Source organism: Fontimonas sp. FW305-C-3 (genome assembly GCF_058783185.1).
On record NZ_JBYSYK010000003.1, the window covers coordinates 1 to 115,343 of the forward strand.

Sequence of the window (115,343 nt, forward strand, 5' to 3'; positions counted from 1 at the left end):
TCTACGGTCATCGCTACTCCTTGTAGCAAGGCAGTTTCCTGCCTCATGACCGTTTACACAAAATCTAGGACACGCCCCTTCGAGGAAAGCTGTCCAGATCTTCGCTGGGAGCCAAGAAATCCCGTTCGACGCGGTTGCTGGCATCTACGACAATGGCATTTTCCGCAATAGCGTCCTTGACCTTCGAGCTGACGGAACCTTCTCGTTCCGGTCGGCAAACTGCTTTCGAGAGCATCCGGAGCTGCTCGGGACTTGGACAATTCTGAATGGCGCGCTGAAGCTGGGATCTGAATCCGGGACATTGCCGGTTCAGATCAATCAGACGATGTTGCTGGTCGAACTCGACGACGTCCTGGGTTTGGTCAATCCAGAGGATCCGCTTGTGAAGCAATGCGGTTTCTGCGAAGGGCTCATCCTTACAAAGTCCGGCCAGTGGGCGCAGGCACAACATGAGTGATCGCCGATCGAATGACGCTGAGGCACTAGGGGTTCACGCCATTCTGAGTGAGCGCCGCCTGGCAATGTGGACAATCGCATTTCTCGGGGTCGCGGTGATTGCCGCCAGCTTTGTGACGAAGGATCAGAATGTCCTCTGGTTCCTGGCGTTCTTCTGGCAGGGTTTGTCAGCCGTCCTCTGGATCAACAACCGAATCAGGCCATGCCCTCGATGTTCGGAGCGATTCCACGGTCACGCGCCCTACAAAGAGTACTTTCCGACCAGATGCGCCAATTGCGGGGCAGGCTCCTCAGAAGACACCTCAGCCGACTCTAGCAATGCCTGAGCTTTAGTCGAACCTAAAGCAGTCTTTCGTGAACTTCCGCTTCTGGCACTTAGCAGCCGCTCCGCCCGCGCGGCCACATTGACCGGTGCTGTTGCTGAACCGGTCGAATCCGATCGGGTTGAAGGGTCACACTGACCGGGCCACGCACTAAAGCGGCAGCTTCTGCGGCGAGCTCAGAAAGTCTTTCCAGGGATCGGTCCGGCGTCTCTTGAGCCGCTGCACGACAGTGTGGAGCGTGAAGTCGGTCGGCTCCAGATGCCTGATGTCTTTCCAGGCGAGTGGCATCGCCACCGTCATGCCGGGGCGGCTGCGCGGTGAGTATGGCAGCACGGCGGTGGCGCCCTCGCCGTTGCGCAGGTAGTCGACAAAGATCTTGCCCTTGCGCTTGGCCTTGGACATCGTCGCCACGTAGCGCTGCGGATTCTGTTCCGCCAGCGCCTGGGCCACCGCCTGTGTAAACGATTTCACGGTAGACCAGTCGTTGTCCGGCTGCAGCGGAACGCAGACATGCAATCCCTTGCCGCCGGTGGTCTTGACCCACGACTTCAGCTTGGCCGCGGCGAGTGCGTCGCGAACCTCCAGCGCGGCATCGACCACATCCGCGAACTTGAGGCTGGTGTCGGGATCCAGATCGATCACCAGCCAGTCCGGCCGATGCGGAGCCGCCATGGCGGCGCCCCAGGCATGAAACTCGATCACGTTGAACTGCACCAGTTCGAGGATGCCGGTGAGGTCTTTGACGTGGAGCACTTCGTGATCGCCGACCTTGGTCTCCCGCACATGAGGCCCGACGCCGCGCATCTTGTGCTTCTGGAAGAAGCACTGATGCGCATCTCCCTGCGGACAGCGGACCAGCGCCAGGGGCCGGTTCGCGGCATACGGCATGAGCCATTCGGAGACCGCTTCGTGGTATCGGGCGATATCCAGCTTTGTGGCGCCCGACGCTGCGTCCATCACTCGGTCTGGATTCGAGATGCGCACGCCGCCGACGGAATTCTCGTCGTCGTCCGCGTTCTTCTGAACCTTGGAGAGTGGCAGCGGCTTTTCCAGCTTGACCTGCTTCGCAGACTTGTCTTTGCGCAGGCCCTGGAACGACGGATGACGCAGCGCCCCTTCCTCGGTGATCTCGGTGTACTCGACTTCGCAGACCAGATCCGGCTTGACCCAGACGACACCGGGCAGCTTCGGAGGATCCGACAACGCGGAACGATCGACGACGCGCTTCGACAGCAGCGCCGCAAGCTCCCTGAGCGATTGCTGCGAGAACCCCGTGCCGACACGTCCCGCGTACTTCAGGGCCCTGCCGGTGCGCGTGGCAAGCACCAGCGAGCGGAAGCCCTGGCGTGCGCCTGTGGCGCGGATCATCCCGACGATCACGAATTCCTGGCGCTTCTGGCATTTCACCTTCACCCAGTCCTTGCCGCGCCCGCCGCGATAACCGGCGTCCGCGCGCTTGGCGATCAAGCCCTCCAGCCCGGACGAACAGGCATGCAGCAGGGCCGTGCGACCGTCGGACTGCAGGTGGTCGCTGTAGCGGATTGCGGCCGGCGGGCGCTTGCCAAGCGCCAGGCGCAGGCGATGCTTGCGATCGAGCAGCGGCTCGTCGCGGACATCGATGCCATCCTGAAACAGGATGTCGAAGACATAGAAGTACAGCCGACTCGTTTCCGATGGCTTGCCCAGCCCTCTGGGCAAGGCGTTCTGCAGCTTCTGGAAGACCGACAGGCCGCGATCGTCGATGTAGCAAAGCTCGCCGTCGAGAACGGCGCTCTTGAGCTTCAGCTGGCCCAACGCCTCGACGATGCCGGGCAGCGTGCGGGTCCAGCTCAGGTTGTTGCGCGAGCGCAGTTCGACCTTGCCGTCGGCAATCCCGGCGAGCATGCGGTAGCCGTCAAACTTGATCTCGTAAACCCAGTCGTTGCCGGCCGGCGGACGATCCACCAGCGTCGCGAGCTGCAACTCGATATCCGCCAAAACCGGTAGCTTGCCGTGTCTTTTTGTTGCGGTCCTGCGGCGGCTGCCGGTCGCAGCTGCCGCCTTGCTGGCCTTGCCGGGCGCACGGACTTTCGCGGCCGGCTTGCCGGCTTTCACCTGCTTCACCGTCCGTCCGCTGATCACGCTCTCCGGCTGCAGCGAGACAATCTGCGCCGCCCGGCCGGACTTCACGTGTTCGTCCGATCGTTTCATCAGCAACCAGCTGCTCTTCGGCCCTGTCTTCACCTTGCCGCGCAGGCGGACCAGCGAGTACAGGCCCTGCAGCTTCTCGCCGTCCAGTGAAAAACTCAGATGCCCTTTCTTCAACGCCGCCTTGGGATCGCCCTCGGGCGACCAAGTACCGCGATCCCAGACAATCACCGGCCCGCCGCCGTACTCGCCTTCGGGGATGTTGCCCTCGAAGTTGCGGTAGGTGACGGGGTGGTCCTCGGTCTGCACCGCGAGGCGCTTGTCCTTGGGATCGAGGCTCGGCCCTTTCGGCACGGCCCAGCTCAACAGCACACCGTCGAGTTCGAGGCGGAAGTCGTAATGCATGCGCGTCGCGTCGTGCTGCTGGATGACGTATGACCAGGCCGTGCCCTTCGATGGGGTGCCTCTGGGTTCCGACGTCAGCTTGAAATCGCGCTTGGCGTTATAGAGCCCAAGCGCCTTCGAGGAGCCGCGCGGCTGGCGCGTTCCTCCGCGCAGAGATCTGCGAGGCGATCTGCGCACAGACTTTCGGGCACTTGCGGCGGTCACGATTGGCAGCCCTAGGATGGAGGCGGCTCAAAAAAGCCGGCCGCTACAAAGAGCGGCCGGTGGAACATTTGGCGTTGTTGCGCAACAGGCTCAGGGCCGGCTGCGGGTGCCGCGTCGCGAGGGCAACTGGGCGAAGCGTCGCGTAGCGAGGCCGGTGCGGCCGGCGCGCCGCGTCTGCGACGCGATGGAAGAATTTGCGACCGCATTGGCCGGGATCACGCGCCGGGTCGCCGTCAATCTGCGGCGCTCGCCGAAGCGCTGGCGCGATGCCGGTGTCAGCTGCCCGAGAATCTCGGCCTCCAGCTGCGCCTCGAGGGCGGCCCATCTCGGATCCTTGTGCTGGCGATGGCCGTACAACGCGGCCGAGACGACCATACCCACCAGCGAGATGATTGCTGCCCACACAGCGATGGCGACCATTTGAATTCCCCTGCTCTATTTGATGGATCGCATTTCGCCGTTCTAACGCTGAGTGCGGCCTGAATCCCTGGCGATTTCGCTGAGCGTCAACTGAACAACATTCGCCCTGTCGGAACGCCCACAAGCAAGCCTTCGAATTGCCCGTTTTCTGCACGCCGGTCATGCAAGTTGCTGCGATCGGAAGCACATCGTGCCGCCATCGGCCAAGTTCGGCCGATCGTCGTGGCGGCCAGGTCGCGCTTGACTCCTGATCGCGCCGACCGCCAGCATTCGGAATCGGCGCCGCACCACGATTCGCCCTTTGAGCGATGGCGGCTGTCCGCATGCGAGTGACATGAATTCCACGAAGCTGTCCAGAAACCATCCTCCGCTGCTGCCGGAGGCTTTTGAACCCCTTGGCTTCGAACTGCGCAACGTCGGCCATGGCATCGTCCATCTCGGCCTCGGCGGCTTTCATCGCGCGCACATGGCGCGCTACACGCACGACCTGATGGGCCTGGACGGCGGCAGCCTGAACTGGGGCATCAAGGGCGCCGGTCTGCGCAGCGCCGACAAGCCACTGCTCGACGCGCTCGCCGCGCAGGACGGTCTTTACTGCCTCATTGAACAGGAAGGCACGCGCGAGAACCTGACGATCATCGGTTCGATCGTCGCAACGATCGACGCGTCCCGCTCGACCGATGAGTTGCTGGCGGCGATCGACGATCCGCGCACGCGCATCGTCAGCATGACAGTCACCGAGAACGGCTACCACCTGACCCGCGCGACGAAGCTGCTGAACTTCGACAGCCCGGAAATCCTCGCCGACCTCGCCGATCCGCATCGACCGCGTACGGTTCCGGGCATCCTCGTCGAGGCGTATCGGCGACGCCGGGATGCGGGGACGCCGGCGTTTACCGCGATGTGCTGCGACAACATCCAGCACAACGGCAACATCCTCAAGGCGGTGGTGCTGGCGTTCGCGGCCCGCCTGGATGCGCCGCTGGCCGAATGGATTGCGGCGCACGCGAGCTTTCCCAACTCGATGGTCGACCGCATCACGCCGGTGCCCACCGGCGAACAGGTCGTCGCCTTCGCGGCGCGGACCGGCATTGCGGATCAGGCGCCGCTGCATGCAGAGATCTTCCGTCAGTGGGTCGTCGAGGATCGTTTCGTCGCGGGCCGTCCGGCCTGGGAGAAGGTCGGCGTGCAGTTCGTCGAAGACGTGGCGCCCTACGAATTCATGAAACTGCGACTGCTGAACGGCAGTCACCTGGCGATTGCCGCCATCGGTCAGCTTTGCGGATACGCACTGATCGGCGAGACGATCGGCGATCCGCTGATCCGTCGCTACATGATCGCGCTGATGGACCGCGAAACCGGCCCGACCCTGATTTCGGTGCCGGGCATCGACCTGGCGCAATACAAGAAAGCACTGCTCGATCGCTTCGCGAATCCGGCGATCCGGGATACCACGCAACGCGTGAACACCGATGCGCCGGTCAATGTGCTGGTCGATCCGATCCGCGATCGACTCGCCAGCAATCAGGCGATTGATCTGCTGGCGCTCGGCCTTGCGGCTTGGTGCCGGCGCGCCACCGGCCGCGCCGAAGACGGATCGGCCATCGCCGTGCTTCATCCGATGGCCGAGCTGCTCGCCGCGAAGGCACACGAGGGTGGCAAGGATGCGACCGCCCTGCTGTCCATTGCGCCCTTGTTCGGCACGCTCGGACAGGACCAGCGCCTGGTCGCCGCGGTCAGCGGCTGGCTGGGGTCGATCTACGACATCGGCATGCGCGCGACGATGGTTGAAGCCGCCAAGCGCGGCGTGCTGTAAGTCGGGTTAGCAGCGCCTATAGCGCTCGGAGACGCCAAAGCACGCACCTGCGGTGCGCTTGCCCCTCACCCTGACCCTCTCCCCGCATGCGGGGAGAGGGAATGAGTGATCCCTATTCGCCGCCCGCCTTATCCCCGCATACAGAGTTGGGGCGGCTTCTCAGCGAACTGCCGACGCAAGATTCTCCGCCGTCATCCTCAGCCAGGCGGCGAAAACGCCGGCGATGCTGACATCGATCAGCAGACGGTATTCAGCTTCGCCCCACTGCTCGACGATGACGTTGGCCATGCCGCCGAACCGCGTCCGCGCCAGGGCGCCCGGACGCACGATATGCGGATCGCAGCCCGCCGCGATCACGTTGCGCGCGTGTTCGCCCTTGACGACGAAAAGCGCAACGCGATCCGAGATGTCGGTGATCAGCCAGTGCGGTTGACTGGCAATCTCGACCGGCGACTCCGCAACCAGCAACCAGGCACGCGGCTCCAGCCAGGCGCAGGATCTTTGCGGCTTGCCCTGCAGGCCATTGGCCGTGCTTGGCGCCTGCAGACCCAGCGGCGCGAGCAGTGCGTTCAGACCCGGCTCGACCGCGTGCATCTTCGAGGCGCGCAGGCTGAAGACCTGCAGCCAGGCTGCTTCGCTCACCTTGAGCTGCGGCGTATCGACGAGGACTGCGCCTGTCGAAACCCGGCTCGACCCGAGCGCGGACAGGGCCTCAAGGACTGGACTAGACATTGATGCGCGCTCCCGATGGATCGAAGGCCACCTGTTCGACGATTCTCGCTGCGAGGCAGCAGCCGAGCTGCGCGTCGTAGACCTTCACGGTTTCGCCGAGGCGGCTCCTGCCGCGTGCGACCAGCGCCAGCGCCACCGGGCGCTCGAGGGTCGGACTGTAGACCGATGACGTCACCCAGCCCTGCGAATGGCCGGGCGCGGTCTTGAAGGCGGCATCGACGATGTGGCCGCCGATCGGCAATACCTCGCGATCATCCAGCGACTGCAGGCCGACGAGTTGCATGCGATCGGCACGCAGGCCTTCGGGCGTCATCGTCGAACGTCGGCCGACGAAATCGTCCGCCTTCTTGGCGATGATGTCCTGGAAGCCGATGTCCTGCGGCATCGTCGAGCCGTCGGTCTCGGAGCCAACGTGCAGGTAGCCTTTCTCGGTGCGCATGATCATCAGCGCTTCGATACCGAACGGCGTGACGCCCAGATCCTTGCCTTCCTGCAGCAGCCGCTGCCAGAAAGCCGCGCCATGACGCCAGGGCACGCTGACTTCGTAACTGAGCTCGCCGGTGAAGCTCACGCGCATGATGCGCACCGGCATGTCGCCGATGCGACCTTCGCGCGCGGTCATGTGCGGGAAGGCTTCAGCCGACAGATCGATGTCGGTGCCCATGCGCTGCAGCAAGCGCCGCGCGTACGGCCCCGCGACCATCGTCACGGCCCATTGCGTCGTCACCGGCTCGACGATCACATCGAGATCAACCCACTCGCATTGCAGCCATTCCTCGAGCCAGTCGGTCACGCGCTCTGCATTGCCGCTGGTGGTGCCGACCTGGAACGTCAGTTCGTCCCAGCGCGTCAGCACGCCGTCGTCCATCACGATGCCGTCTTCGCCGATCATCACGCCGTAGCGGCAGAAGCCGGGCTTGAGCGTCTTCATGTTGTTGACGTACATGCGCTGCAGCAGCGTCGCCGCATCCGGACCATGAACGAGGATCTTGCCGAGCGGCGAGTAATCGATGATGCCGACGCCGGAGCGCACGGCCTTCACTTCGCGCAGCACCGCCTTGTGCTCGCTCTCGCCCGCCAACGGCACGCAGACCGGCCGGCTCCAGCCGCCGTAATCTTCGAACAACGCCCCGGCGGCACGCTGCAAGGCTTCCGTGGGCAGCGCACGCAAGGGCTGATAGAACGCGCCCACCGACTGACCGGCCACCGCGCCGAAAGTCACCGGATTGAACGGCGGACGGAACTTGGTGGTGCCGACATCGCCGGGCGCCTTGCCGAGCACGCCGCCGAGGATGCCGATGGCATTGACGTTGGACGTCTTGCCCTGGTCCGCCATCATGCCGGTGGTCGTGTAACGCTTGAGGTGCTCGACAGCGGCGAAGTTCTCGCGCACTGCGAGGCGCAGATCGCCTTCGGTCACGTCGCTGGCGTAGTCGACCCAGCTGTACGATTGGCTGCGACCGAGCCTGCTGACATCGACCGACCACAGCGCACCCTGGCGAAGGTCCGCATCGAAGGCACCGGCAGCGGCGCCGACCGAGCGATCGCGCTGCACCGACTTGACCGGAACGAAGGCCTGCAAGCGGGCGTCGAATGCCAGCGAACCGCCGGCCTGCGAGAACAGATGCACGGTCGGATTCCAGCCGCCGGATACCAGCAGGCAGTCGCAGGCCAGCAGCTGCGCGGTCTTCGGCACCGCGCGGCCCTGCGGATCGACCCGGTGGAACTCGATTCCGGCAATCGCCGACGCGCCGCGCGCGTCGGTCGGCGCGGACTTCCATTCGATGCGGAGACCGAGCGCTTCGGCCGCTTTGACGTCTGCGCTGTCGGATTGCTCGCGCGAATCGAGGATCGCGGCAATCCGCATTCCGGCCGCGGACAGCTCGCAAGCCGTCGCGTAAACGCTGTCGTTGTTCGTCGCAATGACGATGTCCTTCCCGACCCGCACCCCGTAAAGATGCAGGTACTGGCGCGCCGCGCCGGCCAGCATCACGCCAGGGCGATCGTTGTTCGGGAAGACGATCGGCCGCTCGATGGCGCCGGTCGCGAGCACGACTTCGCGCGCGCGGATATGCCACAGACGCTGGCGTACCGAACCTTCGGCGAGCACCTGTACAGCCACCAGATGATCGTGATCGTAGTAACCGAAAACCGTGCTGCGCGTCGCGGTGCTCAGCGACGGCAGGGTCGCGGCCTTCTTCAGCAGGCGCTCGAGATCGCCGGACGCCGAAGGTTCGTAGCGCAGGCTGCCGCCCAGCTGCGGCCGGTCGTCCATCAGCAGAACGCGCTTGCCGGCTTCCGCCGCGGCAATCGCGGATTCGAGACCATGCCGGCCGCTGCCGACGACAAGCACGTCGACGTTGTCGTGGCGCTTGTCGTAGCGATCCGGATCGGGCTTGCGCGGGCTCACGCCCAGGCCTGCGGCGGCGCGAATCAGCGCCTCGAACCAATGCCAACCCGGCCAGATGAAGGTCTTGTAATAGAAGCCCGACGGCATGAACGTCTTGAAGTGACGCAGGACGCCCATCAGGTCGAAGCGCGCGCTGGGCCAGCAGTTGACCGCCTTGGCTTCCAAGCCATCGTACAGCTCGACCTGGGTTGCCTTGAGATTCGGCTCCGCGCGCTCGTCGCGCTCCAGCTGTACCAGCGTATTGGATTCCTCGAATCCCGCACCGAGGATGCCGCGCGGACGGTGATACTTGAAGCTGCGACCGGTCACCTTCACGCCGTTGGCGAGCAGCGCCGAGGCCAGCGTGTCGCCGGCATGGCCCGTATAGCTGCGGCCGTCGAACGTGAACTTGAGCGTGCGGCTGCGATCGATCAGGCCGCCGCGGTCGAGACGATGGCTCTGCGTCATGCCGTGGCTCCGGTGCTGCCGACGTTCGGCTTCGGATCGGTCATCGCGTAGATTGCGCGCACTTCGTGGGTCACCGTGTGACGCGCCACGTTGAACCACTGGCGGCAACCCGCGGCATGCAGCCAGCGCTCGTAATGCCAGCCTTTCGGGTTTTCGCGGAAGAACAGATACGCGGCCCACTGCGCATCGTCGACCTTGTCATGCGGACCGGGCCGCTGGATATGGCTTTGGCCGCCGCAGCGGAATTCGATCTCGTCGCGGACACCGCAGAACGGACAGTTGAGTTTCAGCATTAGTGTGCAATCCCCGAGGCGCCGGCCTCGTCGATCATGGCGCCGGTCGTGAAACGCTCCAGGCCAAACGCCTCGATCAGCGGATGCCGCTTGCCGGTCGCCAGCGTGTGGGCCATGGTGTAGCCGCCGGCCGGAATCGCCTTGAAGCCGCCGGTGCCGAAGCCGCAGTTCAGATACAGATTGTCGACCGGTGAAGGTCCGAGGATCGGCGACGAGTCCTTGACGATGTCGACGATGCCGGCCCATTGCCGCATCAGGCGCAGGCGCGAGAACATCGGGAACATCTCCAGCATGCCCGCCGTGACGCCTTCCACCGTGTTGAAGTTGCCGCGTTGCGCGTAGGACGGATACAGGTCCAGCGCGCCGCCGACGACGATCTCGCCCTTGTCGGTCTGGCTGATGTAGACGCCGGTGGACGGCGAAATCGTCACCGTATCGAGCACCGGCTTGAGCGGCTCGGAGACAAAGGCCTGCAGTGCGTAGCTGGTCACCGGCAGCGCGACGCCGGCCATGCCGGCGATCTGGCTGGAATGCCCGGCGACGGAAATGCAGAAGCGCCCGGCGACGACATCGCCGCGATTGGTCTTGACGCCGGTGACCTTGTTGCCGCTCTTGATGAAGCCCGTCACCTCGCAGCCCTGCACGATGCTCGCGCCGAGCTGGTCGGCGGCCCGCGCGTAGCCCCAAGCCACGCCGTCATGGCGTGCGGTACCGGCGCGCGGCTGGCACAGCCCCCCCAGCACCGGGTAGCGGCCGTCGAGACGCAGCAACGGCTCGCGTTCGTGAATCTGTTCGGGCGTCAGCCATTCGGCATCGATGCCGTTGACGCGCATGCCGTTCATGATGCGCCGTGCCATCTCGACCTGATGCCGCGAATGGGCCAGCGTCACGATGCCGCGCTGCGACAGCATGATGTTGTAGTTGAGGTCGCGGCTCAGTCCTTCGTACAGCTGCAGGGACTTCTCGTAGAACGCCGCCGAAGCCGGATAGAAATAGTTGGAACGCACGACCGTCGTGTTGCGGCCGGTGTTGCCGCCGCCGATCCAGCCCTTCTCCAGCACCGCGACATTGGTGATGCCGTGGTTCTTCGCCAGGTAATAGGCCGTCGCGAGGCCGTGGCCGCCGCCGCCGATGATGACGACGTCGTAGGAACTCTTGAGCTCCTTGTTCCGCCACGCAGGCTGCCAGCGGCTGTGGCCGCCGAGTGCGTTTCGGACAATGGATAAGGCGGAATAGCGCAAGCGAGTATCCCTGATCGATCAGTGGACGGAATTTATCATACAGATTTGTATCTTAACAACCGCAAAAATACCGGCACGGCCCGGTCGGCCGCGCCTCAGCGCTTGGAGTTTTTGCCGCGGTACTTGTCGCCGGCCAGGACCTTGACGTACGCGCCGAGATTGCCCTCGCGCTCCGCCACGGCCTCACGCATGCCGACGGCGTAATAGCCGATCTGGTGCCAGTAGAAGACCCGGGCACGGATCAGCGCCTCCTTCTCGTCGTAGCCGATGCCGGAAAAGATCCGGGTCAGCGTATCGACGCGCTCATCGTCCACGCCATGAACCACATCGGCCACCGGCTGCGAGATGCGGGCCCATTCGCGGACCGCCATGTCGAACTGCGGGTCGAAGCCATTCTCGTGGACCAGGTCTTCGGTAACGCGGTCGAGCGCCGCATTGGCCGCCAAGGCGGTCGAGACATCGACCTTCACCGGCGTGAAACGGTTCTGGTTCTTCCACAGCACCAGCAGCTCGTCGAGCACCTGCTGGTGGTTTTTGAAGTGATGGTAGAAGCCGCCGCGCGTCACTTTCACACGCTGCGCGAGACGGTCGACCTTGACGCCGTCAATGCCGTCCTCGATCAGGGCGACGCGCGCGCAATTGAGCCAGCCCTCGCGGGTGACCTTGATGTTTCCCTTGCGCCCGGGCTTGGGAATCACCAGCGTACGCTTCTGCCGGCGGGTCGAGATGCGCTTGCGCTTTACAGCCATTGCTGCAGCCATGATGTGTTCTTCATAGCTGTATCATACATTTTTCGCGGAAGTTGTAAGTGCCGCGGCGATCACCCGACGCTTTGGCGTAGCGCCTGAAACGCAGACATCGAGGCTCGCCGCTCGGGTCAATCATCGAGAGCGGCATGACCGCAGCTGCACTGCCCCCGGCGAACCGGCGTCATTCCGAGGCCAAACGACCTCGGCGTACGACTTTAGTCGTCGCTTTCCTACAGACGGCCATCGATCGACGTACATAGGCTCGATGGAATAACCACAACAAATGGAGAGAATCGTGCCCGCTAAACTCACAGCCGCAGTCCTGACGCCGATCTTCGTGCTGTCGGCAGTCGTATTTGCCCCAGCGGCGGCCGCGGCAACCTGTGCCGACTGGAAGCCGAACCTGGCGAACGAACTGTCGTGCAATCTCGGGCTGATCGGACCGCCGCAGCCCGCGCAACCCGCCCCGGGATTCATCGATGCAGGGGGCTGCGGCGCACCGGTGGTGAAGTCCGACGGCACCGCATGGAAGTGCACGTTCTCCGACAACTTCGACGGCGACAGCCTGGATCGTTCGAAGTGGCTGCCGCAGACAAACTTCGTGAACGGAACCAACACGGTCTACGCCTGCTATATCGACGACCCGGCGGTCATCAGCGTGTCCGGCGGCCTGCTCAATCTCTCCGTGAAGGAAATGCCGCAGCCGGTCGCCGGCTGCCCCAGCAACCGCGCTGGTTCACGGTTCGCCGCCGGACAGATCACGACCTACGCTTTGTTTTCGCAGAAGTATGGCCGCTTCGAGACTCGCATGAAGGTGCCGCTGGCGAGCACGCCCGGCCTCCAAGAGGCTTTCTGGCTGTGGCCCGATGTGCGCTACCACAGCACCGCGCTCTACCCGCTGTCCGGCGAGATCGACATCGTTGAGACGTACTCGCAGCACCCGAACCTGGCCATTCCGTTCCTGCACTACGCCGCCGACCTGCTGGGACAGCTGCCGGGCGTAAACACCGCATGGACCTGTCAGGCCAACCGCGGCGAATGGAACACCTACACTCTCGAGTGGACCGCGAACCGTCTGGAAATTCTGGTCAACGGCCAGTCGTGCCTGGTCAACAACTCCAACGATTCGGCGTTCGACAAGCGTTACATCATCTCGCTGACGCAGGCTCTCGGCGCTGGCGACAACGCTTATGGCGGCGTCGGCATGCTACCTGCCACCACGCAGGTCGAATACGTGCGAGTCTGGCAGTAGCGGGCTGGGCACGACTCAGTGCCTGGTAAGTTCTGACAGCAGGGATATGGAAGCCCGCCGGAAAAAGCCGGCGGGCTTTTTTGCACCCGCGGTCAGAGCTTGCTGACCTCGACCGCGAGGCCGTTCAGTGCGGCGTTGCCGGACAGCGCGTCGATGTAGTGATCGTCGGTCAGGTCGTTGACGCTGACGCCTGAGTGGGCCTGTGCGACAGGCATGCGCACGCCATCCCGTGCATGGCCCCAGCCGTGCGGCAGGCTGACGACGCCTGGCATCATCTCATCGGAGGCGACAACCTCGACTTCGATCTCGCCGACGCGCGACCGCACGCGGACGCGGCTACCTTCGTCGAGCCCGCGCGCGGCGAAGTCAACCGGGTTCATCAGCAGCTGATGACGCGGCTTGCCTTTGACCAGGCGATCAAAGTTGTGCATCCATGAGTTGTTGCTGCGTACGTGGCGGCGGCCGATCAAGCGCAGGCTCCTCTTGCCTGTGTCCTCGCCAAGAAACTCGCGCTCGGCGCGTTGCAGATCCTGCATGAGATGCACCGGTGCAGCGGCGATGCGCTTGTCCTTGTGATGGAGTCGCGCCGGCATCGACGGTTCCAGCGGTCCGATGTCAATGCCGTGCGGGTGTTCCTTGAGCTTCTTCAGACTCAGGCCCAGCGGATGCTTGCGGCCGTCGCCGTAGGGTCCCATGCGCAGGCCCATGTCCATGATCTGGTCGGGGCGCTTCGGCATTGGTGGCTTGCCGTTGAGGCGAGCAGCGAGGCGCTTGCCGAGTTCGGTGAAGATCTCCCAATCATGCAGCGTGCCGGCTTCTCGTTCGACGACCGGCTCGCTGTAGCGTGCGGTGTTGCGCACCGCGAAGTGATGGAAGATGAAATCGTAGTGATCGTGCTCGACGCCGCAGGTCGGCGGCAGGATGACGTCAGCGTGTTGGGTTGTCTCGTTGATGTAGATGTCGAACGCGACCATGAAGTCGAGCGAAGCGAGCGCGCTGTCGAGCTGGCGGCCGTTCGGCGTCGACAGCACCGGGTTGCCGGCGATGGTGATCAGCGCGCGAATCTGGCCTTCGCCCGGCGTAAGGATTTCCTCGGCGAGCGTTGCGACCGGCAGCTCGCCGGCGAACTCCGGCAGCTGCCGCACGCGGCTATGCCAGGCGCCGTAGTGGCCGGGCTTCGTGTCGGGTGTACCGACGGTGTCGACCGCAGGTGCGGTGAACAATGCGCCGCCGCGGCGATCGAGGTTGCCGGTGACGAGATTGATCAGCTGGATTGCCCACTGGCACAGCGTGCCGTAGGTCTGCGTCGACACGCCCATGCGGCCATAGCAGACCGCACTGCCTGCAGCGGCAAAGTCGCGTGCGGTGCGGCGGATCGTCGCGGCGGCGATGCCGGTTGCGCGTTCGGCGCGTTCAGCGCTGAAGCCACTGATCGCGGCGCGCACCGTGTCGAGCCCGTCGGTGAACTCGGAAAGCCGCTCCGGCCGGCACAGGTTTTCCTCGAATAGGGTGTTCAGCAGCGCAAACAGAAACAGCACGTCGCTGCCGGGGCGAATGAAGTGATGCTCGTCGGCCAACTCCGCGGTTTCCGAGCGGCGCGGGTCGACGACGACCATGCGTCCGCCGCGCGCCTGCAGCGCCTTCAGTCGGTTGCGGAAGTCCGGCACGGTCATCAGGCTACCGTTCGATGCCAGCGGATTCGCACCGAGCACGAGGAAATACTGCGTGTGGTCGATGTCTGGAATCGGCAGCAGCAGCTGATGTCCGTACATCCAATATGCGACAAGCTGGTGCGGCAGCTGATCGACCGAGGTCGCGGAGAATCGCGAACGTGTCTTCAGCGGGCCGAGCAGCGCGCTGGAGTGAGTCATGTTGCCGTAGTTGTGCACGCTCGGATTGCCGGAGTAAGCGGCGATCGCGTTATTGCCATATCGCTCGCGCACCGCGAGCAGACGATCGACGACGAGGTCAAAAGCCTCGTTCCAGCCGATCTGCTGCCAATCGTCACCGACCCGCTTGACTGGAAGGCGCAGGCGCGCCGGGTCCTCGTGCAGGTCCTTGAGTGCAACCGCCTTCGGGCAGATATGGCCGCGGGACAGCGGATCGGCCTCGTCTCCGCGGACCGAGATGATGCGGTTGTTCTGCACCTTGAACTCCAGGCCGCAAATCGCCTCGCAGAGATTGCAGGCGCCGTAGCGAATCTGCACGGCGCTCTCGTTGTGTTCGCCCATATTCTCCTCGCAATTTCCGCTGGGGACGCCGCTAGTCTACAGAGCGGTCTGCATGGTCGTGCAACGGTTAGGTGGCAGTCGTTGGTGGCGGGGCTGGAACCAGCCCCAAGCTGCCGCCGAAGGTTCCGGAATTGCCGGCGTAAAGCGGCCATTCCAGCTGCCACGTTATCGGTAGTAGTTGCTTCTAATTTCAGTTCAATCCTTTTGAATGCCACTTCGATATGCTCATCTAGACTGGCATCATCGGGGGCGTCGATATCATCGCCATCGATGAACGTCGAGTCCGCCAGCAACTCGCCCAGAAGCCGCCTGATCGTAGACTTCCCGGAATTGATAGGGCCATTCACCCAGACGATTATCAATGCCCGGTCCACCTAATCAACTCGGGGCGAGTGAATCACAGCCCCTCCACCTGCCTCGAAGTTGAACCGTGCAATGGCACCGTTAATCAGGGTCATCTGCGGTGGCTGGTGACCAATATCGACGTCATAGAGTACGGGGCACGGCAACTGCCCGACTACCGAACGCACTGCGTCCAAGTATGAGAGCCTTTCAGATGACGTTTGATCTGGCCCCGTGCTTCGCCCAAAGACCAGCCCGGCAAGGTTGTTGAACCAGCCGTGCCTTTTTAGGGACAGCAAGGTTCGAACAAGGCTCGTCGGCCCGATCTCGACATTTTCGAGATAGAGAATGACTCCAGATGCCCGGCTCGCAGCGACAAAAGACGGCACGTCGCCATAGGAACTACCCGCCAGCCACCCAATTGTGTCCAGGCACCCGCCAATCAGGCGACCATGGAACGAGAGCGGCTCTTCAGCGCCATCAAGCCGCTTCCACCGAGTAATCTCGGTCAGATTATGTGGGGCATTCGTGTAGACGGCCCAGTCCTTGTATGCGGTTTGATACTTGGACGAAGCCGTCTGTTCGTGGACAGTGAGTGGATCGCATTCCAGGAGTTCGAATGCCCCCTTGGTCAGCGGATCCGTTTGCGATGGGGCGAGTTCCATCAGATTCGGACCGTGCGCAGTGCCCCATCGGGAGATCAGTGTCAGAGGTAGCGTCAACGTGCTGACGTCCGAGTACCCCATAACCCATTTCGGCGTGTGCTTGCGAAGAGCTTCGAAGTCGATGTGATCGAGCAACTCGCTCGCGAGCTCGCCGCCCCATGGTGGCAGGACTGCGCTGATTCGCGGGTTCTGGAGAAAATTGACGAACTCAGCGGCTCTTTCGCTGGCAGATGCGCTGGCGTCCTTGTGTTGCGTTCGCAAACACCGCCCTTCGACAACTTCATAGCCGCGACTTCTGAGCTGATCAATGACCAGATCGAGGCGTGCACTAAGTGGAGCTGGAACTCCAGACGAAGGTGCTGTCACTGCAATCACGTCTCCGCGTCGCAGGGCTCTTGGGAATTGGATCACGTGTGCACTCTCCGCTTCTGTCGCGCCACCTGAACGACAAAATAAAAAACCCGCCGTGGTGGCGGGTCGTTCTTGAACTCAGCCGCAACCTATCCGCGCCAAATGCTGCGGGCAAAGAAATTAAATCGGTTTAGGCGTATTTGGATCATGAATTCAGCGTAGCACCTCCAATCCTGTGAGGGAAGTTGCCCATTCAACCCAAAAGCGGCCCGTCAAAAACGTCTGGACGTGGCACCTCAGCGACGGTGGCTAGCCAGCCCGAAGGCGTCATTGCGATGCTCACAATGTCGGTCGCAAAGCGGCCATTCGTCTCTTACAGGCGTTGGCCAAACTGATCAGATCGACTCGACGAGGCCAATATTTCGTCCAGTACGGCCAACGTCCGCCGTAACTGATTAGCGCGCGCCTACGTCTCCATGATCCGACCTTCCATTTGGACCGCCAGCCTCCTAAGCCGACAATCACCGCCCGTAGCGCTGGTCACAATCTTTCTTCGTAAACTGGACACGAAACACCTCGTCCCTGTATTTGTCTCTGTACAAATGGATCGTGGTGACGCCTTTGTCGAACCAGTCCTGCTGCCCCGGCCCATCACACACCGCGGACAGCGAGCCGCTGTATGCCTGCGCCTTGAGTGATTCCACATCAAGTTTCGCCGCGACTTCATCTGTGTACGAGTATTCGTAGACGAGGGTTTTCATTCCTGGGGAACGAACTCGTTCAAAGAGAATGCCGTTCTCCATGCGAGGTAGTGACTTTCTGGCAGTTGCCGCAGTTTGGTCGAGCGTCGCCTGTAGAGCGCTGGTCTCCGGACCATCTGGGGCGCCAATTGCGATGTTAACGTTACAGATCAGGATCGCTGCCAATACAACTGCGCTATGCACTTTGCGCCAGCGCCCGACATCCTGAGAGCCTGCGTCTTGTGTTGTCATGAGCACACCCACGGGGTCGGCGATCGCCAGGCGCGGCTAGCCCGGCGCGAGCATGTAGGTCAGCTGCGCGGTGATGGCTGGGGCATCGCTGAAGGTGACACGGCCGCTGCTGTCCGCGGTGAACAGGCCGACGGTGCGCATGCCCTGTTGAACGACATAGCGCGTGCCGGGGAGAAGGTCGCCGACGCTGTAGTTCACGTTCGCTGATGCGTTCGTCGTTCTTGCGACCCAGTTCTTGTTGCGCGTACCGCTGGTTTGCCAGGAGGTGATCTTGATCTCGACCGTCCCGCTGCTCGGCCCCGCGTGCATATTGCGCAGGTAGACCTTGGTATCGCCGCCGGTGTTGGCCTGGCTCAGTGTCATCGTGCTGCGCGTGGCGTCGGCAATGCTGGCGATGCTTTCGGACACATCGAAAACCGCCTGGGTGCGATCGATGAAGTTTGCCGTGCTGTAAGCATCGACGACGAGCAGCTGCGTCTTCTGTTCCTCGATCCACAGCGTGGTGCGCAGCGATGAAGTGCCGGCGAGGCGCAGCTTGACGTCGCTGTCAATGGTGTTGCCGACCAGCTCGATGTTCCTGGCGTTGACGATGCGCAGGTCACTGCCGTTGTTGCTGAAGATGTTCTCGATAAAGCGGTCATCGTCGCTATCGGTCAGCTTCAGGCCTTCGCCGGCGCCGTCGCGGACCGTGTTGCCGACGAAGACATTGCCGCTGTTGCGGCCGTCCTCACCGGTCTCCGGCGTGTCGCTGCCCTTGTAGAAGTAGAAGCCGTAGGTACCGCTGCGAACGATCTCGTTGTTCTCGACATAGCTGTCGGTGGCGCCCATCGAGAATCGCATGCCGGCTTTGCCGCTGTCTTCGACATAGTTGTCGCGAATCGTTGCGCGATCGGAAGCGAAGATCGCGACGCCGCTGTCGCTGTTGCGGCGCAGGTCGTTGTTCTCGACCAGTCCGTCATTCGACGAGCGATGCAGCATGATGCCGTTGCCGGTGTTGTCCCAGGATCGGTTGTTGCGGATCACCACATGGTCGCAGCGCTTCGAGGCGATGATGCCGTGATTGCCGTTGTGATGGACGTCGTTGTCCTCGATCAGCAGATTGTCCGAGTCATCATGCGGATCGAATCCATACCCGACGTTGTAGGCGACGGTGTTGCCGGTCCATTGACCGCCTTCATGTCCATAGCTGTACATGCCGTAGTAGTTGTGATGCAGGTTCGAATTGCGAATGTCGCCACGGACCTGGACGCGGTCGAACAGATCCGGCACCTCGCTGGTCGAGCCGAGCACCTTCCACACGAGGCCTTGTGTTTCGGCAGCGTTGTAGCCGAGGTAGGAAATCTCGCTGTCGATCACATCCATCCTGGATTCCAGCGCACTGACGCCGTCGCCCGCGAGTCGCGAGCGCACGCGCACGAAGGCGCGGCCGTCGCTGTAGTTGGTGTCGGGTCCGTTCGCCGAGGCATCCCAGGATCGGATCTTCGTGCTGCGGATGTCGAGCGTGCCATAGTCGGCCGTCAGTTCGACAAAGCCGCCGCTGTCGCTTTTCAGTCGCAGCTCGTTGACGTCGCCACTGGCGGCGCTGCCATTGAGCATCAGTTTTGTTCCCTGGGTGACGTACAGATTGGCGCGCAGCAGCCAGATCCCGTTCGTCGCATCGACGAGATCAAGCGGCGCCGACGGCAGCGCCGTCTTGATCGCGCTCAGTGTCGCCGCAGAACCACCCCCTTCGGCGTAGATGCGGTTGTTTGAAGTGCTGTAGCGATAGGTCGCTGCCCAGCTTGGACTCAGCGTGGCGAACAACAGAACGGCAAGCGGCAGGCGATAGCTCATATCATTCTCGGCCAGGGAAGCAGATGCTGATCGCGCAGAAGCTGTTCGATCATCGTTTCATCGACGACGGTGCCGGCAGAGCTCGTGGACGTGCGGCCATCGATGCTGGCATTGCTGCGCATGCCCGGCGCGAACGGCTCAGGCACGGCATTGGAGAACGCGAAGGTTGGGCTGCACGGCAGCAGCGCACCGCAGATTGCCGCACAGCCGTTTCGGCAGTGACGTAACAACGCTTGCATGTGCGCACCCTTATGATCGTGGATCGTCCGAGAGCGCTTCAGCGCAAGCTGCGTGCCAGAGACGCGATCATGCTGTCGCCATATCGCGACAGGCACTCGTCAAGCAATGATGGGATTGAGAAAAAATCGGCAGCCCCCTCGCCCGGCTCCGATTGCTGGCGGGTCCGGTGACGGCTTCGCCTGGAGCGACACCATGCAGCGTGCATCACGGCACCGCCAAAGGCGACGCAGTTTGCAGGAACGCGGGGCCGGACTGCGGAGCTATGGCCGTTTGCGCGGCCATTGGGTCGACGGCGGCAAGCGCTCGTTAGGAGATGGTCGTCAGCGCCCTGAGCGCCACAAGCCGACCGCCCCTATCTGATCCAGAAGTCTGCGTTGGCGATGCCCAGGGCCTTGGGATCGAAATTAGGATCGCGACCGGCTTTCTTCTGCCTTTCGTAATCCTTCAGGGCCAGCAGCGCCGGCTTCTGCAGGATCAGGATCGCCACGATGTTGAGCCAGGCCATCAGGCCCACGCCGATGTCGCCGAGACTCCAGGCCAGACCGGCGCTGCGCATGGTGCCGTAGACCACGGCAGCGATGATGCACAGACGCAGCGCGGTCACCATCCACGGCTTGTGCACCTTGCGGTTGATGTAGCTGAGGTTGGTTTCGGCCATGTAGTAGTAGGCGACCAGCGTGGTGAAGGCGAAGAAGAGGATCGCCACCGCCACAAAGCCGGCGCCAAAGCCGGGCAACGCGGCTTCCACCGCGTGCTGCGCAAATCCCGGCCCCGCCGACACGCCCGGCAGTCGCTCCGTGATCATGCCGCCGGCGGGCGCGAAGACGTTGTACATGTCGGTGACAAGAATGATGAAGGCTGTGGCCGAACAGACCAGCAGCGTATCGACGTAGATAGAGAAAGCCTGCACGTAGCCCTGCTTCGCCGGGTGCGAGACTTCCGCCGCTGCCGCCGCATGCGGGCCGGTGCCCTGGCCGGCCTCGTTGGAGTAGACGCCGCGCTTCACGCCCCATTCCACCGCCAGACCGATCACCGCGCCGTACGCCGCCTCCGCACCGAAAGCGCTGCGGAAGATCAGCGAGACCACTTCCGGCACCTTGCCGATGTTGAGCGCCACGATCAGCAGCGCCACCAGGATGTACCCCAGCGCCATGAACGGCACCACCACTTCCGCGAAGGTGGCGATGCGGCGCACCCCGCCGAAAATGATGAAGCCGAGCACAACGGCGATGCCGCCGGCCACCACCAGTGGCGGAACGCCGAAGGCTGTCTGCATGCTGCCGGCGATCCCGTTGGCTTGTACGCCCGGCAGCAACACGCCGCAGGCCAGCACGGTGGTCAACGCGAAGATCCAGGCGTACCACTTCTGGCCCATGGCCTTTTCGATGTAGTACGCCGGGCCGCCACGATAGAGACCCTGTTCGTCCTTCTCCTTGTAGATCTGCGCCAGCGTGCATTCGATGTAGGAGGTCGAGGCGCCGAGGAAGGCGACGGTCCACATCCAGAACACCGCGCCCGGCCCACCGTAGGCGATGGCCGTGGCCACGCCGGCGATGTTGCCGATACCCACGCGCCCGGACAGCGACATCGCCAGCGCCTGGAACGAGGAGACACCCGCCGCGGACTTCTCGCCCTTGAACATCAGCCGCAACATCTCGCCCACCCCGCGCACCTGCATGAAGCGGGTGCGGATCGAGAAATACAGGCCAGCGCCCAAGCACAGGCCGATCAGGGCTTTGCTCCAGATCAGGCCGTTGATGGCGTCGATGATGGCTTCCACGAACACTCCCCCTTCAGATGCTTGGACCACGCCCCGGACGAGCTCCGCCGGTCATGCGCACTATGATGCGCCAATCCCGGCGAGTTCGGCACCGTTCTTGCTGCCGGCGCGCGTGATGGTGCGCAGCCGCGCACTGCGCTTATCCGTGTTCACGCCGGGAGAACAGCCCATGCGATTTGCCCAAAGAGTGTCGTGGCTTGCACGACTGATGCCAATTGGCCTGCTGGCCTGCGCGACGGCCAGCCACTCGGCGATCTTCGCGGTCACCACAACGGACGACGGATTCGACGGTCGATGCGATGCCCACTGCTCCCTGCGCGAGGCGGTGGCCGCGGCAAACGACAGCCCCGGCAAGGATCGCATCCTCCTGGCGTCCTCCAGCTATCTGTTGAGCCTGCCGGCCGCGCGTGACGACGATGGCGACACGCTCGACGAGGACGGCGCTGCCAGCGGGGATCTCGACATCCGCGACGACCTCGAGATCTTCGGTTCCGGATCGACTGCCACGACCATCGATGGAGGCGCCGGCGATCGCGTCATCGAGGTGCTGCCCGGCGCGGACGTCACCCTGCGCAGCCTGGGAATCCGCAACGGGCGGGTCAGCCAGTTCGGCGCGGGCATCCGCAACGACGGGACGCTGTCTCTCGAGGACGTTCTGGTCAGCGCGAACACCGCTGCCGGCACATTCACGGCCAGCGCAGGCGGCGGGATCTACAACAGCGGCACGCTGGCGTTGGCGGCAACGGTCATCGACGGCAACCGCACCAGCTCCGGGGAGGGCGGACACGGCCTGGGTGCCGGGCTGTACAACGCGGGCGTGTTGAGGATTCGCGAGCGCACGGTCGTCAGCAACAACCACGGCTCGGACGATGACGACGACGGCAGCGGCGCCGGGCTCTACAACAGCGGCACCGCATACATCGTCAATGCGCTGTTCGTCGGCAACAGCAGCTCGATGAACGGCCGCGGCGGAGCGATCGTCAACGCGGCGAATGCGCGACTGGTTGCGAGCAATACCACGATCAGCGGCAACCTCGCCGGCGACGTCGGCCTGCGCGGCGGCGGCGCAGTGATCAACGAATCCAGCGGTACGCGCGGCGGCATGGAACTGCGCCACGTGACGATCGCGGACAACTACGGCGGCGGCCTGACCAATCGCGGCAAGCTGACCATCGCCGGCACGATCGTCGCCGGCAATGTCGATGTCGAAGGAAATCCGCGCGCCGGCGTCAATTGCCGGCACGAGGCGGGCGGGACGACGGCGAACTACTCTTCGCTGATCGCCGACGACGGCAACTGCCATGCACCCTACATCGTCGACAACAGCACGGTGTTCGACACCCTGCTGCTGCCGCTTGCGGACAATGGCGGGCGGACGCGGACGCATGCCCTGCCCGCGGGCAGCGTCGCCATCGACGCGTCGTACCAGGACTGCATGGCGACCGACCAACGCAGCGTGCGGCGCCCTCAGGACGGCAATGCCGACGGACAGGCCATCTGCGATCTCGGCGCCTATGAACGCAGCGCGGCGGATGCACGCTAGACCAGCTTCGCTGGCCAGACCGGCGGTCCAGCTGCGAACTTCAACGCGCCTGCGCTGATGCCGCCGCCGTTACGGTGTTTCTCATCAGGCAGGCGACGGTCATCGGCCCTACGCCGCCAGGTACCGGCGTGATCCACGCAGCGCGTTCGCGTGCGACGTCGAACTGCACGTCGCCGTGGAGCTTGCCGTCCTGGCCGCGATGGATGCCGACGTCGATGACCGTTGCACCTTGCGGAATCCATTCCCCCTGCACCAGCTGAGGCTTGCCGGCGGCGACGACGAGGATCTCGGCGTTGGAGATGTCATCCTTGAGGCTGCGGGTAAAGCGATGGGTCACGGTGACGATGGAACCGGCGAGCAGCAGTTCCAGCGCCATCGGCCTGCCGACGATGTTCGACGCACCGACGACGACGGCCCTGCGCCCATAGAAGGTTTCGCCGATATCGCGCAGCAGCTCCATCACGCCGAGCGGCGTGCAGGGCCGCAACTGCGGCGCACGCTGCGCGAGGCAGCCGACGTTGAACGGATGAAAGCCGTCGACGTCCTTACGCGGATCGATGCGATGCAGGATCTCGGTCGCGTCCAGCCCGGCCGGCAGCGGCAGCTGAACCAGGATGCCGTCGATCAGCGGATCGGCATTGAGCGTGTCGACGAGATCAAGCAGTTGCTGCTGGCTCGTGCCAACCGCCAGCTCATGCGGCACGGACTTGATGCCGGTGCGCTTGCAGGCGGCGATCTTGTTGCGCACGTAGACGGCCGACGCCGGGTCCTGGCCGACCAGCACGGTGGCCAGGGTCGGCGGACGCTCGCCGTTCGTCGTCCTGTCTTCGACCTGCAGACGCAAAGCCTCGATCGTGCGCTCGGCAAGGTTCTTTCCATCAATGATGTGCGCGCTCATGTCGACCCTCTGGCGCTAGGGGAACACGATGGTCCTGTTGCCGTTGAGGATGGCGCGGCATTCGACGTGCCAGCGCACGGCACGCGACAGCACCCGTGCCTCCACCTCGCGACCGAGGTTGGTCATCTCCTCGGCCGAGGTTGCATGCGTCACGCGGACGACGTCCTGCTCGATGATCGGGCCTTCGTCGAGATCGCTGGTGACGTAGTGCGCGGTCGCGCCGACGAGCTTGACGCCGCGCTCGTAGGCCCGCTTGTACGGGCTTGCGCCCTTGAAGCTCGGCAGGAACGAATGGTGGATGTTGATGCAGCGCCCGTTCAGCGCATTGCACATGTTTTCCGAGAGGATCTGCATGTAGCGCGCGAGCACCAGCAGGTCGACCTTCTCCTGGTCCATCAGCTCGAGAATCTTCGCTTCCTGCGCTGCCTTGGTTTCGGGCGTGACCGGCAGGTAGTGATACGGCAGGCCGTACCACTCGACGAGCGAGCGCATGTCCTCGTGGTTCGAGACGACGCCAACGATATCGGTGTGCAGCAGGCCGGCCTGCCATTTGTGCAGAAGGTCATTGAGGCAGTGACCGAACTTCGACACCGCGATCAGCGTGCGCGCCTTCTTGCTCCAGGCCGTCAGCTGCCATTGCAGGTTCAGGCGCTGGGCGATGGCTTCGAAGGATTCGCGGAACGCGGCATCGGCGCCGTCGCGTGTCGTCGCCAGATGCATGCGCACGAAGAACTGGCCGCCGCCGGGTTCGCCGAACTGCGCGGCATCGCGGATGTCGAGGCCCGCCTGGAATACCGCCGCGGTGACGGCGGCGAGGATGCCCGGCTGGTCGGGGCAACGGAACTTGAGGATCAGGTCCTGCACGGCATGCGTCATTGGGGTGCTTCCATGAATGGTTCCGACGCCGAAGGACAGCGGCCGCCCTTCCGTCACGTACGATACGTATTGGTATAATACGTATCTGTATTATTTTGGCAACAGCAAGGCACGGGCCGAGTCCGCCCTAGCCTCGCCGGATGATCGGCGCCCCGGTCCTTTCCGCGACCTGCTCGAAACCGACCCCGGGCGCCAGCTCGACCAGCGCCAGCCCGTGCGGCGTCACGTCGAGCACGCAGAGCTCGGTGATGATGCGGTCGACGCAGCCGACGCCGGTCAGCGGCAGCGTGCACTGGCCGAGGATCTTGTGCTCGCCGTCCTTCGCGGTGTGCTCCATCAGCACGACGACGCGTTTGACGCCAGCGACCAGATCCATCGCCCCGCCCATGCCCTTGACCATGCGGCCGGGGATCATCCAGTTGGCAATGTCGCCGCGCTCGGTGACCTGCATCGCGCCGAGGATGGACAGGTTGATGTGGCCGCCGCGGATCATCGCGAACGAATCTGCGCTGCTGAAGGTCGAGGCGCCCTTGCGCGCGGTGATCGTCTGCTTGCCGGCGTTGATCAGATCGGCATCGACTTCCGTTTCGGTCGGGAACGGGCCGATGCCCATCAGGCCGTTCTCGCTCTGCAGCCAGACATCCATGCCGTCCGGGATGTAGTTCGCGACGAGCGTTGGCAGGCCGATGCCGAGATTGACGTAGAAGCCGTCCTGCAGCTCGCGGGCGGCGCGCTGCGCCATCTGTTCACGGTTCCAGCTCATGTCATTGCCTCACGGTGCGCTGCTCGATGCGCTTTTCCGGTGCCGGATTGAGCACCAGTCGCTTCACATAGATGCCCGGCGTGTGGATCTGGTCCGGATCGAGATCGCCGATCGGCACGATCTGCTCGACTTCGGCAACGCAGACCTTGCCCGCCGCGGCAACCACCGGATTGAAGTTGCGCGCCGTACGCCGGTACACGAGGTTGCCAGCGAAGTCCGCCTTCCAGGCCTTCACCAGCGACACATCGGCGCGCAGGCTGCGCTCCATCAGGTATTGCTCGCCGTTGAACTCGCGGATCTCCTTGCCCTCGGCAACGATCGTCCCGTAGCCGGTGCGCGTGAAGAACGCCGGAATGCCTGCCCCGCCCGCGCGCAGCTTCTCGGCCAGCGTGCCCTGCGGCGTGAACTCGATCTCCAGCTCTCCGGCCAGGTACTGCCGCTCGAACTCCTTGTTCTCGCCGACATACGACGAAATCATCTTGCGGATCTGCCGCGTCGCGAGCAGCTGGCCGAGGCCGATGCCATCGACGCCGGCGTTGTTGCTGATCGCGGTCAAGTTGCGGTGGCCGCTGTCGCGCAGCGCGGTGATCAGCAGCTCCGGAATGCCGCACAGTCCGAAGCCGCCGACGGCGAGCGTCATGCCGTCCTGGATCAGGCCCGCCAGCGCCGCATCGGCCGATGGATAGAGCTTGTACATGCTCGTTACCGGACCGGGCTGAGCCAGTGGCTGTAGGCCGGTGTCAGGCCCTTCACCGCCGCGAGATATGCGGCCTGCAGACGCTCGGTCATCACACCGCGGCCGCCGTTGCCGATTGCGCGGTTGTCGACTTCGCGGATCGGCGTGACCTCGGCGGCGGTCCCCGTGAAGAAAGCTTCGTCGGCGACGTAGACCTCGTCGCGCGTGATGCGGCGCTCGTGGACCTTGATGCCGAAGTCCTGCGCCAGCTTCATGATGGTCTTGCGCGTGATGCCGTCCAGGCAGGCGGTGACGTCGGGCGTGTGTAGCTCGCCATCCTTGACCAGGAAAATGTTCTCGGCGCTGCCTTCGGCGACGAAGCCCTGGGTGTCGAGCATCAGTGCTTCGTCGTAACCGTCCTTGAGCACTTCGTTGAGCGCCATCGACGCGACGATGTACTGGCCGTTGGCCTTCGCGCGGCACATCGCGGAGTTGACGTGGTGGCGCGAGAACGACGCGGTCTTGACGCGGATGCCCTTGAGCATCGCCGACTCGCCGAGGTAGTTGCCCCACGGCCAGGCCGCGACCATGACATGCGTCTTCAGGCCTTCGGCGCGCAGGCCCATGCCTTCGCTGCCGTAGAACATCATCGGCCGCAGGTAGGCCTGCTTGAGTTCGTTCTTGCGGATGACGGCGAGCTGCGCCTGGTCGAGGACGTCGGCCACCCAGCTGCACTGCATGCCGAGGATCTTCGCCGAGTTCAGCAGGCGGTCGGTGTGCTCGCGCAGGCGAAAGATCGCCGGGCCGGTCGGCGTTTCGTAGGCGCGCACGCCTTCGAAGCAGCCGACGCCATAGTGCAGCGTATAGGTCAGCACATGGGTCTTGGCCTCGCGCCACGGCAGCATCTCGCCATCCAGCCAGATCCAGCCGTCGCGGTCCGAAAAGTTCGCCATCGATGTTCTCCTGAGTGTGGGTTTATGCCGCCTTGCGGGCGCTGACCGAGCCGCCGCGCAGCAGCGATAGCAGCTGATCCCACTTCGTGTGGGCCGCCTTCATGCTGAGTTCCTTGACGTGACCGAAGCCGCGGATCTGGTCCGGCACCTCGGCGATCTGCACCGCGACCGGCAGGGTCCGCGGTGTCAGATTCGTCAGCGCTTCCGCGACCAGTTCCTCATAGCGGGCGATCAACGCGCGCTCGTCGCGGCGCTCACGTGTGTAGCCGAAGATGTCGAACGCGGTGCCGCGCAGGAAGCGCAGAGACGCCAGCGCGCGGAAGGCAAAGCCCATCCACGAACCGAAGGACATCTTGGTCAGTTCGCCGCGCGCATTGCGCTTGGCGAGCAGCGGCGGCGCGAGGTTGTACTCGACGCGGTAGTCGCCCTCGAAGGTCGCGGCGAGCTTCTCGCGGAATGCCGGCGCCGAGTACAGGCGGCCAACTTCATACTCGTCCTTGTAAGCAAGCAGCTTGGCGTAGTTGCGCGCGACCGCCTCGGTCAGCGCCTTCTGCGCAGAGACATCGCGCTCGACCTGCGACACGCGCTCGACCAGCTTGAGGTAACGGCCCGCGTAGGCGCCATTCTGGTAAGCCGTCAGATGCGCGGCGCGGCGCTCGATCAGCTGCTCAAGCGTGGCGCCGCGTGCCGGGAACGCCACGACCTGGGACGGCGACAGCAGGCGCTTCAGTCCGTCGAGATCGTGGGCGGCGTAACGGCCCCACTCGAAGGCCTTCTGGTTCTGCGCGACGGCAACGCCGTTGATCTCGATCGCCTTGAGCAGCGCCTGGCGCGACAGCGGCAGCATGCCGCGCTGCCAGGCGTAGCCGAGCATGAACGGGTTGATCGCGATGCTGTCGCCGACCAGCTTGCTCGCGAGGCTGCCGGCATCGACGAAGGCGCAGTTGTCGACACCGGCCGCGGCCTGCAGCTTGGCCTGCGCAGAGCCGACCGGATAGGCCCAGTCGCGCTGGCGCAGGAAGTTGGCGGTCGGCGTGACGGCGTCGTTGACCGCGACCTGCGTGCGGCCGACGGCCATCTTGGTCAGGCTCTCTTCGCCGGCGGTGACGATGAGGTCGCAGCCGATGATCGCGTCCGCGCTGCCGGTCGCGACGCGCGACGCGGTCATCGCAACGCCCGGCGCGCCGATGCGGATGTGGCTGAGCACGGCGCCGCCCTTCTGCGAAATGCCGGTCATGTCCAGCGTCGTGACCGGCTTGCGTTCGAGGTGCGCCGCCATGCCGAGCAGCTGTCCGATCGTGACGACGCCGCTGCCGCCGACGCCGGTGACGAGGATGTTGAAGGCCTGCTGGAACTGCGGCAGCGCCGGTTCGGGAATCGCCGGTATCTGCAGCTCGGCCTGCGTCGAGCCGGCCTTGCGCAGCTTGCCGCCCTTGACCGTGACGAAGCTCGGGCAGAAGCCCTTCACGCAGGAATAGTCCTTGTTGCAGGTGGACTGATTGATCTGGCGCTTGCGGCCGAACTCGGTTTCCAACGGCTCGATCGACAGGCAGCTCGACTGCACCGAGCAATCGCCGCAGCCTTCGCAGACGGCGTCGTTGATCAGGAGGCGCTTCGGCGGATCGACCAGCAGCGGCTTGCCGTCGACGATCGCCTTGCGGCGGCGGCGCTTCTCCGCCGCACAGACCTGGTCGTAGACGATGACCGTGCAGCCGGATTCCTCGCGCAGCTGGCGCTGGATCTCGTCGAGCTTGTCGCGATGATGGATCGCGATGCCCTGCGGCAGCTTCTCCGCGTACTCGGGATCGTCGTACTTCTCGATGTCGTCGGAGACGACGACAACGCGCTTGACCCGCTCGGCGAGCATCTGGCTGACGATCTGCGCCACCGTCAGCGTGCCGTCGATCGGCTGGCCGCCGGTCATCGCGACCGCATCGTTGTAGAGGATCTTGTAGGTGATGTTGACGCCGGCCGCGACCGAGGCGCGGATCGCCAGGATTCCGGAGTGGAAATAGGTGCCGTCGCCGAGATTCGCGAAGACGTGCTTTTCCTCGGTGAAATGCGACTGGCCGATCCACGGCGTGCCCTCGCCGCCCATCTGCGTGAAGGTCTCGGTGCGCCGCTCCGGCATCCACATCGCCATGTAGTGACAGCCGATGCCGGCCAGCACACGCGATCCTTCCGGCACATGGGTGGATGTGTTGTGCGGACAGCCCGAGCAGTAATACGCGAGGCGCGCCTCGAGCGGATCGCCGTGGGCGCGGGCGCACAGGCGGTTGATGCTGGCGAGGCGGTCGGCGATACGCGCGCGAATCTCCTCGGGCAATTCCATCTGCAGCAGCCGCGATGCGATGGCATTGGCGATCTGCGCCGGCGACAGCTCGCTGCGGATCGGCAGCTGCCATTCGCCGCGCGGCACGGCGTACTCGCCGCCATCGCGCGAATCGAACTTGCCGATGACGCGCGGGCGCACGTCGTCGCGCCAGCCGTACAGCTCTTCCTTCAGCGCGTACTCGATCAGCTGGCGCTTTTCCTCGACGACCAGGATTTCCTGCAGGCCGGTTGCGAAGGCCCGCGAGCTGGTCGCGTCGAGCGGCCAGATCACCGCGACCTTGTGCAGGCGGATGCCGATGTCCTCGCAGTCCTGCAGGCTCAGATCAAGGTCGGCGAGCGCCTGCAGCGTGTCGAGCCAGGCCTTGCCCGACGCGATGATGCCGAAGCGCGGATGCTTGGGATTCGTGACGTCGTAGTTGAGCTTGTTGGCACGGATGTAGGCCAGCGCCGCGTACAACTTCTGGTCGAGCAGACGGGCTTCCTGCTGCAGCGGCGAATCCGGCCAGCGGATGCTCAGGCCGTCTTCGGGCAGCGTGTAGTCCTCAGGCAGCTTGACCTGCACGCGCTCGGGATCGGCAATCACCGTCGACGTCGACTCGACGACGTCGGAGATGCACTTCATCGCGACCCACACGCCGGCATAGCGGCTCAGTGCCCAGGCGTGAATGCCCAGGTCGAGAATTTCCTGGACGCTGGCCGGGAAGAACACCGGAATGCCCGCTGCGGCGAACACGTGGTCGCTCTGATGCGGCAGCGACGAAGACTTCGCCGCGTGGTCGTCGCCGGCGAGCGCGATGACGCCGCCGAATTTCGAGGTGCCCGCGGCATTCGCGTGCTTGAAAACATCCAGCGAGCGATCGACGCCGGGGCCCTTGCCGTACCAGAGCGAGAACACGCCATCGACGGTCGCGCCCGGCTTCATGCCGACCTGCTGCGTGCCCCAGATCGACGTCGCCGCCAGCTCTTCGTTGACGCCCGGATTGAAGCGGATGTTTTCCTTCTCGAGGATCTTCTTCGCCTTCCACATCGTCTGGTCGACGCCGCCCAGCGGCGAACCGCGATAGCCCGAGACGAAGCCGCCGGTGTTGAGCCCCGCCGTGCGGTCGCGCTCCTTCTGCAGCATCAGCAGACGAACCAGCGCCTGCGTGCCGTTCATGTAAACGGTCTCGCCCTTCAGGTTGTACTTGTCCTGCAGCAAGACCTGGCGAAGGTCCGCGGGGAGATCGGTGGCTGGCAGATTCATGGCTTGCTTCCGGGATTTGAAGCCCGGAATTCTAGAAATCAGCCGGTAGGCGCGTCCTTTCGATCCATCTACCAAAAGGACATTTCAGTAGATAGACATCCTACATTTGACGCATAATCGCAAAACTCTGTTTACCGGCTTTGCTGACCCATGGACGACACCGACAAAGCGATCCTCAGACTGCTGCAGCGCGACGCAACGCTGTCGATCGAGAAGATCGGCAACGAGATCGGGCTCAGCCATACACCGGTCTGGAAGCGCATCGACCGGATGGAAAAGGCCGGCGTGATCCAGGGCCGGCATTGCCGCCTGAATCGCGAGGCGCTGGGGTTGGAGATCACCGCGTTCGCGTCGATCAAGCTGGGACGGCGCGACGAGAAGGCGCTCGTCGAGTTCGAACGCGCGGTGCAGCACATCGACGAGATTCTCGATTGCTATTCAATGACCGGCAGCTACGACTACATGCTGCGCGTCGTCACTCACTCGATGGCGAGTTACGAGTCGCTGGTCAAGAAGAAGATCGCCAGCCTCCCGCATTTCCAGGATTTGAACACCAGCCTCGCGCTGCGCGAAGTGAAGCACTCGACCGGCTTGCCGATCTAGCACCTCAGGCCGCGCGCAGCGGTCGGGTCGCTATGCGGCCTGGTTCATTCCGTAAGTCTTGCCCAGGTGCCACTCGAGGACCGGCAACGGCAGCGCGCCGACTTCGAGGATCGCACTGTGGAAATGCGGGTAGCTGAAATCGGTCTTCAGATGATCCATGGCCTTCTGCCGCATCCGCAGAATTTCCTCGTCGCCGAGCTTGTAGGCCAGTGCCTGTGCCGGGATGCCGCAGCTGTAGCGGATGGTGTCGGTCATGACTTCCTGCGGCGCGCACAGGGTCTTCTGCGCCAGATACTCCTGCGCGCGCTCCAGGCTCCAGCCGAGAATGTTCATGCCGGTATCGACGACCAGGCGGCTGGTCAGGAACGCGTCCATCGAGAGGCGGCCGTAGCGATCGTACGGATCGTCGTACAAGCCCATCTCGCCGGTCAGCGTGGCGGCGTACTCCGCCCATCCTTCGTTGAACGCATTGACCGAGGCATGCTTGCGGATCGGCGGCAGATCGTTGCTCGCGTTCTGCAGGCTCAGATGCAGGTGATGGCCGGGCACCAGCTCGTGGAACACCAGCGAGGCCGCGGCGATGACGGCGAGGCTGTCGAGCTTGGAGCCGTTGTAGTAGTAGATGCCGCGTTTCTCGTACGGCGAAGGCGCGCCGTAATAGCCCCAGGTCATCGTGCCTTCCAGGGCCTCAGGCAGGCGCTCCAGGTCGTACTCGCTCGCGGAGCGCTTGACGAAGAATTCGTCGTAACGCTTCTCGAGCCGGTCCTTGTGGTTGCGCATGCGCGCGCCGATGTCGTCGGCGTCCTTGGCCATTCCGCCATGCGGGCCGCGCAGATGCATGGCGAACTCCGCGGCGGTCCCGCTGAAGCCCAGTTGCTGGCGCACTTCGGCCATCTCTGCCTCGATGCGCTCCATGCGCGCGTGACCGCGGGCGTGGATCTGCTCGGGCGTCAGGTTCATGGTCGTGTTCATCGCGGCGAGATCGCGATAGATCTCGGCGCCGCCCGGCAACAGCGACATGCCGACGCCGTCCGGCGCCAATGCTTCATATTCGTCGTCAAGCTGCGCGATCAGTTCCGCAAAGGCATTCGCGATGTCGCCGCTGACACGCTGGTCAATCACGGCGGCCACCGTCGCGGCGTTGCTCAGCGCAGCCAGGCGCTTCGCATCGACGCGCAGCGTCGTCGCCATCGAAGCCGCCAGACCGCGCAGCAGACTGCGTGAGCCGGCCAGCTGCGGCTTGAAGATGCGGATGCCCCGTGCAGCCTGGCCGGCGGTGCGCTCGTGGATCTGGCGCAGGAACCGCGCCACCTCCGCGAGCGCGGCCAGATAGCGCTCGCCGTCGCCGTCCTTCTTGAACTCGAACGCCGTGAACGCCTGGGTGATGCCGCTGAAGATGAAGCCGCCGGTATAGGGCGTCTGCGCAAACGGGCCGTAGAAAAAGGCATCCGCAAGATCGATGGCGAGCCAGTAGCGCTCGGCGTCCTTGACCCAGCAATCGGCATAGAAACGCAGCAGCTTGCTGGTCAGCGCGAAATCATGCGGAAGCTGGTCGTCATCGACGCGATCGAGCAGGTCGAGGATGTCGCGGCCGAGTTGCGTACGCTTCTGGGCTGCCGCAAGGCTGAGATCCGGAATCAGGTTTTCCAGGGAACCGCTCTCCATCGAGCGGACACCGGCGCCGCGATAGTCCCAGGCCAGTTCGGCCGCACGATTGACGTTGATCAGACTCTGTTCGAGGCTGGAGCGCAGATAGGAAGTCATGGATGTTTTCGTCGTTCTTCTATGAATGGCGATCGGGATGGCGATCAGGCGGCCTTGGAGAGTTGCGTCTTGCGCGACTCGACCCAGTCCTGCAACGTTTCTCGCCACACCGGCAAGGTCACCGCGCCGGCGCCGACCAGGGCGTCGTGGAAATCGCGGACCCGGAACGCGCTGCCCAGCTGAGCCTCGGCGTCGGCGCGGATCTTGCGAACGCAGCGGTAGCCGATCTGATAGGCCAGCGCCTGGCCGGGCATGCCGATGTAGCGGTCGACTTCGGCACGGATCGTGTCGACCGGCATCGACATGTTGCCGACCATGAACTCGATGGCCTGATCGCGCGTCCAGCGCTTGACGTGGATGCCGGTGTCGACGACCAGGCGGCAGGCACGCCAGATCTCCATCTCCAGGCGGCCATAGTGCTTGTCCGGCGTGTCGTACATGCCGAACTCGTTGCCGAGCCATTCGCAGTACAGCGCCCAGCCTTCGACGCAGGACGAATAGCGCGCGCCGTCGTGACGGCGAAACTCGGGCAGCTCCATCTCCTGCATCAGCGCCAGGTGCATCAGATGCCCGGGCCATGCCTCATGCATCGCCAACGGAATGTGCATGTACGAGGGGCTGCGTTCCGGCAGCGAAGTGATCCAGTGCACGCCGGCGGCGCTGCCATTGGACGGATTCGGCTGCGCGTAGGCCGGCGGCATGAACGGCGACAGCTCCTCCGGAATGCTGCGCACCCCATAAGTCATGCGCGGCAGCCGGCCGAAGAATTCCGGGATCCGCGCTTCAATGCGCTTCGACAGAACTTCGATGCGCTCGCGCAGCGCCTCGGCGCTGGCGAGAATCTGGCCCGGCTTGGCCATCAATGCGGTCCGATAGCCGGCGAGATCGCCCGGATGTCCCGCTTCCGCGGCGATCTTCTGCATCTCGCCGGAAATCCGCGCGACTTCACTGAGGCCGAATGCATGGATGTCTTCGGCGCTCTCGCGCTCGGTCGTGTAGACCTCGATGAGCACCTGGTACAGCTCAGACCCCAGCGGCGCATCGGTACAGGCGATCGAGGCGCGGGCGCCCTCGCCCAGCCGCTTCTCGATGAAATCCGCGTAGGCGGTGATCGCCGGCAGGACGACTTCGCTCACCGCGGCTTCCGCCGCCAGCTTGAGCGCGCGCATCTCGTCGGTCTGCACCGTCGTCTGCAGGAAGGGGCGCAGCAGGCCGCTCTGCGCAGCGGGTCGCGACAGCAGCGCACGTAGCGAACCGGTCGTGCGCTCGACGACCACCTGCGGATAGCGATGTCCCATTTTCAGACCCGCTTCCAGACTCTCGACGATGCCGGAGAGGCTCGCCGGAATCGAACGCAGCCTGCGGATGTAGGCCTCGGCATCGTCGGCGCTGCTCAAGCTGCTGGCATCGGCCCAGTAGTTCAGCATCGCCTCCGGCCCGAGCGGATAGATCATCGGCCGCAAGTGATTCTTCACTTCGAAAGCGCGGATCGCGATGTTCAGATCGTGATCCAGCAGGCGATGCGTGGTTCGCTCCTGGCCTTGCAGAAACTCGACGGGGATCTGGTCGAGATCGGCGCGGATGGTTCTGATCACGGCGATGCGCCGCTCATAGTCCGCCGGGGATTCGCGCATCAGGACGTCGCCCGCGCCGGACCGACCGGCGAGGATCGCGAGAATCGGTTGCTCGAAGCACTGGAAATCCCAGTAGCGCTCGCAAAGCGCGCTCAGCGCGGCGGAAGCATTGGCAGCTGTGTTCATCGGCGGCTCTATTGGAACTCCGCGCTCAGGCGCAAGGTGAACGCCAGCGGGCGATTGTAGATGTAGGACGTGGTGTCGGTACCGGTCAGGCCCGACGTGCCGTTGCTGCTGCTGCGGCCGACGACACCGCGCACATCGGTGAGATTGGTCACGCCCAGGTTCAGCGCCGGTGCGAAGCGCCAGTCCGGCCGCGAGACATTGAGGTTCAGCGCCAGGCTGCCGAAATTGTAGATCTCGTTGTCGTGCGTCACCGTCGTGAACGCGCGGCTCGAATAGGTGTGGCTCAGGCTCAGGCTGGAGAGCCAGGCGCTGAAGTTGGTGCTGTAGGCCAGTGTCGTCGCGGCCTGCCAGCGCGGTGCGTTCGGCACCGTGGCGCCGGCCGGCACGACCGTGCCGTTGGCGGCGGTGTAATCGGACGCGGTACGCGCATGCGAGTAGGCGCCGGCGACGTTGATCGACAATCCTTCCAGCGGCGTCAGCCAGACAATCGACGTCTCGACGCCCTGGCTGCGCACCTGGCCGACATTCGAGATGTAGGTCGTGTCGATCAGGATGTTGTCGTTGGTCTCGGGGAACTGTGCATCGCGCCAGTCGAGGTCGTACAAGGTGATATCGGTGCGCAGCGTGCGGTCGAGCCAGTCGGTGCGGACACCGATCTCACGACTCCACAGGCTGCTGGAGTCGAAGCTCGGCGGCACCGGCGGGCCGGTCAGGGGATTCTGGAACGGCAGCAGCGAGGTACCGATGTTGATGCCGCCGAACTGGAAACCGCGTGCGACCGTGGCATACATCATGAAACCTTCGGCGGGCTTCCAGGACAGCGACACCTTGGGGCTGAAGCCCTTGTCGCGCAGGTTGATGTCGACGTCGTTGGTCAGCACCGAGGTCGGGCCGCTGAAGTCGACGGTGCCACCGATCTCGGTGCGATAGGCGCGCGCGCCGAGCGTCAGTTCCCAATCCTCGCCGAACTTTCTCGCCAGTTCGCCGTAGAACGAAGTCTCCTTGGCGACCGGCTCGGTCTGGATCATCGCGTACGAGATGCCGCGCGGTCCTGGGAAGATGTCCAGGCCCAGCAGCGGCGGCAGCACGATCGGCAGCGCCGTGCCGGGCAGATAGGCGTCCTGCGTCACATCGGCTTCGTAGTCGAGCAGGAACACACCGGCGATCCAGCTCCAGTTGCCGTCGTCCGGCGACACCAGGCGCAGCTCCTGAGTGTTGCCCGAGACGCGCGTGCGCTGATAGGTGCGGAAGTTGGTGATGCCCTGCGGCCCGGTGAACAGGGTGGTGTCCAGCTCGCCGTCCACGCTCTTGTCCTGCTGCGAAGCCTGCAGGATCAGCGTGCCCCAGCTGTCGAAGTCATAGCGGGCATCGATGCTCGCCAGCTGGAAGCCGGTCTCGATCTCGCTGGGCCCCGGATGCGAGTTGTTGGTGAACTGCTCGTCGTCGTTGTCGACATCCAGCACATCGTCCTTCCGCGATTCCTGCCGGAGGAACATCGCCGTAACGTCGAAGCTCTCGGTCGGATGCCAGCGCAGCGCACCGCGGCCGCTCCATTTGCGACGGCTGTCGGCGTCCTCGTCTTCGCGCTGCAGGTTGTCGATCAGACCCGGGCTGTTCTGCAGAACGCCCGTCGCGCGGAACGCCAGCGAGTCACCGAGCGGCACATTGAACGCGCCGGCGTAGGTCGGCGCCGAGCCGCCATAACGGACCGTCTGGTATTCGGCGAAGCCGCGTGCGCTCCACAGGCTCATCTCGGGCTTGTTCGGCACATAGCGGATCGCGCCGTTCAGCGCGGAAGCGCCGAAGTAGGTGCCCTGCGGACCCTTGAGGACTTCGACAGTCTCGAGGTCGAAAGGATCGAGGTCCGGCGTCACGTAGTTGGAATACGGATCGGTCAGCGGGATGTCGCCGATGAACTGGCCGACCGTCTGGTTGCCCGAGTAGGTGTCGATTTCGCTGGGACCGACGCCGCGGATCGTGATCTTGCGGCTGCCGGCATCGCCGAACTGACCTTCCTGCAGCAGGATGCCCGGCACCTGGCCGATGAAGTCCTGGATGTCGCGTGCACCCATCTTCTCCAGGTTTTCGCCGCTCATCGCATTGATGCTGATCGGCACCTCTCGCGCGGACTTCGCACGCTTGGTCGCGGTGACGACAATCTCTTCGAGCTGGGTCGGATAGTTGCCGTGCGGTTCGCTGGCCAAGGGCTCCTCGGCCTGTGGAACCGGAATGGTCGGCAGCAGTTCCGGCGCCTCGGGTGTCGACTGCGCGGTTTCCTGCTCGGCAGCACCCGGCTCCGGTGCCGGTGTCGTCTCCTGCCCGGCCTCGGGCGTGACGGGGAACAACTCGGTGGATTCCTGCGCCGAAACAGCGACGGCGAACATCAGTAACGGCAAGCTGATCAACAAGGGCATACGCATGCGTCTATCTCCGCGGCCGCGGCAGCGCGGCGATCAGCCAGTGAAGTGTTTCCGCGAGGTGCTCGCGCGGTTCGGGGTTGCTGCTTGCGGTCCAGGCCGCGGCGCGCGGGGCCAGGCGTGCGGATTTCCGTTTGGCGGCGGCATCCACCGGCGTCGGGCCGTTGCGGCGGATCTCGTTGATGATGCGGGCTTCGGAAAAAGCCAGGTGGCTGACCACCTCCCAGGTACGCCCCGCCTCGTCGAGCGAGTAGCCGGCGCCTTCCAGGGTCTGCAGCACGGCCTCGAAGATCGGCAGGCCGAACTCGGCGAAGCCGCGCCAGTTGCTGGTTTCGAACAGCGCCGGGTTGGCGATCAGAAAATCGTAGAAGCGCAGCGTGGTCTCTTGCAGCCACGGCTTCCAGCGTTTCGGATTGCCGGGCTGCAGCGCGAACTCCCGGGCCAGCTCCAGAGCCAATGCATTAAGCAGCTCTTCGCGTGAGCTGAAGTGGTAGTAGAGCGCCGGCGGCTGTACCCCCAGCCGCTTGGCGATGTGCGGGAAGGTAAATTCACCGGGGCCGAGCAGGCGCGCCACGGCCAGAATCCCCTCGCGGGAAATCTTCGCCGGTCTGCCGCCGCTTGCTTGCGTCACCAGCTTGAGTTTGCGCTCTGCCATGCCCGCCTCTATTTGACACGTCTGTATTTTACTAGGTATAAAATACCCATCGATTTTTGGGAATGCAAGAGGAGTTTCAGCAATGAGCGACGCAGGCAAGAGCGCGGCCGTGGCAGCGGCCTACAAGAACCTCGGCGCCCTGATCAGCGACGCCAGCCTGATGCCCACCTGGAGCCCGGACGGCAGCGCGCTGGGTTTTGTTGCCGGCCCCAAGGAACAGCGTCAGGCCTGGCGCGTCGATCTGGCGAGCGGACAGAAGTCGCCGCTGCTCGATGTTGCGGTGCTGCGCCAGGCCCTGCTCAATGCAACCGGCATGACGCCGGCCGGCCAGGGCGTTCCTTTCGAACACTTCGCCTTTATCGCGCCGACGATGATTGCGTTCGCGCTGGGCAGCGATCGCATCAGCTACGACATCGCCAGCGGCACCGCCTTCGTCGCGCCGCCACCGAACATGATCGACACCTATCTCGGCATGTCGGCGGAAGCCCGCATGACGCCGCGCATGTTCAAGCGCAGCCTGCCGATGGTGGATCCCACCGATGCGTACGAAATCATGTCGCCGGACATGCAGTGGCTGCTGTCGATCCAGGACCGCAACGTCTCGCTGCGCGCCACTGTCGATGGACGCAGCGTGCGGCTCACCGACGACGGCACGCCTGAAGTGGAATGGACCGTCGACTGGACCAACCCGATGTTCGCGTTGCTCGGCATGGCCGTGCCGACGACGAACTGGTCGCCGCAAGGCACGAAGATCGCCGCGTATCGCGTCGACAATCGCGGCGTCTTCCAGGCGCCGCAGATGCATTATCTGAAGCGCGAGGACGAGGTGGTCTTCCGCAGCTTCCCGAAGGCCGGTGGCGTACTCGAGAAGCTGACGCTGTTCGTCCTCGATGTCGCCAGCGGCGCGCCGGTTGAAATCCAGCTCGGCGATACGCGTGACAGTTACCCCTGTTTCGCCGGTTGGCTGCCGGACGGCTCCGAGCTGCTCGTGTTCCAGATGAGCCGCGATTGCCGCAAGGTCGAAGTGCTGGCCGCCAATCCGGTCACCGGTGCGGTACGCAGCTTGTTCACCGAAGAAGCGGCCACGTTCGTCCGCATCCATCACGACGTCTACCTCGGCCGCAAGACTGGCCTGACCCTGACGCCGGATGGCCGTCATCTGCTCTGGCTGTCCGATCGCGACGGCTGGAAGCACATCTACAAGTACGATCTGAGCGGCAAGCTGATCGGACAACTGACGACGGGCGCCTGGGCCGTCTGCGAGATCAGCAGCGTCATCGGCGACCAGATCTACTTCACCGCCCACTCGAACCCAGACCGTCCGTACGACGTGCACCTGTGCCGCGCGCCGCTAGCCGGCGGCACGATGAAGGTGCTGACCGAAGGCGACGGCAAGCATGTCTGCCTGATCGCGCCGAACGGCCAGAGCTTTCTCGACACCCGCTCGACGCCGTCGACGCCGCCGGTCACCTGCCTGCGCCGCATCGACGGCACGCTGCTGAATGCCGAAGTGCTGAAGGCCGACATCTCGAAGCTGCAGCAGACCGGCTACACCGCGCCCGAGCAGTTCTCGGTCAAGGCCGCCGATGGCGAGACGGACCTGTGGGGCGTGATGTACAAGCCCCACGATTTCGATCCGAAGAAAAAGTATCCGGTCATCGAATACATCTACGGCGGACCGCAGATGATCATCGGCGATCACGCGTTTCCAGCGTTCGGATCGCTCGGCAGCGCGCCGCTGCGCCTCGCGCAGCACGGCTACATCGTCGTCACCGTCGATGCACGCGGCACGCCGGAGCGCAGCAAGGCCTTCCACGACGCCTGCTACGGTTCGTTCAGCGGAACGATGTCGGCCGACCACGCGGCAGCGATCCGCAACCTCGCCGCGAAGCATTCGTTCATCGATCTGGACCGGGTCGGTATCACCGGCCACAGCTGGGGCGCCTACTCGACGTTCCGCTGCATGATCGACCAGCCGGAGGTCTACAAGGCCGGCGCCGTCAGTGCCCCGGGCTTCGATGTCTACTCGGTCGTGCTCTATGAATGCTATCTGGGCCTGCCGCAGGTCAACCCGAACGGTTACCGCCAGGCCGATCTCTATCCGCTGGCCGGGCAACTGAAAGGTGAAGTCCTGATTGCCGGCGGCACTTCGGATCACGCGACCTGGACCGACGCCATCAAAATGTCGGAAGCGCTGATCCGCGCCGGCAAGCTGCATCAGTTCGTGGTCCTGCCGGAGCAGTATCACGGCTTCGACTCGGTGCACGAGGATTATCTGGATCGCTGCTTCATGAAGTTCTTCGAGCAGCAGGTGAAGAACCTCAACAACGAGGGCGCATGAGCATGATCTTCATGTCACCCGAGCATGTGGCTCACATGAACGAACTGCTCGCCGTCGACGCGGCAAGCAGGGCCGCCTGTGCGGCTCTGGATCGTCGCTGGAACATGGTCTACGAGCTGAGCGAGGGCACGGCGACCGTCTGGTGGACGATGCGCTTCGATCCGGCAGCCGGCGTGTCCTTCACTCTGCAAGCTCCGGCCGAACCGGCCGATGTCCTGTTCCGCGGCGAGCACCGCGCAGTGTTGGACACCATGCGCCGGATCAAGGCCGGCGAAAAAGAGCTGCAGCTGCCGCTGACCCAGTCAGGCGATCCGGCGGCCTTGAGCATCATCGGCGCGGCATATGCAGCGGCGCACCAGGCCGCCGCCATCCACACCGAGATTCCCTGATCCGGGCGCCGCCACTCCTGGCGGCGCTTCCTCAACCGCGGCGCGCCGCCTCGATGGCCGCGATGTCGATTTTCTTCATCTTCATCATCGCCTCGAAGGCGCGCTTGGCGACCGCAGGGTCCGGATCCGTCGTTGCCTGGGTCAAGGCGACCGGCGTGATCTGCCAGGACAATCCCCATTTGTCCTTGCACCAGCCGCACTGACTCTCCTGTCCGCCGTTGCCGACGATCGCGTTCCAGTAGCGATCCGTCTCGGCCTGGTCCGCAGTCGCAACCTGAAACGAAAACGCCTCGCTGTGCTTGAACTCGGGTCCGCCATTGAGCCCGAGGCAAGGGATGCCCATGACAACGAACTCGACCGTCAGAACATCGCCTTGCTTTCCCGAAGGAAAATCCCCCGGAGCGCGATGCACCGCGAGCACCGAGGAATCGGGGAAGGTTCTGGCGTAGAACTGCGCCGCCGCTTCCGCATCGCCGTCATACCAAAGGCAGATCGTGTTCTTTGCTGGCTTTGCCATTTTGTTTCTCCTGGAGACAAGTGCCCGTTCATTGCACAGGATGCGATGCCTCCAATGCCATGAACGTGGCTTGTGCGAAATCCGCAACATCACCCGTGTTGTTCTGGTTATACAGCCCCGCCTTGAAGTACAGCGGCAAGCCGTCGTAGCGAGGATCGATGCCTTGCGCGAAGACGGCGCCGGGCTTGCCCTGCTCGACGACGGTGACTCGCAAGTCGAGCTCGTCGAGTTCCAGCTGATACTCGAAGATCTCGCCCAGCGCGATGCCATGATCGCCGCTGTTCGGGACGATGTCCTCGGAGAAACTGCCACTCCCCTGCTCCACCCTGTCCGTGCCGACGTACAGGCGACCCTTGGCTTCATCCGGTTTCTTGTCGTAGTACAGGCGGACAACTTCCGTCTCCGGGCCGTGTATCTGACCGATGACGATTCTTCCGGCCTTCTCGGGCTTGCCGGTGGTTGAGACGGCGTCGACCCTCAGGCGCGCCTTCAACACGCCACCGCGCGCCGCCGTCCAGTTGTTGGCCTGCGCCGAAGGGGCACCTGCCGGCGCGAGCATCTCGCGCAACTCCGATCGGGAGTAGTTGCTGTTGTCGGTGCGCCCGGCGACGTTCGGGCTTCTGAATGTCAGGCCGCCGCTCCGCGGATCGGTATGGAAACTGTCGCTGGCCTGGAAGCCTGCCTCCAACTCGGCGGTCGACACTTCGTCACCGCTCGGAAGCGTCAGGCTCCAATGGCTCAGATCGAAGTTCGCGCTGGGTGGAGAGCCGGGGTCGAGTGAGCGCTGTTCAATGTGGATGCCGTCGCCGTCCTGCGGACCGACGGTGCCGGGGTCGGAAGGATCGGAATTGCAGGAAGCGAGCAGCACAGCGACAGGAAGAAAAGCAGCACCCGCGAAAATCCTGCATTCCATTCGCCACCTTCCCTGCACCATGACGTCCTGGCATTCGGCAATCAATGCCATGCGCGGGACCGGACCGACCGGAAAAAAAGAACCCCCGACTAGCGGGGGTGGGTCAAATCTCAATTTGGAGTGAAGCGGAGCCACCATAGTCCTGCGGAACTGAACGTCCCATGAGCCGATGCCGGCAACTGTCAACTGGCGCGATCTTGAATGCGTCATTAACGCGACCGCGCGCAGTTCAGCCGAACGTCAGCCCGGCGCAAGCATGGTCTCTGCGCAATCTGCAGCAGCATCACGCGCATCCTTGGTGAGCAATCGCCATCGACGCTTCTACAAAGTGGGACGCACCAAGGAGTAATGACAATGAGTGGATTGAAGATCGTGGCAATTCTGCTGATCGTTGGCGGAGCCCTGGGCCTGGCCTATGGCGGCTTCACCTACACGAAGGAAACCCATGAGGCGGAAGTCGGACCGCTGAGTCTGTCGGTCGACGAAAAGGAAACCGTCAACGTGCCGGTCTGGGCCGGCGTGGGCGTTTTGATTCTCGGCGTTGTGCTGCTGGTCGTGCCGAAGAAGGCCTGAAGACCGGCCATTCAACACAAAAGACGGCGGGGCCTCTGAGGCCCCGACCGCCGGCTCCTGAGCCACCGATTCGCTTGCCCCCTCGTTGTCGTCCTTGTGATAGCTGTCCGCGCCCGGAGTGCGCACAATGGCGTCGTCTGACGGACGGCACGGGGCCATATGTTCAAGGGGATTGCTTGGAAAAATGCGCGGGCGATCCAATCGCTCCTGTTCGTCGTCTTGAGCGTTGTCGTCAGCCTGCCTTGCCGGGCAGAGACAGCGGACACAAGCCCGATCGATGCCGCTCCGTTGCGGGTGCGGACGAACACCGGCGCTGTCGACGGACAGATCGTGCTCGAAGGCGCGGCACGCCGCTGGCTGGGGATTCCCTACGCGGAGCCGCCCATTGGCACCTTGCGCTGGCAACCACCGCGACCGCACCCCGCATGGCGCGAGCCTCTGAATGCGAGCGCATACGGTGCCGCCTGTTCGCAGGTCGGCTGGCTTTATGGCCCACCGGCGGCGGGAAAGAGCTGGGGCGTGTCGAACGTCGAGACCTTCGGCAAGCCGGTCGGCAGCGAAGACTGCCTGACGTTGAACCTATGGCGACCGAACACGCCCGACACCGGCTTGCCGGTGATCGTCTTCATTCATGGCGGCGCGAACATCGTCGGCCATTCCTCGGATCCGATCTATGACGGCGCGCGGCTTGCGGCGAAGACCCGGTCGCTCGTGGTCACGATCAACTACCGGCTCGGCCTCTTCGGTTGGCTGTCGCATCCCGCGCTGGAGGGCGACGATCCGCTGGGCAACTCGGGCAACTTCGGCATCCTCGACATCATCGAGGCGCTACGCTTCGTAAAGGCCAACGCCGCCGCATTCGGCGGCGACCCGGATGCCGTGACCGTCATGGGCGAATCGGCCGGCGGCGGCGATATCTATGCGCTGATGGGCTCGCCGCTGACGGTCGGACTGTTCCATAAGGCGATCGTGCAGAGCGCGCTGATCCGCAAGGGCTACAGGAAGGAAGAAGGCGCAGCGTATGTGAAGCGCTTTGCCGCGCGGCTGCTGATCCGCGACCGCCAGGCGGCGGATGAGGAATCGGCACTGAAGCTCATCGGCAGCAAAGGCGATGAGTGGCTGAAGACCTATCTGCTCGGCAAGCCGGCCAGCGATCTGCTCGATACGCAGAGCCAGCACGACGATCTATGGAAGGTGCCGGGCTTCTTTGGCGACGGCGCGGTATTGCCGCCCGTTCTGTCGGCGGCCTTCGAACAGGGCGCATTCCAGAAGATGCCGATGATCGTCGGCATGACGCGCGAGGAATCCAAGCTGCTGTTCAATGCCGGCTTGAAGCTGTCCGGGCAGGAACAGTTCAAGGCCATGGTCAATGCAGATCCCGATACCGACCAGCCCATCGCGCTGGACGAGTTCGTCAGCCCTTACCTGCTGCCGTCCTGGAGCGCGGTCCCGTTCAATACGATGCATCGGGCGTTCTCCCGCTACCTGCGCCATGAACTCGACGGCGACCTGACGGTGCTGGCGAAGTACAACCCGAACGTGTTCGCCTATCGGTTCGAATGGAATCAGGGTCCGGAACCCTGGCGGACGCTGTTCGGTTCCAGCCACGGCAGCGACCTGCCGTTCGTGTTCGGCAATTTCGCGGGCAATCTTTTCTCCATGGAATATTCAGAGAAGACGCGGCGCGGACGCGAGGCCCTGTCGGACGCCATGATGAGCAGCATCGGCGCGTTCATCCGCAGCGGCGATCCGAACAACGAAGCCCTGGGCCTGAGCTGGCGCCCCTGGACCTCCGCGCTCGGCGACAAGAGCCGATTGAATTTCGACGCGGCCGATACCGAACTCAGACTGTCGACCGGACGCTGATCGGCTCAGGTGGCCCTGACGACCAGATCGGTCGGCAGAAGCACCGGGTTCGCAGCCGTGCCCTCGATAGCCAGCATCAGGCGCTCGACGAGGATCGCTGCGCCCATTCTTGTGTCCTGCCTGACCGTCGTCAGCGGCGGCGAATGATGGACCGCGGCCGGGCTGTCGTCGTAACCGCAGACGCTGCATCCGCCGGGCACGTCGATGCCCCGCTCCCGCAGCGCCGCGAGCGCACCCATCGCCATCGTGTCGCTGCCGGCGAACAGCGCATCGGGCATCTGCTTTCTTGAATCCAGACGCTTCAACACGGCATCGCGACTGGCGACGAAGGTGAGGTCGGGCACTTCAAGTTCTTCGACCGCCGCGCCCCAGGTCGCCATGAAACCCTGGTGGCGCTGCTCGATCTCGATATGACCCCGCGGGCCGAGAAACACCGGCCGCTTGCGCTTCAGGCTGCGAAAGCGTTCCGCCACCAGGCGTCCGCCCAGCACGTTGTCGCTGCCGACGACGCAATAGCTCGAATCGGCATGGTGCGCGCCCCAGACCACAAACGGCACACCGGCCTTGGCCAGTGCGCGAAATTCCTCATGGCGTCCGCTCTGGCCGAGAAAGATGATGCCGTCGACGCCCTTGTTCGACAGCATGTGTTCGAAGCCGACCTGATGAGCCGACTGCTCCGAACAGAGCAGGACATCCTGCTGCCTCACCGCCAAGGCATTGGCGATGTTGCCGAGCATCTCGAAATGGAACGGGTCCGACAGGCGGTTCTCCGGCAGATGCGGGAAGTCGATGACCACCGCGATCGTGCCGGTACGCCTGCGGCGCAGGTTCTGCGCGCTGCGGTTGACGACATAGCCATGTCGCCGGGCGATGTCGAGGATGCGTCGCTTGGTTTCGTCGTTGACCAGCGGACTGTCCTGCAGCGCCCGCGAGACGGTGGGCTTCGACACGCCTGCAAGGCGCGCGATGTCGTCCATCCGCTTCGGGCCTGAGTTGTTTTTCACAGTCTCGCGTCCAGTTTCCGTTGTTGTTTTCCGTGCCGCAGGCTGCAATCTAACAGTCGTTGCAATCGATTGCAAAGACGGCTAGAGTCGGCACCATGCTGAACCCTGGCCTGCTCCCCGTCTCCGATTTTCCGGAGCCCGCACCTCATCTTTCCGACGAGGCGCGCCGCTATTTCCGCGAGACCTTCTCCCGCGCGGAGCGAGACGCGATGCGCATGCCCGAACCGGACGATCTCGACGGCTGGCGGCGGCGCAACGCCGAAGAACTGCGCAAGCGGGAATCCCTCAACGCGGGCCTGCTGAAGCGCTATGCGCCAATCCTGCAACCGATCCTGATCGGCGGCGTTCCGGTCACCGACATCCGTCCGTCGCGCGGAGCCATCGCCGGCAAGGTGCTGCTCTACGCGCACGGCGGCGGCTTCGTCGCCGGTGCGGCTCACGACGCCCTCGACAGCACGCTGCCGCTGGCCGAAGAAACCGGACTGCGCATCCTGTCGATCGACTACACGCCGTCGCCGCACGCGGATCACGCCGTCATCGGCGAGCAGGTTCTTGCGGTGCTGGCGGCGCTGTATGCACAGGGCTACGCAGCGGGAGACATCGGTGTCTACGGCGATTCCGCCGGCGCGACGATCGTCGCATCGGCGATGCTGCGCGCGCGCGATCGCGGCCTGCCGCTGCCTGCCGCCCTGGTGCTGTGGTCGCCGTGGGCAGACCTGAGTTTCAGCGGCGACAGCTATCGCACGCTTTGCGACGCGGAGCCGTTCTACACCTCCGAGGCCCTGCTCTCGACCGCCGCCCGCTGCTACGCAGGCAGCACCCCGGTCACAGACCCGCTCGTCTCGGTGCTTTTCGCCGACTACGGCGCGGGTTATCTGCCGACGCTGATCCAGTGCGGCACGCGCGAGCTGCTGCTCAGCGACGCCGTCCGACTGCATCGCCGACTGCACGACAGTGGCGTCGAGGTGGAACTCGACCTCTACGACGGCCTCTGGCACGTCTTCCAGTTCAAGCCGGTCGATTCGCCGGAGGCCATCACGGCCCGCAATCGCACCGCTCGCTTCCTGCTGCGCCGACTCGGCGTCGCCTGAAACCCTTCATACGGCACGACTTCGTACAGAAATGAAACCGATTGCAAAAGTTCATGGCTGGAAGCTTCGCGGACTCATGGCACTCACCGAACTGCTGGCCCGCTTCGGTCTGGGCGGAGCGTCGGCGAAGGCCATGAACCTGCCGCTGGAACGTCGCGCTTCCTCGGTTCCGGCGCCCTGGATGCTGCTGCCGATGCCCGAGGTCGGCATTGAACGTTCGAGCGTGCCGGGACGCGACGGCCCGGTTCCGATCAAGCGCTTCCTGCCGCGCACGCGCAAGCCCGCGGCAACCCCGATCCTGTTCATCCATGGCGGTGGCTGGATCGCCGGCGGCGTCGATTCGCTGGACTACCTCTGCACGAACCTCTGCGACCGCCTCGGCACCGAAGTCACCGCGGTCGGGTATCGACTCGCGCCCGAGCATCCCTTCCCCGCCGCACTCGACGATTGCGAAGACGCGCTCGGTACCTTGCTGAAGCAGGCACCGCTGGTCGACGTCGTCGGCGACAGCGCCGGCGGCAATCTCACGGCCGCGCTGGCCTTGCGCCTGCGGGGCCGCAATGCGATCCGCCGCCAGGTGATCATCTACGCCTTCCTCGACCTGACCATGGCGTCGCCATCCATCGATCCGCCGCGGCAGGGCATGTCGCGGCGCGACGCGGAACTGATCATCGAGAAGTATCGCGGGTCGACGGCGGTCGACGATCCGTTCGTCTCGCCGCTGCATGCGCCCGACCTCAGCGGGCTGCCGCCGGCGATCATCGTGACGGCGGATGCCGACCCGCTGCGTGACGATGGCTTCCGCTACGCGGACCGGCTGCGCGAAGCCGGCGTGCCAGTCCGCTTCGAGAACTACATGGGCATGCCGCACGCATTCCTGTCGCTGGCCAGCCTCTGCCCGGCGGCACCGCAGTGCATCGAGATGCTCGTCGGAGAACTGCAGGCGTGAGCATCGACACCGCGCATGCCTTCGAGTGGAGCGTCACCGACGGCGACGTGCTGCGTCCGGCCGATCGCGCGGAGGTGCAGGCCCGCTCCGATTGGGCCAGAGGCCTGCTGAACAGCGTGCGTCATCCGGATGTGCCCGCGGTGACCGAGTTGCACTTGCCGCTGGCCGCGCCGGTGGTCGGCAGCGGACGTTCCGATCCGTCGCCGGGTCTTGCAAGCCCGCTGATCGAGGAAGCGCGCATTCTGCAGCTGCACGACGACTTCAAGTCGCTGTCGGACCTTCATCGCCGCGATCTGGATCCGCAGTCGACCGCGCAGTGGGCACGGAATTTTGCGGCACTCGCCGGGCTTGCTCCGGACCAGCGCCTCGAGCAGCGGCGCAAGCTGCTCGTCGACTATCTCGAGGCCGCGTACGAAGCCGAGGACGGCTACGAAGGGCTGGACTCGGACCTGATCCGGCGCCGCTGGACGCTCGATCATCCCGATGCTCGCGTCCGCGCTGCCTTCGATCATATCGAGGCGCACTGGTGCAACCTGGTGAAAACCAGCGCCGGCGCAAAGGGAAGCTCGCTGCTGCGCACGCCCTACCCGTTCCTGATTCCGGCAGGGCGCTTTCGCGAAGCGTACTACTGGGATACCGCGTTCGGCATCGACGGCCTGATCGCGACGGGACGGCTCGAAGTCGCGAGCATGCAGGCCGACAACTTCCTCGAGCTGATCCGGCGGTTCGGCTTCGTGCCGAACGGCAATCGCGACTATTACCTGAGCCGCTCGCAACCGCCGCTGTCCAGCTATCTGGTTCGCGCCGTCGTCGAAGCCACGCACATCGAGGTCCTGCGCAACGCAGATTCCGGCCGCGCGGTAAACCTGCGCCGCTGGGTGAAGGAACGCGCGGTGCCGCTGCTCGCCAGCGAGTTCGTCGACTTCTGGTCGAATCCCGCAACCCGTTTCGACGCGGCGACCGGCTTGCACCACCACTGGGATGCACTCGACGTCAAACGTCCGGAGCGCTATTCGGCCGACGAGGAATCCGATCTCGGCAAGACGTTCCGGGATGTCCGCGCGATGGCGGAATCGGGGCTGGACTTCACCATCCTCTACACCGGCGCTTCCGGCAAGAACGAGATGTCGCGGTTCGCGCCGGTCATGCTCAATGCGCTGCTCGCCCGCTTCGCCGCGGATGTTGCATGGCTCGCCAGCTTCGCCGGCGTCGATGGCGAGGAAGCGCGCTTCAGGCAGCTTGCCGCCGACCGCCGCGCGGCGATCGACCGGCATCTGTGGGACGAAGACGCCGGCCATTACCGCAGCCTGCACCTCGACACGCGCCGCTCCAATACCGGGATCGGCTTCACCGCGTTCGCGCCACTGTTTGCGGGCATTGCATCCGCGCATCAGGCCGAACGCGTCGTCGCCGCCGCGCGGCCCCTGCTCAGGCGCGGCGGCATCGCCGGCTCCAGCCGCTTCGATTCGCTGCATCAGTGGGACGGCGACAACGGCTGGGCGCCGGCGCAGATGATTGCCGTCAAAGGCCTGCAGCAGTACGGATTCGATGCGCAGGCGCAAGAGATTGCGCGTCGCTGGATTGAAGCCCTGACGACGGTGCACGCGCGCCATGACGGCTTCTTCGAGCGCATCAACGTCGAGACGCTCGACCTGCCGACGCGCAAGGGTCACCAGTATCCGGTCCAGGAAGGTTTCCTGTGGACCAATTCCAGTTTTGTGTGGATGGCCAGCGAAGTGCTCGGCCATCGCTTAATGCCGATCACGGGGCAAAGCACCCCGCCAACCGACGCCCGCTAGAGGCGCCTTGGGTTTTTGAGGAGAAGTTTGTGTCGAAGAATTCCAGCAGTTCCCGGCCCGTCGGCCGCGGCGAGGATGTGCGCGCATTGAAGCTTTCGCCGCTGGTGGCGCTCGTGATCGGCGCCAGTCTGATTGCGGCCACGCCGCAATCGGCGCGCGGCGAAGAGCCGACACCGACCGGCGAAAGCCAGAGCGCCGACGCTGCGCAGGACTCGGCGGTCGATGATCTGTTCGCCATGCCCGATGACGAGCCGACGACGCCGGCCGACGCATCGAGTCCGCCGGCGGACGATGCGGCTTCCGCGCCGGCATCGGTCGATGCGGTGCTGCCGGTCATCGCCGTACCGCAAAAGGCCGAGCCGGTGCCGGCGCTCAAGGAGCCGCCGTCGAACACGACCCAGCTCGAGGAGATCGTCGTCACCGCAACTAAGCGCGCCGCCAACGTGCGTGACATTCCGGCGAGCATCTCGGCGCTGTCGGGCGAGGAACTCGAACAGCGCGGCGCGCAGGACACCGCCGACATCGTCAAGCTCGTGCCGGGCGTGAACCTGACATCGACCGGCGACAGTCCGCCGCGCATCACGATCCGCGGCATCTCCTCCGACATCGGCACTGGCCCGACGACCGGTGTGCTGCTCGGCAACGTGTCGTTCACCGAAACCTATTCGCCGGTCGTCGCGCTCGACCCGAATCCCTTCGACATGGGCTCGGTCGAAATCCTCAAGGGCCCGCAGGGCACGCTGTTCGGCGCCTCCGCGCTGAACGGTGCGGTGCGCTACGTGCCGAACGCCCCGCGCTTCGACGAATTCGAGCTCAAGTGGTTCGGCCAGTACACCACCGTGAATGAAGGCGATGCCGGCGCGACCTACGGCGCCGCGATCAACCTGCCGCTGTATTCGGATGCGCTGGCACTGCGCATCATGGCCTTCGATCGCGAAGCACCGGGCTACGTCGACAACACCCGCATCGGCATCGAAGACACCAATCGCACCGATCAGCAGGGCGCGCGCGCCCTGCTCGGCTGGCGCCCCGACTACGACTGGGACATCCTGCTGACGACGGTATGGCAGGACACCAAGTACGCCGACGTCGGCATTGCCGACAACGACGAGGGCCGTCTGGAAACCGCCGACCGGCCGCGCGTCAGCCCGAATCATGTGAACTACTCGATGGCCGGTCTGACCGTGACCTATAGCGGCGAGTGGGCGCAGTTCGTCTCGGACACTTCGTTCATCGACAAGAGCGGCCGCAATTTCTTCGACGCCAGTTCGCGCACGACCGGCACCGGCCTCATCCCACTGGTTGCGCAGCACTACAAGGGCGACTCCAGCACCTACGGCCAGGAGTTCCGCCTGGTGTCGCCGGAAGATGCCGACAGCCGCTGGAAGTGGGTTACCGGCGTGTTTGCCTGGCAGCAGGAACTGGAAAACACGCTGATCGTGCCGGTCGCGGCGGATCTTGCAGTGCTCTCGCCGGTCATCGCGTCGCTGCCGGAGGCCCTGCGTTCGCTGTTCACCGAAGACGGTACGCTCAAGGTACTGCAGGGCGTCGCCGATGTCCGCGTGCGCGAGCTCGCCGTGTTCGGCGAGGCCACCCGTCAGCTCGGCGAGGACTTTGAGCTGACCTTGGGCGGGCGTCTCTACCGGACCACCTCCGGCGGCACGAACACCCAGTCCGGCGCTTTCGTCGTCGCCTCCACCGGACAGTCTCCGTATGTGATCGAAGACGAGATTCAGGAACAGGGCTTCAACCCCAAGGCCTCGATCCTCTGGCACATCAACGACGACATCCTCACCTATGCGCTGGTCTCGAAGGGCTTTCGCGTTGGCGGCATCCAGAACGGCCTGACGACGCCGCTGTCGAGCGAGCAGGCGCCGCTGACCTTCAAATCCGACACGCTGTGGAATTACGAGATCGGCGTGCGCACGCAGTTCTTCGACAACACGCTGCGCCTCGACCTGACCGGCTTCTGGGTCGACTGGAAGGATCCGCAGAGCCTGCAGCAGGACGGCTCCGGCCTCGCGGTCTTCATGGACAACGTCGGCGGCGTGCAGAGCCGCGGTGTGGATCTGTCGGTGCAGTACCTGCTGCCGCTGGGCGTGATGTTCAGCACCGCGGTCTCCTACGCCGCGACGGTAACGACCGAGGAGTACACCACCGCGACCGGCGACGTGTACCCGGCCGGCACCGACTGGCCGCTGGCACCGCGCTGGCAGACCTCGTCGAACCTGTCGTTCATGCAGATGCTCGGCGACTGGAACCTCGGCGGCTTCGCGACCTACAGCGCGATCGGCCCGACGGTGCCGGTGTTCGGCGCGCACGAGGTGTTCGACTACGGCCAGCTCGATCTGCAGCTCAGCGTCTCGAACCCGAGGCTGAGCTGGCTGCCGGAAGTCGCGGTGATCTTCAACAACGTCACCGACGAGCGCGGCCTGACCAATGCATTCACGTCCGGCGTGCCGAGCCCGCAGCTGGCTGCCGAGGAGTATTACTACATCACGCCGCGCTCGGTCAGCGTGCGCCTGATGGGCCGCTTCGGCGACTGACATCGCCAGGACAAGGAACAAGACGATGACGCAGAACATGAAGTTCAAGGGTTTGCGCCTGCGCGCGATGTACGCCCTGCATTCGCTCGTCCGCACCCTGGGCCTGGCCCCGGGCACCGACAAGATGCTGGCGCTGCCGGCAGCGACGCGCAAGGCAATGCGCGCGCCTGCATGGACCACCTATCCCGCTCCTGCGGAAGTCCGCCAGGTCAACGAGACGATTACCGGGCGATCGGGTCCGATCGCGATCAGGAAGTACCTGCCGGCCACGCTCAATCCGCACTGCCCGCGCGTGCTGTTCCTGCATGGCGGCGGCTGGATCCACGGCGGCCTCGACACGCTCGACTACCTGTGCGCGGAGGTCAGCCGTCAGGCGCAGTGCCATGTCGTTTCGGTGGAATACCGGCTGGCGCCGGAGACGCCGTTCCCCGGCGCACTGGAGGATTGCGATGACGTGCTGAGCTGGCTCGCCAACGACCGCTCGCTCGGGCCGATCCCCGCCGCCGGCATCGTGATCATGGGCGAGAGCGCCGGCGGCAATCTCGCCGCCGCGCTGTGCGTGCTGCGCGCGCGCCTTGGGCAGTCGCCGATCCGCCACCAGATCCTGATCTACCCGGCGCTCGACGCGACGCTGACATCCGAGTCGATGAACAGCATCGACCAGCCGGGACTTGAGAAGCACAACATGCTGCGCGTGCTCGATGCCTACCGCGGCAAGACCGAGCTGACCGATCCGCTGCTGTCGCCGATGTTCGCCGAGAATCTCGCCGCACTGCCGCCGGCGCTGATCCTCACCGCCGACATCGATCCGCTGCGCGACGACGGCGCGCGTTTCGCGCGCAAGCTCAGCGATGCCGGCGTGCGCAGCCGCTACATCAACTACCCGGGCATGCCGCACGGATTCTTCTTCATCCCGCGCATTGCGGTGTCGGCCGCCGAAGGCATTGCCGAGATCAGCCGCGAAATCGTCGCGCTGGCGAAACCCGCATCGCAACCGGGTCGGATATAGTTCCGCGCCCCGCAGGTCGGCAGCATCGCAAGAGGATGGATCGGGACATGGACTGTCACATGAATTGGGTCACGCACCGCAACCGGCCGTTCGCAGCGACGCTGTCCTTCGTGGGCCTGTCCGTCATGATCCTGCTGCTTGCCGTGCTGGCGAGCGGCAGCGCCCGCGCAGCAGACGAATCCGCGGCGGCCGATGAGGTATTGCAGGCCTATGTCGAGGCCGCCGGCGGACGCGAAAATCTCGACCGCATCCAGAACCGCGTGACCGAATCCAAGCTCTCGATGGGCTGGATCAGCGCAGGCGTCAAATCGACGCTGGTGCGCCCCGATCGTTTCATCGACGAGGCGAAGCTGCTCGGCATGGCCAGCGGCAGCGGCTATGACGGCACCACCGGCTGGACCCGCGAGGGCGGCAAGATCACCGTCGTCACCGACGCCGAACTGGTCCGCCTGCTGCGCGGACACAGCCTCGACTGGTACAACCAGTACAAGACCTGGTATCCGGTTCGCCAGCGGCTACCGGATGCGACGGTGGACGGTACGGCCGTTCATGTGGTCGAACTCACCGCGGCAACCGGCGAGAAGGAAATCTGGCGCTTCGACGCGCAGACCGGCCTGCTGAGCCAGATCGAAGGCTTCAAGTTCGAGAAGGGAAAAGAGCCGGTGAAGGTCATCTCGACACTCGGCGACTACAAGAAGGTCGACGGCGTCGCGCTGCCGCACAGCTTCAAGGCGACGGACGGCAAGCGGAATTTCACTGCGGTCGTCGAATCGCTGAAGCACAACCAGACGGTCCCCGCCATCCAGTTCCCTGCCGAGAAGTAGGCAGAACTCCGAGGCAGCCTGCGTAAAACCGGCGCCGGGCTTTTTCCGGCACCAGCAGCGTTTATTCGGCGGACCTGCGGTTACGCTCGCGCTGCAGCTGGCGATAGACATCCAGCCGGCCATTCATTGCGAAGGTTTCGCTATCGCCGTCGAGCGAGCGCTCGGCGTCAATCTCCTTCGACATGCCGATCATCCCGGCAATGATTCCAAGCACGCCGGCCGCCAGCACCGCAACTGCCGGCGCGCTGAAGTCGGCCATCTTCGGATTCACCATCACCGCGATCAGCAAGGCAAAAGCCAGCACCGCTATTGCGCCTGAAACACCCGCGACCAGATCCCAACGTTTCATTCACCCGCTCCAAACGTGACTGCAGCCGCGGCAGCCTACAGCGGCGGTGTGACCAAAAATCGATGGACCGATGTTCGGTCGATGACGCAAGACGAACGTCGTCCTGCGGGCCGACTGCCGCTGGGTGGAAATCCCCGGATTGCGGTTAACGATACACCTGTTCTATATTGAAATGATACAGGTGTATTGAAACTCCGCAGGAGACGATTCGTGACCAGGAAGTCGGAACCCCGTTCAAAAGCGGGAAAGGCGTCTCCGGGGAGACCTCGCAAGTTCGAGTTCGAGGACATCGTCTCGGCGGCGCTGGAGGTCATGGAGGAAGAGGGCTACAGCACCCTCACGATGCGGTCGCTGGCCAACAAGCTGGGGATCGCCCACGGCAATCTGTACACGTATGTCGGGCATATCGAGGATGTCGAGACTGCCGTCCTCAAGCGCCTGCTCGACAGCCTGCCGACGCCGCCACCCGCTCCGGTGAGCGCCGCCGTCCTGCGCGGCAAGTTCGTCGAATTCCTGCACGCGGCGCGCAAGGCGCTCATCCGCCACCCGCGGATCATGCAGTCAGCCATGGGTTCACAGGCCTGGCATTCATTCAGCGAGCTGTCGCTGCAGTGGACGGCTGCGCTCAACGCCGTCGAGAAAGACGGGGCAACGGCACTATCCGGCTTCAGTGTCGCGGTCGCTTTCATGGCCTCGCATGCGGAACGCGAACGCCTTCACGGCGCCGACTACACGGCCCAGAGCCTGCGCCTGCTGAAAGGAAAGCATGACGAGCATCTGATCGCGCCGCTGATCGAACAGAGCCGGACCGAAGCCGGCCTCACGCCGCTGGACCGTTCGCTGGATCTCATCCTCGACCGCATGTTTCCCAAGATGGCCGCCGCTCATCGGCGCACCCGCACCTGACGCAGGAATCCCGACCATGAACCGCAATCAGATGCTGGCCGTTCTGCTGTGCGCTACCGGGCTCGTCTTCGCACTGCCGGCGGCGGCGCAGGAAGAATCCATCACCGGCGAAGCCGCGCCCGGCACCACGGCGCGCGCCGAAGGCGATGCGCCAGCCGAAGACCTCGCCCAGGACAACTCGATGAACGAGGCGCAGGACGAGATTCAGCGCCCCGATGAAATCCTCGACACGATTCCGGTGCCGGCGCTGAAGGCAGAAACGCCGCCCGACAATGTGGCGAGGGAACCCGGCGTCACCCGCCTTGAGGAAATCGTCGTCACCGCCAACAAGCGCGCCGAAAGCACGCGAACCCTGGCCGGCGCGGTGACCGCCATCGACAGCAAGCGCCTCGCCGAAGCCGGCGCCAGCGCTTTCGGCGAGTATCTGTCGCTGTCGCCCGGTGTGAATTTCAACAGCGGCGTACCGGGCTACTCGGTCATCACCATTCGCGGCGTCTCGACCGACACTGTGCCAGGCGCCGCGCAGACCGCGGTCGGCGTCTATTACGACGATCTGCCGCTCACCGATCCGGCCGCGCCCATGGTGGTGCCTGACATCGATGCCTTCGATGCCGAGCGCATCGAACTGTTGCGCGGCCCGCAAGGCGCGCTGTATGGCTCTGCATCTCTGGGCGGCGCCGTCAACTACATCCCCGAGCCTCCCGATCTGTTCAACAGCGCGTTCGCCGCGCAGGCCAGCGGCAACCTGGCGACCAACAGCAGTCTCGGCGGCAGCGCGAAGCTGATGTTCAACGCACCGCTGCTGCAGGGCACGGGCCTGGCAGAGAACGGGCTGGCGATCCGCGCCGTCGGTCACTACACGCATACGCCTGGCTACATCGACAACGTCGGCACCGATGAAGAACAGGCCAACGAGTCGCGCACCGGCGGCGGCCGCGTCACGCTCGGCTGGGCACCGACCATCCAGTCGGAACTGCGCCTGACCGGCCTTTACCAGCGCACCGAAGTGGACGACTCCGGCTACGTTGACGAAAACCTCGGCGATCTGAAGAAATCCACGATCGTCCCGGAACCCAATTTCAACGAGATCCGCCTGGCCAGCCTGCGCTACGAAAACGAGCAGGACTACGGCAACTGGACGTTCATCGCCGGCTACCAGGAGAAGAGCAGCCTGTTCTTCTACTCGGGCGCCGATGCGCTGGGCATCGGCCCACTGGGCCTGAACCTGCCGTTGCAGCAGGATGGCGGCGTGAAGGGCTACAGCGGCGAACTGCGTTTCGTCTCGCCGGCCGGAGAGCGTTTCGAGTGGCTGGCCGGCTTGTTCTACGCCGATCGCACCGAGGACTTCAACGTCTCTCTCGATGCGCAGACCTTGCAGGACGCGGTGACGATCGTCGACACGCTGGCCGAAACGCTGGGCCTGCCGATACTCGGCGATCTGCTCAGCAACGCGACCGTCTTCGATCAGCATGCAAAGATCGAGGCGCCCGAGGCGGCCGCGTTTCTCGACACCACATTCCGCTTCACGCCCTCGCTCAAGCTCACGGCGGGTGGACGCTATTACCGCAACGAGGTCGACAGCGGCATCGTCGCGCGCGGGGCGCTGGCGCTGCCCTCCGGCCAGCTGGTCTACACGACACAGCGCAAGGAAACCGCCAGCGGATTCAATCCGAAGGTCTCGCTGTCCTGGCAGGCAAGCGACGATCTGCTGCTGTACGCGCTGTACTCGCGCGGCTACCGGCTCGGCGGTCCGAACCTCGTCCCCAGCTCGCCGCTCACGCCGACCAAGCCCACTTACGGACCTGACGAAGTCAACAACTATGAGCTGGGCGCGAAGACCGGCTGGTGGGACGGCCTGCTGACGCTGGACTTTGCCGGCTTCTATATCGACTGGAGCGACATCCCGCTGCAGGTCGTCGAACGCAGCGGCCTGTTCAAGTATCTCGACAACGCCGGCGATGCGCGCATCCGCGGCCTCGAGACCAGCCTCGCCGTGCGGCCCTGGGAATTCCTGACGATGCGCACGTCGCTGACCTGGACCGATGCGCGCCTGCTCAACGATTACGATCCGCGCAACAACCGGCCGCCGGCGCGCGCCGGCGATCGCCTGCCCGGCGCGCCGGAGTGGACGCTGAGCAACACGCTGACCGGCATGTGGTACTGGGGCGACTACACACCAACGCTGACGCTGATCCACCGTTACGAAAGCGCATCGGCCACCAACCTGTCGTTCCAGGACGTCGAGAAAGGCGACTTCAATCTGTTCGACGCGCGCGCCGGCATCGCGCTCGGCGCCTTCGGGATCACCGCGTTCGCGAAGAACATCACCGATGAACGCGCGGTGATGGCGTCCAACAACTACGCGCAGGCGAGCGGCGATGTGCTGTCGCTCAAGTTCATCAATCCGCCGCGCACCTTCGGCCTTGAGTTGAGCTACACCTTCAGCCAGCAGTGAGAGCGCCATGACCCGTGAAGACATCGCTGAAGTTTCCGGCGCCGCGCTGCGCTATCGCCTGACCGGCACGCCGGGCACGCTGCCGCTGATCGTGCTGGAAAACGGCTGGGGAGCGTCGTACGACTACTTCTCCCTGCTGCAGGACGAACTGGCACCGCATGCGCAGGTGCTCTCGTACAACCGCGCCGGCATCGGCGGCAGCATTGCGCGCGAGCCGCAGAGCGCCGAAGGCACGAGCCGCCAACTGGTCGCGCTGCTCGACAAGCTCGGCATCGGCGCGCCCGTCGTCGTCGCCGGCCAGTCCTACGGCGGCCTCTGGTGCGGCGTTCACGCCGCGCTGATCCCGCAGCGCCTGCGCGCGATCGTGCAGATCGATGCGACCCCAGAGCGCGCCGAACCGCAGGTCGACGACAGCCTCAAGATGGTCCGCGGCCTGGCCCGCCTGCTGATCCCGCTCGCCGTGCTGCGCATCCGCGAGCCGATCTTCACGACGCAGATGCAGGATGTTGCAGCCGAGGACCGCGCCAGGCTGCGCCGCTACGCCTTCGGCAATGCCGCCTCCCTGCGCGCTGCGCGTACGGAGCTGGATCTGCTGCCGCAGATTCGCGAGATCTGCGCACGGCCGAGCGGCACCGCGCGGCTGGTCATCAGCGCCGGGCGCACCGAGGAGATTCGCAACGGCCTGCTGCGCAAGCTGGTGCCGCCGGAGCGCGCGCTTTCGCTGCTGGCCGCCATGCAGAGCCAGCACCGGATCACCGCCGGTCGCGGCGGCGCAGGCAGCCAGTGGATCGAGCTGCCGCACACGCATGGCGGGCTGGTGACGACCCGCGCCGGCGCAACCGCAACCGCCGCCTGCATGCTCGACTATCTGCGCAAATTGCCCGCCGCCGTCTAGGACGACCGCCAGGCGCCTTCAAAAAACAACCGTGAGTCCATCATGAGCAAATCCAAGACCAGCAAGCGATCCACCCCGCCCCTCAAGCTGCACGCCATCGACAATCCGCTCAGCGCCGCCGGCAAGGCTGCAGCATCCGGAGTCCGGCTGCACCTGGTCGATCAGGATTTCAACGATCGCACCGCAGGCGGCCGCCTGCCGAAGCTGCCCGCCAGCTTTCGCGGTCAGCCCGGTGAGCGCGTCGAGCTCACGGTCGCCAGCGGCCGGTTGATCGTCATCGGCTGCGGCAAGACGCCCGGCGCGGCGGCAGAAGCCCTGTTCTGGGAGAGCGCCGGCGCCGCGGCAATCGATGCACTGCGCGCCTCGAAGATCGAGCGCGCAAGCCTCAGCGGCGCGCTGTTGCCGCTGGCGATCGACGCCGCAGTCGCAGCGCACAGCTTCGCAATCGGTGCCAGCCTCGCGTCCTATCGCTGCGTGGCCTATCGCAAGACGCCGCCCAAGGATCATTTCGAGGTGAAGGCGCTGGCGCTGAGCGCGGCCGACTGGAAGGCCAGCGCCCGCGGGCGCGAGCTCGGCGATGCAGTCAACTGGGCGCGCGCGCTGGTCGATGCGCCGGCCAACCTGCTCAATCCGCAGACCTTCGCGACCGAGATCACGTCGCTGAGGGCGCTGGGTGTCGAGGTCGAGATTCTTGACATGAAGGCCCTCGAGCGCATCGGTGCCGGCGGCCTGCTCGCCGTCGGCCGCAGCAGCGTCAACTCGCCGTGCATGGTCGTCTGCCGCTGGCAGGGCCGCAAATCGAAAGGCAACGATCTCGGCCTGGTCGGCAAGGGCCTGACCTTCGACGCCGGCGGTCTCAACATCAAGTTCCCGCCGGGCATCGCCAAGATGAAGCTGGACATGGCGGGCGCCGCCGCGGTCGTCGCCGCGCTGCGCGTGGCGGCAACGCGCAAGGCGCCGGTCAACATCGTCGCGGCGCTGCCGCTGTGCGAGAACCTGATCGACGCGGACGCCTATCGCCCCGGCGACGTCATCACCTCGCTGGCCGGACTGACGATCGAAGTCGACAACACCGATGCCGAAGGCCGCATCGTTCTGGCCGACGGCATCAGCCATGTCATCAACGAATACCAGCCGCGTCTGCTCGTCGACGTTGCCACGCTGACCGGCGCGATCACCGTCGCCTTGCAGGAGGAGTACGCCGGTCTGTTCACCACCGACGAAGCACTGGCAAGCGCACTGACCGCGGCGAGCGAAAGCAGCACCGACGCACTGTGGCGCATGCCTTTGAGCAAGCGGCACGACTATCTCGTCGAGTCGGATATCGCCGACGTCCGCAACGTCGGTGCGCCGGGCACCTTCGGCGCCTCGGCCGGCTCGGCGATTGCCGGCGCAAAGTTTCTCGAACGCTTTGCCAGCGGCACCCGCTGGGCGCATCTGGATATCGCCAGCACCGCATGGTGCTCGCGGCCGAAGCCCGGCATTCCGCGTGGTGCCACCGGCTACGGCGTGCGCCTTCTGAATGACTTCATCGAACGGCTTCCGCAGTAAATGAACCAGCTCACGACGCATTGGCAGGACCGGCTGACGGCCCTCGCCGCACAACACGGGGTCGTCGGCGCGAGCCTCGCGATCGCCCACGGCGACGAGCGCATCGTCGCGGCGACCGGCGTGCTCAATCTGCGCACCGGTCAGGCGGCCACGGTGGATTCCCTGTTCCAGATCGGCTCCATCACCAAGGTGTGGACCGCCACGCTGGCCATGCAGCTGGTCGATGAGGGCCTGCTCGATCTCGATGTGCCGGTCATCCGCTATCTGCCGGATTTCAAGGTCGCCGACGCCGAGATCAGCCAGCGCGTGACGACGCGACAGCTGCTGACGCACACCAGCGGCATCGACGGCGATCTGTTTCTGGACACCGGCCGCGGCGACGACAACCTGCTGAAGTACGTCGCGGCGATGCAGGATCTGCCGCGCGCGGTGCCGCCGGCCGTCGTGATGAGCTACTGCAACAGCGGCTACTGCCTGCTTGGGCACCTCATCGCCACCCTGCGCGGCAAATCCTGGGATGCGGTGCTGCACGAGCGTCTGTTGAAACCGCTTGGCCTGAGCAGCGCCGGCACCTTGCCTGAGGAAGCCCTGCTGCACGGCGCCGCCACCGGGCATCTGCAACCGCCCGGAGCCGCGCAAGCGGTGGTCACTCCTCAGTGGGGGATGTATCGCTCGGCCGGGCCCGCCGGCCTGATCCATTCGACCGCGGCGCATCAGCTGGCGTTCGCGCGACTGCACATGAAGGGGGGCGTGGCCGACGACGGCACGCGGCTGCTGTCGGAGTCATCGGTGAAGGCGATGCGCGTCCCGCAGATCAGCATTCCCGATCACTGGTTGCTCGGCAGCCATATGGGCCTGGGCTGGATGTTGAATACCTGGGGCGACCAGACGGTCTATGGACACGACGGCGCCACGCTGGGGCAGAACGCCTATCTGCGCATCCTTCCCGATGCCAAGCTGGCGATCAGCCTGCTCGTCAACGGCGGCCGCGCCGCGCGTGCGTTGTATCACGCACTCTTCAGCGAGATTGCGACGGCGCTGGCCGGCGTTGCGCCGCCAGCGCTGCCGGAGCCTCGCAAGGGCCTGCCGGTCGAGCCGGCGCGCTTTGTCGGCCGTTACCTGCGCGAAGGGCTTGAAGTGCTGATCGAGGAAACCGACGGCAAGCTCACGCTGACGCAGATTCCCAAGGCACTGCTCGGCATTGTCACGCCGAAGACGACGCTGCCGCTGGCGGCGTACTCGGACGACGTGCTGCTCGCGCTGCCGCCCGGACAGGACCACGGCACGCCGGTGGTCTTCTTCGACCTCGACGGCAAGCGCTACATGCATTTCGCCGCGCGCACGGCGGCGCGCGCGGAAGCCTGATTGCACCGTTAACAGACCCTAGGCTACCCGGGCGGCTTTCAAGATCGCCAGATCGCCATCGCGATGCCAGATTCTCGCGGCATGCACGCGCTCGACGGTCGGAATCGTCTCGAGCTTGCGCGCCAGGTAGGCGGCCCTGCCCGCCTCGACATTTCTCAGCTCGACGACGATCCGCATCCGCCCATCGAGCAGATCGACAGCCGTCAGCGAGGCCGGGATCGTGTTGTCCACCGCCACCAGCGCCGACACCCGGATCGTGACGATCGGATCGGCGTCGGCTTCGATGGTGAGAATATCCCGCCAGGCCATGATGCTTATGCGTCTTCGCGGGCAACCAGCAGCGAACGCGCCCAGGCGTCCGCTACGCGGGCCGGTGCGGCGTCCGACTGGCGGACGCGTTCGACCAGTTCCTCGACGCGATTGGCGATCTTGCGGACTTCATCGCTGATCGCCCGGTCGCCTGCGCCCCACTGATACTCGCGGACGACGCTGATGATCCCGCCGGCATTCACCAGGTAATCCGGCAGGTAATACACGCCGCGTGCGTGCAGCGCATCGCCATCGTCCACGCTCAGCAGCTGGTTGTTGGCGGCGCCGGCGATGACCTTCGCCTTGATGCCGTTCACCGTCGCCGGGTTCAGCACCGCACCCAGTGCACAGGGCGCCAGCACATCGGCGTCCGCGAACAGAATGTCCTCGGTGCTGCTGGCGCGCGCGCCAAACGATTCGACCGCCTTTGCGGTGAGCTGCGGGTTGACGTCGGCGACGACCAGCCTGCATCCGGCTCCGGCGAGCAGGCGGCACAGCTCCAAGCCGACGGAGCCGAGACCTTGCACCGCGACGACGAGGCCGTCGAGATCGGCGCGCTGCAGAACGAGTTCGGCTGCCTTGCGGATCGAGACAAAGACACCCAGCGCCGTTTTCGGGGAAGGATTGCCGCCGTGGGCCCCCTCGCCGTTCAGGCCGCTGACGAAGCGAGTCTGGGTCGCAACAGCCTGCATGTCCGCAACCGTGGTGCCGACATCCTCCGCCGTGATGTAGCGGCCGTTCTGGGCCGCGACAAAGCGACCATAGGCCTTGAACATCGCTTCGCGATCCTGTTGCCGGCCGCTGCGCAGAATCACTGCCTTGCCGCCGCCGAAGGGCAGATCGGCGAGCGCATTCTTGAGGCTCATTCCCTCGGCCAGCCGCTGGGCATCGCGGATGGCGGCGGCACTGTCGTCGTAGTGCCAATAGCGGCAACCGCCGAACGCCGGGCCGCGCGCGGTGCTGTGGACCGCGATGACCGCTTCCAGCCCCGTCGCTTCATCGGAGACGGTCGTCAGAAACTCATGACCCGCCGCTCCATTGTTGACGCTCACGGCGCCTTCCAGCTTTGCATCGAACATCCTTCGCTCCAGACAGTGCGGGACAACCGGAGCAAAAGTATGCGCGCCGCGCGCTGGGGAGTTCTTGCATTCTATCGCCAATATCCAGCATTTATCACATAATTAATGCGCATATATCGATAATGACGGATTACTTATGCTTCTCGACAAATACGATCACAAGATTCTTTCCCTGCTGCAGGAGGACGCCTCGCTGTCGGCTGCCGATGTCGGCGAGAAAGTCGGCCTGTCGCAATCGCAGTGCTGGCGAAGAATCGAGCGCCTCGAAGCCGAAGGCGTGATTCTCAAGAGGGTCGCGATCGTCGATCGCAAGAAGCTGGGGCTGAACGTCATGCTGTACGCGCACGTCAAGCTGATCGGCCACGGCAGGGAATCTCTGCCGGAGTTTTCGAAAGCGATCACGCGCTTCTCCGAAGTGCTCGACTGCCACGTGCTGCTCGGCACCGTCGACTTCATCCTGCGGATCGTCACCAAGGACATGGAGTCGTACGAGCGCTTCTTCTTCGAGAAGCTGTCGCGCCTGCCGATGGTTCAGGAGGTCAACACGATGATCGCGCTGACGCAGATCAAGGGAACGACGGCGCTACCGATGAATCTGGTGCCCTTCGAACCCAGCGCAAAGAAAGCCCGCGCCGACTAGGGCCCGTTAACGCTATTCGGATCGCCGCGCGCTCACACCCAGACCTGAGTCCGGAACAGGGCTTCGGCGTCATGCTCGATGGCGCAGGTCTCGGGGCCGACACGCATCACCGAATGCGTCCTGTCGTCGAACACCGGCCACTGGCCCAGCGCATCGCCAGGCTCGCCGGTCCGCGCGAAGTGGCCGAGCATGCGGACCCAGCGCTTCGCCAGTACCGCCGCATCCGGATGCTCGGCGAACATCGGCACCGTGTGTTCGGGATCTTCGAAGACGTTGAAGGTCAGCGCGAGGTCGATGCCGTGGCTGGACTTGATCAGCTGGCCGGCAAAGCGCATCGGGATATCCATGACATAGACGTATCCGCGGCTGCCGGCACGCGTCGTTGCTCCGGCGTATTCCATCGCGCCGTGGCGGAAGCCGTCGGTCCAGACCAGATCGTTGAAAGCCGCGCCGAAGCCGAACTGGCCGGTCGCCTTCTTCAGGCGCTTGAGGTAGGCGGACGCATTCGCCTTGCCCTTCGCCGCATGACTGGCGATGCCCAGAGAAACCAGATGGCTGATGAGCGCGCGCAGCGGCCCCGGCAGCTTGATCGCCAGCTTCAGCATCAGGTCCAGCGAGGCCCCTTCATGCGTCGCGTAGCCGGCAATCATCGGCACCGCGTTGGCGCCGCGCGACTGGATCAGCGCCTCCGGCCGAGCCGGCAACAGCGGCGTCTTGCTGACCGGTCTCGGCGACAGCGCCTTGCCGCGCTTCTGCAGGCCCATCAGCTCGTCGACCGATGCCGAGCACAGGTAATCCACCGCCAGTGCACGCGTGCAGCGACGATGCTTGGCGATCACGGCGACGACATCGTTCGACGGATCGTCAACCAGATACCCGGTGCTGCAGGCCACGCCGCGATGCACCAGACCTTCGGCTTGCGGTGCGATGCACAGCGCCGCGACAGACACCGCCCCGGCCGACTCGCCGATGACGGTGACCAGCTGCGGATTGCCGCCGTAGTCGGCGATGTTGTCGCGAATCCAGTGCAGCGCCGTGATCTGATCGCCGAGCCAGAGCTGGCCGCCGCCATCGCGTTCGGTGCCGAGCCAGTCGAGATCGAATGCACCGAAGACGCCGAGGCGATAGTTGATGCAGACGACGACCGCGTCGGCACCCTTGGCGAGCGCCGTGCCGTCGTAGAAATTGCCGCTGCCGCCGGTGAAGCTGCCCCCGTGGATGAAGACGATGACCGGCCGCGGCTCGGTGGACGCCAGCTTCGGCGTATGGACGTTCAGGATCAGGCAGTCTTCCGAGAACGGCGCGTCCGGCGTCGGGCCATAGACTTCCGCGAGCACCTGCGACTGCGGCGGTATCGCGCCGAAGCGCGTCGCGTCCAAGGTGTCTGTCCAGGGCGTCCTGGCCAGCACCGCCGCGCGGAAGCGCTGCGCCGGTTCGGCATAACGAAGGCCGCGATAGGTTTCGACGCCGAGGCGCTCGATGCCGCGAACGCGGCCCAGACGGGTCGATCGTTCCACTGTACTGACTGTCATGAGGAAGCATTCCCTGCGTTGGCCGCCTTCGCCCGCAACGCGAGCACGGTCTTTTCGTGGATTTGGCGGGTGATCGGATAGAACAGCATCGACAGGATCGCGAGGCTCACCAGCACGCCGAAGCTGATCACGAAGATCACGCCCAGCTCATAGACGATTGCCGGGTCCACCGAGGCCGGATCGGCCTTTTCGGGAAACGAGATCGCCGCCAGCACGAGGCCGGAGCCGAACACGCCCATGCCGGATACCGCCTTCATGATCATGATCAGCGCCGCGAACATCAGGCCTTCCATGCGGCGGCCGGTCTTCAGCTCCAGGCTGTCGGCGACGTCGGCGAGCATCGATGCGCCCATGATGTTGCCGGCGACGACGCCCATGTAGACGACGGCATTCTGCACCATCAGGTACGGCAGTGCCTGTGCACCTTCCCAGTCGATCACGCCGATCACGCGCAGGCCGGTCATCAGCACCGAGGCGACGAGCGCGACCGCGAACGAGGCGATCGCCACGTTGCGCTTGCTGAAGCGGCCCGACAGCACCGACACGACGATGCCGAGCACCAGACCGATGCCAGCCGCAGCGGAGAAGGACCCCAGCTGATCGGCATTGAGCTTCCACAGATAGGTCAGCACGTAGGAACCCAGCGTGGTGCTGACGCCCACCGCAATCGCCCAGCAGAAGATGCAGATGATCACACTCATGTACGTGCGATCGGTGGCCAGCGTCTTGAGGTTCTCCGCCAGGCCGCCCAGGTGCTCGCTGGTCGTGCGCTTGAGCATCGGCACGTAGCGATACGTGCCGAGCGTCGCGGTGAAGACGCAGAGCAGCATGATGACCGCGGCGAGCAGCCCGTAGTCCAGATAGCCGCCGGCGTTGAGCTGGCCGATCGGCTGCTCCGGCGTCGGCTTCAGGAAGACCTTGAACGCGACGACGCCCATGCCGACCAGGCCGAGGGCCTGGAATAGGAAGCGATAGGTCGTCAGGCTGGTCCGCTCGTCGTAGTCGTTGGTCAGCTCGGCGGTCAGCGCCGCCGACGGCACTTCGTAGAAGCTGATCGCGACGCGGACCAGGATCGACGTCAGCGTCAGGTAGACAAACTGCATCTCGCGACTGCCGTCCGGCGGCATCCAGACCATCGCGTAGGCGATCGCGATCGGGATCGCCGAGGCGAACATGTACAGGTGACGACGGCCGAAGCGCGACTGAGTTCTGTCGGACAGCTGGCCGATCAGCGGATCGGCGATCGCATCGACCAGCGTCGCGAGCAGGATCGCGAAGCCGACCCAGGTTGCCGGCAAGCCGACGACCTGGTTGTAGTACAGCATCAGCAGCGCATTGAAGCCCTGGTCCTTGATGCCGAAGGCAGTGGAGCCAAGGCCGAGCGCGATCTTGCTGCGCGTCGGCAGCTTGGCGGGCAATGCAGTGGACGAGTTCATGGGCGCGATTCGCTCAGATGCCGGTGACGCCGCCGCTGCACAGCAGGGTCTGCCCGCTGACGTAGTCGGACTCGGGGATGCAGAACATGTAGATCGACCCTGCGGCATCGTCCGGCGTACCGGTGCGGCCGAGCGGAATCGTCTGTTCCAGCGCCTGCTTGAGACCGGGATTGATGCCGACCTTGATCTCGCGCCCGCCGATGTTCGCGGTCGCGCCGTCGCCGGCTGCTGCCACGGTCAGCCGCGTGTCGATGAAGCCGAAGGCGACGCAGTTGACCGTGACGTCGAGACGCCCCCATTCCTTGGCAAGCGTCATCGTCATGCCGACGATGCCGGCCTTGCCGGCGGAGTAGTTGATCTGTCCCGCATTGCCGAACAGGCCGGCGACCGAGGAGATATTGACGACCTTGCGGACGACACGGCGCCCCGCTTCACGATCCGCCGTCACCAGCTTCTTGATGATCGGCTGCGCCGCACGCAGGATGCGGAACGGCGCAGTCAGGTGACAGTCGAGCATGGCCTGCCATTGCTCGTCGTCCATCTTCTGCACGACGTTGTCCCAGGTGTAGCCGGCGTTGTTGACGATGATATCGAGGCCCTGGAAGTTGTCGAGCGCGGCGGCGACGAAGCGATCGGCAAAGTCCCTGTCGGTGACATTGCCGACACAGGCGACGGCCTCGCCGCCGAGCGCGCGGATCTCATCGACGACTTCGGCGGCAGGCCCCGCGTCCAGATCGTTGATGACGACCCGCGCGCCTTCAGCCGCGAACTTGAGCGCCGTTGCGCGACCGATGCCGCGGCCGGAGCCGGTGATCAGCGCGACCTTGCCATCGAGTTTCGGCTTCATGGCCTTATCGCTCGGCACGGTACAGCGTGACGACGCAGGCGCCGCCGAGGCCGAGGTTGTGCTGCAGGCCGATGCGGGCCTGTGCCACCTGACGCGCGCCTGCTCTGCCGCGCAGCTGATTCACCAGCTCGGTGCACTGCGCGAGGCCGGTGGCGCCGAGCGGATGTCCCTTCGACAGCAGGCCGCCGGAAGGATTGGTGACGACGGCGCCGCCGTAGGTGTTGTCGCCATCGCAGACGAATTTCTCGGCGCCGCCTTCCGGACACAGGCCGAGCGCCTCGTAGCTGATAAGCTCGTTCTGCGCGAAGCAGTCATGCAGCTCGACGACGTCGACTTCCTGCGGGCCGATGCCCGCAATCTCGTAGACCGAACGCGCCGCGGCCTTGGCCATGCTGAAGCCGACGACCTCGCGCATGTCGCGCGCCTCGAAGCTGCGTGCGGTATCGGTCGTCATCGCCTGCGCGGCGATCGAGACCTCGGCATTCAGGCCGTGCTTCTTCGCGAACTCCTCGCTGCACAGCACGGCAGCCGCCGCGCCGCAGGTCGGCGGACAGGCCATCAGGCGGGTCATCACGCCCGGCCACAGCATCTTCGAGTTCATCACTTCCTCGACGCTGACTTCCTGACGGAACAGCGCCAGCGGATTGTTGACCGCATGGCGGCTGGCCTTGGCGCGGATCTTCGCGAAGGTCTCCAGCTGGGTACCGTACTGCTGCATGTGCGCAAGGCCGGCGCCCCCGAAGTAGCGCAGCGCGAGCGGAATCTCGCCGTGACCGACGAGTTCTTCCGCGGCGGCGTCGAACTTGTCGAACGGGCTCGGGCGGTCGGTGAACTTGGACGTCAGCGCGCCGGCTTCCATCTGCTCGAAGCCGAGCGCCAGCACGCAGTCGGCGGCGCCGAGCTCGACGGCCTGACGCGCCAGATACAGCGCCGTCGAACCGGTCGAACAGTTGTTGTTGACGTTGACGACCGGGATGCCCGTCATGCCGACTTCATAGAGCGCGCGCTGCCCGGCTGTCGAATCGCCGTAGACATAGCCGACGTAGGCCTGCTGGATGGACTCGTAGGCAATGCCGGCGTCCTTGAGGGTTTCGCGCAGGGCCTCGGCGGCCATCTGCGGATACATCTCGGAGGCACCGGGCTTGGCGAAGGCGGTCATGCCGACGCCCGCTACAACGACTTTTCTCTTCATGGGTCTCTGCTCTTTCTATTCCGGGATCAGGCTGCGGCGGTCCGCGCGAGCCGCTCGTCGCGCAGCGCGGAGCGGCGCACCTTGCCGTCGTCGCCGCGCACCGGCGCGTCGACGAACTCGAACGACGCGGGAATCTTGTAATTGACCAGACGCTCGGCGAGATGCTGCTGCAGCGCCTCCGCATCCAGCGCCGCGCGGGCGTGAACGACGGCGTGGATGCGCTGGCCGAGATCGTCGTCGGGCAGACCGATGACCGCACTCGAATGCACGGCCGGATGCTCGTCGATCGCCGCCTCGACTTCCGCCGGGTAGATGTTGGCGCCGCCGCGCAGGATCAGGTCGGTACGGCGGTCGGCCAGATACAGATAGCCGTCCGCATCGAAGCGGCCGATGTCGCCGAGGCTGTCCCAGCCGTTGATCTGCTTGGCTTCGGCGCCGAGGTAGAAATATGCCGGCGGCGCGCCGGGCGACGTGCGCATGAGGATCTCGCCGATCTCGCCGGCCGGCAGCTCCTCGCCGTTGTCGCCGACGATCTTCATCTCGCCGACGACGCAGCGGCCGACCGAGCCGCGGTGGGCCAGCCATTCGTCGCCGCGGCTCACGGTAAGCGCCTGCATCTCGGTGCCGCCGTACAGCTCGAAGATGCGCTCGGCGCCGAGCCATTCGATCCACGCGAGCTTGAGCCATTCCGGGCAATGCGAGGCCATGTGGTAGACCACGCGCAGCGACGACAGGTCGTGGCGGCGCTTGTCGGCGTCATCCAGCTTCCAGATGCGCGACATCATCGTCGGCACGAACAGCACGCTCTCGACGCGATGTTGCTCGACCAGCGCGAGCGTCTGCAACGGATCGAAGCGGCGCATCACGACGACATGGTTGCCGCGGAACAGCGCCTGCAGCGCGGTCGTGAACGGCGCGTTGTGGTACAGCGGCCCCGGCACGAGCACGCAGCCTTCGCGCGGCAGCATCAGCGGCATCGCAAAGGCCGGCGCGTTCTCGTCGATCAGCGCCGGACTGCCGGACACGATCAGCTTCGGCCGGCCGGTGCTGCCGCCGGAGGTTGGCGCCTTCCAGTGTTTCGCGGTGCGCACCGGCAGCGGCGTGTCGGCAAGCGCACTGTCCGGCTCGAAATCCGCCCCGACGACCGCGACACCGGGGAAATCCGCCGCATCGGCGCCGACGATCAGCGCCGGCGCGGCGAGCGCGACGATTGCCGCGAGCTCGGCCTGCGGCAGCTTGCTCGACACCGGCTGCGGCGTCGCGCCGAGCTTGAGCGCGGCGAGCGCGCTCTCGACGAAGGCCAGCGTGTTCGGCAGTGCGATCGTCACGAAGCTGCCCTCGCGCACGCCGAGCTGTTCGAACGCCCGCGCCAGGCGGTTGCTGCGTTGCTCAAGCTCGCGGCGCGTCAGCGTCTGGCCGTCGACCGTCAATGCTGGGCGCTGCGGCGCCGCGTCGGCGAAGCGCTGCAGCATCTCGGAAACAGGAATCATCGCCATCGTTTCAAAACTCGAAGGAAAGACGCGCCGTCAGCGTGCGCGGCGGATTGAGCAGATAGACCGACACCGGCTGCTGCGTGACGATGGCGTTGGCGGTCGCGCCCGCGACGACGCCGGTCTCGTCCAGCACGTTCGTCACGTTGATCGCCAGCTGCGGCTTGCCGGCGATGCCCTGCGTGCCGAACACGATGCCGGCGTTGAGCGTGCCGAAGCCGTTGATCTCGACGTCGTGCGTGATGTTGCTGAAACCTTGACCGACATAGGTGTAGTTGACGTTCGGCGCCAGCGTGAAGCGATCCCAGAACTGCAGGTAGCTCAGCGTGGTGCTGTATTGCGTCTTCGCCGCACCTGGCATCTCGTTGCCCGGCTCGACGACATCGCCGTTCGAGGCGGTGAATTCCTCGGTGATGTAGGCGTCGGTATAGCCGGCGGCGATCGACCAGGTCAGACCATCGAGCGGCGTATTCCACAGGATGTTGCCTTCGAGACCGCGGCTGATCGCAGCCGAGACATTGGTGTTGTAGGCAATCGGGATGCCCTGCGTCGACTGCGTGACGATCGGGTTGGTGTAGCGGATGTAGAACGCGGTGAGGTCTGCCTGCAGCGTGCGGTCGAGCCAGTTCGTGCGCAGGCCGAGTTCATAGTTCCACAGCGTGTCGGACTTGTAGGTCGGCGGCACGCCGTTGGTCGGGGTCGACGGCAGCGACTGCAGGCCGCCGAAGCGGAAGCCCTTCGCGGCCGACGCGTAGATCGAAGCGTGGTCGCTGAACGCCCAGGTCGCCGCGGCCTTCGGATTGAAGCCCTGCTCCTTGATCTCGGCGCGCGAGTCGGTGCCCAGCCCGTCGTTCTGGTTGCCGCTGATCAGCAGACCGTTGCCGACGAAACCGCCGGACACCTCGGTCTGGTAGTAGCGGCCGCCGACCGACAGCGTCAGGTCGTCCCACAGCTTGTACGAGAAATCGGCGAACAGCGCCTTCTCGGTTGATTCCGCGCGCGACGTGCCATCAAGCAGCGAGGTTGCCGCCGCCGGGTTCTGCACGCCGAGCAGCTGGAAGATGCTGACAATCAGCGGGTTCTCGCCGAGCAAGCTGCCCGGCCCGAGCAGACTCTGGTTGAGCGGCGTGTCGATCAGGATGTTGAAGAACATCTCGTAGTCGAAGTAGTACGCGCCGAGCAGCCAGTTGAAGTCGCTGTCGCCGTTCGACTGCAGGCGGATTTCCTGCGAGAAGCTCTCTGAGTTGTCGACCACTTCGCTGAGCACGCCGGCCGTCGCCGGATAGCCCGCCGGCGGCGTGCCGACCAGCGAGTACGTGATGTCGCGGCTGAAGTACGCGTCGCGATTCACCTTCGAGGACAGCGACACCAGGCGCATGGTCTCGAACTCGTAGCTGATCTCGAGGCTGTTCATGTCGAACTGGTTCTCGGACGGTGCCGGCAGCACCGAGCGACTGGTCTCGCGCGGACCGTCCGGAGAATCGACCTCGAGCGTCTGGTTGTCGCCTTCAAAATCCTGCGTGATGTGGGTGAGCTTGAACTTCCAGTCACCGGGCATCCACAGCAGCTGGCCGCGGTACTGGTTGCCGGCGGACTCGGCGACGTCTTCCTCGCCGGCGCGCGTGTCGTCGACGACGCCCGGATATTCGCGGCGCACGTAGTTGAGGCGCAGCGCCATGTTGGCGTCGCTGACCGGCACGTTGAATGCGACGCCGCTGGTGAACGCGGTGCTGCCGTCCTTCGGCTGCGCGTACTGCGTGAAGCCGCGCACCTGCCAGGTGTCGAGCAGGGGCTCCTGCAGTTCGTAACGGATCGCACCCGACAATGCGGCGCCGCCGAACAGCGTGCCCTGCGGGCCCTTGAGCACCTGCACGCCGGCCAGATCGAAGGCGCTCAGATCCGGCACGATGTTGGCGATGTAGGGATCGGTGAACGGCGTATCGCCGATGAAGATGCCGACCGGCTGTGCGTTGCCAGCGGTCGGCAGCGTGTCGGTCGAGATGCCGCGGAAGGTCAGGCGCGTGAAGCCCGGCGCGCCCTGCGCGGCGGTGACGCCCGGCGATTCCTGGATGAAGTCGTTGAGGTTGAGCTTGCCGGAGTTCTCCAGCTTCTCGCCCGAGAACGCGGTGATCGACGCCGGAATGTCGCGCACCGACTGCTCGCGCTTGGTCGCAGTGACGACGATCTCTTCAAGCTGTGCCGGGCCGTCGCGCTTGACCGGCGCTGGCACGGCGTCCTGCTGGCGCAGTTCCTCGACCGGAATCGTCGGCGCGATTTCGACTTCGGCGGCTTCCGCCGGCGGCGCCGCGGCCGGCATTTCGCCGGACGGTGGCGCGGGCTCGGGTTCCGCGAACAGCGCATCGCTGATGGCCTGGTCTTCGGCCGTGGCGTCCTGCGCATGAGCAGCCGGCAACGCCAGCATCGTCAGCACTGCCGTCGTCAGGACAGCAGCACCCGTTGTGCTCTTGTTGTAGAGCATCTGTCTCTCCTCTCGTTCATCTCAGTCAATAAGCCGCGATCTTGCGCCGCGGTGGATCAGATTCTTCAGCTCGTGACGCCCACCAGCCGGCAGGCAAACTCGGCGAACACATCGGCCACCTGCCGGGGCGTCTTGCCGAAATCCGAGCTGTACCAGTGCGCGACGCGCAAACCCATGGCGCCGATCGCGAGCATCGCCAGCTGCGCATCGGGCACCTTGAAGACGCCGAGCTTGATGCCGCGCTCGATGACGTCGTGCAGCAGCCGCTCCGACTGGTTGCGCACGGCGAGGATCGGCGCCGCGAATTCCGCCGGCAGCGCATGCATCTCGGCGTTCGAGACCACCGCGAGCATGGGGTAGTCGGCATGGGCGCTGACGTGCGCGTGCACCAGCGCGATCAGCTGCTGCTGCGGTTCGGTACCGGCTTCGAGCACCGCTTCGCGCATGCGGCGGTGATGCTCCTCATGGCCGAGCTTGACCAGTTCGGCGAGCACATGGGCCTTCGACGGAAAGTGCGAATAGACCGATGCCGCCTGGATGCCGACCAGCTTGGCGATGTCGCGGATCGAAGAACCGCCGTAGCCGTACTCGGCAAACAGGCGCAGCGATTCGGTCAGGATCACGCCGCGTGAACCCTCGGACCCAGTCCCGGCGGGAAGCACCGTGGAGAGGGACGCGAGACGTCGATGTGAAGACAGGATCGAAGGCATACGAACGTTAGGTAGAAAACCTGGCCGCATCCTATCCGAGCAGATTTCGACCGGCAAGCTAACGTTCGTTAGTTTTTCTCATGCCGCTGAATTATCGGGAAATTCCGCCCATCAGCGAGGCCCGAGCAGCGCATCCAGACCGCTGGCGACAGCCGTCATGCCTTCCAGCGTCGGATGCAGCGGCGCGCCGAGCAGGCCGCCCGGCGGGTGCATGCCGTTCATCCAGGGCACTTCCGCACAGGTGTGGTGATCCCACGTCAGACTTCTGGCATCCATGAACAGCGTCCCGTGGGTTTCGGCAACCGCCCGGGTGGCCTCCGAGAGCCGCTCGGCAATGGACCGCATCTCCGCGACATCGTCTGCCCCGACGCCCAGCCTGTCGCAGGTACCGTTGGGCGGCAGCACCGTCTGGTAATTGACGAGGACGATGGTCGCCTTCGGTGCCCTGCGGCGCGCCTCTTCGACGATCGCGGCATAGCGGACCGGCATCTCGCGCAGCGCTTGCTCCATCTGCTCGATGCTGCGCACCTTGCACCCGCCGATCGCGCGCACCAGCCAGGGCGTGCTGTCGTCGCAACCCAGCGCCATGACGTTGCCGAGATAGCCGATGTCGTTGCCGCCGATCGTGATCGTGACCAGTTCCGTCTCCGGCCTTATGGCTTCGAGCTGCGCGGGCTGCAGCAGCTGTCCGCCGTCGAGGATGTGCCGCGTGGTGGCACCGCCGCAGGTGACGTCGACAAGCGACAGCCCGCGCAGCCTCGCCAGCTGGTGCGCATAGTTGTCCTGCGAACGCGAGCAGAACCAGGGGCTGTCCGCTGCTGGATCGGAAATTGCAGGACCCGAGGCAAAGGAGCTGCCCATCGCCACATATTGAGCCCGGCCCTGCGGCGGCCGACCTTCCACATAGACGTGAGCCGTAACAGCGAGCAACAGCAGCACGACGACCATGAAAACCCAGCGCACAGCGCGCATCAATTTGCTTGGCAAGAGCTCGACTCCGGACTCGACTTCAGGACTGTGGCGGGGGGCTGACGCCGCACTGTACGGCAAGCGCGTGCCGCCGAGCAGGGTCCGCGGATCGCAAAGACCTGCGCTCGCGGCGCCTCATGGGCCTGCGCTTGTTCAGGCGACCGTCAGCCGCGGAACCTCAGAACTAGCGCGATGAAAACCCTGCTCGACTCGCTGCTCGGTTCCGGCCTGCCGCATGGCTACTGCCTCGCCTGGAAGCCCGGGCTGCTGTGGACCATGGTCGCCACCGACCTGCTGATCGGCCTGGCTTATGTATCGATCTCGACCGCCTTGTTCGTCTTCATCCGCGACCGCAAGGAACTGCAGTTCAGCTGGATGTTCGTTCTCTTCGGCATCTTCATCTTTGCCTGCGGCCTGACTCACTTCGTCGCGGTCGTCGGCATCTGGAAGCCGGTGTACCAGCTCGAGGCCGCGGTCAAGGTCGTCACCGCGATCGCTTCCCTGGGCACCGCTGTCGTGCTGTGGCCGTTGATCAGAACCGCCGCGCGATTCCTCGATGAGCGCGAGGCCCTGGCCAAGTCCAACGAAGCGCTACGTTCGGAGCTGCTGGAAAACTCTCTGCGCGATCCGCTGACAGCGCTGTACAACCGCCGGTTTCTCAGCGAAACCCTGTCGCTCGAAGGCCGCCGCGGCTACTCGATCATCATGCTCGACATCGACCGCTTCAAGACATTGAACGACCAGCACGGCCACTCCACCGGCGACATCGTCCTCCAGACGATCGCCGGAATGCTGGTCAGCACCACCCGCAAGGGCGACGTCATCTGCCGCTACGGCGGCGAGGAATTCACGATCGTCATGCGCGGCGCCACGCTGCGCGAAGGCTACGACCAGGCCGAAAGAGTTCGCCGCGCCTGTGCCGAACTGAAGATCACCAGCTATGCCGGCAAGCCGCTCGGCACCATCACCCTTTCAGCCGGTGTTGCCGCCTTTCCTGGCAGCGGCGACTCCGCGACCGCCGTTCTCGATGCCGCCGATCGGGCGCTGTACAAGGCCAAGCACGAGGGCCGCGACCGGACGGAAACCGCCGCGCCCGCGTGATCGCGCGGATCGCGGCGCAGGATGATCCGCTTCAGGCCGCCGGCGGCGCCCCGAGTCTTGGCGCGCTCGGCTCCGCCGCCTCACGCAAACGATTCTCGCCGGCGAGCGTGTACCGCGCATGCCCGAACGACTCGGCGGCCTGCGGATCGAGGATGCTGTCGACGTACCACCACTCGCCCTGGCAGCGCTCGTGCGTGATGTCCAGCAGGACGTAACCGTGGCGCTCGCCGTCGAAGTACTTGATGTGCGGATCGGTGAGGCCGAACACAGTGCGCAGCAGCGGAGTCGTGCCATCCGGCAAGCCCGACGAGGTCACCGACGGCGACACGAACTCCACGCCGTCGGCCTTGATCAGGCCGAGGTCGAGCGGATCGCCGACGATGTTGGCGAGCAGGTTTGCCAGCTCGCCCGGATCGCGGAACAGATCGATGCCCCATGAAGAATGGATATCGCCGGTCAGCACGACGAGGTTCTGCACCTGGCCGGCGTCGATCACGTCGAACACGCGCTGACGCGCGGCCGGATAGCCGTCCCACTGATCGGGGTTGATCGCCAGCAGTTCGTCGAGCAGCTCGACGCCCAGCAGACTGACCTGCGGCAGCGTCAGCAGACGCAGCTGACCGAACATGACCTGCTGTCCAAGCAGCTTCCAGCGCGCCGCGGATTCGACCAGGCGCGCGGACAGCCAGTCCTGCTGGCGATCGCCGAGCAGCTGGCGATTCGGATCGTTCACCTCGCCAAGCAGCGCCTGCGGCAGCTGTTCGTCGCGACCGTAAAGCCGGGTATCGAGCATCATCAGATCGACCAGGTCGCCGAACACGAACTGGCGCCAGATGCGCTGCGGATCCGCGGGATCGACAAGGCGGATCGGCAGCCATTCGAAGTAGGCCTGGATCGCGACCGACTTGCGCTCGAACCAGTCGCCCTCGGTCTCCGGTTGATGGTTCTGCGCGCCGCCGGACCAGGAGTCGTTGGTCGACTCGTGGTCGTCCCAGACGCAGATCATCGCGTGCTGGCGGGTCATCACCTGCAGGTCGACATCGCCGCGATACTGTGCATGGCGTGCACGGTAGTCGTCGAGCGTGACGATCTCCGCGCCCTTGCTGTGATCCCGGCCGTCGACGCCACCGCCGCCACCCTCGTAGAGGTAGTCGCCGAGATGGAACACGGCATCGAGATCGGTGCGCGCGGCCATGTGGCGATAGGTGCTGAAGTAGCCGGCCGGATAGTTCGAGCATGAGGTGAATGCGAAGCGCAGACGCTCGACCGCACCGATCGGCAAGGTCTTCGTGCGGCCGATCGGCGACTGCAGCGCGCCGGCCTCGAACTGGTAGTAATAAGTCGTCGCGGGCTGCAGGCCGGCGGCATCCACTTTCACAGTGAAGTCGCGGGTGACGTCGGTCACGACATAGGCGTCGATCAGCACATCGGACAGCAACGGATCGCGCGCGACGCGGTAGCGGACCCGTACGGGCGCGTCGCCCTCCGGCGTCACGCGGGTCCACAGGATGACGCGGTCGGCCAGCGGATCGCCGCTGGCGACGCCGTGCAGGAACTGCGCCGGCACATCACCCTCACCCGCTCCGCCCGACACGGCCTCCGAGCTGTTGCAACTCGTCAGCAGCGGCAGCAGCGCGCTGCCCGACACCCAACCGATTCCCCGCAGAAAAGCACGACGATCCATAAAACCCCCCAAGTATCTACACCGCCCCGCGGCAGCATTGCGGCAAGCTAAAGGCTGCGCATGACCTTGCTATTGCAAGCCCGGCGCAACCTGCGAAACACCATCGCTGAGCGACGGAGCCGGCGGCGGCGCACCGACAATCGCAGGCGATGCCTCGCTCGTGGCGACGAGGTGATTGCTGCCGCTCTCCACCGTGAAAGCCCTGTTGAGAGACTGCTCGTCGTTGCGCTCGGTGACGCGCGGCACCATCCAGAACTCTGCCTGCAATCGCGACGGCGTCAGATCCAGCAACAGATAGCCGTTGAGCGTGTTCTGGTAGTACTTGAGATGAGGGTTGGTCAGCCGCAGCAGCTGTTCGGCATTCGCGGTGAGCTGGGCGAACAGCGCGGTCGGACCATTGCCGGACGGCAGGTCGCCGCGCGAGGTGATCGAGGTGGAGACAAACTCGACGGCCAGCGACCCGTCCCCGCTGAGCGGCTGATAGCCGGGCCCGTTGGGATCGTCGGTGACTTCGAAGGCGTAAGCCTCGTGCGCATCGCCGGTGAGGATGACGACGTTGCCGCCGCTGCGCGCGCGGATCATGTTGAGCACGCGTGACCGCGCGGGATCGTAGCCATCCCACTTGTCGTTGGAGAGATACAGCCCGCCACCGTTGACGGCACGCGGCAGGCCGAGCAGCTTCAGCGGCGACAAATAGACCTGGTTGCCGATCAGCTGCCAGCGGCTCGTTCCGGCTGCCAGACGTTCCGCCAGCCAGGCCTCCTGGCTCGCACCCAGGATCTGCCGCGCAGCGTCGGCAAACTCGCCGGTCTGCGTGAAGACCGGCACCGCATCGCCGAACAGGCTGTTCGGCGGCAGCGGCTCGTCGCGACCGAAATGCCGCGCATCGATCATGTTGAGATCGGCCAGATCGCCGAAGCGGAAGCTGCGCCAGATCCGCGACGGATCGGCGGCGTCCGGCGCACGGATCGGCATCCACTCGAAGGCGGCCTGCATGGCGGCGGTGCGGCGCTGAACGTAGCTGCCCTCGGCGTCATCGTCGTGCGCGCCGGCGCCATTGCGCCAGGCGTTGTTCGCCACTTCGTGATCGTCCCAGATCCAGATCAGCGGATGCTGGCGATGCAGCTCCAGCAGATCTTCGTCGCCGCGGTACTGCGCGTAGCGCTGGCGATAATCGTCGAGACTGAGCAACTCGTGCGCGGGCTGATGCGCACGCACCTCATCCTGCGTGCCGTTCTCGTAGATGTAGTCGCCGAGATGAACGACCGCATGCAGGTCGCTGCGCTCGGCGACGCGCCGGTAGGCGTGGAAGTAGCCGGCGATATAGTTGGAGCAGGTCACGAAGGCGAGCCGCAGACGATCGACGCCGCCATCCGGCGTGGTGCGCGTGCGCCCGGTCGCCGAGCTGGCGGTGGCGGACTCGAAGCGATAGTAGTAGGCACTGTCGGGCACGAGGTCGCGCAGGTCGAGCTTCACGGTCCAGTCGCGTTCCGCCGTGCTCAGTACCGTACCGCTGGTGTAGATCTCGGCAAATGCCGGATCGCGTGCGATGACGTAGCGGATGCGCGCACTCGTCGCGCCGGGCGTCACCGCCTTGGCGCGCGTCCACAGCATGACTGCGTCGACAAGGGGATCGCCGCTGGCAACACCATGCGTGAAATCCGCCGCGTCGAGGGCATCCCCACCGCTGTCGCCGCCGTCGTCGTTGCCGCTGCTACCACAGCCCGACAGCAGGCTGACCAGAGTCGCGCCCGTCGCAATGACGAAGGCGCGGCGAGTGAACGGCGGCATTCAGCGACCCCTGACAAAAATTCGAAGCGATCAGGATCGCAGGCGAAGATGGCAGTCCGGTGAAATGTTTCACCGATCGGGCACGACTACCGCCTCAGGTTCCGGCGTGCCCGGCGTCCGCACGCAGACCGGCGACGCGGCGGATGTGATCCGGGCGTATGTCGGCGATGGACGTACAGCCCAGCAACGTCAGGTCGCGTAGCAATTCATTGCGCAACAGCTCGAGCGCGTGAGTCACGCCGGCTTCGCCGCCGGCGGCCAGGCCATACAGATAAGGGCGGCCGATCGAGCAGGCATTGGCACCCAGCGCGAGTGCCTTGAGCACCTGCGTGCCGCGCCGGATGCCGCCATCGACGATCAGTTCCAGCGCATCGCCGACGGCATCGCGGATCGGCGGCAGGCAGTCGATCGCGGCGAGACTGCCGTCGAGCTGACGGCCGCCATGATTGGAAATCATCAGCGCGGTCACGCCGATCTCGCGGGCCCGCCGCGCATCGCCGACGCTGGACAGACCCTTGATCACGAAGGGCCCGCCCCATTCGCGCGCCAGCCAGGCCGCGTCGTCCCAGGTCACCGTTCGATCGAACTGGCTGTTGACGTATTCGATGACGCCCATCGCGCCGCCGGACAATGCGTCAACCCGATGCACGACATTCGCCAGGCTGAAATCCGGATCGCGCAGGTAGTTGAGCGACCAGGCCGGCGATGCGAAGAAGCTCATCAGACTGCGCGCGGTGAGCCGCGGCGGCATCGTCATGCCGGTCACGCGATCGCGTTCGCGGTTGCCGGCGACCGGCGTGTCGACGGTCAGGCAAAGCGCCTGATACCCGGCCGCCTTGCAGCGGCTGACCAGCTCACGCGTGAGCCCGCGGTCCTTGAAGATGTAGACCTGGAACATCTTCGGTCCCGCGGTCGCCGCAGCGATATCTTCCAGGCTCGTCGTCGCCATCGTCGACAACGAATACAGAATGCCGGCACGCTCGGCCGCGCGCGCCGCGCCGAGCTCCTTTTCGTGATGGAACAGCCGCGACATGCCGGTCGGGCTCAGCATCAGCGGCAGCGCGACGCGGGTTCCGAACAACGAGGTGCTGGCGTCGATCTGGCCGACATCGCGCAGCACGTCCGGCACCAGCGCATGTTCGTCGAAGGCGCTGACATTGCGCCGCATCGTCCATTCGTCGTCGGCACCGCCGTCGAGGTAATGGAACATCGGCGCCGGCAGGCGGCGCTGCGCGAGCCGGCGCAGGTCATCGACGTTGTGGCAGCGGGCAATCGCGCTGTGGGTGCGCATGCGGAGTCTCTCCTCGACTGTTATGACGGAATGTTGTTCCGATGCCGACGCCGCGGTATCGTGGTCTGACCACTTTCCCGAGGCATTCGTGAGCGCAGGCAGCACAGGCGGAACAGAAGCGGTGGCGCGACGGCTGGAGCGCGCCATCCAGCGCGGCGACTTCGCGCCGGGCCAGCGTTTGCCCTCGGAGCGCGACCTGGCCGAACGCTGGCAGGTCTCGCGTTCGCTGATCCGTGAAGGCCTGGCGATGCTCGTCGCCAAGGGCACGCTGACGCGCCGCCACGGCAGCGGCACCTACGTCAACGAGCCGGACGCGCGCCTCGGCGTCGAGATCTGGCGCGACATGGCGCTGCGCCATGACGACCTGCAGGGCGACCTGCTGGAGTTCCGCCACATGATCGAGCGCCGCGCCGCCGAGCTGGCCGCCGTGCGCCACGACGACAAGGATCGTGCGCAGCTGGAAGCCGCGGGTGCCGCGGTCGAGCGTGCGTGGTCCGGCACCGACCGCAAAGAGCAGCTGCGCGCCGACGCTGCGTTTCATCACGTCATCGCCGAAGCGACGCACAATCCGGTCTTCGCCTATCTGATGCAGTCGCTGCACCAGCTGCTGCTGGAGCACATGCAACTGACGCACGCCGGAACGAACCTGCAGTCGTCGGTGACCAAAGAGGTCCAGAACCAGCATCGCGTGCTGCTCAAGGCCATTCTTTCGCGCGATGCCGCCGCGGCCGCGGCCGCCGCGAGCGATCATCTCGATTACGTCCAGGTGCGCCTCAACCATCTGCCGCCGCGCCGCTGAGTCGGCCGGCCCGCAACCGCGCCGGCGCCGCGAGTGGTTGGACCACTCTCAGCGCCGGCCACGGGCGGGCTAGCGTGCCGCATGAATCACGATGCCCAGACTTCCACGCCGCTGCGCCGCAGCCTGCTGATCTCGTTCACGCTGCCGACGCTGATCCTCGGCTTCATGCACGGTCCTGAAGGTCAGATCCAGGCGATCTATGCCAAGCACGCGGGGCTTGCACTGGGCGCCCTGTCGGTCGCCTTGCTGCTCAGCAAGATTCTCGATGCGGTCACCTATCCGCTGATCGGCTATCTGTCGGATCGCAGCTATGCGCGCAGCGGCACGCGACGTCACTGGATCATCGCCGGCTGTCTGCTGTCGATGCTCGGCGTCTGGTTCCTGTTCCGGCCACCCGGCGGCGTCGGCATCGTCTACTTCGGCATCTGGATGACGGTCACCTATATCGGCTGGAAGCTGATGGAGATCCCGTTGCAGGCCTGGAGCTACGGGCTATCGACCGACTATGCGCAGCGTTCCCGCGTGCAGGCCTGGCGTGTGCTGTCGCTGCTGATGGGGACGCTGCTGTTCTTCGTCTCGCCGTACATCGCGATGCAGCTGGGCTACTCGGACAGCAGCGAACTGGATTTCCGCTCGCTGGGTGTCGCCGCCGTGATCTGCGTCGTCGCCCTGCCGCTCGCGACGCTGCTGACGGTCACCCGCGTGCCCGCCGGTCAGGCCGCAGCGCCGCCAACACAGCAACGCTACAGCCTCGCGCAGACCTGGCGCGCGGTGCGGGGCAACGCACCGCTGCTGCGTTTGCTGGCCGCCTTCCTGCCGATCAACCTGCTGGCGATGCTGGCGACGTCGACGTCCTACCTTTATGTCGATGTCTATCTGGGCCTGGGCAAGCAGTTCCCAGCCCTGATGGCGCTGGCGCTGTTGACGACGCTTGGCGGCGTGCCGTTCTGGTCGGCGATGGGTGCACGTTTCGAGCGCCATCGCGTCCTGGCCGCGGCATTGACGATCGGCGGTTTCGCCAGCCTCGGTTTTACCTTCGTCGAACCGGGCCCTGCGGCCTTGGCGGCGACCTTCGTGCTGTATCCGTCGCTGCTGTTCTGCCTCAGCGCCGTCGTGCTGGTCTTCACGATGTCCGCCGACATCGTCGACTACCAGATCCTGCAGACCGGCGAAGACCTGTCTGGCCTTTATGGCTCGCTGCTGTACTTCCTGCAGAAATCCCTCGGCGGCGTTTCCGCCGCCGGCGGCATCGCACTCGCCGCTGCCTTCGGCTTCGAGCCCACGGCGGCGACGCAGACCGCGAGCGGCGTGTGGGGGATCAAGCTGACGGCGGCAGCGCTACCCGCTGTCGGCTTGTTCGGTGCCGCCGCCATCGTCTGGAGCTACCCGCTCAACCGTGAACGGGTCGAGCAGATTGCCCAGCAGCTGAAGCAGAAGTTGCCCTCTGGCCAGGCGTGAATCTCCCAGCGTCCTGGGTGCTTTCCTGCGTTGTTTATGAACACTTGGTCATTTAATATCGTAAATGAACGTTGGTTCATAAATTGCATGGAGCGGCGCATGCTCAGATCAGACCAGACTCAGATGCTTACTGCCGAGCGCGCCAGCCCCGGACGCCCCCGCAAGCTCACCGCCGACGAGATCATTACCGGCGCCATTGCGCTGGTGGAGAAGGACGGCCCGCAAGCTTTGACGATGCGCGCGCTCGGCAAGGCCCTGCGCGTGCAGGCCTCGACGATCTACAACTACTTTCCGAGCATCGCCGCGCTCAATGAAGAGATCAGCCGCCGCCTGCTCGCGAACGTGCCGCTGCCCGGCAGCATTCCAGGGGTCGACGCACGCGCCCAGCTGATCACGCATTTCATGGCGATGCGCACCGTACTCGCGCGCCATCCGCAGGTGCTCGACCAGATCCCGGGCTCGGTCTCGTGGATCTGGAGCCTGAAGCGGCTCGAAGGCGAACTCGCACTGCTCAGCAGCTCCGGCGTCGATCCCGAGGCCGCGATCATGGCGGTCAGCGTGCTCGACGTCATGTGCAGCGCCAGCGCCCAGCTCGCCCGCGACTGGAACGCCAATCAATGGGTCGCCCGCCGCAAGCGGCTGTTCACCGGCATGAAGGCCAGCGAACTGCCGCACATCCAGGCAGTTCACGGACGATTGATCGCGAATCTGCCGGACGAGCAGACCTTTCGCAACACGCTGGAAACCCTGATCGACAGCCTGCTACCGCAGTTGCGCAGCCGCCGGAGAAAATCATGAAGCGCCTATTGTTGCTGTGCCTGTTGACGCTACCGGCCTGGGCTCAGGATCTGCCGTCGAGCCCGGAACCGACCGTTGAGCCCACAGCGGAACCGGCGAGTGAATCGATCCCGACGGTCGAGGATGTGATCCAGGTAGAACCGCTGCGCGCGGAAGCCGCGGCGCCTTCCATCACGGAGGAACATGCGCCGATGCAGCTGGAGGAGATCGTCGTCACCGCGACCAAGCGCGCGACGTCGGTGCGCGAGATTCCGGCGACGGTCACCGCGCTGTCCGGTGAAGATCTCGAACGCGAGGGTGTGCAGTCGATCGACCAGATCGTCGCCCAGGTGCCTGGCGTCAACCTCACCGACGACGGACTCGGCCAGGCCAAGCGCCTGACGATCCGCGGCGTCGCGGCGGACGTCAACGTCAACTTCACCGCCGGCACGCTGTTTGGCGACATCCCGTTTTCCGACACCTTCATTCCCAAGGTCCAGCTCGACCCGAATCCCTTCGACATGGCGACCGTCGAGGTTCTCAAGGGACCGCAGGGCACGCTGTTCGGCGGCTCGGGCCTCAACGGCATGATCCGTTACGTGCCGGAAGCGCCGCAGTTCGGCGAGACGCAGGTCAAGTATTTCGCGCAGTACAACAACTACATCGATGACGGCGACGCCGGCTGGACCTATGGCGGCGTTCTCAATGCGCCGATCGGCGACGATATCGCCGCGGTCCGTCTGATGGCGTTTCATCGCGACAGCCCTGGCTTCATCGACGACACGCAGTCCGGCAAGGACGATGTCAACTCGACGGGTCAGTACGGCTGGCGCGCGATGCTCGGCTGGCATCCGACCAGCGACCTGCGCGTCAACGTGATGCTGGTCGGCCAGCACTCGCTGCAGGACGACGTCGCGTTCACGACCAATGCCGACGGCGTGCTCGAACGCAGCAACACACCGCGCCCGAGCCCGGTCGAGACCGATTACAAGCTCGCCAACCTCGGCCTCGAATATGCCTTCACCTGGGCCGACCTCATCTCGCAGACCTCGTTCTTCGAGAAGGAATATCAGGCCTTCCTGGATACCTCGCGCATCGTTCCGGGCGGGCAGATTCCCATCCTCGGCATCGCCGGCTACAACCACAGCAATGCGTTCGTGCAGGAGTTGCGCCTGGTGTCGGCGGATGACGGCGACAGCCCCTGGAAGTGGCTCGCCGGTCTGTTCTACTACCAGAACAAGCTGTTCGACTGCTCCGACGGCGCGCTCGATCTGCCGGGCCTGCCGATCTATCCCCTGCCCGGCATCCTCGCCAAACCCTGCGAGCAGAACATGGCACGCGCCGGCGACAAGATCGTGGCGATCCACCTCGCCGGCGATCTGAGCCTGACCGAGAAAGCAGTGTTCGGCGAACTGACGCGCCGCTTCGGCGAGCGCACCGAGGTCACGCTGGGCGCGCGCTACTACCAGACTGGATCCGAAGGCGACATCACGACGGCCGGCGCCCTGTATGTCGCGCAGACCGGCGGCACGCAGACGGTGCGTCATGGCGACGTCGACGAAAGCGGCATCAGCCCCAAGCTGTCGATCAGCGTGCATGTCACCGACGACATCCTCAGCTACCTGACCGCATCGCGCGGATTCCGCTTCGGCGGCATCCAGCTCAACACCTCGACGCTGACCACCCAGGTGCCGGAGACTTTCGATTCGGACAGCCTGTGGAGCTACGAACTCGGCGTGCGCAGCCAGTGGTTCGACCGCACGCTGTATCTCGATACCTCGGTCTACTTCATCGACTGGACCGATCCGCAGGTCTTCCAGCAGACCGCCGACGGCCTTGCCACCTTCATCGACAACGTCGGCGGCGTCAACGGCAGCGGCGCCGAGCTTTCGCTGCGCTGGCTGGTGCCGTTCCTCAACGGCCTCACGCTGAGCGCATCGGCTTCCTACAACGACACCTACACTACCGAGGATTTCCGCTCCTCGACCGGCGTGGATGTACCGTCAGGTTCGCCATGGCCGCTGTCGCCGCGCTGGCAGACCAGCTCCAGCATCGCCTACGTGCTGCCGCTGGAAAGCTGGAAAGCCGTGGCCGCCGTGCGTCATACGTACAGCAGCGAAGCCTGCAATGCGATCGAATGCGGTGCGATGGTCTTCGACTACAACACGGTCGATGCCAATCTCTCGCTGTCGAGCCTCAACCTGCCCTGGCTGCCGGAACTGAGCCTGGGCCTGAGCAACCTGAGCAACGAACGCGGCCTCAGCAACGTCTCGAACAATCCGACCCTCGGCGACACCTACAGCTACATCCCGCCACGCATGCTGACCGTGCGCCTCAGCGGAAACTTCTGACAATGCAATTGTTCAAGCTTCCGGATGGCCGGTATCTGGCCTGGAACAGCTACGGCGATGCTTCCGGTGCACCGGTGTTCTATCTTCACGGCGCCGGCAGTTCGCGGCTGGAAGCAGCCTACGCCGACGAATACGCCAGGAAATTCGGGCTCCGGCTGATTGGCGTGGATCGGCCCGGTTACGGTCACTCGACAAGGTCGCCGGAGCCGGGATTCGAAAGATTCGCGCGCGATCTGCTGCAGCTCGCGGACGCATTGCGGATCGAGCGATTCGGCATCATCGGCATGTCGGCCGGCGGCCCGCATGCCTTGCATGTGGCCGCACTCGCGCCGTCGCGCACGACGGGCGTGGGCTTGGTCAATGCCTCGTCGGATTCCACCCATGAGGCCTGGCGCACCACGCCCACCGGGCTGCGCATGCTGACGAAACTCGCAGCCATCCGCCCGGTACTCAAGCAACTGGCGGCTCGCCTCAAGCGCAATCCGGCGGCCTTCTGCGCCGGCGCGGAACGCAGCGAAGGATGGACCAGGATACAGATCGACCTGTTCGTGGACGCGACCCGTGAAGGCATGCGCCAGGACGAAGCGGTCAAGACCATGCTGGAAGAGGCTCAGCGGGTACTGACCCGGACCTGGGGCGTCGACTGGCCCGCAATCTCCTGCGGAGTGCTCGCGCTCTGCGGAGAACGAGATCCGGGCCGGTGGTTTTACCAGGAGCAATCCCAGCGCCTTGGCGGGCTCAGCTTCGTGAAGATTCGGGGCGGGCATCAGCCCTTTGTCTCGGAAGCCGAGTGGCGGATGCTCGCAGCACACTGCGGCCAAACGTAAAAGCCGCGCCTCCGCCTTTGAGGGCGAAGACGCGGCCGTCACACTGATTCAGCGATCGGTCTGCCGGGCAGACTGGTGGCTGCTCAGTTATTCGCTACCGTCACGCTTCTCGATGCGGTCGGCGCGACGCTCGGCGCGATCCTCGATGCGATCGCCGCGCTTCTCGAGGCGATCCTCTACACGGTCGCTACGACGGTCGATTCGATTCTCTGCGCGCTCGGCGCGATTATCGAGCGCCTTGGCGGCGGCCTCATTGCCGGCATCGGCCTGACGGTCGGCGCGCTTTTCAAGGCGATCCTCGACGCGGTCACTCTTCTTGTCCAGGCGTTCCTGGACCCGCTCGCTGCGTGCATCCAGACGGTCCGCGGCGCGCTCGCCGCGGGCTTCGACGCGGTCTGCCCGCGCATCGGGGTCGGCCTGCGCCGAGACTGCCGTCACCAGAAGTCCAGTCGCCAACAGAAGCTTCGGAAAATAGTGCTTGCTCATAAAAAGTGCCTCCGGATTCTCTAGGGGGAAGTAGGCCTTTGATCTCTGGTTTTCGATCGGGTTTTGATCGCCAGCTAGGCTTTACCGTGTTGCCGCAATCAGTTACCGATAATTGGGCTTTACGGATACTTAACGATTTGCCGCGGCATGCCGCGAATGCCGACTGGCAGCTGTACACGGCGCCTTAACAATGCCGAATGAAAGACTTCCGCAACTGAGTTCGCGTAATGCAGGAGTCCCGCAACAACAGCGCCGTTTTTCATTCAGCCGACCGTCAGCCGGCAAGCCTCAATTTGCGCCGGCACCTGTAAGGAAACGCTGCCATGAACCACTGTGACGCGTGCAGAAAACTGGCCCTGATGCCGAATCGATCGGACATTCCGCCGCACCTGCAGCGCTATCTCGCACGCGCCCTCTCGTTCGGATTCGTCAGAGTCACGACCTACGAGTGCATCCACTGCGAAAGCCTGTGGCGTTGGCGCGTCACCGATGGCTGGGAGCAGGCGGATTTCCCCGCCTTGCCGGTTGCCGCACCGGTGGTGCCATCGGCAATGAACGAACGATTCGCCTGACGCACGCTTCGTCCTGCGCTCGATTGAAGAGCGGAAATATCGACACAGGAGTCCAGCCATGAACTGCAAACCTCTACTTCTCTGCGCCGGCATCGCCTCGCTGTCGCTGCCGGCATTCGCGGCGGACCAGGCGGCCTGCGCCGTCTATGCCAGCGCCATCGACGCCAACCTGAAGGAAGTTGCCCTCGCGAAGACCTTGTCCGTCACCGCGCGAGATCCCGGCATTGCCGCATCCAGCGGCCAGACGGCAGCGAACACCCTGCAGGCGATCGAGCAGAACATCCGGACCATGGAACAGAGCGGTTGCGCCCCTTACCCGCGCCCGGTCGATTACTCCGGCTACAACAGCGATGCGATGCGTTGCGCCTACGAGATTCTTCAGCAGCGCCCGACGGCCACGCAGTGCGACAAGAGCACCTGGACCCAGAAAGGCCAGATCGAAACCTGGCACTCCTTCGGCAAGAATCCGCCCAAGTCGGATTGATTCGCGGGCTTCATTCGCGCGGCGGTCGCGCGCCCACGGCAGGCCCGTGGGGCGCGCCGCTTACCTGACCTCCGTTTCACCAGAACCCGGTCGGCTTGTCCGGATCGTTTTCGTCGTCCGGCAGCGGCTTGGCACGCATCGCTTCGCGACGCGCCTGGAGGTAGGACACCGATCGCAGCGCGACAAACGGCGCGGCGATGATGAAGAAAATCATCACGACGATTCCCAGCAGCGTCCAGTTCATGTCGTCCTCCCTTGTGAAACACATCACCTGATTAACACCGCTTCGGGGAACGCTGCCTGAATTGCGATGGCGCGGTGCTTGCCGCTTTGCTAGTTTCGGGCCGGGGAATACTGGCTCGCACATCCGGGGAAATCATGGCACTCGACATCATCGGCGTCGGCTTTGGCCGCACCGGCACCGAATCGCTGTACGCAGCGCTCAATCAATTGGGCTTCCCTTGCTATCACATGTTCGAGGTGCTGAATAACAAGGCTAACAAGACCCATCTGGATTTCTGGCTCGATGTCGCCAACAGCGCATCCGGCAGCCGGCACGACTGGGATCAGGTGTTCGCGCGCTACAAGGCGACCGTCGACAACCCAGCCTGCGTGGTCTGGCGCGAGCTGACCGCGGAGTATCCGCAGGCCAAGGTGATCCTCACGCTGCATCCCAAGGGTGCGGAGGCCTGGTTCGAGAGCACGATGGACACGATCTATTTCACCGAGACGATGTGGCAGTTCAAGGTGCTCGAGGCCGTCACACCGTTCGGCCGCAAGTTCGGCGCCATGGCGCGCAAGCTGATCTGGCAGCGCGGCCACCTCGGAACGATGGGCCATCGCGCACAGGCCATCGCTTACTACCAGCAGCACATCGAAACCATCCGGGCAGCGATTCCGGCCGATCGGCTGCTGCTGTTCACGGCGGATCAGGGCTGGCCGCCGCTGTGCGCGTTTCTCGGCTTGCCGATTCCCGCGACGCCGTTTCCCAACGTCAACAGCCGCGCGACGTTCCAGAAGATCAAGAACGACATGACCAAGGGCGCCTACGTCATCCTGGGGATCGGCGCGGCGGCGCTGGCAGGGCTCGTCTACGGCGCGATACGGCTGCTGGCCGCTTGAGGCGATTACCGATACTCAGCCGGACTGCAGATAGGAACGCAGCAAAGGCGCGAGCGCGACCTTCGCCTTCAGTTTCACCAGAGTCCAGTAGTGTCCACCGACCATGCGGTCGAGATACACCGTCTTGACCGCCGGCTGGAACTGATCCATGCGCTTGAGCACTTCCGTACTCTTGGCGGCAGCCGTCGTGTGCATCGTCGAGGTCGCGAAATCGAACGGCTCATCCGACAGGAATGGCCGCATCACGATGCGTTGCCATTCTTCGTAGAACGCCCCTTCGACCGGCTTGGTGCCCGGCACCCGTGCCCCCAGGCGAATCAGGCCGACATCGACCGCCGCCCAGTTGCTGGTCAGCGCCGCGCGCACGGTGTTGCGATAGGTCGCGATGATGCCGGGCTCCAGCCGCTTGATGCAGCCGAAATCGTAGACCACCAGCGAGCCGTCGCGGCGCCACGCGAAGTTGCCGGGGTTGGGGTCGGCATGCACGGCATGCAACCCGAACAGCGAGCGGCACATGAAGTGGAACAGCCGCAGCGCCAGTTGATTGCGCAGCTCCTGATCGTAGCTGGCACCGACGACATCCAGCGTGTCGCCCGGCTCAAGGATCATCGTCAGGATCTGCCGCGAGCATAGCTCCGGCACCGTCGACGGAATCACGATCAGCGGATCGTCGGCATAGTAGTCGCGGAACAGCGCCATGTTCTGCGCTTCCTGCACGTAGTCCAGCTCCTCGTGCAGCCGCGTGCGGATTTCCTCGAACAGGTTGTCGAGCACCGTCTTGTCGACTCTGACGAGGCGCGCGGTGCGCAGCGCCAGCTTCAGCTGCTTGAGATCGCTGTCGCAGGAAGCCGCAACGCCGGGGTACTGCACCTTGACGACCGCTTCGCGGCCGTCGTGCAGCACCGCCCGATGCACCTGACCGATCGACGCCGCCGCATAGGGCTTGTGATCGAGAGTCTGGAACAGCTGGTCGACTGGCTTGCCCAGCTCACGCTCGATCTGCCGTTTGATCACCGCGAACGACATCGGCGCCGCATCCTTCTGCAGCTGCTTGAGCGGCTCGGCAATTTCCTTCGGCAGGAAATCGGCGGCCTGCGAAGCCAGCTGCCCGAGTTTCATGACCGCACCCTTGAGCTGACCCAGCGTCTGCGCCAGCTGCGCGCCGGCCTCGGCATTCAGCCTATCGCGTGCGGAATCGCGCTGCTCCTCGTTGCGGAACGAGTTGGCAATCGCATTGCCGGCGAAGCGGCCGGCCAGAGACGCGGTCATCCCTGCCAGCTTGATGAAGCGCTTGGCGCCGGCGGCGGGTTGTTCTTCGTCGTCTTTGCGATCCTTGCTCACAAGGGGAAATAAAATCGGACGGACCTCTAGTGTCCCCGCCCGACCGCAACAAAGCCAGCGCCGCGTACTGGCCTGACCCGGAGCGGCTTGCTTCAGCCGTACTTCATGAACATCCCGCTAAATGTCGCGCTCCCCTCAGGAGGCGCACATGGAAGGCTGGGTTCTCGATTTCTTCGGCACCGGAGACGATCTGGATACGCTGCACATGTGCGCACGCGCAGCCGTGGTCTTCGTGCTCGTCCTGATCATGGTGCGTGCCGCCGGACGGCGCTCGTTCGCGCTGCGCTCTCCGTTTGATGTGGTCGTCACCATCCTGCTCGGCGCGGTCGGCGCGCGCGCCATCGTCGGCGCCTCGCCGTTCTGGCCGACGATGGCCGCCTGCGCCACGCTGGTGCTGATGCATCGTAGCGTCGCGTGGCTGGCCGCCGTATCGCCGCTGATCGGGCGCATCCTCAAAAACCCGGTGCGGCTGCTGTGGCAGGACGGCCGGACGGATGCGGCAGCGATGCGCCGTGCGCTGCTCACCGAGGAAGATCTGCTCGAAGCCGCTCGCGAGGCGGGCGAACGCGATCTGTCGCCGTTCGCCGAAATACGCCTCGAACGCAGCGGGCGCATCACGCTGATCAGAAAAGGCACGAACTGAGCGTCAGCGAACTCAATGACGACGCTCGCGACGCTGTCGCTGCGCCGCTTCTGCCGCGCCGGCAGGCTCCATGAAGCGGGCATCGCTCGCATGCTCTTCCGAACGCCGCTTCAGCCGCGCGGCCTCCGCATGACCGACCGGTTTCTGGTTCGCCAGTTCGGCTTCGTCCAGGCCTCTTCCTAGCCCCAGCTCGGATGCCTTGTGCCGTAGCTGCGTATCGTTCGGCTCCCGCCGCGACTGCACCGCCGGCGAGCGCGATGCGTCGTCGTCGAGCAGGGTTTCCGGCGACAGATCGTCGGCGGTCACATGACCATCCGCGGTCTCGCCGCCGCTGCGGCCCATTTCGGCGACGCGCTCACGCGGGAATGGCGCGCCGTCTGCGGAGTCGATCGACTCGCCGTCGGCCTCGAACATCAATGGCGCGGGATTGCGACCGTCGCGCCGCGCGATCTTGGGAGAGGTGGAGGTTTCACGTGCACTTCTGCGGCTCATCGGAGTCTCCTTCATGTGCCGCATCTGCGGCGCCTTGATCCTGGGCCAACAAGAAACATACCTGCGGAGCGCTCAAGCTTCGGCCAAGAAGAAAGCCCCGCGATGCGGGGCTTCTGTGCGCTGCTGCAGCCTTGCTCAGGAAGCAACATCCTTGGCATCAAGCTTCTCGGCGTGCTCGCTGTGACGCTTCAGCGTCGGCAGCGTCTCGGCGGCGAACTTGCGGACGTCCTTGTCCTTCGCATCGTCGCTGGCATCCTCGAAGAGGTTGACCGCGTCGTCGTGGCCGTCTTCCATCAAGTCGGCGTACGCCTCGTTGAACTCCTTGCCCGGCGCCGCGGCCTTCAGCTTGTCGAGCTTCTCCTGATGATCCTTGTCCAGCGTCGAAGGCAGCGTAACGCCCTTGGTGGTCGCCAATGCCTTGAGATTCGCATGCGCCGCGCCATGGTCGGCGATCATCATCTTGGCAAACGAAGTGATCTGCGGATCGGTGCTCTGCTGTGCGGCGATCTCACTGCTCTGGACTTCGAACATGCCGGCGATTGCCGCCTTGTCGAAGAACTTCTGATCAGGCGCGGCGGCGGATGCAACGAGCGGGAACAGCAGAACGCTTGCAAGCATGGGGGTGTTTTTCATCGGTCTCTCCGTTTTGTCGTTCCGCGATAGCGCGGATACCAAGCCCCCGCCAGAATCGTTCCTAAGCTCCGCGCCTGCCGTCTTCAGCCAGCGACGGGCGTATCGTTTTGCAGCCTGCACTCTCCGGCGCGGCGATCACGCAATCTGCGAGCGGCCGCGTTTCAGAACCGGTAGCTCAAGGACAGCCCCGCGGATTCTCCGGAGAGCGTGATGTCGGCTTCACCGCCGCCGAGACTCTGTGGCGGCAAGGGACTGCCGAGCTGGTTCGGCGGAATCGAGTTCTGCCCGCGCACCGTGTTCTCCGGCCCCTTGCAGTAATAGGCGTTGATGTCGACGCGCGCGCTGTAGCGGTAGCTCATGCCCAGCGTGTAGTGCCGTTCCACGCCCGTTCCGGCAGCAGTCCGCGGTACCTGTCCGGCATCGGCCAAACCGTCCTATCATCCAAGCCCCTCAAGCAGAAACGGAATCCACCATGGCACAGACGCTGCAGTCCATTCCCCTCAAGAAGATCGACGGCGCGCAGACCACGCTGGCCGAGTACAGCGGCAAGGTGCTGCTGGTCGTCAACGTCGCTTCCAAGTGCGGATTGACGCCGCAGTACGAAGGACTGGAGAAGCTCTATCGCAGCAAGCGCGCGGACGGCTTCGAGGTGCTGGGCTTCCCGGCCAACAACTTCAAGGGCCAGGAACCGGGCACGGAAAAGGAAATCATGGAGTTCTGCTCCCTGACCTACAACGTCGACTTTCCGATGTTCTCGAAAATCTCGGTCAAGGGCGACGATCAGCATCCGCTGTATGCGGCGCTCACCCAGGCGCAGCCGACAGCACAGGGCGACGGACCGTTTCGCGAGAACCTGAAGAAGTACGGCATCGACAGCGGCAACAATGCGGACGTGCTGTGGAACTTCGAGAAGTTCCTGATCGGCCGCAACGGCCAGGTCGTTGCACGCTTCGCTCCCGACGTCACAACCGACGATTCCCGCCTGGTCTCGGCGATCGAAGCCGAGCTGGGCAAGCGCCCCTGAGACGAGTGTTCCGGCTCAGGCCGGCTTGGGTTCCGCCATCAGGCGCTGTACCGGCCGCGCCAGCAGCAGCATGAACGCGCCGGCGCCGGCCGTCGTGAAGAAGACGAACAGGAAGCGATCCGACATGCCGGACACATTGGCATCCTGCGCCAGGTGTCCGGCCAGCAGGCCGGCGATCAGCTTGCCCAGCGCCGACGCGGTGAACCACATGCCAAACATCTGTCCCTGGTAGCGCGCCGGCGACAGTTTGTTGACCGCGGCAAGACCGACCGGCGACAGGCACAACTCGCCCATCGTGTGGAACAGGTAGGTCAGCAGCAGCCAGGTCGGCGCGACCTTCTCGCCGGCGGCGACGTAGACCGAGGCCCAGGCCAGCACCGCGAAACCGATCGACAGCTGCAGCAGTCCGAGGCCGAATTTCACCGGCGTCGACGGATTCAGATTGCGCTTGCCCAGATGCACCCACAGCGCGGCGAAGAATGGCGACAGGATCACGATCAGCAGCGGATTCACCGCCTGGATCCAGGACGCCGGCAACTCCCAGCCGGCGACGACGCGATCGGTGTGTTCCTTGGCGAACAGGCTGAAGCTCGAGCCGGCCTGTTCGAAACCGCTCCAGAACAGCGCCGCGCCGATGAACAGCACGACGATCACCGCGACGCGCTTCTTCTCCAGCGCGGTCAGGCCGCCGAACAGGAACAGGCCCGCGAAGCAGGCAAACGCCAGCAGCGCAATGAACAGGCCGACCACCTTGGCAAGCGCGACCGCGTCGATGACGAGCGCGCCGATCAGCACCGCGAATACCACGCTCGCCACGCCGGCGACGAAGATCGCCGTCGCGGTCCAGCCGCGGCGCCAGACCTGTGCATCGCGCGTCGCATCGCCGCTGGTCACCGCTGCGTTGCCGATGTCGCCGAGGAAGCGATCCGACAGCTTGTACTGGATCAGGCCGAGCACCATGAACACGCCGGCAACGCCGAAGCCCCAGTGCCAGCCGACCTTCTCGCCGAGATAGCCGCACAGCAGCTTGCCGAGGAACGAGCCGATGTTGATGCCCATGTAGAACAGCGAATAAGCCGCATCCTTGCGCGCGCTCTCGGCGTCGTCATACAGCTTGCCGACCAGCACGCTGACATTGGGCTTGAGCAGGCCGGTGCCGAGCGCGATCAGGATCAGGCCGATGAAGAAGCTCGGCGTCGAGTTGAGTGCCATGCTGAAGTGTCCGCAGGCGATGATCACGCCGCCCCAGAACACCGCGTTGCGCGGGCCGATCAGCCGGTCGCCGATCCAGCCGCCCGGCAGCGCCGACAGATACACCGCCGAGGTATACAGGCCGTAGATTGCCAGCGCGGTTTCCTTGCTGATGCCCAGGCCCGGGTTGTCGCCCTGCACCGCGGCGACCATCGCCAGCACGAGGATGGCGCGCATGCCGTAATAGCTGAAGCGCTCCCACATCTCGGTGAAGAACAGCGTCGACAGGCCGCGCGGGTGGCCCAGCCACAAGGTGGTTTGCACAGAAGAACTCCGGCGGCACGCGATCCGTGATCGTCAGCCGCATGCAGGGACAAGGTCGTTGCGATCCATTGTGCCGTGCGGACGGCAAGGCCGCTACGCGACCGCGGGCGCGATCTCGACCGTTACATGCACCAATTCTTCATGGATGGCCAGCTGCCGGTGAAAATCGGCCGCCGATGCGTCGCCATCGACCGCGAGACCGAGGATGCAGGCGTACTTTCCCGTGGCGACGCGCCAGACATGCAGATCGGTGATGCGCGCCGGCACCGGGCTCGCCGCGATCACCTCGCGGATCTCCTCGACGACCGGGGCGTCCATCTCCGCATCCAGCAGCACGCGACCGGTCGACTGGAGCAGGCCGATCGCCCAGACGCCGACCAATGCCGAACCCGCAATGCCCATTAGCGGATCGAGCCAGTCCGCGCCCCAGAGCTTGCCGCCGATCAACGCGAAGATCGCGAGTACCGAAGTCACTGCATCGGCGATGACGTGCAGGTAGGCGGAGCGCAGGTTGAGATCTTCGTGCGCGTGGTCATGCGAATGGCCGTGCGCAGGGTCGTGGGCATGATGGCCGTGATCGTGCCTATGACCATGCCCGGCATGCAGCAGACGGGCGCAGGCCAGATTAACTGCAAGCCCGACGATCGCGATGACAATCGCCTGGTTGTACTGGATGGCCGACGGCGACAGCAGCCTTTCCACCGAGTGGTAGGCCATCGACAGCGCAATCAGCAGCAACAGCAGCGCGCTCGTGAAACCGCCGAGGATTTCTATCTTCCAGGTGCCGAAGGCAAAGCGGCGGTCGCCCGCCAGACGCCGCGCCAGCAGATAGGCCAAGGCCGCGAGGCCGAGTGCCAAGGTGTGCGAACTCATGTGCCAGCCGTCCGCCAGCAGCGCCATCGAGTTGTAGACCAGGCCGCCGGCGATTTCGGCAACCATCATTGCGGCCGTCAGCGCGACGGCCCAGCGGGTGCGGCGTTCGGCCAGCGGATTGCCTTCATTGAAGGCGTGGGAATGCGTCGTCATGGACATCTGTCGTTCTGGATATATACTCACCCCCAGTATATTCAGAAACCAGGCCCATGGCACACACCGTCAACGAAAAGAAGCCATTGCTCAGCCGCGTACGGCGCATCCAGGGTCAGCTGAGCAGCGTCGAAAAAGCGCTGGATGCCGACGCCGACTGCGTTGCGATCCTGCAGCAGATCGCCGCCGTGCGCGGCGCAGTCAACGGACTGATGGCCGAGGTGCTTGAAGGCCATCTGCGCGAACATCTGCAGCCGGCCAAACATGCCAATGACGAAGATCTCGATGTCGCCGTCAGGGTCATGCGCTCGTACCTGAAATAGCGCCCGCGCCGCGGCCTTCAAAACCGTTAAAGTGCGCTGCACATTGCAGACCTCGCCGCGCTCTGCACGCGGCCCGCACATTGGAATTCATGACAGCAAGCACTCAGGAAACCTGGATCGACACCGATCTGGGTCGCGTCTACTCGAAGGCATGGACCGCGGATTCGTCTGCATCCGCGGATCCGATCCCGCTGGTTCTGCTCCACGATTCGCTCGGCTGCGTGGAGCTGTGGCGCGATTTTCCGGAGCGCCTGGCGATCGCCACAGGCCGCACGGTGCTCGCCTACGACCGCATCGGCTTTGGCCGATCCGATCCGGCGCGCGGCAAATTGCCGCCCAGCTTCATTCACGACGAAGCGCTGAGCAGCTTCAGCGCGGTGACCGGGCATCTCGGCATCCGGCGATTCGTCGCGCTGGGGCATAGCGTCGGCGGCTGCATGGCCGTCGAGGTGGCCGGGCAGCTCGCGGCATCCTGCGTGGCCCTGATCACCGAGTCCGCGCAGACTTTTGTCGAAGCGCGCACGGTCGACGGCATCAATCAGGCGAAGCAGCTGTTCGCCCAGCCGGGTCAGCTCGACAAACTCAAGCGCTATCACGGCGACAAGGCCGAATGGGTGTTGAATGCCTGGATCGAGACCTGGCTGTCGCCGGGCTTCGCGGACTGGACGCTGGACGCTGCGCTGAAGCAGGTGAGCTGCCCGACCCTCGCCATTCACGGGCAGAACGACGAATACGGTTCGACCGTGCATCCGCGCCGCATCGCCGATGGCGTGCAAGGCCCTTCGAGCGCCGAGATCATCGAGCACTGCGGCCACATTCCGCATCGCGAGATGCCGGAGCCGATCACGCGCATGGTCGCGGACTGGATCGAGCGGGCACTCTCCTGATGCCGCACCGCGGCTCAGGCCTGCGCGGCAACGTCCCAGGCTGAAAACGCGGATTCGATGTCGGCCAGATACGGCGCATAGGCGCGCCAGCGTTCGACCGACTGGTTGTAGATCGGCTGGCGCACCTGCCAGCGGCTCGGCGTCTGCACCGCGCGCTCGGCCTTGTGGAAATCGAGGCAGCGCGCGTCCCAGGGCGCACCGAGAAAGCTCACGAGGCGGCGCGCCTGGACTTCGAGATCGGCCACCGTATCCTCGTAGCGCAGCTCCAGCATCTGCAGCGGCAGATGCGTGCGCCAATGCGCCATCAGGCGATCGTACTGCTCGCGGAAGAATGCCAGATCGGCGAAGTCCGTCGCATAGCGCTGGTCGGCATTGAAGTTTTCCATCCAGATCGACAGGGCGTTGTCGCGCGCATCGCGGATGCAATGGACGACGCGTGCGTTTGGAAACAGCAGAGCCGCGAAGGCAAGCTGGAAGAAGTTCAGCGGCGACTTGTCGCTGATCCGCAGCCGCCCCTGCGGCGCGCCTTCGCGCAATGCCTTGAGATACTCCTGCGCCCGCGCCCGCGACGTCACCTCGTCGAGCTTCGTTGCAGCCTGCCAGCTCTGTTCCTGCTCGCCGATGCACTGCGCGGCAATGCGCGACAGATCCGGCAACTCGCCGGCGCCATGCAGTCGCGGATGTGACGAAAGAATCTGTTCGGTCAGGGTCGTGCCGGAACGCGGCAGCCCGACGATGAAGACCGGCTGGTCGACGCCCAGGCCGAGGCGACGATGGGCGCGGAAGAACTCGCCGTCGTAGGTTTCGATGATGCGATCGACGCGCGCCTGCAGCGCCGCGCGATCGAGCGGACCGCTGGCGCGACGGCGCGCGGCATTGGCGGCCAGCCCCGCTGCGGTCGCCCGCGCGTAGTCGCGGCGACGGTCGTGATACTTGGCAAGGCCGTAGCCGATCAGCGCCTTTGCTTCGTCCTTGCCGTCGCTGACCTGCATCGCCGCATCGGCGTTCGCCAACACCTTCGGATCGGCGTCGTCCTTCAGCAGCGCCAGATACTGACCCAGTGCATGCGCATGTCCGGGCCGGCGTTCAAGCACCTGCAGATAGCAGCCGAGCGCGCCCTCGGCCTCGCCGAGATCTTCCAGCGTGCGCCCGAGACCGAACCAGCCTTGCACATGCTCCGGATCGAGCCCCAGCGATTGACGGAACAGCGACTCGGCACGCCGCACCTTGCCGGCCTGCGACAAATGCTGGGCGAGCCGGCTGCGTGCGCGCGCCAGGGTTGGATCGTGTTTGGCGGCGCGTTCGAAACATTCCAGCGCGTCTTCGAGCTGGCCTTGATCGATCAGCAGATTGCCAAGGGCTAGATAGGTCTCCGCACGCTCCGGCGCCGCGAGCAGCGCGTTCTTGAACGCATTGAAGGCGCCCTGCCGGTCGTCGAGCTTGCGCAGCGTGAGGCCGAGGTTGTGCCAGGCATCCGCATGCCGCGGATCGATCTGGATCGCCTCGAAAAAGCAGCGGGCCGCATCGTCGAGACGCCGTTCCGAGGCGTAGACCAGCCCCAGGTCAGACCATGAGCGCGGATCGTTCGGCGCCAGCTCGCAGGCGCGTTGCGCGTGCCGCAACGCTGCGACGAACTCGCCGCGAGCGGCCAGCAGCCGGCCGAGGTGGCGGTGCGCATCGGCACTGCCGGGATCGCTGATCAGCTGCGCACGGCAGTCGGCCAGCGCGCCATCGACGTCACCAAGCTCCAGCCGCGCCTGCACCTGCTCGAGTACGCCCACGTTCAATGCCCGCCGCACCAATGAGAATGACTCGCATTATGACAGGCAGACCGGCAACCCGCGATGCCGCTATGGCGGCGGCTCGCCGAGCGCCAGGTAGCGCCGCTCGTCGATCCGCAATCCGCTGCAGCGCGCAGGCTGCAGATCGGCGAGCGCGCCGGCACTGTAAGCGTCGATCAATGCCGGATCGATGTAGGCGCGGCGGCAGACCGCCGGCGTATTGCCAAGTCCCGCCGCGACTTCGGCGATCGCCCGACGCAGATTGCGACCGTCGCACAGGCCCTGCTGGTTGAGGCGCCTGAGCAACTTCAGCAGCCGCACGTTGGCCGTCCAGGTCCGGAAGTCTTTCGCGGTAACTGCTTCTCCAGCCATCTCCTGCAGGCTCGCGTTGACCGCGGCGGCATCGATCTCGCGATGGCCGTCGGCGGTGCGATAGCCCAGCAACGCCGACGACGACGCGCTGCCGCTGCGCAGGATACGCACCAGCGTCGGCTCGCGGATCTCGACCTGTGCCCTGGCGCCGCCCTTGCCGCGGAACTCGAGGCGAGCGCGTCCGCGCTGGATGCTTAGGTGTCGGCTGCGCAATGTCGTCAATCCGTAGGTTCCGTTCTCGCGCAGATAAGCGCGGCTGCCGACACGCAGCCCGGTCTGGTCGAGCAGGCTCAGCGCCGCCGCGATCGCCTTTGCGCGGCCGCCTTGCCGCGCCCGCAGATCGCGCGACAGGCAGCGCCGGATCGACGGCAACTTGCGCCCGAAGCGTCGCACGCGGGAAAACTTCTTGCGGTCGCGCGCTTCGCGCCAGGCGGCGTGATACCGATACTGCTTGCGGCCACGCGCATCCATGCCGGTGTACTGCAGGTGGCCCTGCGGGTCGGCGCAGATCCAGACGTCCTTGTAGGCGGGGGGAATCGCGAGGTGACGGATGCGCGCCAGCGCCTGCGCGGATTTGATGCGCTGCCCATTGCTGTTCAGATAGACGAAGCCCGGGCCGCGGCGCAGTCGCCGCCAGCCGGGCTGGCAATCCTTGCTGCGCCTCAGCCGCGATCGCATTGCAAGCTCCCATGATCGGCCCGCGGGCCTCGATGAGAGCCCGCACAGCAAATCACGTGCCGCGTTCGCGGGCTTCAGCGCAGTTCGGTGATGCCGATTCCCGCTGCCAGCTGCTGCGCCTTGCCGCTGTAGATCAGGTGCTCGATGATCTGCGCACGCAATTGCGTGGCGCAGAAATCCGGACTGAGCTGATTCGTCGTGCTCGAAATGTCCGTGACGAATGTCGTCCAACGTCCGTCGACCCACAGCTGCGGCGCACCGCCGTTGTCGGCGGATTCGACGAACAGAAACATCTCGTCCTTGTAGAGAATGCCCTGCTCGGTGCCCGTTTCCAGGTAGTCGAGCACGGCGTCCGCGTATGCAGATGCCAGCTTCCTTGCGTTCATGGCTGCGCCCCATCCTTGAGCGTCCGAAGCTGCATCAAAGCGGAACCTTCACCGAAAGGCAAGGCTGTCTGCCGCTCCACGCCGGGCACGATTTCTGCCGCGTCGTTGCAAGCTGTCAGACAACGGAGCGTGAACATGCCAGCCGCAAAGAAAACCAGCCGACGCCGCTACAGCCGGGGCGCCTCGAAAGTCGTCAAGAGCGCAGTGCATCGCGCCAAGAAGGGCACCTTGAAGAGCGGCAAGGACGGCAAGGGCGGCACCGTGCGCAGCCGCAAGCAGGCGATTGCGATCGGCCTGTCGGAAGCGCGAAAGAAAGGGATGAAGGTGCCGGCCAAGCGCCGTTCGAAGGCGGCTTAGCTCGCGCCCGGCAGCAGATTGCAGGAGCGCCGATACCGGCATCTGCATTTCGCGGCCCGCATCCAGCACGAGCTACCAGCGCCGCACGCGCGGAACGCCGGGCACGGCGCTTGCTCATCAGCCTGGCCAGCCCGGCCGTTGCGCCGGACTTCCTTCAGGGATCAGGAGAGCGCGCATGGAAAAACGGGATGCTCGGGTGACCGGATCACCCGAAGAGAACGTGATGGGAACTCCGCGCAGCACGCTGGACCATGCAACCGCGCGATCGCAGGCCTATTACGGCCGGGATTGCAGCCGGTCCGTGGACGGGCCAGGACCGACCCGGCACCAGCAGGCTTTCGACACCCTGATGGATGCCGTGCGCGCCTCCAGTGCGCCGAAGGCGGGCAAGCCGCCTGCGAACAAGCTGCAGCGCGCCTAATTAACTCAGCGCCTGCTCGTCGCTGACGACCGGGCGGGCGTCGCGGGTCGCGCGGTAGACCTTCTCCGGCGTGCCCTGATCGACGATCTCGATGTGGTCGGCATGCACCGCGACGATCTGCGCAACGAATGGGAAATCGCCGAGCTTGGGAACGCGGTAGCTGACGACATCGCCGACCTTGAAGCTGGCCGGATCGAAATTGAATTCAAAGGGACATTTGCCGTCACCCATGTTCATCATGGTCGCTCTCCTGCATCTTCGTGATTTGGCTGAAGACTATTCTGAACTTTGCCGCCGGCAACGGCCAGACGCCGGGCCGGCGGGAACTTGACGCAAAGCGCAGTGATTTCAGCCCCGCTCATTCGAGGACCGGGCTCGAAATCTCCAGCGAATAGTCGAAGGCATGGCTGCCGGTCGAAGGACTCAGCGGCAACGGAATCGGCCCGCTGCCGCTTTGCGTCACCGTCCCGACACCGATGATGCCGGTCTGCTCGCTGTAGACCGCATCGACGGCGCCGAGCACCTCGCCATCGCGCACGTACAGCGCCCGCGTATGACCGCCGCCGGCTTCCGCCACGGTCTCCGGCCCCAGCGCGTTGATCTGCGTCATGAGGCGGCTGTTGGCGCCGACGGCCTCGACGCTACCGATCCGCACGCCGGCAACTTCGTCGAGCGTGATCGTGATCTCGGCGGGCTCGATCAGCCCATGCAGGCCCCAGGCCTCGAACTGCGCCACCGACTTCGCGCGGGTGCTGTAGCCGCCGAGCGCGACGGCGTAGGTCGCGATATCCGGCGAGCGGTACTTCTCCGGGACGTCCGCCAGCGCGAAGGCCAGCACCTCGCGCACGGCTTCCCCACCCTCGGCCGGCTGGCAGCTCGCGCCGCTGATGTGAATCGCCGCAATGCCGATGTCTCCGGCCGGCGTCGTGTAGGCAAAACCTTCGGGCAACGCTGGCATCAGCAAGGTCGGCACGAAGACCAGCGCCGTCTGCTCGCTGCAGTCGCTGTAAGTCAGCTTGCCGCTGGCGCTGACGCCGCCACTTTCACCGTCCTCGCCGCAGGCGGAAAGCAGCAGCGCCGCACCAAGCGCGAGCGGCAGATGAAGCGTCTTCGCAGTGTTCATGGCTTGCGGCAATCCTCAAGAATCATGGCGGCGGCTTTCTCGGCAATCATCAGCGTCGGCGCGTTGGTATTGCCGGACGTGATCGTCGGCATGATCGACGCATCCGCCACGCGCAGCCCGGCGATGCCGCGCAGGCGCAGGCGGGTATCGACGACAGCGCCCGCATCGTCGGCGCGACCCATCCTGCAGGTGCCGACCGGGTGGAAGATGGTCGTGCCGACCATGCCGGCGGCCACCGCCAGCGCTTCGTCGTCTTCGTACTGCGGGCCGGGCAGGTATTCCTTCGGCTGGTACGGCGCGAGCGCCGGCATCGAGACGATGCGCCGCGTCAGCCGCAAGGCATCGGCGGCGACCTTGCGATCCTCCGGCGTCGACAGATAGCGCGGTGCGATCAGCGGCGCATCGGCCGCGGCGCGTGACGTGATCGTGACGCTGCCGCGCGAAGTCGGCCGCAGCGCGCAGACGCTGGCGGTGAACGCCGGGAAGCGATGCAGCGGGTCGCCGAACTTGTCGAGCGACAGCGGCTGCACGTGGTACTCCAGGTTCGGCGTCGGCTGCGAAGGATCGGACTTGGTGAACACGCCGAGCTGGCTCGGCGCCATGCTCAGCGGACCGCCGCGGCGCCACAGATACTCCATGCCCATCCAGGCCTGGCCGAACAGATTGTTGGCGAGCTGGTTGAGCGAGCGGATGCCGGCAATCTGGTAGATCGACCGCAGCTGCAGATGGTCCTGCAGATTGGCGCCGACGCCCGGCAGATCGGCGCGCACCTCGATGCCCAGTTCGGCCAGCTTCCGAGAATCGCCGATCCCCGAGCGCTGCAGGATCGCCGGCGAGCCGATCGAGCCGGCAGCCAGCACCGTCTCGACGCGCGACTTCGCCTGCAGCGTTTCGCCGCCCAGCGAGAACTCGACGCCACTGACCCGCGTGCCGTCGAACGTCAGCTTGTCGATCAGCGCGCCGGTGACGACGCGCAGGTTCGGCCGCTTCAGCGCCGGCCGCAGGAATGCGCGCGCCGCGCTCCAGCGCACGCCGCGACGCTGGGTCACCTCGAATTTGCCGGCGCCGGTGTTGTCGCCGGTGTTGAAGTCCTTCGTGCGCGGAATCCCGGCCTGCTCTGCGGCATCGGCGAAGCGATCGAGGATGTCCCAGCGCAGGCGTTGTTCCTCGACCCGCAGCTCGCCGCCGCTGCCGTGATGCGCGTCGCCGCCGCGCCAGTGATCCTCGCTGCGCTTGAAGATCGGCAACACCTGGTCCCAGCGCCAGGAGTCGTCGCCGCTCAGCTGCGCCCACTCGTCGTAGTCGCGCGTCTGGCCGCGCATGTAGATCATCGCGTTGATCGACGAACTGCCGCCGAGCACGCGACCGCGCGCGTAGAGGATCGAACGGCCGCCGAGGCCTTCCTCGGCCTGCGTGCGGTAGCACCAGTCGGTGCGCGGGTTGCCGATGCAATAGAGGTAACCGACCGGGATGTGGATCCAGATCCAGTTGTCCTTGCCGCCGGCTTCGAGCAGCAGCACCGAGTTCGCCGGGTCCTTCGACAGGCGGTTGGCGAGTGTGCAGCCGGCGGTGCCGCCGCCGACGATGATGTAGTCGTAGGTGCCGAAATCTTTCATGGGCGGATTCTAGGGCCTGCGGCAACAACGCCGCGCCGGCGCCGCCGGTCCCGGACTAGTCGCAAGGCGCACCGCCATCAATCCAGGCGCGCAATGCGGCGACGAACTGCGGATGACCGAGCGGCGGCGGCGTGCGCCCGCGACCGGGCGACCAGCCCCACAGGACCAGCGCGTCCTCGCTCATGTGCCTGAGCAGCGCGGCCAGGTCGCGATCACCGTTGCGGCTGCGATCCTTCAGGGTTTCGCACAGCTGCGACGGCGTCAGCTCTTCCCAGGCCATGCTCAGCGGTGCAAGCGCCCAGTGCGGCGCGCCGGGCACGGCGTCGTCGGCGCTGTTGCGATCCTGATGGCAGGCCGCGCACTGCAGCGTCGGCGCACCGTGGTTGTCCGGTCCGCGCACGACCAGCTGATCGTGCCGGCGGCGCTCGTCGTCCTGGCGCGGGAACTCGGTCTTTGTATGGCAGTTCAGGCAGCGCGGATGCGTCAGCACCTCGTGGACCGGCGCGAACAGCGCATTGTCGGCCTGCGCCGCCGGCACGGACAGCATCAGCGCCGCCAGCAGGATCGCGCGCCTCATGCCACCACGCCCGCTGCGGCATGCCGCTCGCCCAGCCGGTAGCCGAGGTTCTTCAGCGGCAGCTCGCGGATCGCCGCGCCAGTGGCGGCGAAGATCGCATTCGCCAGCGCCGGTCCGACGCAGGACACGCCCAGCTCGCCGACGCCGCCCGGCGTCTCGTTGCTGGCGATGAGTACCGTCTCGATGTCCGGCGTCTCGTACATGCGCAGCAGGCGGTAGTCGTCGAAATTGCCCTGCTGGACGACGCCGTCGACCAGCGTGATCTCGCCGTAGAACAGGCTGGTCAGCGCGAACACGACCGCCGATTCGATCTGTGCTCGAACCAGGTCCGGATTGACGATCGTGCCGCAGTCGACCGCGCTGACGACGCGATGCAGGATGATCCGCTTCTCATCGTCGACGCTGAGCTCGACGACCTGCGCGATGTGGCTGTTCCAGTGGCCCATCGCCGCGATGCCGCGGGCGCGCCTGCCCTCACCGTCCTGCGGTGCCGGCAGCGGCGAACTCCAGCCCGCTGCCGTCGCCGCGGCTTCGAGCACTGCCAGCAGGCGCGGCTGCTCAGCGAGCAGTTCGCGGCGCAGCTGATACGGCTCGCGGCCGGCGCGTTGCGCGACTTCGTCGAGAAAGCTCTCCTGCGCGAAGACGTCGGTGTACTTGTTGACCGCGCGCATGAACTGCGCCGGCATCAGCGGCAGCGCATCGAGATGGAAGTCGGTACGCAGATTGCGCACCGCGTACGGAAATGTCTGGTCGAGGCGCGTCAGCTCATGCAGGGGCGGCCGCTCGCCATTGTTGAGCGCCGCGACCGCGTCGAGCAGCGTTTCCGCGGGTGCCGCCGCGGTGATGTCCTGGTTGACCGAGCGATGCGTCCAGGCACTGATGCGGCCGTTCGCGTCGAGTGCCGCACCGACGCGCACGGCGGCCATCGGCCGGTAGGAGCCGCCGCGCATGTCGTCCTCGCGGCTCCAGATCAGCTTCAGCGGCTTGCGCACGGCGCGCGCCACTTGGCAGGCGTCGCGGACGAAATCACCGAGGAAGCTGCCGCGGCGGCCGAAGCCGCCACCGGCCGGCAGCACATTGAACTCGATCTGGTTCGGCAGCAGGCCGAGCACGGCGCAGGCATACAGCCGGTCCAGCGTCGGCGACTGACTGCCGGTCCAGATCCGTGCGCGACGGCCGTCGTAGTCGATCACGACATTCAGCGGCTCCATCGGCGCATGCGCCTGGAACGGAAAGTGATAGTCGGCCTGCAGCACTTCGGCGGCCAGCAGCTGCGCCGTCGCCACTACACCGTCGACGCGGCTCGGGATGCCCGGCAGCGCCAGCAGATTCCGGTAACGCTCGCGCTGTTGCACGGAATCCGTGCGTCCGGCCAGCGTCTCGATCCACTGCACGGCGAGCGCCTTGCGCCCCTGCTCCGCCGCCCAGTAGTTGTCAGCAACCACGACCACGCCGATCGCGGTGCGATGGACTTCACGCACGCCCGGCACGGCCAGCGTCGCGCTGTCGTCGTAGCTGAGCACCTGGCCGTAGAAGCGCGGCGGTCGGGCGACGACCGCGGTCAGCATGCCGGGGATCTCGAAATCGATGCCGTACACGCGGCTGCCATCGACCTGCGCCTGCGCATCGAGGCGCTGGCGCGGTGTGCCGATCACACGGAATTCGCTGGCCGCCTTCAACGGCGCCGTGCGCGGCATGCGCCGTGTCGCGGCATCGGCAGCGAGTTCGCCGTAGCTGAGCCGCCGTCCGCCGGCAACGTCGATGACATGGCTGTTCTCGGTGACCAGCAACGCCGCATCCACCTGCCAGCGCGCAGCCGCGGTCTCCACCAACAGGCGCCGCACCAGCGCCCCCATCTCGCGCTGCGGCCGGTAGTAACCGCGCATCGACGAGCTGCCGACCGTCGCCTGCAAGGCGCCGGTGTAATACGGATTGCCATAGCGCAGCGCGACCGGCGAATGCTCCGCGCCGACCAGATTCCAGTCGGCGTCAAGTTCCTCGGCCACCGCCATAGCAATGCCGGTAAGGATGCCCTGGCCGATCTCGGTCGAGCCGACCAGCACGGTGATGCGGTTGTCGGCGCCGATGCGCAGGAAATCGCCGAGCGCGGTGTCCGCGCCAGGCGGCGGTGGTGTCTCGTCGTCGAGCGGTACGCTGGAGCCGCAGGAGATCAACAGGCCGCCGCCGACCAGCGCGGTCAGCTTGAGGAAATGCCGGCGGCTCAGCGCCAGCGCGGGCGCCGTCGCGCTCACTCGCCGTCCCCGGCGAGCTGGTGGATCGCGCGGCGGATGCGCGCATAGGTCCCGCAGCGGCACAGATTGCCGGACATCGCTTCATCGATGTCGCGGTCGCTGGGCTGCGGATTCGCGGTGAGCAGCGCGGTGGCCGCCATGATCTGGCCGGACTGGCAGTAGCCGCACTGCGGCACGTTGATCGCGCACCAGGCGCGCTGCACGCGCTGTCCGACGGCGTCGTCCGCCATCGCCTCGATCGTGCGGACCTCGCGCGCACCGACGGCACCGACCGGCAGTACGCAGGAGCGCGTCGGCTGGCCGTCGATGTGCACGGTGCAGGCGCCGCACAGTGCGCGACCGCAGCCGTACTTGCTGCCGGTCAGCTTGAGCTCGTCGCGCAGCACCCACAGCAACGGCTTGTCCGGCGCCACGTCGACCGCACGGAGCTCGCCATTCACCAGCACATTCATCAACGCCCCCTGATACCGCCGCATGCGGCCCGACCCCGGCCTGCGGAGTTTACCTGCGGACCCGACGCATCGGATCGATACGCAGGATTTCCATCGCAGGTTTGCTAGGCTGGAACCTGAAAAACCTTCACGAACCGGGTGCACGATGAGCGAGCTGGTCCGATACAGGCTGGAGGACGGCATCGCCGTCATCGAACTCGACGACGGCAAGCGCAATGCGCTGTCGCCAGAGATGTTCCGCCAGATCAACGCGGCGCTCGACCGCGCCGAGGCCGATCGCGCGCCGGTGATCCTGACCGGCCGCGAGTCGGTGTTCTCGGCCGGCTTCGATCTCAAGGTCATGAAGTCCGGCGGCGCCGACACGCTGCGCATGTTGCGCGCCGGCTATTCGCTGACGGCGCGCGTGATGGCCTATCCGTATCCGGTGGTCGCGGCCTGCAACGGCCATGTGCTGGCGATGGGCGTGTTCCTGATGCTGTCGGCCGACTACATCATCGGCAGCGCCGGCGACTTCAAGATTTCCGCCAACGAAGTTGCGCTGGGCCTGACGATGCCGCGCGTCGCCGCGGCGATGCTCAAGCATCGCCTGAGGCCGTCGGATTACCAGTCGGCGGTGACACTGTCGAAATACTTCTCGGTCGATGCGGCGCTGACCGCCGGCTTCTTCGATGAAGTGGTTGCACCGGAGGCCCTGCTCGCTCACGCGAAAGCCTGCGCCGCCGAGTTCGCCAAGCTCGACATGCCGGCGCATGCCGCGTCGAAGCGCCGCATCCGCGGCGAACTGATCCGCTATGTGCGCAGGAGCATCCCGCTGGATCTGATCGATGCGGTGAAGATGGGCCTCAAGGCCGCGCGCCGCAAGAAATAAGCACGCGCCTACTCCCCGCTGGCGGACTGAGCGGCAGCCGTCGCGACCGAAGCCTGCGGATTGCTGGCCTGCAGGAATCGCTTCAAGCCACCCAGAAACTCGTCGTTCTTCAACAGCGTCATGTGATCCGTCGACTCGATGCGGATCATCTGCACTGCCGGATTGACGCCGACCAGGCGTTCAACTGTGTCATTCGGATCGTCCTCGGGGCCGCCGCGCGCGGCCAGCAGCGGCAGCTTGATGGCCGTGGCCTCCTCCGGCCTGACGGTCAGCGCATGTAGGCTGCTGACGATCAGCTTGAGGGCCTGTTCGTCGTGCTGTGGATCGGCGGCCACTTCGGCAGTGGAAAACAAGGCCTTCACATCGCCCCACAGAAACTTGCCGCGGAACAGCCAGCCGATCAAATGCAGTTCGGCCCCGCTAAACAGGCCATTGCCGATCGTCGTCACGCTGTGGAAGCGCTGCGGAAAATGCGCGGCGAGATACATGGCGGTGATTCCGCCCATCGAATGGCCGACCAGATGGGCTTTCTCGATGCGCAGGGTCTTCATCAGATTGAGCACGTCGTCGGCGAAATGCAGGCCATAGTCATGCTCGCCATGCGGCTTGTCGCTGCGACCGTGCCCGCGCTGATCGAAGCCGATGACGCGGAAGTCCTGGCGCAACGCGTCCGCCATCATCGCCGAGCCGTTCTCGAAGTTGCCCTGGAACCCGTGCAGCAGGATCACCGGCGTGCCTGAGCCTTCGTCGACATACGCCAGCTTGACGCCGTCCGATTCGAAGCTCTTGTACTCGTAGGCGACAGCCGATTCCGACGCCCCCAGCACCAGCAACATCAGCCCGCCGCGCACGGCACGCATCCAGCGAACGGAACAACGCATCTGCCAGTTCCCCGGTCTGACGAGACCCGGATGTTAGCCCGGATTGCCGCTCACCGACCGTCTGTTCCGACGCAGCGCCGCGAGGCCGAACAGCGGCAGCATGCCAAGCCAACCGAAGCTGCCGCCACCGCCGCCGCGTCTGGCGGGACCGCCGGCGAAGACGATCACGCCATTGGCGAGACCGTCGCTGTCGCCGACGCCGCCATCGGTGAGCGTGACCGTCACCGTGCTGCCGTCAATCTCGACACCGGGGATCTCGTCGCACGCGCTGCCCACGCAACCGAGGTAGTCGCGAATGTCGATATCCGCCGCAAAGTCGATGACTGCCGTCACCGTCCCGCCGGCCGCGATGCCGTCGATCTCCAGCTCGTAGTAACCATCCGCAAACGCCGCGCCCGCCGGCGGCGTACCGCGCGCAAAACCGCCGATGCTGCCGCCCTCCGGCAAGGTCAGCACCACCTCGCGGCCTTCGGGATCGGTGGTCACCGCGGTGCGAACGACGGGCGTCGGCGTCGGAGTTGGTGCGACGGTCGGCACCGCCGTCGGGCTTGGGCTCGCCGTCGGCAGCGCAGTGGGCGTTGCCGTTGCGGCCGGTGTCGGTGTCGGCGTTGCGCTCGGCACAGCCGTCGGCGTCGGGCTGGCGGTCGGACCCGGCGTCGGCGTCGCGCCGGCATCGTCGTTAAGGATCGTCACCGTCTGCTGCTGGGTGCCGGACTCCAGGGCATTGGTGACGCTGTCGATATCGATGATCACCATCTCGTTGGCCTCGACAGCCGCATCCTCGATCGTCGCCAGCGTCACGCTCGCCGCAAGCTGCCCGGCCGCAATCACGATGCTGGCCGGCAAGCTGTAGTCGCCCGCCGTTGCCGTACCGCTCGTCGCGAGCGTGACGGTGATGGCCTCGCTCAGTACCGTCGAGCTGGTGGCGGTGATCGTCAGGTTGTTGCCCTCGGGCACCGAGCTCGCGCCGGCCGACAGCGTCACCGTTGCCTTCGCGATCGTCACCGCATGGTCTTCGACCTCGCCATCTTCGGCGACACCGCCGGCAACATTGCACTGGCCGCTCGCCGAACAGATGCGCAAGCGCAGGTAACTCGTGCCGATGCTCGCCCCAATCGGCACAGCGGGCGCCAGCGTCGCCCCCACGGCCGTGACACTGCGATCGTTGGCGATCTGCTCGCCGCTGTCCGCCCAGCTGCCACTGCGGTTCCAGTCGACCCAGGCACTGAGCCGGCCGCTGCCGCTGATGTCGACCGGGATGGACGCGGTCGAGCCGGCGATCAGCGTCAGCGCGTCGTCGATGCCGTCTTCGTCGTTGCTCGCCTGGTTGTTGTCGTCGCCGACCGCACCCGCGACGGCGCTCACCGTGCCTTCGGCGTCCGGCGCAACGGCGCCCAGATGAGGTGCGGAGGCAAGGACCTGATGCAGCGCGCCGTCGTTGACCAGCAGCGTCGGGTAACGCGGCGTGGTCGCATCGTCCGGGGCGTCGCCGAAGTCGTAGCGCCCCGCCTCGTAGGCACCGACGTCGCAGGCACCATCCACCTCGCCGTTCGCACTGCCCGCGCCGAGGCCGTTGATCGGCCGTGTGACGCCGCGCTGGTCGAGGTTGTCGACCGGCGCCGCCGCGCAGCTGACGCCGGCATCGATCGCGGCGCTGCCCGGCAGCAGCGCATGCGTTCGCGTCGGCCCGCCGTTGTCGGCGAGTGGACCGACCTTGATCGCGGCGGTGGTCGCGACCCTGGAACTGCCTGCCGAAAATCCACAGCTCGCATCGTCCGCAAGGTTGCCGCCGTCGTCGGTCGGATTGCCGGCGATGTCGACACAGCTGCCGGGGATATCGGTCGACTTGTTGCCGGAGAACAGCACGTTGCGCAGGCGCATGTCGCTGCCCGAAGTACTGAGGATCGCCGCGCCGCGGAACGTCGCTTCGTTGTCGATGAAGCTGCTGTTGGAAATCTCCACCACGTCGGCCACCAGCAAGGCGCCGCCGGCCTTGTTGACGCCCTCGATCGCGAGGTTGCCGGAGAACGTCGAGTTGTCGATGAACAGGTCGCTGTAGGACTGGATCGCTGCACCGAAGCTGCTGGTGTTGGCAATGAAACTGCTGTTGCTGATGCGCAGGCTGATGCCCTGGATCGCGATCGCTCCGCCCTGCGTCGTCGCGTTGTTGGCAATGAAGGTGCAGCGATCAATGACGACGGCACCGGTGACGTTCAGCGCGCCGCCGTTGGCCTGGTTGCCGCGGGTCAGGGTCAGCCCGGTCAGCGCCAGCGTGCCGTCGTTGCTGACGATGAGGATGCCCGAGTTGCCGGCGGCGTCGAGCGTGATCCGGCGCTCGCTGCCGTCGATCGCCAGCTCGGTGACTACCGTCGGCAGCAGGCTGCCAAGCGTGATGGTCGTGCCGACCGGCAGATCGAAGCTGATGCTGTCTGCACCGTCCGCGGCGTTCGCCGCTTCGATCGCTTCGCGCAGCGTGCAGTTCGACACCGTACAGCTGCCGTCGTCCGTGTCTGCACTGCTGTTGACGACCAGCGGCGGATTGTCCCAACTGATAGTGATGACGCCGTTGCCGGTATTGGTCGGGGCTGGAAAGCTCGCGGCTTCCAGTGCCGTGCTGCTCACATAACCCGAACCGCCGCCGCCACCGCAGTTGCTGACCTGGCCGCCGTAATAGCCGCCACCGCCACCCGCCCCCTCCGAAGTGCCGGCATCCTGACCCTGCAATGCCTGACCGCTGCCGGTCGTGCCGGTCTGGTTGCCCCCTGCCGAGGTACAGGGTGGCGTTCCGCCCGCTGCGCCGCTGAGCCCGCCGCCATCGCCACCGTTGGACGTCCCCACGTCGCCGGCACCGCCTCCGCCTCCGCCGGCGATCAGCCAGGTGTTGAGCAGAGGTGTCGCGAGATCGAGCGTGCTGCGGCCGACGATGCTCGCGCCGCCACCGCCCGCGCCGCCGCTGGGAGGTCCGGGGGTGATCACCACGTAACCATCGCCGCCGCCCGGGGCGCCGCCCGCACTGATCGTGTTGGCGCCAGCGGTATTCGCGCCGGCTTTGCCGACAACCAGCTTGATGATTTCGCCGGGCGTGGTCGCGAACACAGCGACGCTGTGTCCGCCCTTGCCGCCGACGATAGAGCGGCCGGTGCGATTGCCGCCGGCGGCGCCCTGCACATCGAAGGTCGCCTGCGTCACACCGGCGGGCACGGTCCAGGTCTGGGTCGCGTTGTCGGTCGTGTAGTTGAACGTGACGGTTCCGGCATCGGCCCGGGCTGCCGCCGCCAAACCGATGAAACCCAACAGTACGGCCCGGAATTCATTGCGCTTCATGGTCTTCATCCCCCCGGATGGTTGCATTCATGAACGCCGCCAGCTCAACCAGGCTGCTGAACCGTGCGGCGCGACCGGAAATCACATGCTCGATGCGCCCGCTCAGCTCCCCATTGGCCGAGTTGGCGCCAGCGCGAAGCTGGACGACGAATGCCCGTTCGGGCGTCAGCGGATCGTTCGCGGTTTCCGGATTCATGAGCATCATTGGGCCCGACGCCGGCATCGATGTCCTTAGCAAACCCTTAGCGATTCGCGGCGATTCGCCGTCCGGCCGGCCGCCGGGTCTGTTGACTGGCGACAGGCATCGGGGGGTGCACGTGGGGGACAGTTCGGGACTGCGGTTCGGGCCGTTTCAGCTGCTGTCGGCGCAGGGTCCGCTGCTGCGCGATGGCCAGCCGATTCACCTGCAGCCCAAGACCTTGCGCCTGCTATGGACGCTGGCGCGCCAGCCGGATGTCGTCGTCACCAAGGCGCTGTTGTTCGACGCGGTCTGGCCGCAGCGGGTCGTGACCGAAACTGCGCTGTCGTTCCAGATCCAGGTGCTGCGCACCGCGCTCGACGACGACCCGCGCGCGCCGCGCTATATCGCCACCGTGCATCGTGTCGGCTTCCGCTTCGTGGCACGCGTCGACACCGACGCAGCACCGCCGTCGATGCCGCCGAGCAGCGCCATCCTCGTCGGCCGGGCCGCAGAGGCTGCGCGGCTGCACGAGGCCTGGTCGCTGGCACACAACGGGCAACGCCAGCTCGTGTTCGTCACCGGCGAGGCGGGCATCGGCAAGACCGCCTTGATCGAGCACTGCGCGGCGGAGCTGCGCGCATCGACGCCGACGCCGCTGATTGCGAGCGGCCGCTGCATCGAAAGCGTCGGCGGCGGAGAAGCCTATCTGCCGCTGCTCGAAGCGCTCGATCAGCTGTGCCGCCTCGACAATGGCGCCCGCGCCGTCGAGCTGCTGACCCAGCAGGCGCCCGCCTGGCTGGCGCAGATGACCACGCTGCGCGAGTCCGAACGCAGCGAACTGCAGGCGCGCATCGCCGACGCCACGCCGCTGCGACGTCAGCGCGAACTGGTCGACGCGCTGGAGCGCCTGTCGCTGGAGCAGCCGCTGGTTCTGATTCTCGAAGATCTGCACTGGAGCGATCCGCCGACGGTGGAGCTGCTGCAACTGCTGAGCCGCCGCCAGAACCCCGCGCGCCTGCTGCTGCTGTGCAGCTACCGACCGGTCGATGCGATCGTCGCGCGCCATCCAGTCAACGAGATAAAGCGCACGCTCGTCGGCGAGGCGCGCGCGATCGAGCTGGCGCTGGCGCATCTGCAGGACCGCGATGCGGCCGAATACCTCGCCCGGCGTTTTCCCGATCGCCCCGATCTTCGCGATCAGTTCATGGCGCTATACCGGCGCACGGAAGGACTGCCGTTGTTCATGGTGCAGCTGTCCGAGGCCGCGGGTCTGCAACCGGCCGGCGACGACCGCGGATTCGCCAGCGAACTCGTTCCCAACGGGCTGCTGGAAATGATCCGCATGCAGGCCGCGCGCCTGCCGCAGGACGAGCAGGACGTCCTCGAAGCCGCGAGCGTCGAGGGCATCGAATTCACCACCGCCTGCGTAGCCGCCATGCTGGGGCTGTCGGAATCCGCCGCCGAGATGCTCTGCAATCGTCTCGCCCGGCACGGCGCGTTCATCGAAGACCGCGGGCTCGCGATCTGGCCGGACGGCACCGCCGGAGGGCGCTATGGCTTCCGCCATGGCCTGTATCAGACCGCGCTGTATCGCCAGCTCAGCAGCGGCCGCCGCGCCAGTCTGCATCTGGCGGTCGCCACCCGCAGTGAAGCCGGTCATGCCGAGCGCAGTCGCGAGATCGCCGGCGAGCTGGCACGCCACTACGAAGCGGCGCAGCTGCCACGACAGGCGGCGCGGTTCCATCAACTCGCCGGAGAAAACGCCTTGCTGCGCTGCGCGCCGCAGCCGGCGGCCGATGCACTGCGGCGCGCGATCGATCTGCTGGCGGTGACCGACGACGACGATTCGCGTGCGCGGCAGCTTCTGCAACTGCATCTGCAGCTCGGCGCGGCACTGATTGCCAGTCGCGGCTACACGGCGCCCGCCGTGCTGCAGGCCTTCGCCGCCGCCGACGAGCTTGCCCGCCGGCTCGGCGACGAAACCCGCCGCGCCTCCGCGCTGTGGGGCCTGTTCCTGTATCGGGCCATCGGCGCCGACTTCGACACTGCACAGGTGATCGGCCGTCAGCTGCTGGATCTCGCCACGGGACATCCGCAGGACAATCTGCTCAATCTGCAGGCACGGCTGGCGATGGGCGCCGTGCTGCTGTTCCGCGGCGAACTCGACGCTGCGCGCGAGCAGCTGGAGCCGGGTCTCGATTACTGCGAGTTGCCCATCCAGGCCTTCGCGCAGATGCTGCATGCGCAGGATCTGCGCGTTGATTGCGTGGCGACCGCCGCCTGGCTGTACTGGCTACTCGACATGCCGCTGCGCGCGAGGCAGCTGGCGGCGCAGGCGCGCAGCCTCGCCGACGAACATTTCTCGGCGAGCAGCCTCAGCCTCGCGCTGTATCGGCAGGGCGTGCTGGACTGGCTGGCCGGAGATCGCAGCGCGCAAGCGCGGGCGGAGGAGCTGCTGCGGCATGCCCGCGAATACGGCCTGCCGCATTGGGAAGCCGCCGCCGTGATCCTGCACGGCGCCAGCCTGCAGCCCGGTGATCTCGACAGCCTGGCAATCGAGCACATGCGGCAGGCGCTTGCGCAGCGCCGTGCGATGGGCGTGGGGCTCGGCGCGACGCTGGATCTGCTGTTGCTGGCGTCTGCATTGATGCGAGCCGATCGACGCGATGACGCTCAGGCGGCGCTGAGCGAAGCGGCGGCGCTGACCGAACAAACCGCTGAACGCCTGTGGACTCCGGCACTGCAAGCCGTCGCCACGACAGCGCAGACGGCGCCTGCGGTTTAGCGGTCGACGTTCGCCGCGCGCAGGCGCTTTACGAGGTAGGCGGCCAGATTACGGTAGAGCTGACAGCCGGCTTTCGGCTCATGCTCGGTGATCGCGAGAAACTGCGCGCGCGGGATGAACAGCAATCGCGTCGCCTCCATTGCCCGTGCCGACGCCGACATCGGCTGACCGTCGAGCAGCGAATATTCACCGAGGCACTCGCCGACACCGAGCTGGGCGATGCGCAGCGTGTCGACATCGTTGGTCTTGCGGTAGACGCCCATCGTTCCCGACAGCACGAAGAACAGGCCGTGGCCGCCGCGCACGTCCTGGAACAGCAGCGGATCGCCCTGCTTGAGTTCCAGCACCTTGCCGCGTGCGATCAGTTCGTCGGCGACGGTATCCGCGACGTCTTTCAGGATCGGCGAGGCCTGCAGCTCGCTGCGCTGACAGACTTGGGGATCGGCTTCGGTCACGGCGTTCTCCTGATCGGCGCGCTGACTATGCCCGCAATCGCGGCGCGGCGGAATTACTCGATCGGCTCGGACAGCACGCGGCGGCTGAACCGCGAACGCAGGCCGACCGCCAGGCCCGACAGCGCGATGATGACCATGCCGAGGATGCTCAGCGGCGCCGGTACATGGCCGAAGATCAGCCAGCCGAGCAGGCCCGCCCACAGCAGCTGGATGTAGGTCATCGGTGCCAGCACGGTCGCCGGGGCACTGCGGAACGCGGCGGTGAACAGAAAGTGTCCGAGCCCCGCCAGTGCGCCCAGGCTCAGGAACAGCAGCAGCTGCAACGGTGTCGGTGCCGGCCCGCCCCAGGACCAGGGCAGGTACAGGCCGTAGCCGATACTGCCGATCA

At 65.3% G+C, this 115,343-nt stretch carries 100 protein-coding genes (1 of these 100 running past the window's edge); 38 read left to right on the plus strand and 62 right to left on the minus strand.

Going from position 1 to position 115,343, the window contains the following annotated elements; genetic code table 11:
* Positions 1-64: 64 nt before the first annotated feature.
* The 3 genes from AC3WUF_RS11515 to AC3WUF_RS11525 all read right to left on the minus strand — a co-directional run bounded on the left by AC3WUF_RS11515 (position 65) and on the right by AC3WUF_RS11525 (position 3,935).
* On the minus strand, positions 65-451 hold the full coding sequence (locus tag AC3WUF_RS11515) for a hypothetical protein (protein WP_492425637.1): 387 nt from the start codon (positions 449-451) through the stop codon (positions 65-67).
* A 478-nt stretch (positions 452-929) separates the two neighbouring features.
* A complete protein-coding gene (gene ligD, locus AC3WUF_RS11520) occupies positions 930-3,488 on the minus strand; it encodes a DNA ligase D (protein ID WP_492425639.1) in 2,559 nt (852 codons plus the stop codon).
* 117 nt (positions 3,489-3,605) lie between these two features.
* Positions 3,606-3,935 (minus strand): hypothetical protein, encoded by a 330-nt coding sequence (locus AC3WUF_RS11525; protein WP_492425641.1) that lies wholly within the window; start codon positions 3,933-3,935, stop codon positions 3,606-3,608.
* A gap of 334 nt (positions 3,936-4,269) precedes the next feature.
* On the opposite strand from AC3WUF_RS11525, the gene AC3WUF_RS11530 reads away from it, so the two are divergent.
* Complete coding sequence (locus AC3WUF_RS11530) at positions 4,270-5,751, plus strand: mannitol dehydrogenase family protein (RefSeq protein ID WP_492425643.1); 1,482 nt, start codon at positions 4,270-4,272, stop codon at positions 5,749-5,751.
* A gap of 159 nt (positions 5,752-5,910) precedes the next feature.
* Here the strand turns inward: AC3WUF_RS11530 and AC3WUF_RS11535 are convergent, their stop codons facing one another.
* From AC3WUF_RS11535 to AC3WUF_RS11555, 5 genes are all read right to left on the minus strand, one after another.
* Entirely contained in the window at positions 5,911-6,483 is a 573-nt protein-coding gene (locus AC3WUF_RS11535; protein WP_492425645.1) for a hypothetical protein, read from the minus strand.
* Positions 6,476-9,340 carry a 2Fe-2S iron-sulfur cluster-binding protein gene (locus AC3WUF_RS11540; RefSeq protein WP_492425647.1) on the minus strand — a complete coding sequence of 955 codons (2,865 nt, stop codon included), beginning with the start codon at positions 9,338-9,340 and terminating at the stop codon, positions 6,476-6,478. The genes AC3WUF_RS11535 and AC3WUF_RS11540 overlap by 8 nt, the downstream gene beginning before the upstream one ends.
* Positions 9,337-9,633 (minus strand): sarcosine oxidase subunit delta, encoded by a 297-nt coding sequence (locus AC3WUF_RS11545; RefSeq protein ID WP_492425649.1) that lies wholly within the window; start codon positions 9,631-9,633, stop codon positions 9,337-9,339. The genes AC3WUF_RS11540 and AC3WUF_RS11545 overlap by 4 nt, the downstream gene beginning before the upstream one ends.
* Entirely contained in the window at positions 9,633-10,874 is a 1,242-nt protein-coding gene (locus tag AC3WUF_RS11550) for a sarcosine oxidase subunit beta family protein (RefSeq protein WP_492425651.1), read from the minus strand. Before AC3WUF_RS11550 ends, AC3WUF_RS11545 begins: the two co-directional genes overlap by 1 nt.
* A gap of 95 nt (positions 10,875-10,969) precedes the next feature.
* On the minus strand, positions 10,970-11,635 hold the full coding sequence (locus AC3WUF_RS11555; protein ID WP_492425653.1) for a TetR/AcrR family transcriptional regulator: 666 nt from the start codon (positions 11,633-11,635) through the stop codon (positions 10,970-10,972).
* A 271-nt stretch (positions 11,636-11,906) separates the two neighbouring features.
* Here AC3WUF_RS11555 and AC3WUF_RS11560 point away from each other — a divergent pair, with 271 nt between their 5' ends.
* The gene (locus AC3WUF_RS11560) at positions 11,907-12,875 is read left to right on the plus strand and encodes a glycoside hydrolase family 16 protein (RefSeq protein ID WP_492425655.1); all 969 of its coding nucleotides are present in this window, start codon (positions 11,907-11,909) and stop codon (positions 12,873-12,875) included.
* 92 nt (positions 12,876-12,967) lie between these two features.
* Here AC3WUF_RS11560 and AC3WUF_RS11565 read toward each other — a convergent pair whose 3' ends face one another.
* From AC3WUF_RS11565 to AC3WUF_RS11590, 6 genes are all read right to left on the minus strand, one after another.
* Positions 12,968-15,106, minus strand: a complete 2,139-nt coding sequence (locus AC3WUF_RS11565; RefSeq protein ID WP_492425657.1) for a molybdopterin-dependent oxidoreductase — start codon at positions 15,104-15,106, stop codon at positions 12,968-12,970.
* 374 nt (positions 15,107-15,480) lie between these two features.
* Positions 15,481-16,488 carry a S66 family peptidase gene (locus tag AC3WUF_RS11570; protein ID WP_492425659.1) on the minus strand — a complete coding sequence of 336 codons (1,008 nt, stop codon included), beginning with the start codon at positions 16,486-16,488 and terminating at the stop codon, positions 15,481-15,483.
* A 497-nt stretch (positions 16,489-16,985) separates the two neighbouring features.
* Positions 16,986-17,456, minus strand: coding sequence for a hypothetical protein (locus tag AC3WUF_RS11575; protein WP_492425661.1), 471 nt, complete (start codon positions 17,454-17,456; stop codon positions 16,986-16,988).
* Between the two features lie 36 nt (positions 17,457-17,492).
* Positions 17,493-19,289, minus strand: coding sequence for a right-handed parallel beta-helix repeat-containing protein (locus tag AC3WUF_RS11580; RefSeq protein WP_492425663.1), 1,797 nt, complete (start codon positions 19,287-19,289; stop codon positions 17,493-17,495).
* Positions 19,286-19,528, minus strand: a complete 243-nt coding sequence (locus tag AC3WUF_RS11585; RefSeq protein ID WP_492425665.1) for a hypothetical protein — start codon at positions 19,526-19,528, stop codon at positions 19,286-19,288. The genes AC3WUF_RS11580 and AC3WUF_RS11585 overlap by 4 nt, the downstream gene beginning before the upstream one ends.
* Before the next feature lie 353 nt (positions 19,529-19,881).
* Complete coding sequence (locus AC3WUF_RS11590) at positions 19,882-21,309, minus strand: alanine/glycine:cation symporter family protein (protein ID WP_492425667.1); 1,428 nt, start codon at positions 21,307-21,309, stop codon at positions 19,882-19,884.
* A gap of 208 nt (positions 21,310-21,517) precedes the next feature.
* Between AC3WUF_RS11590 and AC3WUF_RS11595 the strand changes: the two genes are divergently transcribed.
* On the plus strand, positions 21,518-22,852 hold the full coding sequence (locus AC3WUF_RS11595) for a choice-of-anchor Q domain-containing protein (RefSeq protein WP_492425669.1): 1,335 nt from the start codon (positions 21,518-21,520) through the stop codon (positions 22,850-22,852).
* 40 nt (positions 22,853-22,892) lie between these two features.
* On the opposite strand, the gene folD is transcribed toward AC3WUF_RS11595, so the two are convergent.
* From folD to AC3WUF_RS11625, 6 genes are all read right to left on the minus strand, one after another.
* A complete protein-coding gene (gene folD, locus AC3WUF_RS11600; RefSeq protein WP_492425671.1) occupies positions 22,893-23,750 on the minus strand; it encodes a bifunctional methylenetetrahydrofolate dehydrogenase/methenyltetrahydrofolate cyclohydrolase FolD in 858 nt (285 codons plus the stop codon).
* Between the two features lie 15 nt (positions 23,751-23,765).
* Entirely contained in the window at positions 23,766-24,626 is an 861-nt protein-coding gene (gene purU, locus AC3WUF_RS11605) for a formyltetrahydrofolate deformylase (RefSeq protein WP_492425673.1), read from the minus strand.
* Positions 24,627-24,753: 127 nt separating this feature from the next.
* Positions 24,754-25,389 carry a CoA transferase subunit B gene (locus AC3WUF_RS11610; RefSeq protein ID WP_492425675.1) on the minus strand — a complete coding sequence of 212 codons (636 nt, stop codon included), beginning with the start codon at positions 25,387-25,389 and terminating at the stop codon, positions 24,754-24,756.
* A gap of 1 nt (position 25,390) precedes the next feature.
* On the minus strand, positions 25,391-26,086 hold the full coding sequence (locus tag AC3WUF_RS11615) for a CoA transferase subunit A (RefSeq protein WP_492425677.1): 696 nt from the start codon (positions 26,084-26,086) through the stop codon (positions 25,391-25,393).
* A 5-nt stretch (positions 26,087-26,091) separates the two neighbouring features.
* Entirely contained in the window at positions 26,092-27,018 is a 927-nt protein-coding gene (locus AC3WUF_RS11620; RefSeq protein WP_492425679.1) for a branched-chain amino acid transaminase, read from the minus strand.
* A 22-nt stretch (positions 27,019-27,040) separates the two neighbouring features.
* The gene (locus AC3WUF_RS11625; RefSeq protein ID WP_492425681.1) at positions 27,041-30,595 is read right to left on the minus strand and encodes an indolepyruvate ferredoxin oxidoreductase family protein; all 3,555 of its coding nucleotides are present in this window, start codon (positions 30,593-30,595) and stop codon (positions 27,041-27,043) included.
* A 150-nt stretch (positions 30,596-30,745) separates the two neighbouring features.
* Between AC3WUF_RS11625 and AC3WUF_RS11630 the strand changes: the two genes are divergently transcribed.
* Complete coding sequence (locus tag AC3WUF_RS11630; RefSeq protein WP_492425683.1) at positions 30,746-31,198, plus strand: Lrp/AsnC family transcriptional regulator; 453 nt, start codon at positions 30,746-30,748, stop codon at positions 31,196-31,198.
* Between the two features lie 30 nt (positions 31,199-31,228).
* Here AC3WUF_RS11630 and AC3WUF_RS11635 read toward each other — a convergent pair whose 3' ends face one another.
* Genes AC3WUF_RS11635 through AC3WUF_RS11650 form a run of 4 tightly spaced genes read right to left on the minus strand, consistent with a single transcriptional unit; the run spans position 31,229 to position 37,794 of the window.
* Positions 31,229-32,962 carry a DUF885 domain-containing protein gene (locus AC3WUF_RS11635; protein WP_492425685.1) on the minus strand — a complete coding sequence of 578 codons (1,734 nt, stop codon included), beginning with the start codon at positions 32,960-32,962 and terminating at the stop codon, positions 31,229-31,231.
* 44 nt (positions 32,963-33,006) lie between these two features.
* Complete coding sequence (locus AC3WUF_RS11640) at positions 33,007-34,722, minus strand: DUF885 domain-containing protein (RefSeq protein WP_492425687.1); 1,716 nt, start codon at positions 34,720-34,722, stop codon at positions 33,007-33,009.
* An 8-nt stretch (positions 34,723-34,730) separates the two neighbouring features.
* A complete protein-coding gene (locus AC3WUF_RS11645; RefSeq protein ID WP_492425689.1) occupies positions 34,731-37,142 on the minus strand; it encodes a TonB-dependent receptor in 2,412 nt (803 codons plus the stop codon).
* Positions 37,143-37,146: 4 nt separating this feature from the next.
* Positions 37,147-37,794, minus strand: coding sequence for a helix-turn-helix domain-containing protein (locus tag AC3WUF_RS11650; protein WP_492425691.1), 648 nt, complete (start codon positions 37,792-37,794; stop codon positions 37,147-37,149).
* An 82-nt stretch (positions 37,795-37,876) separates the two neighbouring features.
* On the opposite strand from AC3WUF_RS11650, the gene AC3WUF_RS11655 reads away from it, so the two are divergent.
* Both AC3WUF_RS11655 and AC3WUF_RS11660 read left to right on the plus strand, forming a co-directional pair.
* Positions 37,877-40,135 (plus strand): S9 family peptidase, encoded by a 2,259-nt coding sequence (locus tag AC3WUF_RS11655; RefSeq protein WP_492425693.1) that lies wholly within the window; start codon positions 37,877-37,879, stop codon positions 40,133-40,135.
* Positions 40,132-40,524 (plus strand): hypothetical protein, encoded by a 393-nt coding sequence (locus AC3WUF_RS11660; protein WP_492425695.1) that lies wholly within the window; start codon positions 40,132-40,134, stop codon positions 40,522-40,524. The genes AC3WUF_RS11655 and AC3WUF_RS11660 overlap by 4 nt, the downstream gene beginning before the upstream one ends.
* 31 nt (positions 40,525-40,555) lie before the next feature.
* Here AC3WUF_RS11660 and AC3WUF_RS11665 read toward each other — a convergent pair whose 3' ends face one another.
* Both AC3WUF_RS11665 and AC3WUF_RS11670 read right to left on the minus strand, forming a co-directional pair.
* A complete protein-coding gene (locus AC3WUF_RS11665; protein WP_492425697.1) occupies positions 40,556-41,041 on the minus strand; it encodes a VOC family protein in 486 nt (161 codons plus the stop codon).
* Between the two features lie 28 nt (positions 41,042-41,069).
* A complete protein-coding gene (locus AC3WUF_RS11670; protein ID WP_492425699.1) occupies positions 41,070-42,005 on the minus strand; it encodes a polysaccharide lyase family 7 protein in 936 nt (311 codons plus the stop codon).
* 303 nt (positions 42,006-42,308) lie between these two features.
* On the opposite strand from AC3WUF_RS11670, the gene AC3WUF_RS11675 reads away from it, so the two are divergent.
* Together AC3WUF_RS11675 and AC3WUF_RS11680 are read left to right on the plus strand one after the other, a co-directional pair.
* Entirely contained in the window at positions 42,309-42,527 is a 219-nt protein-coding gene (locus tag AC3WUF_RS11675; RefSeq protein WP_492425701.1) for a hypothetical protein, read from the plus strand.
* Between the two features lie 294 nt (positions 42,528-42,821).
* Complete coding sequence (locus tag AC3WUF_RS11680) at positions 42,822-44,393, plus strand: carboxylesterase/lipase family protein (RefSeq protein WP_492425703.1); 1,572 nt, start codon at positions 42,822-42,824, stop codon at positions 44,391-44,393.
* A 5-nt stretch (positions 44,394-44,398) separates the two neighbouring features.
* On the opposite strand, the gene AC3WUF_RS11685 is transcribed toward AC3WUF_RS11680, so the two are convergent.
* Complete coding sequence (locus AC3WUF_RS11685) at positions 44,399-45,397, minus strand: LacI family DNA-binding transcriptional regulator (protein WP_492425705.1); 999 nt, start codon at positions 45,395-45,397, stop codon at positions 44,399-44,401.
* A gap of 95 nt (positions 45,398-45,492) precedes the next feature.
* Between AC3WUF_RS11685 and AC3WUF_RS11690 the strand changes: the two genes are divergently transcribed.
* The 6 genes from AC3WUF_RS11690 to AC3WUF_RS11715 all read left to right on the plus strand — a co-directional run bounded on the left by AC3WUF_RS11690 (position 45,493) and on the right by AC3WUF_RS11715 (position 53,615).
* Positions 45,493-46,488, plus strand: a complete 996-nt coding sequence (locus tag AC3WUF_RS11690) for an alpha/beta hydrolase (RefSeq protein WP_492425707.1) — start codon at positions 45,493-45,495, stop codon at positions 46,486-46,488.
* A gap of 76 nt (positions 46,489-46,564) precedes the next feature.
* A complete protein-coding gene (locus AC3WUF_RS11695) occupies positions 46,565-47,437 on the plus strand; it encodes an alpha/beta hydrolase (RefSeq protein ID WP_492425709.1) in 873 nt (290 codons plus the stop codon).
* The gene (locus AC3WUF_RS11700) at positions 47,434-49,236 is read left to right on the plus strand and encodes a trehalase family glycosidase (protein ID WP_492425711.1); all 1,803 of its coding nucleotides are present in this window, start codon (positions 47,434-47,436) and stop codon (positions 49,234-49,236) included. Before AC3WUF_RS11695 ends, AC3WUF_RS11700 begins: the two co-directional genes overlap by 4 nt.
* A 29-nt stretch (positions 49,237-49,265) precedes the next feature.
* Complete coding sequence (locus tag AC3WUF_RS11705) at positions 49,266-51,782, plus strand: TonB-dependent receptor (protein WP_492425713.1); 2,517 nt, start codon at positions 49,266-49,268, stop codon at positions 51,780-51,782.
* Positions 51,783-51,807: 25 nt separating this feature from the next.
* Positions 51,808-52,791, plus strand: coding sequence for an alpha/beta hydrolase (locus AC3WUF_RS11710; protein ID WP_492425715.1), 984 nt, complete (start codon positions 51,808-51,810; stop codon positions 52,789-52,791).
* A 59-nt stretch (positions 52,792-52,850) separates the two neighbouring features.
* Positions 52,851-53,615 (plus strand): LolA-like protein, encoded by a 765-nt coding sequence (locus AC3WUF_RS11715; RefSeq protein WP_492425717.1) that lies wholly within the window; start codon positions 52,851-52,853, stop codon positions 53,613-53,615.
* Between the two features lie 61 nt (positions 53,616-53,676).
* On the opposite strand, the gene AC3WUF_RS11720 is transcribed toward AC3WUF_RS11715, so the two are convergent.
* Positions 53,677-53,964: a hypothetical protein gene (locus AC3WUF_RS11720; protein ID WP_492425719.1), complete on the minus strand. Its 288-nt coding sequence runs from the start codon at positions 53,962-53,964 to the stop codon at positions 53,677-53,679.
* A 186-nt stretch (positions 53,965-54,150) separates the two neighbouring features.
* Between AC3WUF_RS11720 and AC3WUF_RS11725 the strand changes: the two genes are divergently transcribed.
* From AC3WUF_RS11725 to AC3WUF_RS11745, 5 genes are read left to right on the plus strand one after another with little or no spacing between them, the layout of a single operon-like run.
* Positions 54,151-54,870, plus strand: a complete 720-nt coding sequence (locus AC3WUF_RS11725) for a TetR/AcrR family transcriptional regulator (protein ID WP_492425721.1) — start codon at positions 54,151-54,153, stop codon at positions 54,868-54,870.
* 16 nt (positions 54,871-54,886) lie between these two features.
* The gene (locus AC3WUF_RS11730) at positions 54,887-57,325 is read left to right on the plus strand and encodes a TonB-dependent receptor (protein ID WP_492425723.1); all 2,439 of its coding nucleotides are present in this window, start codon (positions 54,887-54,889) and stop codon (positions 57,323-57,325) included.
* 7 nt (positions 57,326-57,332) lie between these two features.
* Positions 57,333-58,220: an alpha/beta fold hydrolase gene (locus tag AC3WUF_RS11735; RefSeq protein ID WP_492425725.1), complete on the plus strand. Its 888-nt coding sequence runs from the start codon at positions 57,333-57,335 to the stop codon at positions 58,218-58,220.
* A gap of 42 nt (positions 58,221-58,262) precedes the next feature.
* Complete coding sequence (locus AC3WUF_RS11740; RefSeq protein WP_492425727.1) at positions 58,263-59,771, plus strand: leucyl aminopeptidase family protein; 1,509 nt, start codon at positions 58,263-58,265, stop codon at positions 59,769-59,771.
* Positions 59,772-61,136, plus strand: a complete 1,365-nt coding sequence (locus tag AC3WUF_RS11745) for a serine hydrolase domain-containing protein (protein WP_492425729.1) — start codon at positions 59,772-59,774, stop codon at positions 61,134-61,136.
* Between the two features lie 18 nt (positions 61,137-61,154).
* On the opposite strand, the gene AC3WUF_RS11750 is transcribed toward AC3WUF_RS11745, so the two are convergent.
* Positions 61,155-61,445, minus strand: a complete 291-nt coding sequence (locus tag AC3WUF_RS11750) for a hypothetical protein (RefSeq protein ID WP_492425731.1) — start codon at positions 61,443-61,445, stop codon at positions 61,155-61,157.
* Between the two features lie 5 nt (positions 61,446-61,450).
* Positions 61,451-62,524 (minus strand): Leu/Phe/Val dehydrogenase, encoded by a 1,074-nt coding sequence (locus AC3WUF_RS11755; protein ID WP_492425733.1) that lies wholly within the window; start codon positions 62,522-62,524, stop codon positions 61,451-61,453.
* A 136-nt stretch (positions 62,525-62,660) separates the two neighbouring features.
* Here AC3WUF_RS11755 and AC3WUF_RS11760 point away from each other — a divergent pair, with 136 nt between their 5' ends.
* Positions 62,661-63,164 carry an Lrp/AsnC family transcriptional regulator gene (locus AC3WUF_RS11760; protein WP_492425735.1) on the plus strand — a complete coding sequence of 168 codons (504 nt, stop codon included), beginning with the start codon at positions 62,661-62,663 and terminating at the stop codon, positions 63,162-63,164.
* Between the two features lie 32 nt (positions 63,165-63,196).
* Here AC3WUF_RS11760 and AC3WUF_RS11765 read toward each other — a convergent pair whose 3' ends face one another.
* The 8 genes from AC3WUF_RS11765 to AC3WUF_RS11800 form a co-directional block, all read right to left on the minus strand.
* Positions 63,197-64,696: a carboxylesterase family protein gene (locus AC3WUF_RS11765; RefSeq protein ID WP_492425737.1), complete on the minus strand. Its 1,500-nt coding sequence runs from the start codon at positions 64,694-64,696 to the stop codon at positions 63,197-63,199.
* Positions 64,693-66,132: an MFS transporter gene (locus AC3WUF_RS11770; protein WP_492425739.1), complete on the minus strand. Its 1,440-nt coding sequence runs from the start codon at positions 66,130-66,132 to the stop codon at positions 64,693-64,695. The genes AC3WUF_RS11765 and AC3WUF_RS11770 overlap by 4 nt, the downstream gene beginning before the upstream one ends.
* Before the next feature lie 13 nt (positions 66,133-66,145).
* A complete protein-coding gene (locus AC3WUF_RS11775) occupies positions 66,146-66,979 on the minus strand; it encodes an SDR family NAD(P)-dependent oxidoreductase (RefSeq protein WP_492425740.1) in 834 nt (277 codons plus the stop codon).
* A 4-nt stretch (positions 66,980-66,983) separates the two neighbouring features.
* Positions 66,984-68,171 carry a lipid-transfer protein gene (locus tag AC3WUF_RS11780; RefSeq protein ID WP_492425742.1) on the minus strand — a complete coding sequence of 396 codons (1,188 nt, stop codon included), beginning with the start codon at positions 68,169-68,171 and terminating at the stop codon, positions 66,984-66,986.
* 26 nt (positions 68,172-68,197) lie between these two features.
* Complete coding sequence (locus AC3WUF_RS11785) at positions 68,198-69,667, minus strand: AMP-binding protein (protein WP_492425744.1); 1,470 nt, start codon at positions 69,665-69,667, stop codon at positions 68,198-68,200.
* A gap of 4 nt (positions 69,668-69,671) precedes the next feature.
* Positions 69,672-72,140, minus strand: coding sequence for a TonB-dependent receptor (locus AC3WUF_RS11790; protein ID WP_492425746.1), 2,469 nt, complete (start codon positions 72,138-72,140; stop codon positions 69,672-69,674).
* 65 nt (positions 72,141-72,205) lie between these two features.
* Positions 72,206-72,763, minus strand: a complete 558-nt coding sequence (locus AC3WUF_RS11795) for a TetR/AcrR family transcriptional regulator (protein ID WP_492425748.1) — start codon at positions 72,761-72,763, stop codon at positions 72,206-72,208.
* A 198-nt stretch (positions 72,764-72,961) separates the two neighbouring features.
* On the minus strand, positions 72,962-73,798 hold the full coding sequence (locus tag AC3WUF_RS11800; protein WP_492425750.1) for an SGNH/GDSL hydrolase family protein: 837 nt from the start codon (positions 73,796-73,798) through the stop codon (positions 72,962-72,964).
* Between the two features lie 213 nt (positions 73,799-74,011).
* Here AC3WUF_RS11800 and AC3WUF_RS11805 point away from each other — a divergent pair, with 213 nt between their 5' ends.
* Complete coding sequence (locus AC3WUF_RS11805) at positions 74,012-74,920, plus strand: GGDEF domain-containing protein (protein ID WP_492425752.1); 909 nt, start codon at positions 74,012-74,014, stop codon at positions 74,918-74,920.
* Positions 74,921-74,951: 31 nt separating this feature from the next.
* Here AC3WUF_RS11805 and AC3WUF_RS11810 read toward each other — a convergent pair whose 3' ends face one another.
* From AC3WUF_RS11810 to AC3WUF_RS11820, 3 genes are all read right to left on the minus strand, one after another.
* Complete coding sequence (locus AC3WUF_RS11810) at positions 74,952-76,568, minus strand: alkaline phosphatase D family protein (protein ID WP_492425754.1); 1,617 nt, start codon at positions 76,566-76,568, stop codon at positions 74,952-74,954.
* Between the two features lie 105 nt (positions 76,569-76,673).
* Positions 76,674-78,395, minus strand: a complete 1,722-nt coding sequence (locus tag AC3WUF_RS11815) for an alkaline phosphatase D family protein (RefSeq protein ID WP_492425756.1) — start codon at positions 78,393-78,395, stop codon at positions 76,674-76,676.
* Positions 78,396-78,489: 94 nt separating this feature from the next.
* Positions 78,490-79,686: an alpha-hydroxy acid oxidase gene (locus AC3WUF_RS11820; protein ID WP_492425758.1), complete on the minus strand. Its 1,197-nt coding sequence runs from the start codon at positions 79,684-79,686 to the stop codon at positions 78,490-78,492.
* An 88-nt stretch (positions 79,687-79,774) separates the two neighbouring features.
* On the opposite strand from AC3WUF_RS11820, the gene AC3WUF_RS11825 reads away from it, so the two are divergent.
* The 8 genes from AC3WUF_RS11825 (at position 79,775) to AC3WUF_RS11860 (ending at position 87,440) form a co-directional block, all read left to right on the plus strand.
* A complete protein-coding gene (locus AC3WUF_RS11825; RefSeq protein ID WP_492425760.1) occupies positions 79,775-80,485 on the plus strand; it encodes a FadR/GntR family transcriptional regulator in 711 nt (236 codons plus the stop codon).
* A gap of 81 nt (positions 80,486-80,566) precedes the next feature.
* Positions 80,567-81,943, plus strand: coding sequence for an MFS transporter (locus tag AC3WUF_RS11830; RefSeq protein WP_492425762.1), 1,377 nt, complete (start codon positions 80,567-80,569; stop codon positions 81,941-81,943).
* A 99-nt stretch (positions 81,944-82,042) separates the two neighbouring features.
* The gene (locus tag AC3WUF_RS11835; protein WP_492425764.1) at positions 82,043-82,741 is read left to right on the plus strand and encodes a TetR/AcrR family transcriptional regulator; all 699 of its coding nucleotides are present in this window, start codon (positions 82,043-82,045) and stop codon (positions 82,739-82,741) included.
* Positions 82,738-85,071 (plus strand): TonB-dependent receptor, encoded by a 2,334-nt coding sequence (locus AC3WUF_RS11840; RefSeq protein ID WP_492425766.1) that lies wholly within the window; start codon positions 82,738-82,740, stop codon positions 85,069-85,071. The genes AC3WUF_RS11835 and AC3WUF_RS11840 overlap by 4 nt, the downstream gene beginning before the upstream one ends.
* Before the next feature lie 2 nt (positions 85,072-85,073).
* The gene (locus tag AC3WUF_RS11845) at positions 85,074-85,898 is read left to right on the plus strand and encodes an alpha/beta fold hydrolase (protein WP_492425768.1); all 825 of its coding nucleotides are present in this window, start codon (positions 85,074-85,076) and stop codon (positions 85,896-85,898) included.
* 75 nt (positions 85,899-85,973) lie between these two features.
* On the plus strand, positions 85,974-86,408 hold the full coding sequence (locus AC3WUF_RS11850; protein WP_492425770.1) for a hypothetical protein: 435 nt from the start codon (positions 85,974-85,976) through the stop codon (positions 86,406-86,408).
* A gap of 335 nt (positions 86,409-86,743) precedes the next feature.
* On the plus strand, positions 86,744-86,956 hold the full coding sequence (locus AC3WUF_RS11855; protein WP_492425772.1) for a hypothetical protein: 213 nt from the start codon (positions 86,744-86,746) through the stop codon (positions 86,954-86,956).
* Positions 86,957-87,014: 58 nt separating this feature from the next.
* Positions 87,015-87,440 (plus strand): hypothetical protein, encoded by a 426-nt coding sequence (locus AC3WUF_RS11860; RefSeq protein WP_492425773.1) that lies wholly within the window; start codon positions 87,015-87,017, stop codon positions 87,438-87,440.
* 76 nt (positions 87,441-87,516) lie between these two features.
* Here the strand turns inward: AC3WUF_RS11860 and AC3WUF_RS11865 are convergent, their stop codons facing one another.
* A complete protein-coding gene (locus tag AC3WUF_RS11865) occupies positions 87,517-87,684 on the minus strand; it encodes a hypothetical protein (RefSeq protein WP_492425775.1) in 168 nt (55 codons plus the stop codon).
* 134 nt (positions 87,685-87,818) lie between these two features.
* On the opposite strand from AC3WUF_RS11865, the gene AC3WUF_RS11870 reads away from it, so the two are divergent.
* Positions 87,819-88,562, plus strand: coding sequence for a sulfotransferase family protein (locus AC3WUF_RS11870; RefSeq protein ID WP_492425777.1), 744 nt, complete (start codon positions 87,819-87,821; stop codon positions 88,560-88,562).
* A 15-nt stretch (positions 88,563-88,577) separates the two neighbouring features.
* Here AC3WUF_RS11870 and AC3WUF_RS11875 read toward each other — a convergent pair whose 3' ends face one another.
* A complete protein-coding gene (locus tag AC3WUF_RS11875; RefSeq protein ID WP_492425779.1) occupies positions 88,578-89,903 on the minus strand; it encodes an ABC1 kinase family protein in 1,326 nt (441 codons plus the stop codon).
* A gap of 148 nt (positions 89,904-90,051) precedes the next feature.
* Here AC3WUF_RS11875 and AC3WUF_RS11880 point away from each other — a divergent pair, with 148 nt between their 5' ends.
* Positions 90,052-90,546 (plus strand): DUF421 domain-containing protein, encoded by a 495-nt coding sequence (locus AC3WUF_RS11880; RefSeq protein ID WP_492425781.1) that lies wholly within the window; start codon positions 90,052-90,054, stop codon positions 90,544-90,546.
* A 12-nt stretch (positions 90,547-90,558) separates the two neighbouring features.
* Here the strand turns inward: AC3WUF_RS11880 and AC3WUF_RS11885 are convergent, their stop codons facing one another.
* From AC3WUF_RS11885 to AC3WUF_RS11895, 3 genes are all read right to left on the minus strand, one after another.
* Complete coding sequence (locus AC3WUF_RS11885; RefSeq protein WP_492425783.1) at positions 90,559-91,038, minus strand: hypothetical protein; 480 nt, start codon at positions 91,036-91,038, stop codon at positions 90,559-90,561.
* A gap of 135 nt (positions 91,039-91,173) precedes the next feature.
* The gene (locus tag AC3WUF_RS11890; protein WP_492425785.1) at positions 91,174-91,671 is read right to left on the minus strand and encodes a DUF4142 domain-containing protein; all 498 of its coding nucleotides are present in this window, start codon (positions 91,669-91,671) and stop codon (positions 91,174-91,176) included.
* 161 nt (positions 91,672-91,832) lie between these two features.
* Entirely contained in the window at positions 91,833-92,054 is a 222-nt protein-coding gene (locus AC3WUF_RS11895) for a hypothetical protein (protein ID WP_492425787.1), read from the minus strand.
* A gap of 89 nt (positions 92,055-92,143) precedes the next feature.
* Between AC3WUF_RS11895 and AC3WUF_RS11900 the strand changes: the two genes are divergently transcribed.
* Entirely contained in the window at positions 92,144-92,695 is a 552-nt protein-coding gene (locus AC3WUF_RS11900) for a glutathione peroxidase (RefSeq protein ID WP_492425789.1), read from the plus strand.
* Between the two features lie 15 nt (positions 92,696-92,710).
* On the opposite strand, the gene AC3WUF_RS11905 is transcribed toward AC3WUF_RS11900, so the two are convergent.
* Complete coding sequence (locus AC3WUF_RS11905) at positions 92,711-94,210, minus strand: peptide MFS transporter (protein ID WP_492425791.1); 1,500 nt, start codon at positions 94,208-94,210, stop codon at positions 92,711-92,713.
* Between the two features lie 93 nt (positions 94,211-94,303).
* The gene (gene dmeF / locus AC3WUF_RS11910; RefSeq protein ID WP_492425793.1) at positions 94,304-95,236 is read right to left on the minus strand and encodes a CDF family Co(II)/Ni(II) efflux transporter DmeF; all 933 of its coding nucleotides are present in this window, start codon (positions 95,234-95,236) and stop codon (positions 94,304-94,306) included.
* A gap of 56 nt (positions 95,237-95,292) precedes the next feature.
* On the opposite strand from dmeF, the gene AC3WUF_RS11915 reads away from it, so the two are divergent.
* Both AC3WUF_RS11915 and AC3WUF_RS11920 read left to right on the plus strand, forming a co-directional pair.
* Positions 95,293-95,559: a metal/formaldehyde-sensitive transcriptional repressor gene (locus AC3WUF_RS11915; protein WP_492425795.1), complete on the plus strand. Its 267-nt coding sequence runs from the start codon at positions 95,293-95,295 to the stop codon at positions 95,557-95,559.
* A gap of 89 nt (positions 95,560-95,648) precedes the next feature.
* Complete coding sequence (locus AC3WUF_RS11920; protein ID WP_492425797.1) at positions 95,649-96,446, plus strand: alpha/beta fold hydrolase; 798 nt, start codon at positions 95,649-95,651, stop codon at positions 96,444-96,446.
* Positions 96,447-96,460: 14 nt separating this feature from the next.
* Here the strand turns inward: AC3WUF_RS11920 and AC3WUF_RS11925 are convergent, their stop codons facing one another.
* The 3 genes from AC3WUF_RS11925 to AC3WUF_RS11935 all read right to left on the minus strand — a co-directional run bounded on the left by AC3WUF_RS11925 (position 96,461) and on the right by AC3WUF_RS11935 (position 99,663).
* Positions 96,461-98,227, minus strand: a complete 1,767-nt coding sequence (locus AC3WUF_RS11925) for a tetratricopeptide repeat-containing sulfotransferase family protein (protein ID WP_492425799.1) — start codon at positions 98,225-98,227, stop codon at positions 96,461-96,463.
* A 69-nt stretch (positions 98,228-98,296) separates the two neighbouring features.
* Entirely contained in the window at positions 98,297-99,277 is a 981-nt protein-coding gene (locus AC3WUF_RS11930) for a DNA topoisomerase IB (RefSeq protein ID WP_492425801.1), read from the minus strand.
* A 74-nt stretch (positions 99,278-99,351) separates the two neighbouring features.
* Positions 99,352-99,663, minus strand: coding sequence for a hypothetical protein (locus AC3WUF_RS11935; protein ID WP_492425803.1), 312 nt, complete (start codon positions 99,661-99,663; stop codon positions 99,352-99,354).
* A gap of 135 nt (positions 99,664-99,798) precedes the next feature.
* On the opposite strand from AC3WUF_RS11935, the gene AC3WUF_RS11940 reads away from it, so the two are divergent.
* Together AC3WUF_RS11940 and AC3WUF_RS11945 are read left to right on the plus strand one after the other, a co-directional pair.
* Positions 99,799-100,020, plus strand: coding sequence for a DUF6496 domain-containing protein (locus AC3WUF_RS11940; RefSeq protein WP_492425805.1), 222 nt, complete (start codon positions 99,799-99,801; stop codon positions 100,018-100,020).
* Positions 100,021-100,195: 175 nt separating this feature from the next.
* Positions 100,196-100,441: a hypothetical protein gene (locus tag AC3WUF_RS11945; RefSeq protein WP_492425807.1), complete on the plus strand. Its 246-nt coding sequence runs from the start codon at positions 100,196-100,198 to the stop codon at positions 100,439-100,441.
* On the opposite strand, the gene AC3WUF_RS11950 is transcribed toward AC3WUF_RS11945, so the two are convergent.
* The 6 genes from AC3WUF_RS11950 to AC3WUF_RS11975 all read right to left on the minus strand — a co-directional run bounded on the left by AC3WUF_RS11950 (position 100,442) and on the right by AC3WUF_RS11975 (position 106,464).
* Positions 100,442-100,681, minus strand: a complete 240-nt coding sequence (locus tag AC3WUF_RS11950; RefSeq protein ID WP_492425809.1) for a S26 family signal peptidase — start codon at positions 100,679-100,681, stop codon at positions 100,442-100,444. It lies immediately after the preceding gene.
* 118 nt (positions 100,682-100,799) lie between these two features.
* Complete coding sequence (locus tag AC3WUF_RS11955) at positions 100,800-101,564, minus strand: hypothetical protein (protein ID WP_492425811.1); 765 nt, start codon at positions 101,562-101,564, stop codon at positions 100,800-100,802.
* Positions 101,561-103,180 carry a GMC family oxidoreductase gene (locus tag AC3WUF_RS11960; protein WP_492425813.1) on the minus strand — a complete coding sequence of 540 codons (1,620 nt, stop codon included), beginning with the start codon at positions 103,178-103,180 and terminating at the stop codon, positions 101,561-101,563. Before AC3WUF_RS11960 ends, AC3WUF_RS11955 begins: the two co-directional genes overlap by 4 nt.
* A 55-nt stretch (positions 103,181-103,235) precedes the next feature.
* Positions 103,236-103,757 carry a hypothetical protein gene (locus AC3WUF_RS11965; RefSeq protein ID WP_492425815.1) on the minus strand — a complete coding sequence of 174 codons (522 nt, stop codon included), beginning with the start codon at positions 103,755-103,757 and terminating at the stop codon, positions 103,236-103,238.
* Positions 103,754-106,009, minus strand: a complete 2,256-nt coding sequence (locus AC3WUF_RS11970) for a xanthine dehydrogenase family protein molybdopterin-binding subunit (protein WP_492425817.1) — start codon at positions 106,007-106,009, stop codon at positions 103,754-103,756. The genes AC3WUF_RS11965 and AC3WUF_RS11970 overlap by 4 nt, the downstream gene beginning before the upstream one ends.
* Positions 106,006-106,464 (minus strand): (2Fe-2S)-binding protein, encoded by a 459-nt coding sequence (locus AC3WUF_RS11975; RefSeq protein ID WP_492427176.1) that lies wholly within the window; start codon positions 106,462-106,464, stop codon positions 106,006-106,008. The genes AC3WUF_RS11970 and AC3WUF_RS11975 overlap by 4 nt, the downstream gene beginning before the upstream one ends.
* A 142-nt stretch (positions 106,465-106,606) precedes the next feature.
* Between AC3WUF_RS11975 and AC3WUF_RS11980 the strand changes: the two genes are divergently transcribed.
* Positions 106,607-107,329, plus strand: coding sequence for a crotonase/enoyl-CoA hydratase family protein (locus tag AC3WUF_RS11980; RefSeq protein ID WP_492425819.1), 723 nt, complete (start codon positions 106,607-106,609; stop codon positions 107,327-107,329).
* Positions 107,330-107,337: 8 nt separating this feature from the next.
* On the opposite strand, the gene AC3WUF_RS11985 is transcribed toward AC3WUF_RS11980, so the two are convergent.
* Genes AC3WUF_RS11985 through AC3WUF_RS11995 form a run of 3 tightly spaced genes read right to left on the minus strand, consistent with a single transcriptional unit; the run spans position 107,338 to position 111,730 of the window.
* Entirely contained in the window at positions 107,338-108,210 is an 873-nt protein-coding gene (locus tag AC3WUF_RS11985; RefSeq protein WP_492425821.1) for an alpha/beta fold hydrolase, read from the minus strand.
* A gap of 33 nt (positions 108,211-108,243) precedes the next feature.
* Entirely contained in the window at positions 108,244-111,534 is a 3,291-nt protein-coding gene (locus AC3WUF_RS11990) for a choice-of-anchor Q domain-containing protein (RefSeq protein WP_492425823.1), read from the minus strand.
* Positions 111,521-111,730, minus strand: a complete 210-nt coding sequence (locus tag AC3WUF_RS11995) for a hypothetical protein (protein ID WP_492425825.1) — start codon at positions 111,728-111,730, stop codon at positions 111,521-111,523. The genes AC3WUF_RS11990 and AC3WUF_RS11995 overlap by 14 nt, the downstream gene beginning before the upstream one ends.
* A gap of 121 nt (positions 111,731-111,851) precedes the next feature.
* Between AC3WUF_RS11995 and AC3WUF_RS12000 the strand changes: the two genes are divergently transcribed.
* Complete coding sequence (locus AC3WUF_RS12000) at positions 111,852-114,500, plus strand: AAA family ATPase (RefSeq protein WP_492425827.1); 2,649 nt, start codon at positions 111,852-111,854, stop codon at positions 114,498-114,500.
* On the opposite strand, the gene AC3WUF_RS12005 is transcribed toward AC3WUF_RS12000, so the two are convergent.
* Positions 114,497-114,955, minus strand: coding sequence for a Crp/Fnr family transcriptional regulator (locus AC3WUF_RS12005; protein WP_492425829.1), 459 nt, complete (start codon positions 114,953-114,955; stop codon positions 114,497-114,499). The two genes, AC3WUF_RS12000 and AC3WUF_RS12005, sit on opposite strands and share 4 nt — an antisense overlap.
* Before the next feature lie 53 nt (positions 114,956-115,008).
* On the minus strand, positions 115,009-115,343 hold the 3' end of the coding sequence (locus AC3WUF_RS12010; protein ID WP_492425831.1) for a DMT family transporter. The gene runs 625 nt beyond the window's last position; 335 of the gene's 960 nt are visible here — the last part of the coding sequence; the start codon falls outside the window, past its right edge; the stop codon is at positions 115,009-115,011.

Excerpts from the sequence above, each read along its gene's own strand:
- AC3WUF_RS11515 (WP_492425637.1), bottom strand. The coding sequence starts at position 451 with ATGTTGTGCCTGCGCCCACTGGCCGGACTTTGTAAGGATGAGCCCTTC.
- AC3WUF_RS11525 (WP_492425641.1), bottom strand. The coding sequence starts at position 3,935 with ATGGTCGCCATCGCTGTGTGGGCAGCAATCATCTCGCTGGTGGGTATG.
- AC3WUF_RS11530 (WP_492425643.1), top strand. The coding sequence starts at position 4,270 with ATGAATTCCACGAAGCTGTCCAGAAACCATCCTCCGCTGCTGCCGGAG.
- AC3WUF_RS11535 (WP_492425645.1), bottom strand. The coding sequence starts at position 6,483 with ATGTCTAGTCCAGTCCTTGAGGCCCTGTCCGCGCTCGGGTCGAGCCGG.
- AC3WUF_RS11540 (WP_492425647.1), bottom strand. The coding sequence starts at position 9,340 with ATGACGCAGAGCCATCGTCTCGACCGCGGCGGCCTGATCGATCGCAGC.
- AC3WUF_RS11545 (WP_492425649.1), bottom strand. The coding sequence starts at position 9,633 with ATGCTGAAACTCAACTGTCCGTTCTGCGGTGTCCGCGACGAGATCGAA.
- AC3WUF_RS11555 (WP_492425653.1), bottom strand. The coding sequence starts at position 11,635 with ATGGCTGCAGCAATGGCTGTAAAGCGCAAGCGCATCTCGACCCGCCGG.
- AC3WUF_RS11560 (WP_492425655.1), top strand. The coding sequence starts at position 11,907 with ATGGAGAGAATCGTGCCCGCTAAACTCACAGCCGCAGTCCTGACGCCG.
- AC3WUF_RS11565 (WP_492425657.1), bottom strand. The coding sequence starts at position 15,106 with ATGGGCGAACACAACGAGAGCGCCGTGCAGATTCGCTACGGCGCCTGC.
- AC3WUF_RS11575 (WP_492425661.1), bottom strand. The coding sequence starts at position 17,456 with ATGACAACACAAGACGCAGGCTCTCAGGATGTCGGGCGCTGGCGCAAA.
- AC3WUF_RS11580 (WP_492425663.1), bottom strand. The coding sequence starts at position 19,289 with ATGAGCTATCGCCTGCCGCTTGCCGTTCTGTTGTTCGCCACGCTGAGT.
- AC3WUF_RS11585 (WP_492425665.1), bottom strand. The coding sequence starts at position 19,528 with ATGCAAGCGTTGTTACGTCACTGCCGAAACGGCTGTGCGGCAATCTGC.
- AC3WUF_RS11595 (WP_492425669.1), top strand. The coding sequence starts at position 21,518 with ATGCCAATTGGCCTGCTGGCCTGCGCGACGGCCAGCCACTCGGCGATC.
- folD (WP_492425671.1), bottom strand. The coding sequence starts at position 23,750 with ATGAGCGCGCACATCATTGATGGAAAGAACCTTGCCGAGCGCACGATC.
- purU (WP_492425673.1), bottom strand. The coding sequence starts at position 24,626 with ATGACGCATGCCGTGCAGGACCTGATCCTCAAGTTCCGTTGCCCCGAC.
- AC3WUF_RS11610 (WP_492425675.1), bottom strand. The coding sequence starts at position 25,389 with ATGAGCTGGAACCGTGAACAGATGGCGCAGCGCGCCGCCCGCGAGCTG.
- AC3WUF_RS11615 (WP_492425677.1), bottom strand. The coding sequence starts at position 26,086 with ATGTACAAGCTCTATCCATCGGCCGATGCGGCGCTGGCGGGCCTGATC.
- AC3WUF_RS11620 (WP_492425679.1), bottom strand. The coding sequence starts at position 27,018 with ATGGCGAACTTTTCGGACCGCGACGGCTGGATCTGGCTGGATGGCGAG.
- AC3WUF_RS11625 (WP_492425681.1), bottom strand. The coding sequence starts at position 30,595 with ATGAATCTGCCAGCCACCGATCTCCCCGCGGACCTTCGCCAGGTCTTG.
- AC3WUF_RS11630 (WP_492425683.1), top strand. The coding sequence starts at position 30,746 with ATGGACGACACCGACAAAGCGATCCTCAGACTGCTGCAGCGCGACGCA.
- AC3WUF_RS11635 (WP_492425685.1), bottom strand. The coding sequence starts at position 32,962 with ATGACTTCCTATCTGCGCTCCAGCCTCGAACAGAGTCTGATCAACGTC.
- AC3WUF_RS11640 (WP_492425687.1), bottom strand. The coding sequence starts at position 34,722 with ATGAACACAGCTGCCAATGCTTCCGCCGCGCTGAGCGCGCTTTGCGAG.
- AC3WUF_RS11645 (WP_492425689.1), bottom strand. The coding sequence starts at position 37,142 with ATGCGTATGCCCTTGTTGATCAGCTTGCCGTTACTGATGTTCGCCGTC.
- AC3WUF_RS11650 (WP_492425691.1), bottom strand. The coding sequence starts at position 37,794 with ATGGCAGAGCGCAAACTCAAGCTGGTGACGCAAGCAAGCGGCGGCAGA.
- AC3WUF_RS11655 (WP_492425693.1), top strand. The coding sequence starts at position 37,877 with ATGAGCGACGCAGGCAAGAGCGCGGCCGTGGCAGCGGCCTACAAGAAC.
- AC3WUF_RS11660 (WP_492425695.1), top strand. The coding sequence starts at position 40,132 with ATGAGCATGATCTTCATGTCACCCGAGCATGTGGCTCACATGAACGAA.
- AC3WUF_RS11665 (WP_492425697.1), bottom strand. The coding sequence starts at position 41,041 with ATGGCAAAGCCAGCAAAGAACACGATCTGCCTTTGGTATGACGGCGAT.
- AC3WUF_RS11670 (WP_492425699.1), bottom strand. The coding sequence starts at position 42,005 with ATGGCATTGATTGCCGAATGCCAGGACGTCATGGTGCAGGGAAGGTGG.
- AC3WUF_RS11675 (WP_492425701.1), top strand. The coding sequence starts at position 42,309 with ATGAGTGGATTGAAGATCGTGGCAATTCTGCTGATCGTTGGCGGAGCC.
- AC3WUF_RS11690 (WP_492425707.1), top strand. The coding sequence starts at position 45,493 with ATGCTGAACCCTGGCCTGCTCCCCGTCTCCGATTTTCCGGAGCCCGCA.
- AC3WUF_RS11695 (WP_492425709.1), top strand. The coding sequence starts at position 46,565 with ATGGCACTCACCGAACTGCTGGCCCGCTTCGGTCTGGGCGGAGCGTCG.
- AC3WUF_RS11710 (WP_492425715.1), top strand. The coding sequence starts at position 51,808 with ATGACGCAGAACATGAAGTTCAAGGGTTTGCGCCTGCGCGCGATGTAC.
- AC3WUF_RS11715 (WP_492425717.1), top strand. The coding sequence starts at position 52,851 with ATGAATTGGGTCACGCACCGCAACCGGCCGTTCGCAGCGACGCTGTCC.
- AC3WUF_RS11720 (WP_492425719.1), bottom strand. The coding sequence starts at position 53,964 with ATGAAACGTTGGGATCTGGTCGCGGGTGTTTCAGGCGCAATAGCGGTG.
- AC3WUF_RS11730 (WP_492425723.1), top strand. The coding sequence starts at position 54,887 with ATGAACCGCAATCAGATGCTGGCCGTTCTGCTGTGCGCTACCGGGCTC.
- AC3WUF_RS11735 (WP_492425725.1), top strand. The coding sequence starts at position 57,333 with ATGACCCGTGAAGACATCGCTGAAGTTTCCGGCGCCGCGCTGCGCTAT.
- AC3WUF_RS11740 (WP_492425727.1), top strand. The coding sequence starts at position 58,263 with ATGAGCAAATCCAAGACCAGCAAGCGATCCACCCCGCCCCTCAAGCTG.
- AC3WUF_RS11745 (WP_492425729.1), top strand. The coding sequence starts at position 59,772 with ATGAACCAGCTCACGACGCATTGGCAGGACCGGCTGACGGCCCTCGCC.
- AC3WUF_RS11750 (WP_492425731.1), bottom strand. The coding sequence starts at position 61,445 with ATGGCCTGGCGGGATATTCTCACCATCGAAGCCGACGCCGATCCGATC.
- AC3WUF_RS11755 (WP_492425733.1), bottom strand. The coding sequence starts at position 62,524 with ATGTTCGATGCAAAGCTGGAAGGCGCCGTGAGCGTCAACAATGGAGCG.
- AC3WUF_RS11760 (WP_492425735.1), top strand. The coding sequence starts at position 62,661 with ATGCTTCTCGACAAATACGATCACAAGATTCTTTCCCTGCTGCAGGAG.
- AC3WUF_RS11765 (WP_492425737.1), bottom strand. The coding sequence starts at position 64,696 with ATGACAGTCAGTACAGTGGAACGATCGACCCGTCTGGGCCGCGTTCGC.
- AC3WUF_RS11770 (WP_492425739.1), bottom strand. The coding sequence starts at position 66,132 with ATGAACTCGTCCACTGCATTGCCCGCCAAGCTGCCGACGCGCAGCAAG.
- AC3WUF_RS11775 (WP_492425740.1), bottom strand. The coding sequence starts at position 66,979 with ATGAAGCCGAAACTCGATGGCAAGGTCGCGCTGATCACCGGCTCCGGC.
- AC3WUF_RS11780 (WP_492425742.1), bottom strand. The coding sequence starts at position 68,171 with ATGAAGAGAAAAGTCGTTGTAGCGGGCGTCGGCATGACCGCCTTCGCC.
- AC3WUF_RS11785 (WP_492425744.1), bottom strand. The coding sequence starts at position 69,667 with ATGGCGATGATTCCTGTTTCCGAGATGCTGCAGCGCTTCGCCGACGCG.
- AC3WUF_RS11790 (WP_492425746.1), bottom strand. The coding sequence starts at position 72,140 with ATGCTCTACAACAAGAGCACAACGGGTGCTGCTGTCCTGACGACGGCA.
- AC3WUF_RS11800 (WP_492425750.1), bottom strand. The coding sequence starts at position 73,798 with ATGGTCGTCGTGCTGCTGTTGCTCGCTGTTACGGCTCACGTCTATGTG.
- AC3WUF_RS11805 (WP_492425752.1), top strand. The coding sequence starts at position 74,012 with ATGAAAACCCTGCTCGACTCGCTGCTCGGTTCCGGCCTGCCGCATGGC.
- AC3WUF_RS11815 (WP_492425756.1), bottom strand. The coding sequence starts at position 78,395 with ATGCCGCCGTTCACTCGCCGCGCCTTCGTCATTGCGACGGGCGCGACT.
- AC3WUF_RS11820 (WP_492425758.1), bottom strand. The coding sequence starts at position 79,686 with ATGCGCACCCACAGCGCGATTGCCCGCTGCCACAACGTCGATGACCTG.
- AC3WUF_RS11830 (WP_492425762.1), top strand. The coding sequence starts at position 80,567 with ATGAATCACGATGCCCAGACTTCCACGCCGCTGCGCCGCAGCCTGCTG.
- AC3WUF_RS11835 (WP_492425764.1), top strand. The coding sequence starts at position 82,043 with ATGCTCAGATCAGACCAGACTCAGATGCTTACTGCCGAGCGCGCCAGC.
- AC3WUF_RS11840 (WP_492425766.1), top strand. The coding sequence starts at position 82,738 with ATGAAGCGCCTATTGTTGCTGTGCCTGTTGACGCTACCGGCCTGGGCT.
- AC3WUF_RS11845 (WP_492425768.1), top strand. The coding sequence starts at position 85,074 with ATGCAATTGTTCAAGCTTCCGGATGGCCGGTATCTGGCCTGGAACAGC.
- AC3WUF_RS11855 (WP_492425772.1), top strand. The coding sequence starts at position 86,744 with ATGCCGAATCGATCGGACATTCCGCCGCACCTGCAGCGCTATCTCGCA.
- AC3WUF_RS11860 (WP_492425773.1), top strand. The coding sequence starts at position 87,015 with ATGAACTGCAAACCTCTACTTCTCTGCGCCGGCATCGCCTCGCTGTCG.
- AC3WUF_RS11865 (WP_492425775.1), bottom strand. The coding sequence starts at position 87,684 with ATGAACTGGACGCTGCTGGGAATCGTCGTGATGATTTTCTTCATCATC.
- AC3WUF_RS11870 (WP_492425777.1), top strand. The coding sequence starts at position 87,819 with ATGGCACTCGACATCATCGGCGTCGGCTTTGGCCGCACCGGCACCGAA.
- AC3WUF_RS11880 (WP_492425781.1), top strand. The coding sequence starts at position 90,052 with ATGGAAGGCTGGGTTCTCGATTTCTTCGGCACCGGAGACGATCTGGAT.
- AC3WUF_RS11885 (WP_492425783.1), bottom strand. The coding sequence starts at position 91,038 with ATGAGCCGCAGAAGTGCACGTGAAACCTCCACCTCTCCCAAGATCGCG.
- AC3WUF_RS11890 (WP_492425785.1), bottom strand. The coding sequence starts at position 91,671 with ATGAAAAACACCCCCATGCTTGCAAGCGTTCTGCTGTTCCCGCTCGTT.
- AC3WUF_RS11900 (WP_492425789.1), top strand. The coding sequence starts at position 92,144 with ATGGCACAGACGCTGCAGTCCATTCCCCTCAAGAAGATCGACGGCGCG.
- dmeF (WP_492425793.1), bottom strand. The coding sequence starts at position 95,236 with ATGACGACGCATTCCCACGCCTTCAATGAAGGCAATCCGCTGGCCGAA.
- AC3WUF_RS11915 (WP_492425795.1), top strand. The coding sequence starts at position 95,293 with ATGGCACACACCGTCAACGAAAAGAAGCCATTGCTCAGCCGCGTACGG.
- AC3WUF_RS11920 (WP_492425797.1), top strand. The coding sequence starts at position 95,649 with ATGACAGCAAGCACTCAGGAAACCTGGATCGACACCGATCTGGGTCGC.
- AC3WUF_RS11930 (WP_492425801.1), bottom strand. The coding sequence starts at position 99,277 with ATGCGATCGCGGCTGAGGCGCAGCAAGGATTGCCAGCCCGGCTGGCGG.
- AC3WUF_RS11935 (WP_492425803.1), bottom strand. The coding sequence starts at position 99,663 with ATGAACGCAAGGAAGCTGGCATCTGCATACGCGGACGCCGTGCTCGAC.
- AC3WUF_RS11940 (WP_492425805.1), top strand. The coding sequence starts at position 99,799 with ATGCCAGCCGCAAAGAAAACCAGCCGACGCCGCTACAGCCGGGGCGCC.
- AC3WUF_RS11945 (WP_492425807.1), top strand. The coding sequence starts at position 100,196 with ATGGAAAAACGGGATGCTCGGGTGACCGGATCACCCGAAGAGAACGTG.
- AC3WUF_RS11950 (WP_492425809.1), bottom strand. The coding sequence starts at position 100,681 with ATGATGAACATGGGTGACGGCAAATGTCCCTTTGAATTCAATTTCGAT.
- AC3WUF_RS11955 (WP_492425811.1), bottom strand. The coding sequence starts at position 101,564 with ATGAACACTGCGAAGACGCTTCATCTGCCGCTCGCGCTTGGTGCGGCG.
- AC3WUF_RS11960 (WP_492425813.1), bottom strand. The coding sequence starts at position 103,180 with ATGAAAGATTTCGGCACCTACGACTACATCATCGTCGGCGGCGGCACC.
- AC3WUF_RS11965 (WP_492425815.1), bottom strand. The coding sequence starts at position 103,757 with ATGAGGCGCGCGATCCTGCTGGCGGCGCTGATGCTGTCCGTGCCGGCG.
- AC3WUF_RS11980 (WP_492425819.1), top strand. The coding sequence starts at position 106,607 with ATGAGCGAGCTGGTCCGATACAGGCTGGAGGACGGCATCGCCGTCATC.
- AC3WUF_RS11985 (WP_492425821.1), bottom strand. The coding sequence starts at position 108,210 with ATGCGTTGTTCCGTTCGCTGGATGCGTGCCGTGCGCGGCGGGCTGATG.
- AC3WUF_RS11990 (WP_492425823.1), bottom strand. The coding sequence starts at position 111,534 with ATGAAGCGCAATGAATTCCGGGCCGTACTGTTGGGTTTCATCGGTTTG.
- AC3WUF_RS11995 (WP_492425825.1), bottom strand. The coding sequence starts at position 111,730 with ATGAATCCGGAAACCGCGAACGATCCGCTGACGCCCGAACGGGCATTC.